This is a genomic window from Vibrio sp. 10N.261.46.A3 (genome assembly GCF_041472995.1).
Taxonomy (GTDB): domain Bacteria; phylum Pseudomonadota; class Gammaproteobacteria; order Enterobacterales; family Vibrionaceae; genus Vibrio; species Vibrio coralliirubri.
This window is the reverse complement of sequence record NZ_JBFRRH010000006.1, coordinates 1-115343: the sequence shown is the minus strand read 5'-3', so window position 1 is coordinate 115343 and position 115343 is coordinate 1. Positions and strand designations below refer to the sequence as shown.

Below are 115343 nucleotides of genomic sequence, written 5' to 3'. Positions count from 1 at the left end.
TACACGCCAGCATAGCTACTGCCGCTTCTGGCACCATTGGCATGTATAAACAAACCACATCACCTTTGCGTACGCCTTGCTCTTTTAGAGCATTTGAAAACAGGCACACTTCTTTGTGTAGTTCATTAAAAGTTAGAGTTTTGTCATCAGCCGGGTCATCGCCTTCCCAGATTATAGCGACTTCATCACCGCGCTCAGCAAGGTGGCGGTCGATACAGTTAGCCGAAACGTTAAGCGTGCCATCTTCAAACCAGCGAATATCAATGTGGCCAGGGTCGAAAGAGGTGTTTTTTACTTGTGTGAAAGGTTTGATCCAATCAACGATTTTTCCGTGTTCACCCCAAAAACCTTCAGGGTCAGAAACAGATTGCTGGTACATGGCTAGGTAAGTGTCATTATCCGCGTGTGTGGTTGATTTAATATTTTCTTTTACCGGATAAACGTGGGCTTCACTCATTGCATCTCTCCTTGTGCCTACATTCCTAATGAACTGGCAACTTCCTTTGTGTTCAGTTTCTAGGTCTATTACAGAACCGTCTTTGTGTTATCACTCTCGGCTAGGACGGCGATTTCCACAATTAGACTTTAGGATGAGACGCTGCTTTTCACTTACAAAATAGCGAGTTAAGTTCATTTTTGAGATGTTGCTCTCTATGTAAAGCGCCAGTGGTTGAATTAAGAATAAGAAGAGTTGAAACGGGGCAGGTCACCATGTTTCAGGCGTACAAAGATCAGCGCAGCGGAGATAGCGTCTTGTAATGCATCATGTTTATTGACCGGGATGGGTAAATCGAGCTGGCGACAGATGGCGTCCATACTGAGATCAAAATAGGCATTGGGCAGCTGTCTTTCGAGTTTGTCTTGATAGAGTTGGCTCACTTCGACTAATCGGTTAGGCAGTGGAAATCCAAGCTGTTTTAAACAGGCGCGGTCGAGAATTTTTTTATCATAGCGGATGTGATAGCCGACTAAAGGACGATTTCCAATGAAGTTCAGTAGCTCGATTAAAGCCTGTTTTTCTTCGATGCCGTGTTTTAGATCTTGATGACGAATACGGTGGATTTTTATTGAATTGCAATCAAGCGATTGCGGGGCGCGCAATCGGACTTCAAAAGGTTGGCTGGTAATGATTCGGTTACCGATGATCTTGGTCGCGGCAATAGTGACTAATTCCGCCTGATTGGGGTCTAGGCTGGTGGTTTCACAATCGAGCGATACATATTCATGATCAATAGGCGCAGTAAACAGAGGCTGATAGAGAGAGCCTTTGAGCTTGTGATGCCAGTAATAGCGAACCAACCTATTCATCGTTCAATCGCCTAATCCCGTATCTGATAGTGGTAGCCGAGCCATTGCTTGAATTTCTTCACCACGTGCAGGCTATGACGAAGCAGATCCCTGTCTGCTCGCTCCATCAGTTTGACGTTAATCTTGTTGCTGCTGTGCTGTTGAGAAAGCCTTTGGGCTAAGCGCCACTTGAAGAATTGCTTGAGCGCTTCACTGAGATTATCGGCAGTACTTTGCTCAAGCACTTTCTTGCTGACCAGTTGCTCAATGCGTTCGAAGGTGTTGTTTACGGTGACACCATGCTCAAGACAAAGCGCTCTCACACCATGCACGATAGGGAAAATACCACCTTGTTTGATATCGAGCCCTGACTTGGATTTTTTCACATTACCAAATAGGGTGAGGGGGACTGAGAAGTTCAACGCCGGGCGGCAGAACTCCGTCAGAATCAATTCTTGTCCGAGCATTAAATCACTGAGGTGCTGCTTTACAGGTTTTAATAGCTCTCTATTCCCCGCCACAGCGTCTGCATCTGCCATGATCGCAATATCCATCACGGTGTCTGGCGTGGCTTTTTTTACCCAATGGGTGAGGGTTTGTTTCCACTCTTGTTGTGAATGCACCCATTTTGGATTGTTGACCATCACGTTGCCCGGGCACAGTGGGTAACCCAATTGTTGGAGGGTATGAGTGAGGTCGTTCATGGCGCTTTGGCATTGATGCCACTCCAAACCATCTTGAATTATTAGCGCGTTGTCTTGATCGGTTTTGAGAATTTGTTCCCCACGGCCTTCGGAACCCAATACGATTAGGCAGCAATGATTATGCAGTGCCGGTGGGATCACCAACTCAAAAGCCTTCTCTATGATCTGTTCGTTGACCGCAGAAATCAGCTCCATGATAAAGCGTGTGCGAATCCCATTACTGAGCAAGCTCTCGACCAGTTGACGTTGTTTGTTAGATGCCATTGCCAATTCTTCAACGCTGGTGGCGCGCGCAATACGCAAAGTAAGAACGTGGGAATGTGTGGAGAATGCACTGAGGATCTGTGTCATATCCACCATGCCAACCGCATTTTTACCATCACAAACCATCAACCTTTTTACTCGATTTCTGGTCATGGTAATCATGGCGTTAAATAAGAAATCGCCTTGGTTCACGTGCATCACCGGAAACGTTGCGATCTCACCGACAGGGGCATCCAGTGGGAAATTATCGAGCATCACAGCATGCAATAAATTGGTTCGAGTGACGATTCCATACGGCAAGAAATATGATGATTCAAAAGCTTTTGGATCATCATGTTCCAAATGAACTAGGGCCGAATCTAACCCTTGTTCTTTAAGGGTTTGAGTGACTTGGTTGATCGGTTGGTTTGGTTCAAGTATCAGTGGTGGGTGATAGATAGAGTCATCCACTTTGGTCAATATAAACTCGGCAAGATTCTGTTGCTGCTGGGCGGCTTCTATCAAAGCTTTTCGTGTTGATAGGTTGCTATCAAAGTAGGCCGCGAATTGGCCATTGGCGTGGTAAAGCTCAAGAAAAATATCGGTGGGCAGCAGATAACTTAATGTATCTTCGAGTGCGATATATTGGTGTTTGGTGTGAGGTTCAAACTGGCTTCGAACATCAAAAATATCGTCATTGGCATAGTGTGCGTAAATCTCACCATCACTGCTCGCGCGCTCTTCAACAGCCCCTTTGATCAAAATGTGCAGGTGTCGGCTCGGCCTTTGAGCTTCCAGTATCACTTCTTGGGATCGGTAATACACCACGTCTAATGAAGAGCGCAGCTTCAACTGTTCGGCGTCGGACAGGCTATCGAAGGGTGGGTGCTGCATATTAAATTTGTCAGGCATAAGCATCACAAGAAGAAATGGGAGTCTTTAATCAGTCTGACAAAATACCAGCGAAGCTCCAGACGACTTTAGTCTAAATGCGAGTATGGGTATTAATGAGCGTGAAATCTCTTATTGAAATGCGATATTCAGACCCATTGAATATGGGAATACTATCCCAGTAATAATTCCCTTTTTCATCGTATGCGAGATAGGCATAATTGGTGCTGCCTTTTTCCGCACACTTTATAGGTCATTTATGTTTAGCCCTTCACCCTATGGCTGGATCTCTCAGTATTTTCTTGGTTTCTTTTTTGCGTATGGCGTGTATTTGCCATTTTGGGCGTTGTGGTTTGAAGACCAAGGCGTGTCTGCTGGTGATATTGGCGTATTGATTGGTATCGGTTTTGCGACTCGTTGTGTGGCTAACCTAGTGATTACGCCGCGTATCCATAAAGTGGAACACTTGATGCCAGCGCTACGCTGTTTGAGTTTCGCTGCGCTGCTGTTTGTCGGTTTCCACTTCTTCACCGGTGGCAGCTTTATACTGATGTTGTTGGCAACGGTACTGTTTAACCTCTGTTGTGGGCCGATCATTCCTCTTTCTGATGCGATGGCTAACCATTACAGTCGTTTGAAAATGCTCGACTACGGCCGAACTCGCCTTTGGGGTTCAATTGCCTTTATCGCAGGTTCAACGGTTGTTGGCTATTTGGTGGCACAATTTGGCACCGACATGATTTTGTATACTGCACTTGCGGGCGTGTTGTTGTCATTGATTCTGGCGATGAGAAATCCTAACGTGATGCCAGTAACGCAATCTGAGCAACAAGCGGCGCGACCAAAACTAGGTGAACTGCTGCGTGAGTCGTCAGTGGTAAAATTTTTAGCCTTGATGGCGCTGCTGCAAGGTAGCCATGCGGCTTACTACAGTTTTAGTGCGATTTATTGGAAAGAAGCGGGTCACTCAGAAGCGATCATCGGTTACTTGTGGAGCTTAGGTGTTGTTGCTGAAGTGGCCGTATTTGCTCTGAGTAAGCGATTATTCTCAGGCTGGTCACTGCGTACTTTGTTTGTCGTCGCGGCTATTGGAGTGATGGCGCGTTGGGGTATTACCGCATCAACAACGGCGATTTTCGCACTGGTTATGGTGCAGTTGCTGCACGGTGTGACATTTGCGATGGCACACATCGCCGCGATTCAATACATCCAATCTGAAGAACAAAACAAGATGGTTGCGCTACAAGCCTTGTATAACGCGATTCCATTAGGTGCCTTTATTGCATTAATGACTACCTTAAGTGGTTGGGGTTATGAGCTTTGGGGCGCAAATATCTTCTGGGGTATGGCTGCAATGGGTGCACTTGCTCTGTTCATTAAGTTGGATGAAAGAAGTTCAGTGGTTGAGATTAATCAATCAGATTCGGAACAGTCAGAATCTCACAGCAAATGCTGATAATTAGAGTCTAAAGCACAGAATTTAAGCGATGCGATTGAGTTAATCCCCCATCCTTAGTTAAATGAAACCTCTCCCTTATGGAGAGGTTTTTTTATGGATGAGAAAAGGGTTTTCAATGCAAGGATGGATAGTAATTCCAGTCTCTTTAGCCTACTTGGGCGTGTTATTTCTGATAGCTTGGTATGGAGACAGGCAAGTTCGTTGGCTATCGCGTTGGCGCCCGTGGATCTATAGCCTTTCGATTGCCGTGTATTGTACCTCTTGGACCTTCTATGGAACGGTCGGGCAGGCGAGCAATAACCCTTGGTCCTTTTTACCCATTTACCTCGCCCCGATTCTGGTCTTTACACTAGGCTGGCGGATCTTGGCGCGGCTGATCCTGATTGCAAAGCGGGAGCACATCACCTCCATTGCCGACTTTATCGCGGCTCGTTACGGAAAATCCCAGGGCTTAGCGGTGGCGGTGACCGTTATCGCCGTGGTCGGTATCCTTCCTTATATCGCTCTGCAACTGCGTGGTATCACCATGGGGTTGGATATTGTTGCGCCCAACCTAGCGGCTGACTTCGGCTATCAGGACTATCATGTGTCTTGGTTTGTGGTCGGTGCTTTGGCTATTTTTACCATGTTGTTTGGTACTAGGCACATTGATAACACGGAACATCACCGTGGCATGATGATGGCGGTGGCGTTTGAATCCATCGTTAAGCTCGCGGCATTCTTGATTGTTGGCCTGTTCATCATGTATCTGGCGATGAGCAGCGACAAAATCGACCTGCTTGATGTGGCGGCTTCCACCTACGAATCACCGAATATTCCGACCTTAATTATTCATACCGTTTTGACCATGTTGGCGATTGTCTGTCTGCCACGCCAGTTCCATACCATGGTGGTAGAGAACGAACGTCCTCAAGACCTGCATACCGCTCGCTGGTTGTTTCCGCTTTACCTGATTTTGATGGGACTGTTCGTGCTGCCAATTGCTTGGGCAGGGCAAGGGCTACTTACTGGCATGCCAGCGGATACCTACGTGATCAGCGTGCCAATGGCAGAAGGTGCGAATCACATTGCCTTGCTGGCTTTTCTTGGTGGTACGTCTGCGGCAAGTGGCATGGTGATAGTGTCGACCATCGCCTTGGCGATCATGGTGTCGAACGATTTAGTGATGCCACTGTTGCTGCGCCGTATGCGCCTAACCCAAAGGACCCATCGACATTTTTCTGGCCTGCTATTGGTGATTCGCCGCGGACTAATTTTACTGCTGTTATTGGGTGCTTGGCTGTTTTATCAGGCGCTCGATACCATCCATTCACTGTCAGCGATTGGCTTTCTTTCCTTTGCTGCGATTGCTCAATTCGCTCCCGCACTTATCGGTGGTTTGTACTGGCGCCCGGGTAACCGTAAGGGTGTGTATGTCGGCCTAATGGTTGGCTCGTTGATTTGGCTGATTACCCTAATGAGCCAAACCAGCATGTTGGCGGGCGATAGTGAAAGTAACCTTTTATTGTGGATTATCACGCCACCAGAGTTGCTCAGCAGCTGGGATATCAGCAGCTCAAACTGGGGAATTGTGCTGAGTATTGTGCTCAACACCTTGTGTTATGCCGTGGTTTCGGTGACGACTCGCCCAAGCCTAAGTGAGCGCTTACAATCGGCGGCATTTGTTGGCACGCCACTGCCTGAGAACGAGAATATCAGCCTCTATCAGAATCGCGTGACAGTCGCTGAATTAGAGATGCTGGCGTCGCGTTTTGTAGGCCGTAAGCGTGCCAAAAGTGCCTTACACAGCTACTGGCAACAACACGGTCAGCCGCTGCTTCCTAATCAACAAGCGCCTGCCAGTCTGATTCGACACGCAGAGCGCGTGCTCGCAGGTGTATTTGGTGCTTCGTCTGCTAAGTTAGTACTTACTTCCGCTTTGCAGGGAAGAAACATGCAGCTTGAAGAAGTCGCAACCATCGTGGATGAAGCTTCGGAACTGTACGACTTCAGCCGTGGTTTACTGCAAGGAGCGATTGAACATATTGGCCAAGGCATCGCAGTAATAGATAAACAAATGAGGCTGGTGGCGTGGAATCAACGTTACTTAGAGCTGTTTGAATTTCCTGCGGGTTTGATTCAGGTTGGGCGACCCATTTCCGATGTGATTCGCCATAATGCCGAACAGGGTTTGTGTGGTCCGGGTGACCCAGAAGATCACGTTCGTCGCCGTGTTTATCACCTTGAGCAAGGCACTCGACACACCTCTTCTCGTATTCGTCCTGATGGTCGAGTGATTGAGGTGCAAGGTAACCCAATGCCAAGTGGTGGTTTTGTGATGAGCTTTACCGACATCACGGTATTCCGACAAGCAGAGCAAGCCCTAAAAGATGCCAATGAAAGCTTGGAATCGAGAGTGCATGAGCGAACTCAAGAACTCGAAAAACTGAATCATCGCTTGGTAAAAGCCACGCAGATTTCGGATCAAGAGTCACAATCTAAGAGTCGTTTTCTAGCCGCGGTAAGCCACGATTTGATGCAACCGCTCAATGCCGCACGTCTATTTGCTTCGTCACTGTCTGAGGTAGCAAAAGAGCAAGAGGTGAAGCAACTGTCATCTCACATCGAGAGTGCACTTGGCGCCGCAGAAGATTTGATTGGCGACTTGCTGGATATCTCTCGATTGGAGTCCGGAAAGCTAGAAACCAACATTCACGCGATTGCCGTGCATGAGGTATTAACCAACTTAAATGCGGAATTTAGTGCCTTAGCGAGACAACAGAAAATTGAGTTTAAGATGATCCCATCGTCATTGTTCATTCACTCAGACCCTAAGCTGTTAAGGCGTGTGATTCAGAACTTTTTGACCAATGCGTTCCGCTATAACCCGGAAGGGAAAGTGGTACTGGGTGCGAGAAGAGTGAATGGACAAGTACGAATTGATGTGTGGGATAACGGAACCGGTATCGATGAAGACAAGCAACAAGAGATCTTTGAAGAGTTTACTCGTGGCAGCCAAGTGCGAGCCGATCAAGGATTGGGATTAGGGCTGGCTATCTCGAAAGGTATTGCTCATGTGCTTGGCCATCAAATTTCGATGCGTTCATGGCCGGGGCAAGGTAGTGTCTTTTCCATCACCTTGGCTCGCGCGGAAAAAGTGGCTCCAGTTGTGCAAACTTCGACGCCAATGGCGACCAGCGACATCGAACATCTCAAGATATTGTGTGTCGACAATGAACGAGAAATCTTAGTCGGCATGGAAAATCTGATTGGACGTTGGGGTTGTGAGGTTAAGACGGCGGTTGATCTGGTCGAAAGCTTGCAGTGCCTAGATGAGGGTTGGCTGCCAGATGTCATTTTCTCGGATTACCGTTTGGATAATGGCAGAACGGGTCTCGAAGTATTACAGCAGTGTCGCTTGCGCCTTGGAGATTCTTTTGAAGGTGTCATCATCAGTGCCGATAGAACCGATGACATGTTGGCAGCGATAAAGGCCAACAGCTTTAGCTTTATTGCCAAGCCAGTGAAACCGTTAAAACTCAGAGCGGTATTGAATCGCGTGAGTTAGTTTAATGAACTCTTAGATATTAAAAAGGCCTCAGCTGAGGCCTTTTTCGCTCGGTTATGGATGACCGATTTACTTTAACCCGCAATGCCACCTTGTGTCAGTGTGGTTGGATCAAGCAGTTTACTGAGCTCTTCTCGGCTAAGATCGGTTTCTCTTTCTGCGACATCCAGAATTGGTAAGCCTTCTTTATAGGCTTTCTTGGCAATATCAGCCGCCTTCAAGTAGCCAATCACAGGATTAAGTGCGGTCACTAGGATTGGGTTCTTTGACAAGGCTAAATCGAGGTTATCTTGGCGTACCGTGAAGGTCGCGATGGCTTTGTCCGCTAAAGCGACTGAGCTGTTTGCCAACAACTCAATGCTTTCTAGAACGTTATGAGCAATCACTGGCAGCATCACATTGAGTTGGAAGTTACCTGATTGTCCAGCTACGGTAATGGTGGTGTCGTTGCCAATGACTTGCGCCGCCGCCATAGCTGCAGCTTCTGGAATCACAGGGTTTACCTTGCCAGGCATGATCGATGAGCCTGGCTGTAGAGCCTGTAATTCAATTTCCCCTAAGCCAGCCAACGGCCCAGAGTTCATCCAACGAAGATCGTTTGAGATCTTCATGATCGCAACTGCTGCAGTTTTGAGCTGACCAGAGAGCGCAACGATCGCGTCTTGACTGCTGAGGTTAAAAAAGAAGTTTTCACTGGAGCTGAAACTGATCTTTGTCGATTGAGACAGGTTACTTGCAAATTTATCGGCAAAGCGTGGGTCAGCATTGATCCCTGTTCCAACCGCAGTACCACCTTGTGCTAGAGCCTTGATAGCGGGCAGGGCGTTCTCTATTGCTTGCTTAGCGTGTTCTATCTGGAACTTCCAGCCACCTAGCTCTTGAGCAAAGGTTATTGGCATTGCATCCATTAGGTGAGTACGGCCTGTTTTTACTACTTCAGCAAGCTCTTGCTGTTTAACGGTAAGTGCTTCAGAAAGGTGAGTTAGTGCTGGCAACAACTTGTTTTCTGCCATCAAAGCAACGCTCACTTGAATTGCGGTTGGCACCACATCGTTACTGCTTTGGCCCATGTTGACGTGATCATTGGGGTTCACGTCGCCTTGCAAGCTTCTTGAAGCAAGCGTAGCAATCACTTCATTGGCATTCATGTTGGAACTGGTACCTGAACCGGTTTGGTAAACATCGATCGGGAATTGATCGAGATGTTTGCCCTCAATTATCTCTTGGCTGGCTTCGGCTATCGCGTTGGCAATATCACCTTCTAGTAGACCTAACTGAGCATTGGTATCTGCCGCTGCCTGTTTAATTAACGCCAGTGCTTGAATAAAACTGGTCGGCATCTTGTGCGAGCTAAACGCGAAGTTATCTGCTGCACGCTGAGTTTGTGCTTGGTAAAGCGCATCGGCAGGGACTTTCACTTCGCCCAGGCTGTCTTTTTCAATCCGAAATTGTAGGGTCATGTTCTATCCTTGTTAGCCAAGTGGGGCTTGGACTTGTTGTAGTGTTTGGCTGAGATTCAAAAAACGCGCTTGGCCTTGCGGTTGCTGGCAGTAGTGGCGCTTCAAATAAAATAGTGGTGAGTGAATAGAGTCTAGGCAGATATGACGAAAGGCGAAACTGCGTTCAGGAGACTCAATCGCTTCAATCAAATGAAAGAAAACTTGGCGTAGATACAGCTCGCACAACAAGATGTTTTCTTGAGCGGCATGCTTTTCATAGTAAGCCGAAAGCGTGAGTGCACATTCGATATACTCTCGAATTACAAACGGCTCATGGCCTTGAACTTGTTCTAATGAAGCAAAGCGATCCTGTGCTTTGTAAAACCTCGAATAGAGAACCTGCTGCTCTTTCATCATCATCTGCATCTCTTTATTGGATGTTAATGATAATTATTATCATGTGTGATTTTAAAAACAACCCTTTGTTTCTCTTTTTATAAAGTGAGCAGAAAAAGAAAAAGCCGATACACGAAGTATCGGCTTTCTGGAGTCAGTACCTAATCCCTACAATGTAAGTACTGATTCATTTTTTGCTAAACATCTTTGTTTAGTGGTCGTGCTTAGTGGTCGTGAGCTTCACCTGCACCTTTCGGGTAACGGATGTTCTCAACCATATCTTGTACATCTTGTGGTACTTCAGCAGTTACTTTGTTTACAGCAATCGATACTACGAAGTTTAGACACATACCTAGCGTACCGATGCCTTCTGGGCTGATACCAAACCACCAGTTTTCAGGTGTGCTTGCTGCTGGGTTAATGAACTTGAAGTAGATGATGTAGCTTGCTGTGAAGGCAATACCTGACAACATACCTGCAATTGCGCCTTCCTTGTTCATCTTCTTGTAGAAGATACCTAGGATAATCGCTGGGAAGAAGGATGCTGCAGCTAAGCCGAAGGCAAACGCTACTACCTGTGCTACAAAGCCTGGTGGGTTAATACCCAAGTAACCGGCACCGACAATCGCGACCATGGCTGCCAGACGAGCGGCTAACAGCTCCTGCTTGTCGGTCATGTTTGGTCTGAAGCCTTTCTTCAACAAGTCATGTGAAATCGACGTTGAGATTACCAATAGTAGACCCGCGGCTGTTGATAGTGCGGCTGCTAGGCCACCGGCTGCAAGCAGTGCTACAACCCAGTTTGGTAGTTTCGCTAGCTCTGGAGAAGCCAGTACGATGATGTCACGGTTAATCTTCATCTCGTTGCGCTCATCGCCCGAGTAGAACATTTTGCCATCGCCGTTCTTATCTTCCCAACCTACTAGACCAGTGCTTTCCCAGTTTTTGTACCAGCTTGGTGCGTCTGCTGCTGCGACACCTTGCATGTCTGGGCCGTTGATTGTTTCGATCATGTTTACACGAGCGAATGCTGCAACGCCTGGTGCTGTTGTGTATAGCAATGAGATGAACAGTAGTGCCCAACCCGCTGAGATACGAGCATCACGTACTTTTGGTACCGTGAAGAAACGAATGATTACGTGTGGAAGACCCGCAGTACCGACCATTAGAGCCGCACAGATGAAGAATACATCTACCATGCTCTTGTTACCTTCGGTATAGGCGGTAAATCCGAGCTCTTCGGTCAGTCCATCCAGTTTATCAAGGAGGTAAACATCCGTGCCTGATAGCGTAGAGCCCATACCAACTTGTGGAAGTGGGTTACCTGTCATCATGATTGAGGTAAAGATTGCTGGAACAAGGAAGGCGAAAATGAGGACACAGAATTGAGCTACCTGCGTATAAGTGATGCCTTTCATGCCACCCAGTACTGCGTAGAAGAACACAATACCCATACCAATGATGATGCCTAGGTTAATATCAACTTCTAGGAAACGAGAGAATACAACGCCCACACCACGCATCTGGCCTGCAACGTACGTAAACGATACGAAGATTGCACAGAATACCGCTACCATACGTGCCGTTTTCGAGTAGTAACGCTCACCGATGAAATCAGGAACCGTAAACTGACCGAACTTACGTAGGTAAGGTGCTAAACATAGCGCAAGTAGTACATAACCACCTGTCCAACCCATTAGGTAAACCGCACCGTCATAACCAACGAATGAGATGATACCTGCCATTGAGATGAATGATGCTGCCGACATCCAGTCAGCGGCGGTCGCCATGCCGTTTGCTACTGGGTGTACACCACCGCCAGCAACGTAGAACTCACTAGTAGACCCTGCACGAGCCCAGATTGCGATGCCGATATATACCGCGAAAGTAATACCGACGAGAATAAACGTCCAAGTTTGAATATCCATGTTCTAGCCTCTAGTCTTCCTGTACGTTGTATTTTTTGTCGAGCGCATTCATGCGAACAACGTAAATAAATATCAGCGCCACGAAGGTGTATATCGAACCTTGCTGAGCGAACCAAAATCCTAGCTTGAACCCGCCAAACTGAACGGTATTGAGGGCATCCACAAATAAGATGCCAGCGCCGTAAGACACTGCAAACCAAACCGCGAGCAGTGTTCCCATAATTCCCAAGTTTTCCTTCCAGTAGGCTTGAGCATGTTCCGTAGATTCGAACGCCATTGCCTTCTCCTTTATTCCGTTTTCGTAGAAACCGTTTTGTAAATGGCTGTGTTAACGTAATGTTACGATTTAGAATGTAGCAAGGATAAGTAAAGGGATCTGTGCAACTTTAGTCGGGACACTATTAGCGCTAATTCACTGAAATATGGGCGTTGGAAGGCATAACCATAGAAAAATGTGATGTTACAATGTTGTTAAATTAGCCTAAGGTCTAACAAAAGCGCATGAATTAGTATGCGAGTCATAAAATTTAACAACTAAATGACCGAGAAACGGTATTTAGTCCTGCATATGACACGAAGCGAAACATAAGTTTGTTATAGTATCAGCGGCACTTTTACCGACCGCGCCTTGCTTAACGGCAGAAGATCAACATGCTTAAAGCTCGGGTTTTATTCTTTGGGGGGACGAATTGGACGCAATAACTATTAACCACTTATTTTTAACTGGTGCGGTGCTCATCGCTATCAGTGTGCTTTTTTCGCAAGTGTCCTCTCGCTTGGGCGTTCCTATTCTTTTGATCTTCCTTTTCGTTGGCATGCTAGCCGGTGAAGATGGACCCGGTGGCATTAATTTTGATGATTACTCACTCACTTACTTGGTGAGTAACCTTGCGCTTGCTGTGATCTTGCTTGATGGCGGTATGCGAACCAAGGTCGCGAGTTTTAAGGTCGCTTTTTGGCCGTCTCTCTCGCTCGCTACAATAGGCGTGGCATGTACCGCGACTCTCACTGGTTTAATGGCCGCGTGGCTGTTCGATTTGTCATTGATGCAGGGCATCTTGGTTGGCGCGATTGTGGGCTCGACCGATGCGGCTGCGGTATTTTCTTTGCTGAAAGGGCAGAGCCTCAATGAGCGTGTTGGCTCAACCCTAGAAATTGAATCAGGCACCAACGACCCAATGGCGGTGTTCCTGACGGTGACCTTAATTGCGCTGCTGGGCACGCCTGATGCTGAAATGGGGATGAACTTCCTACTGAAAAGCTTTGCGATGCAGTTTGGTATCGGCACCCTTGTCGGCATTGGCGGTGGTTGGCTTCTATGGAGTCTTATCAATCGAGTGCAACTGGCTGACGGCCTTTACTCTATTTTGGTGCTCAGTGGTGGTGTGGCGCTGTTTGCGTTCTCTAACATGCTTGGCGGCAGCGGTATCTTATCGATCTACCTTGTAGGCCTGTTCATTGGTAACCGCCCGACGCGCTCTCGACACTCTATTCTTAATGTTCTTGATGGCATGACGTGGCTAAGCCAGATCGTGATGTTCTTGGTGTTGGGTTTATTGGTGACGCCATCAACGCTGATGGACATTGCTCTGCCTGCGCTAGCACTGGCCTTCGGTATGATTTTGTTTGCTCGTCCGCTGTCGGTTTGGTTGGGTTTACTGCCGTTCAGAAGCTTTACCACCAAAGAACGCTGGTTTGTTTCTTGGGTAGGTTTGCGTGGTGCAGTACCGATCATTTTAGCGGTATTCCCGATGATGGCTGGCCTGCCTAATGCTCAGCTGTATTTCAATATCGCCTTCTTCGTGGTTATGGTTTCGCTGATTGTTCAAGGTGGTAGCTTAATGAAAGTCGCAAGACTCGCTCAAGTGACTTTACCACCGACGCCAACACCGATTTCTCGTACTGGTATGGAAATTTATCCGACCAGTGAGTGGGAGATGTTTGTTTACAAATTGAAAGACGAGAAGTGGTGTGTCGGCGAGCCGCTGAAGCGTTTATCTATGCCAGAAGGGACGCGCATTACAGCACTGTTTAGACAAGATGCGATGCTCCACCCATCAGGTAGCACTGTGTTGGAGGCGAACGATATCTTATGCGTGCTTGGCCAAGACAAAGATTTGGACAGCTTAAGTTCGTTGTTCAGTGAGGCGCCTCTAGCAGAAGAAGCGGCACGATTCTTTGGTGACTTCTTCTTGGATGTTGAGCTATCAGTTGCGGCAGTGAGTGATTGTTATGGTATTGAACTTGGCTCGGAAGAAGAGCGAGAAATGACGCTAAAACAATTGGTTGCTCAAGAGCTTGGCGCACACTCTGTATTGGGCGATAGCTTTGAGTGGCATGGCATTACTTGGGTAGTTGCAGAGATCGATGATCATAAAGTCGTCAGGTTGGGTTTATGTTTACCTAAGACGACTTTAGAAGAGGATATCAGTGAAGCTTAATTGTGGACTTCTTGTAGCAAGATAACCGCTTGAGTACGATTTTTCACATCCAGTTTACGGAAGATGGCTGTCATATGTGCTTTGATGGTCGCTTCCGAAACATTCAATTCATACGCGATTTGCTTATTAAGCAAGCCGTCAGAAAGCATCCCTAATACCTTGTATTGCTGAGGCGTCAGTGTGGAAATCTTTTCTGCAAGGTCGCTACACGCTGCATTATTAGTGATAAGCCCTTCAGGGAAGAACGGGTCGCCATTCAGCACTTGATTCAGTGCACTTACCAACTCACGCATATCACTCGACTTAGGAATAAAGCCAAAGGCACCGTGGCTCTTCACCTGAGTGACCACGCTAGCATCTTCACTGGCAGAGACCACCACAATCGGTAGATCAGGGTATTCAGCGCGAAGTTGAATTAAGCCTGACATGCCATTGGCACCCGGCATTTTCAGATCGAGCAGTAATAGATCCGGCTCATCTTCTTTCTTTAGCAGAGTCAGTAAGGCATCGAGAGAATCGGCCTCAAGCAGGTTCGCACCACTGATCGCCATATGAACTGACTGAAACAGGGCGTTGCGAAAGAGAGGGTGGTCATCAGCAATGATGATGGTATAGGTCGAGTCCATGACGTTCATACTTTTAACAATTTAGTTAATATTTATTATCATCCTGATTGAGTATGTGGACAATATCTATGCATTAAAAGTCTGAACCATATCGACTTTTATCCCCGGAATAAGAAAGCGTTACTCTGAATAGCAAAAAAGCCGCACTGCCATCTCGTTACAGAGGGGCGGTGCGGCTTTCGATTCGGCTTATATTTTAGTGAATATTGCCGTTATAGCTGGTGGTTTTGCATGTGTTCTAAGAATACATCGGCAGGCATAAAACCGGTTACACGAGCATTTGGAACATGGTTACCCTCGCCATCCCAGAACTCAATCGTCGGCAAGCCAAGTACTTGTAATTGTTTAAGCAGTTCAATGTCTTGAGGCATGTTTCTCGTTACATCTGCTTGTAGCAGTACAAAGTCAGACAGCTTGTTTTCCACATCAGCTTGATGGAAGGTGTACTTCTCGAACTCTTTACACGCTACACACCAATCGGCGTAGAAATCGAGCATCACAGGCTTACCGAGTTTTTTCGCTTCGATTAGCTGGATTTCTAACTCTTCAACCGTGTTGATGCGCGCAAATTGGATGTGCTGTTCTACCGTTACGCTCTTTTCTGCAAACCAGTAATTGAGCGCAGGTTGAGCTGATGCGAACAGGCCAAGCATCGCGATGATACCCACAGCGCTTTGCTTCCAGCCACCAAATGGCAGTGCATTCTTGCTGTGGTAAAGCCAACCAAAGGCGATGAAGCCAAGGCCAGACCAAAGCACGGTTGCCCACAATTCAGGAATGATTCGCTCTAGCAGGAAGATAGGCGCGGCAAGCAAGATAAAGCCGAATACGATCTTCACCTTGTCCATCCAGCTGCCTGCTTTAGGCAATAGCTTATTACCAAACACTGCCACTAAAATCAGCGGAATACCCATACCCATAGCCAACGCGTACAGAGCAATTGCACCGGTAAATAGGTCACCACTCTGAGCCACATACAGCAGCGCACCTGACAGTGGCGCCGTGGTACAAGGTGAACACACCAAGCCAGAGATAGCACCCATCGCGAATACGCCCAAGGTATTGCCACCTTGCTGCTTATTGCTTTGATTGTTGAGCCAAGTTTGAATGCTGCTTGGCAGCTGTAGGTTATAAACGCCAAACATCGACATTGCTAACGCCACGAATAGAACACTCAACGCAATTAATACGTAAGGGTGCTGCATAGCGGCTTGGAACTGCATGCCTGCTGAAGCAACCACTAAACCTAATAAGGTGTAGGTTAACGCCATGCCTTGCACGTAAATAAACGACAGCATTAACGCGCGACCTTGGCTGAGCTTGCCACCACCTAAAACGATACCCGTTAGAATCGGATACATAGGCAGCACACACGGCGTAAAGGCTAAACCAACACCGAGTGCTAAGAATAATAGAGGGGTCCACCAACTGTCACCGAGCTTATCCGCTAAGCCTACTTCTTTTGAAACAGGGGCATTTGGCTGTTGAGTCGTGTTACTTACAACGTCTGCTTTCGGAGATGTTGGTTGCGTAGAAACATCGGTCTCGTTGCTAGCAGAAGATGAAGCCTGTGAGTCACTACCTTGCGAATTAGCAGAACCTGTTGCTGTGAAAGGTTCAATGTCGATGACACGAATCTCTGGTGGGTAGCAGAACCCTGCGTCCGCACAGCCTTGATACTTAACGATCAGCTGTGAGCCATCTTGGTAACTCTGTAGAGGAACTTGCACGAATAAAGGTTGAGTATAAATGCTCACCTCACCGAAGAATTCATCTTGGTGTGGCTTACCATCTTCTAATTCAACATTACCGATAGCGAGATTTTTCCCGGTGAACGAAAGGCTATGTTGATAGAGGTAGTAGCCCTCTTTTACTTGCCAGTCGAGAAGGACTTTGTCGTCTTGCTGGTAGTAATTGAAAGGGAAAGCTTGGTCTACAGGGACAAAACCATTGTTATTGCCTCCGAAGCTTGGCTCGGCGTTGTCGTTTCCAAATAGCGCCCACGCAGGCTGGGTGAATAGGGAAACACAAACAAAAAGTAATGTGGCAAGTCGTCGCATACTATTTAGTCATCAAAATGGAGTTGAAGGTATCTTAACTCAATCAGACCGTAATAGTTTGCTATTAGTTTCATCGGCAAACAAATATCCCCTATGGCGGGATAGCGATTTTATTGGGTAATCGAGAGTGGATCTGCAATTCAACTTGAGTGACTTGCCCTTGTAAAAGAGACATTTAAGCAACACCCAAGCGTGCTTTTACGACTTGTTCGCAAGCATCAATATTCATCGTATCTTTTGGAATAATAAGCACAGTATCATTGCCGCCAACGGTGCCGATAATCTCGGTATGTGGGTCGATATCGACTAATCTTGCGACTAATTGTGCACAACCTGGATGAGTTTTTACGATGACCATCGCTTGGTTATGAGTGATGAATTCGATTTGCGATGAGATGGATGCATCGACACGAACCGGTGCACTTTCAACCGTGATGCAGTAAACCTTTTTACCGCAAGCATTCTGAATTTTGACAACGCCAAGCTGTGACAAAATACGAGATACGGTCGATTGGCTGATACCTGTATAGCCAATATCGACGAGTTTCTCTCGCAGTTGATTTTGGGTCGAGAAGCTTTGTTGTTGTAGTAAGCGTTTGCACGCTGCAGTCAGTGTTTTATCTTCAGCTGAATACAAGCAACCGTGCTCAGTGATTGGGTTCATGAACAACTCCTTAAGGTCAACATGTGGTTATCGCTTGTCCATAGCGCCGAGCGTACTCCCAAAGCCGTAGAGTACGATTGTTAAATAGGGCTTACCGATGAATCCCGAAATAAAGAGGGAAGGTATGCGTGATGTATGATCGTCTATCCATTGAGTCTACCACTAAAGGATAGTTATCTTTTTGAGGGGGATCACCAAATAAAATTCTAGTTAATTGCTTTTATTTTGGAGTTTTATTCTTTTGTTAAATGGATATTTATTCCAAGTTTGGCATAAATATCCATCGGTATTAGGGTGCTTTGGAGACCGTGATAATGGCGCTAAGGGTTAGCGAATTTCACTCATGATCTCGCGAGAGAATACTTTTTCACAGTAGTGACATTTTAGCTGCACGTTTTCCTGTTTTAGCTGCACTTTAAAGCTGCTTTCGACTGGCTCACCGTGTGAAATACAGTTGCTATTCGGGCAAGAGTAGACACTGTTGATTTGGTCTGGCAGCACTAATGTTAGCTTGTTCACCACCTTGTACTCTTCAATCTGATTGACCGTCGCTTGCGGGGCGTACAGAGCCAATTGGTTGGCTTGTTCCTTGGTCAGAAAGATGTTCTCAATCTTGATCAAATCTTTATGGCCAAGCGCTGACGATGGCAGATTTAATCCCATGGTGATGCGCTGCTCGGTCTTGTGCAATTTAAACAACTTGAGGATTTTGATCCCAAGGTGAGCAGGGATGTGGTCAATGACGCTGCCGTTACGAATGGCTTCTACTTGTAGCTGAGTTTGTTTAACCATGACTGTTTCTCCTGCTTATAAAGTGTCGTTTAGAACTAGGGCTAATAGGGCTTCGCGAGCATACACACCGTTTTCAGCTTGCTCGAAGTAGTAAGCGTGTGGTGTTTTATCTACGTCGGTGGTGATTTCATCGACACGTGGTAGTGGGTGAAGCACCTTCATGTTTTGGCGTGCATCTTTCAGGGTATCAGCCGTTAGAATGTAAGCCGATTTCATGTGCGCGTATTCTGACGCATCAAAGCGCTCTTTCTGTACGCGAGTCATGTACAGAACATCCAGTTCAGGCACCACTTCTTCAATGCTGTTGTGGGTGCTGTATTGGATGCCCATCTCTTCCAGCTCTTCACAGATGTAATCCGGCATCGCTAACACTTCTGGCGCGATAAAGAAGAAACGCACGTTGTTGAATTTTGATAGTGCTTGCGTCAATGAGTGCACGGTGCGGCCATATTTTAGGTCGCCAACAAATGCCACATTGAGGTTGTCGAGCGTGCCTTGCGTCTCGTAAATCGAGAACAGATCCAACAAGGTTTGCGTTGGGTGCTGATTGGCACCGTCGCCACCATTTACAATTGGTACACCGTTAGAGAACTCAGAGGCTAAACGTGCTGCGCCTTCTTGTGGGTGACGCATCACAAAGGCGTCAACGTAGGAAGAGATAACCTGCACTGAATCGGCAAGTGTTTCGCCTTTTTTCGCCAGCGATGTGTTACCGCCATTATCAAAACCGATGACCGTGCCTCCTAGGCGTTGAACTGCGGTTTCAAATGAAAGGCGAGTTCGAGTTGAAGGCTCAAAGAAGCAGCTCGCCACCACCTTATTTTTGAGCAGCTCTGGATTTGGCTCTGCTTTGAGTCTTGCGGCAGTATCGACGATAAGCTCCAGTTCATCACGAGAGAGCTCTGGAATGGAGATGATGTGCTTGTTAAATAACGAATGCGCCATAACGGGTCTTCCTTTTTCTATGCATACAGTCAAATTGCGGACAAAAAAAAGCCCCCTAAAAATAGGAGGCTTCGAAACGATCAAAAGAGCAAAATAAAAATGACACCAACGCCACTCTTTGGCGTGTAGTTTGACAATTATGTGCGACAGAATTGCGGTTCATTTTTTGCTCTCTTTAGACAAATTGCGGAGGATTATACTCAGATAAAAAGGCCATGCAATACTTTCTATAAAGTATTCATTTAATGGATTTTTATGCGAAACCACACCCATTTTTAGCTTCCATTTAAGCCTTTGTTGGAACTGAGAATCTCAGGCTTTTTCAGGTAATAATCTTTTCTAGTACGTGAAAAAAAATGCGGGTTTTATCCAAGGTCAAAATCCCAAGAACGCCACCCGCATTTCCCTGTTATTGCACTTAGCTTGTCAATTTATTGCGAACAAGTGCGTGCTTAACTTTTTAATTTATTAGCTGCCTAGTGTCGCAACCATTACTGCTTTGATGGTGTGCATGCGGTTTTCTGCTTCATCGAACACGATTGAGTATTCAGACTCGACCACTTCATCCGTTACTTCTACGCCATCTTTAAGCTGCGGATATTCAGCAGCAAGTTGTTTGCCGACTGTTGTATCTTCGCCGTGGAAAGCCGGTAGGCAGTGCATGAATTTCACATGTGGGTTGCCTGTTGCTTTGATCATTTCCATGTTCACTTGGTAAGGCATCATTAGGTTGATACGCTCAGCCCACGCTTCTTTTGCTTCGCCCATCGATACCCAAACGTCGGTGTATAGGAAGTCACAACCTTGCACGCCTTCTTGAACATCTTCTGTTAGCGTGATTTTGCCGCCAGTGTGTTCTGCGATTTCACGACATTGAGCCAGTAGCTCTTCTTGTGGCCAGAATTGTTTTGGAGCAACAAGGCGAATGTCCATACCCATTTTCGCAGCGCCAACCATTAGAGAGTTACCCATGTTGTTGCGAGCATCACCTAGGTAAGCAAAGCTGATTTCATGCAGTTGTTTACCACGGCCGTATTCCGTCATGGTTAGGAAGTCAGCTAGGATTTGTGTTGGGTGGAATTCGTCAGTCAGACCATTCCATACTGGAACTCCAGCGTAAGCGCCGAGCTCTTCAACGATTTCTTGACCGAAGCCGCGGTATTCAATGCCATCGTACATACGGCCTAGAACGCGAGCGGTATCTTTCATTGATTCTTTGTGGCCAATTTGAGAGCCAGATGGGCCTAAGTAAGATACTCGAGCGCCTTGGTCGAATGCGGCAACTTCAAATGCGCAGCGAGTACGAGTTGAGGTTTTCTCAAAGATAAGCGCAATGTTTTTGCCAGTCAGTGTTGGCTGTTCGTAACCGTTGTACTTCGCTTTTTTTAGCTCCATAGAAAGATCTAACAAGTGTTGAATTTCGCGTGGAGTGAAATCTAGTAGTTTTAGGAAGTTACGATTGCGTAGGTTAAAAGCCATGATGTATTCCTTCTTAGATTTAGGCGCTTTCTTGTTACAGGGAAAGAAAATTCAAGAAAGCGCGATTCAATTTTTGTGTATTAATTTCAGTTCAAACGGTGATTCAGTTTTCTCGCAAGGTTTGAAAAGCTCGCGAGTAGATTAATCTTTGGTGATGTTGGTGCCCGCCAAGCCTTGCAGGATTTGCAAACCATCTTCGAGTGCGCCAATACCGACGACCTTGCCGCCTTGCTGAATGAATTCGCACGATGCTTCAATTTTTGGCCCCATTGAGCCTGCATCAAATTCGAATTGCGCCAGTTCACTTGGTGTGGTGCTGCGCAGTGCGTGTTGAGTCGGTTTGCCCCAATCAAGATAAACAGCGTCCGCGTCGGTCAAGATAAGCAGTGCATCCGCATCCAGTTGTTTCGCCAAGAAAGCCGCTGACATGTCTTTGTCGATAACCGCTTCAACACCGACTAATTTGCCGTTCTCTTTTTTCACTGGGATGCCGCCGCCGCCAGTACAAATTACGAGGTGGCCTGCATCGATAAGTTGGGTGATCGCTTCGTGCTCAACAATGCCAGTAGGGCGTGGGCTTGGCACAACGCGACGGAAGTGTTGGCCGTCTGGTTTGACGATCCAGTGGAATTTCTCCGCCAACTCACGCGCTTCTGCTTCTTCGTAGATCGGGCCAATCGGCTTGGTTGGATCTGCGAATGCAGGATCGTTTGGATCAACAGTCATTTGCGTCAACATGCACGAGATGTTGCGGTTTGGTAGATAGTTCTTGAACTCTTGCATCAGCATGTAGCCGATCATGCCTTGAGTCTCACTGCCCAATACATCTAGCGGATATGGATTTACTTTTTTGTATTCCAAACCTTGCAGCGCCAGTAGACCAACTTGTGGGCCATTACCGTGTACTAGAACCACGTTGTACACTTTCGCGATTTCAGAGATGGTTTTAACCGCTGTTTCAATATTACGGCGTTGAACATCGGCTTCTAACGGCTCACCGCGACGAAGTAGGGCGTTACCGCCGAGTGCAACAACAACAGTTTGCTTAGTCATAATTGTGTTCTCTCATTTTGGCCAAGCTGAGATTGTTTAAGATCATTCAACTTGGCCGTTTCGTCTTAGTGATTAGATACCATCACGCTCAATTGGGCAGCTCATGCAGCGTGCGCCACCGCGACCGCGGCCAAGTTCATCTCCAGGGATAGGAAGAACTGTGATGCCTGCTTTGTCGTATTTTTCATTGGTGTAGGTGTTGCCTTCGTAGCCAATCACGACGCCAGGTTTAACCGTTAGAACATTGTTTGCATCGTTCCACTGCTCACGCTCTGCATGGAAGTTGTCACCACCGGTCGTGATTAGGTTTAGCTTGTCTACGCCAAGTGCTTTTTCGATAGCCGTTACGAAGTAGCCTTCTTCTTTCACTTTCACTGCGCCAGACTCATCGCCAGTTAGGTTCCAGCACTGCACGTCTTTACTCACCACTTCAGGGTATACAGAGAATGTATCTTCGTTCATGTGCGTCATCACGGTGTCTAAGTGCATGCAAGAGCGGTGTTTCGGTAGTTGCATTGCGATAACTTGTTTCGCTTGACCGTGTTTGAATAGGCTAGACGCTAAGTGCTCAACACCTTGTGCTGTTGTACGCTCAGACATACCGATAAGAACCGTGCCACGACCGATTACAAGAACGTCACCGCCTTCAATCGTTGAGTTGTCGTAGCTGATGTTTTCTTCATCGCCGAAGTATTTAATGAAGTCTTGGCCTGCGAATGTTGGGTGCCAGCGGTAAATAGCGCGAACGTGGTTGGTTTCACGTTGACGAGCTGGTTTCGCCATCGGGTTGATGGATACGCCACCGTATACCCAGCAAGATGTGTCACGAGTAAATAGGTGGTTTGGTAGCGGTTCGATAATGAAGTCGGTTGGTGCGTGCATGCCTTGCATCATTGAAGATGATTTCATTGGCATCTCAGCGTAAGACAGACCACCCGTTAGGATTTTCGCTAGCTCTAGGTTTGGTAAGTCGCCCAAGTAGCAGCGCACGTCGTTAGCAAACGTTTTGCCTAAGCGGTAATCAGAAACTTGATGGTTCAAAAGCCAATCTTTCGCTTCTGGCACTGCTAGCGTGTCTGCTAGTAGGTCAGTAAGAAGAAGAACTTCAACACCTTGATCACGTAGCGTTTGAGTAAATGCGTCATGCTCTTTACCTGCACGCTCAACAGCCAGTACGTCATCAAATAGTAAATCGTGACAGTTAGAGGGTGTTAGGTGAGTCAGTGCGCGTCTTGGACGGTGAACTAGAACGCGGCGTAATTGACCTATTTCAGAACCTACATAGAACTTACTCATGATCGTCTCTCTCTTATATATTTGAATTACTTTTATCGCTAAGAGTAATTATTTATTTTCAGTTGAGAAGAATGAATTATTTATTCATATCTCTTGTCTGGAATTAATATTACGCCTGCTAGTCAGGTATTCTTAGAGATCTATCACAAATCGTTTTTTATCCCGTAGCCCTTTAAAATTAAGGGTTTTAACAAACTTTATGCACTTTCAGTCATGACTAATACATTCTAAATAGTTAGCGGTTAGGGAACTTTATGCACGCTTTTTTGACGAAACTTACTAGAATCTAATTTGCGAGGGATTATATGCAGAATAGTTTTATTGATAAAAGTGTACTTAGCTTGGAAGTATGCAGTGTTTTTATTTAGATATTTAATTTTGGATGTGGAATTAATTATTTATTAACAAAGTAAATGCGAATAAAGCTGTTGCGATCACATTTTAAAACCGGCTGTTTAAGTGTGTTTTTTGATAAAAAAGGGCATTAACCCTCGTCTATTTATTAGGCCATAAATTACTTTAAATATAATTAACGCTAATAAGTGACTAACTATTTGTTTAAACATCATGGTTGAAAATAGAGTGTTATTTCATCAAGAAAATTAGATGTTTAAAAGTAGGATTGATTCTTCTATTGCGAGTGCTTTGAGTTTGGCTACGAACAGAAGAACCTTGAATATGACGTGTATGGCTTTGAGGAGGTGTTTCAGTAGCAGAGGGTTACATTGAGAGGGAGCAATAAAAAAGCCGCTGTGAGAAGCGGCTTTGAATGAGATAGGTGTGAAGTGCTGTTAGTTAGATAAGCGCACCAATACTCAGCACAACGATGCAGAACACCATCAAGATACCGATTAATGGCATTACCCATTTAACCCAGCGTACATAAGGGACGCGAGCAATCGCCAAGCCACCCATCACCACCGCAGAGGTCGGTGTGATTAGGTTCACCAAGCCAGATGCTGATTGGTACGCAGTGATAACCAGGTCACGACCTACACCGGCAAAGTCAGCCAATGGTGCCATGATTGGCATAGTCAGTACCGCTAAGCCAGAGGTCGATGGCACTAAGAACGACAGTAGAATCTCTAAGAAGAACATCACGTTAATGAAGATAACTGAAGAAAGCCCCGTTACCATTTGTTCTGCAGAGAACAGAATGGTATCGGTGATCATACCGCGGTCCATCACCACCACGATACCACGTGCAATACCTATGATAAGCGCAACGCCAAGTAGGTCGCGGGCACCATCAATGAAGCTGGTGGTAAACTCTTCTTCGCTCATGCGAGCCACAATACCAACGATGATGGTTGCTGCTAGGAACATCGCTGAGATTTCAGCCATCCACCATCCAGCAACGGATACACCGTAAATCATTACAGCGAACGAGCCACCAAAAATGGTCAGAATCAGTTTGCGAGTCGCGGTGAATTCAAGTTTTTCGCCGCCCGCATTACCTAAGAAGTGCGCTTTGTTCTCTTCGTATTTGTCGTAGACAATTGATGTTTTTGGATCGGCTTGAACCATTCTTGCGTAACGCATCACGTAGGCAACACAAATACCCCAACCAATAATCAACATCGCAATGCGCAACACGATACCGTCTGTAAATGGAATACCAGAGGCGTTGGCAGCGATCACGGTTGCGAATGGGTTAATCGTTGAACCCAGCACCCCAATACCTGCACCAAGCAGTACGGTCGCAGCGGCAACAAGAGGGTCAAAGCGAGCTGCCATCATTACTGGCACTAGCAATGTATAGAAGGGCAGTGATTCTTCGGCCATGCCGTAGACGGTACCACCTGCGGCAAACAGCGCCATCAGTATTGGTATCATCAACTCTTCTCGCCCTTCTAAGCGGGCGGTGACGCGCTCGATACCGGCATCAATGGCACCCGTTTTGGTTACTAGCCCTAAGAAGCCACCAATGATTAAGATGAACAGCGAAACGTCGATAGCCGCCGCTTCATAGCTATTGTGGTCATAGAAGCCGTCAATAGGCGCGAGCAGTACATCAATCACGCCTTGAGGGTTACCTTCTACCGCTTGATAGGTTCCGGTTACGGGTACTTCTCGGCCTAGCTCTTCATTCATTGCACGGTCGTATTGGCCTGCTGGAACAATCCAGGTAAGCAGTGCGACGAACGCAATCAGAATAAATAGAATGGTGTAGGCAGAAGGGAATTTAAAGTTGGCAAAGAAGCCGCCCTTTTTTTTCTCGCTTGGTATCGTTTGAGTTGTCATGGCTATCTCCTTACATCATCTTAAATAGAAGTGATGTGAATTAGCGACTAATGATTTATAGATTGTAAATACACGGACACTTATAAAGCACTCAACGATATAAAGTTGCTGACTTTAAATTAAGGTTGTTTTTATATTTACTAATCCAAATGAAGTTAGATTTAATTTAGCTGCGGTTATTTTATTCCTTACTCCGGTATTTAAGTTTGGTGCTGTTCACAAAAATAATGGCTAATGAAAGGGCTAAAAAATGGCAGGAAATCGTCAAGGTTTTTTGGTTAGTTAGCTTGGATTAATATTCGTTGTGGATTAACTGGAAGTGGAAGGAGATTGATCTGGTAGGTGTTGTTTATGATTAGGCAGAATAATCTTGGAATTTTATTCAAACTTTATTTTTAGGCGGTTTTTAAAGTTTATAATGGTTATTTGATGCGTATCAAATAACACATTGAGCAGAAAACAAAAAAGGAAGCCGAAGCTTCCTTTTAAATGTTCAATCACCAGCGAATGTTAGATAAACAGACCGCCGAATGCGAAGCCTAGTGCTACCGCAGTACTGATTGTTACCACACCTGGAATGAAGAATGGGTGGTTGAATACGTAGTTACCGATACGCGTTGAGCCTGTGTCGTCCATCTCAACCGCTGCTAGTAGCGTAGGGTAAGTTGGAAGTACGAACAGCGCACTTACCGCAGCAAAAGAAGCAACGGCTGTTAGTGGTGCTACGCCAATCGCTAGTGCTGCAGGCATCAGTGCAACTGTTGTTGCGCCTTGAGAGTAAAGCAGCATAGAAGCGAAGAACAGAACAAGAGCCAGCATCCATGGGTAGTCAGCCAGTAGAGCGCCTGCTACGTCTTTGATTTCAGCAACGTGTGCGTTTACAAACGTTGAACCTAACCAAGCCACACCAAGTACACATACACATGCCGTCATACCAGAACGGAACGTTGGTGCTGAAGAAATCTTCGCTGCATCAATCTTAGTGAACATCACGATAGCCGCTGCTGCTGCCAGCATTACAGACATGATCGCTTCGTTACGACCTAGCGCCGGGTTTTCAATTAGGCCAACAGAGCTAGAGATAGCCGCTGCGTAACAAACCACGAAACCAATTGCAGCTAGGAAGATGTACGTTGCTTTCTTCGCTGTAGGTAGAATTTCGCGTTTCTCTTCTGTTGCTAGCTTGATTAGACCTTTCTCTAGACGTTCTTGATAAACAGGATCGTCTTTCAATTCGCTACCCATGTAGTTAGCAACAACCGCACCAACCATACAAGCGATGAAGGTTGTTGGGATACAAACCATCAGTAGCGTTAGATAATCAACACCGAACGGTGCCAGCATTGCCGCGAAAGCCACAACCGCTGCCGAGATTGGCGAAGCCGTGATAGCGATTTGAGAAGCGACAACTGCGATAGACAGTGGACGAGAAGGACGTACGCCTTGGCCTTTCGCTACTTCTGCAATAACAGGCAGTGTAGAGAATGCTGTGTGACCAGTACCTGCCATTAGTGTCATTACAAAGGTCACAATTGGCGCATAAAAGGTGATGCGTTCAGGGTGCTTACGCAAAAAGTTTTCTGCAATTTGCACCAACCAGTCCATACCGCCAGCAACCTGCATTGCAGCAATTGCGGTGATTACCGACATGATGATCAAGATTACATCGATCGGGATAAAAGATTGGCTTGTTGGAACACCAAGAATAAGTGAAAGGGCAATAACACCAGCACCACCGGCAAAACCGATGCCGATACCGCCAATTCTGGCCCCCAAAAAGATAAAGAGCAGGACGACAAATAGTTCTACTGCAATCATAAGTAACACCTCATTTAGATTTTATTATGTGAACATTCGCCGCTGGAATGTTCACATAATAGTTCTATGGTTTAGATTCAATTTGGCAAAAGCGCAACCAATGGAAATCCACAAAATAATCATGGTTAACCGTATTGGAGCCTAAAAAAGGGCTCCGTTTGGAGCCCTTTCTCGCTAACTTTATTCGTAGCGCTTCGCTTTATACTGAGGATGCATCAAATTTTCAACAGAGAAAATGTCATCAAGTTCTTCTTCGGTTAATAAACCGCGCTCTAGAACCACATCACGCACGCTCTTACCTGTCTCAGCACAGATCTTACCAACAATGTCACCCTCGTGGTGGCCAATGTATGGGTTTAGGTAAGTAACGATACCGATAGAGTTAAATACGTGAGATTCACACACTTCTTTGTTTACAGTAATGCCGTCTACACACTTGTCGCGTAGGTTCACACAAGCGTTTGTTAGGATGTCTAGAGACTCAAACATGCTTTGTGCAATAACGGGTTCCATTACGTTCAGTTGCAGTTGACCACCTTCTGCAGCGAAAGAAACCGTGTTGTCGTTACCTAGAACTTTAAAGCAAACTTGGTTTACTACTTCTGGCACAACTGGGTTTACTTTAGCAGGCATGATTGAAGAACCGGCTTGTAGTTCAGGTAGGTTTAGCTCGTTCAGACCAGTACGTGGGCCAGAAGAAAGCAGACGCAAATCGTTACAAATTTTAGACAGTTTCACAGCTAGACGCTTAAGTGCGCCGTGCGTCATTACGTATGCGCCACAGTCAGATGTTGCTTCGATTAAATCTTCAGCCGCTACACACTCTAGGCCTGTTACTTCTGCTAGGTGTTTCACTGCTAGGCCTTGGTAACCCGGTGCTGCGTTCAGACCTGTACCGATAGCCGTTGCGCCTAGGTTTACTTCAAGCAGTAGTTTTGAAGTGTATTCTAGGTTTTTGATTTCTTCATTGATGGTTACAGCCCAAGCGTGGAACTCTTGGCCAACCGTCATTGGAACTGCGTCTTGAAGCTGAGTACGACCCATCTTCAAAATCGTGTTGAATTCTTGGCTCTTAAGCTCGAATGCACCTTTTAGGTATTCGATCGCATCAATCAGTTTACGAACGCTGTTGTAAACAGAGATACGGAAGCCAGTTGGGTAAGCACAGTTTGTAGATTGGCTGCGGTTTACATGGTCGTTCGGGTTGATGAACTCGTATTGGCCTTTTTCTTTGCCCATAAGTTCAAGAGCCACGTTCGCAACAACTTCGTTTGCGTTCATGTTTACAGAAGTACCAGCACCACCTTGGAAAACGTCCGATGGGAACTGATCCATGCACTTACCCGTGTCTAGAATTAGGTCACAAGCTTGGATGATGTATTTAGCCACTTCGCTTGGAATTACACCTAACTCTTTGTTTGCTAAAGCCGCTGCTTTCTTAGTCATCACCATGCCGCGAACGAATTCAGGTACATCTGAGATCGTTACATTTGAGATGTTGAAGTTTTCAACTGCGCGTAGAGTGTGGATGCCGTAGTAAGCATCAGCCGGAACATGACGTTGACCTAATAGATCTTCTTCGAGACGAGTAGCTTGAGGAGCTTCAACTTGAGCTTCTGATTGAGTAGCCATAACAGGATCCTTAGAGAATTATTCTGATTATATAGTTAGTTATTAGCCTATTCTGTGTGCAAATACTCCGTTCGCTAGAATATTGGGCTGATAAATCCGTCCTGACTTATGTGGCACATGATACTGTACTTAGCGCATAAAAATATTAAGTGGATCACCTTTTTCGGTTTTGTTTCGTCAATATTTTGCAAAGTTATTCTTGGTCAATAAACACGCTTATTTACAGGATAAATTTGAGATTGTTAGGGCTTTCAGCGTAAACTGCAAGTAACAAAGGAGGGCGTGTGTTTCCTATCTTATTATTACTATTTATCTTCGTACCCATCATTGAGATTGGGCTATTTATTCAAGTTGGTGGCTTCTTAGGATTGTGGCCAACTATTGCGTTGGTTTTGATCACTGCATTTGTGGGTGCATCGCTGGTTCGTAGCCAAGGCATTCAGACACTTATGTCTGTGCAAGGTCGTTTGCAACAAGGCGAAATGCCAGCACAACAGATTCTTGAAGGCGTGATGCTTGCAGTTGCCGGTGTATTGCTGCTGACTCCGGGTTTTATGACGGACGCACTCGGTATGTTGGTATTATTGCCAGCACCAAGAGCGATGATTGCCAAGAAAATGATGGAAAAAATGGTGGTGACCAACATGTCTGGTGGTTTCCATGCCGGTGGACAAGCTGGTTTTGGCCAGAGCCCATTTGGACAAGACCCATTCAATCGCGATCCATCTGACCAATCAAAAGACGGCAACACCTTTGAAGGTGAGTTTGAGAAGAAAGACGACGACAACGATCGTAACCGCTTAAACTAATCCGTTGTTTCTATTCTTTGTTTTTCTCTCTTCTTTATATAGAGGGAAAACAGAAAAGGCTCTTACCTTTATCCTTCGCAAGAAAGTGATAATGGTAAGAGCCTTTTTTATTGTCTGTCGCTAGCTGTTACTTACTGTTTACTATCGATAACAGATAAAAGATAAGCTTGGTGCTCGGTTATACCGCGCCTTCAAAACCCATTTGTCGCCATGCTTCAAAAGCAATGATTGCCACTGCGTTAGACAGGTTCAGGCTGCGCGCGTCTGGCATCATTGGAATACGAATGCGTTGCTCCATTGGCATGCTCTCGATGAACTCAGCAGGCAGGCCGCGAGTTTCTGGGCCAAACATCAGCACATCACCTTGTTGGAATTTTGCATCCACGTGGTGACCTGTCGTTTTAGTGGTGCAAGCAAAGATGCGGAAATCACCCTCACGTTCATTCTCTAGATACTCAAGGAAAGCTTCTAGGTTCTTGTGACGCTTAACTCGCGCAAGGTCGTGGTAATCCAAGCCAGCACGACGAACCTTCTTCTCTTCAAAATCAAAGCCAAGCGGTTCGATAAGATGCAGGTTTGCGCCGCAGTTAGCACATAGGCGGATGATGTTACCCGTATTGGGTGCAATTTCTGGTTCGTATAGAGCGATATCAAACATGTTGGTTCACAAGAATAATCAAAGATAGCCCGAGTATACGGTGGCAAGCTGAGTGAGTACAGTTCGCCACCGTCACCATTCGCTTAAGCTTGGTTCGCTAGTGCTTGCGCGTAGTTTTCAGATACGGCATTCCAATTCACCACGTTCCACCATGCATTGATGTAATCTGGACGACGGTTCTGGTAGCTGATGTAGTAGGCGTGTTCCCAAACATCGAGCGCAAGAATCGGTTCGCCATCACTGGCTACGGTATCCATCCACGGATTATCTTGGTTCGAGGTTGAGATGATCTTCAGTTGTCCTTGCTCTACCACTAGCCAAGCAAAGCCAGAGCCAAAGGTATTGATCGCCGCTTGAGCGAACTGATCTTGGAATGTCTCGAAATCACCGAAGGTACTCTTGATAGCCTCACCAAGCTCGCCCGTAGGTTCACCACCGCCGTCTTGCGACATGCAGTTCCAATACAAGATGTGATTGTAGTAGCCGCCGCCATTGTTACGCACGGCCGGGCTGTGCTGAGAGATGTTGGCGAAGATCTCGGTCAGAGATTGCTGTTCTAGCTCGCTGCCAGAAACCGCCGCAACAAACTTATCGTAGTAGGTTCTATGGTGCTTGCTGTAGTGCACTTCCATCGTCTTAGCGTCAATGTAAGGCTCTAGGGCATCGTAAGCGTAGGGTAAAGCAGGGAAAGTGTGCGACATGGTAAATCCTCCTTAATTAGAGGATTTACCATAATGATAATAATAATCATTATCAACTACGATCTTTGTGGGGGTATTACACCGGTAAGATAGGCAGGGTGATTTCGAGTTGTAATCCACCGAGCTGGCTGCGGGTCGCCGTGATGGTTCCGCTGTGTTGGCGAATCGCACTTTCAGTAATGGTTAATCCAAGACCTGTGCCGCCGGTATTACGATCACGGGCAGTGGAAACGCGATAGAAAGGTCTGAAGATAGAATCTAACTCATCATCAGGTACACCATCACCATTATCATTGACGCAAATTGTTAGCTGATCTTGAACCACATGGAATTGCACATCCACTTGGTCTTTACCGTAGTAGATGGCATTGCGTGTAATGTTGTCTAACGCACTCATCAGCAGTTTAGGGTTGCCCGAAATAGAGCGTTCTGGGATCTCCGAAAACGTCAGTTGTTTGCCCATCTGTTCGGCTTCAAACTCTGCGTCCTTTAAGATCTCTTCCCATAGGCTCGAGATAGGCTGAACCTCACGAGTAATATGGCTGTCGACCTGCATACGAGATAGCGTCAGCAGCTCACTAATCATCTGTTCCAAACGCTGTGCTTCGGTATCAATGCGTTCTAACTCTTGGCTCTCACCTTGTTTACGAATCGCCAGTGCATTGGCCATGCGAAGGCGTGTCAGTGGGGAGCGGAGCTCGTGTGAAATATCAGATAGCAGGCGTTGTTGCCCCGAAATCATCTGGTTCACGGCTTCGACCATCTGGTTAAAGCTTTCACCGGCTTGTCTGAACTCTGAAGTACCTTTTTCGAGTGTTGGATCGACCTCGAATTGGCCTTTCGCCACGCGTTGTGCCGCGCGTTCTAGCCTGCGTGCGGGTTGACTCAGTGCCCAAGCTAGCCAAAGCAATAGTGGGGTACTCGCCAGCATAACCGCCAGCAGTAGCTGCAGAGGTCTATCAAACAGGCGTAACAAGAATGGCGGTGGTTGAGTCCACTTTATTCCGGCGTACATCAACAACTCTTCACCCGCGAGTTTGATCGGTACTGGACCTGCGACCATGTAGTGTCCGTACAGTTTTTGTTTCGGCACTTCAGGGTTATCTATCGAGGTAACAAAGTTGCGAATCGCTTTAAGTTTGTAGTCTGAATGCCTTTTTGAGGTAAGGACTGCGCCCTCAAGGTCGGTCAGATAGATGCGAGCGCGAGAATCCTTGCGGCTGCGTGGAGCCTCAAGTTGGAAGACAATTTTGCCCAGATTTGGTTCTTTGGCGTAGCGTTTCTCTGTGATTTTAGCGATACGCTCGAGTTTATCGAGGTGATCTGCGGGCACATCTCGCGCGACTCGAGGGTCTAAATGGGGAAGTGACAGCACCGACAAAAGCACCAGTAACATGGTGAACCAAAAGATAGCAAAGATACGTCCATATAAGCTGGTGATTTTAGGTATACGCATTAATCTTCCTCTACCAATAAGTAGCCACGGCCTCGTAAAGTTTTGATGCGTGATTTACCGTCAGTGCGCTCAGGAATCTTCTTACGTAGATTAGAGATGTGCATGTCTATCGCGCGGTCAAACGCTGCGAGCCTTTTACCTAACACATCTAGGCTCAATGCTTCTTTGGTGATCACTTGCCCTGGGTTTTGGATAAGGTGACTCAGTAATGCGAACTCGGTTGTGGTGAGGTCGATGAGCTCACCATTGCAGTAGGCTTCTTGTTTGCCCGGGAAGACTTCGATGTCTTGATATTGAACTCTATCACTGGCCGCTTTAGGCGCGGTGGCGGTTTGAGTTCGACGCAAGATAGCTCGAATACGCGCTAACAATTCTCGGTCACTGAAAGGTTTAGGCAGGTAATCGTCTGCGCCAAGCTCAAGACCAATCACACGGTCGATCTCTTCGCCTTTTGCGGTCAGCATCAGCACGGGTGTTTCCCAATTTTCTCTCAGTTTCTTTAGTGTTTCCATGCCATTAAGACGCGGCATCATCACATCCAAAAGAATCAGGTCAATCTCATCATTGATAGCTTCAAGTCCTGCATAGCCATCATTGGCTTCGGAAACAGTGAAGCCCTCAAAGCTCAGAATGTCTTTGAGTAAGCTGGTTAACTCGGTGTCGTCATCAATAAGAAGAATGTTCGCCATTGGGAAGCCTTAATCGGTTATCTACTATTTACAGGTTAATAATACTGCTAATTATTCGTCAACTTTCACTCTTTACGATTCTTTACGCTTTCTAAACGTCACTTTACGAGGGAAAGACTAATCTATATTCAAGCGCTGAGAAACAGACGCAACACATGACTTATTATACCGAATTGAGGCAACAATTATGAAAATGACTAAGAAACTTGTACTAGCAGCTGCGGCACTTCCACTAATGTTAGGCACAGCAAGCGCGTTCGCATATGGCGGCGGCGATAAAGGCGACCATAAAGGCATGCACGGCAAATGTGGCGGCTTCGATAAGAAAGTGATGCGTCAACTAGACCTGACTGATGCACAAAAAACAGAATTGAAAGAGATGCGCGAAGCGAATCGTGCAGAGATGAAAGAAAAACACGCTGGCAATAAAGCCGATAAAATGGCGAAAATGAAGGCGCACCAAGAGAAAGTTCAAGCACTGGTGCTGGCTGACAACTTCGATGAAGCAGCAGCAAACGACCTAGCAAGCCAAATGGTTGAGAAGCAAACTGAGCGTCGCGTAGCAATGCTTAAGAAGCAACACGAAATGATGAGCGTACTAACGGCTGAGCAAAAGACTCAACTGAAAGAAATCCAACAAGAGCGCATGACTAAGTGTGCTGACAAAATGGAAAAGCGCATGAACAAAGACAAGTAATTCATTGCTTGAGAAATCAGCGTTGAATGAAAGTGTTTAGAAAGAAGCGGCCGAGTGCCGCTTTTTTTGATCCTTAAAAATGAATGTTTTACATCATGGCTGTCATATTCAATTGGTGGTTTGCAGGTTATACTTTGTGCTATCAGTCACTTTATAGCCAAGTTATGAAACAAGAATACGCACGTTTAGTTACGCTCGCCGCTTGGGCAGCCACCACCATCGCCACTATTTTATTGATAGTGAAAGTCGCAGCTTGGTGGGTGACAGGTTCCGTGAGTCTGTTGGCTTCCGTCGTGGATTCAATGCTGGATATCGCGGCCTCTGTCGTTAATCTTATCGTGGTTCGTTACTCTCTGCAGCCTGCCGACAAAGAGCACACCTTTGGTCATGGTAAGGCTGAATCTCTAGCTGCATTAGCGCAGGCAATGTTTATTTCAGGCTCTGCATGTTTCCTTATTCTCAATGGTATTGAACGCTTCTTCCGACCTCATGAACTGAACTCTCCAGAAATTGGTATCTACGTCAGCCTGTTCGCGATAGTGATGACGTTTGGTCTGGTTCGTTTCCAAAAACATGTGGTCAACAAAACGGGCAGCCAAGCAATTGCAGCCGATTCATTGCACTATCAATCAGACCTTTATATGAACGCTGCGATCATGCTGGCACTGGCATTGAGCTGGTTTGGGATTGGTCAGGCGGACTCAGTATTCGCGGTCGGTATCGGTATCTACATTCTGTACAGCGCTTATCAAATGGCGATGGAAGCGGTTCAGTCTCTGCTTGATCATAAGCTGCCAGATGATGAGCTAAAACAGATTAAAGAGACATCATTGAGCGTGGAAGGCGTGTTGGGTGTGCATCAATTACGAACGCGTCGCTCGGGGCCAATACGCTTCATCCAACTGCATCTAGAATTGGAAGATAATATCCCACTTATTGAAGCGCATCGCATTTCTGACGAAGTAGAGGCTAAGCTTATCTCCGCGTTCCCTGATGCTGATGTATTAATTCACCAAGACCCGTATTCGGTCGTATTTGGACCAGAGAAGCAGCAGAAATTCCACTCGTGGTAATGCGTGCTAAAAATTAGCTGGCAAATGGTAAGTGGGTGGCTTTTGAACTAAAGTGAGTAAAAATTACTAACTCTTTCGTGATTCAAAAAACACCTTAGTAACAATTAATGTTGATTCTGATGTGAATCAACAAAGTTACTGAGTAAAACTGTAATACTCTTACAGAAGTAGAAATGTTACATAAATTTACGCGATTTAAGTGCTATTCCCTTTGAGGAAATGTAACATAAAGCACAAATACAGATTTAAAATCTTGTTGATATACAATCAGCAAGTACAAGAATTGAATAATAGATTCCCAAAAATCGAGGGTGAGCATGATTAAGAAGATCGGTGTTTTGACCAGTGGTGGTGACGCTCCAGGTATGAACGCAGCAGTTCGCGGCGTTGTTCGTACTGCGTTATCAGTTGGCATTGAAGTTTACGGCATTTACGACGGCTACCAAGGCCTTGTTGAAGACCGTATCGAAAAGCTTGACCGTTCAAGCGTATCTGACGTGATCAACCGTGGTGGTACTTTCTTAGGTTCTGCACGTTTCCCTGAGTTCAAAGACGTTGCTGTTCGTGAGAAAGGCATTGAGAACCTTAAGAAGCACGGCATCGAAGCACTTGTTGTTATCGGTGGTGACGGTTCTTACATGGGTGCTAAAAAACTGACTGAAATGGGTTACCCATGTATCGGTCTTCCAGGCACAATCGATAACGATATCGCGGGTACTGACTACACAATCGGTTACCTAACAGCGCTTAACACTGTTATTGATTCAATTGACCGTCTACGTGACACGTCTTCTTCTCACCAACGTATTTCTATTGTTGAAATCATGGGCCGTCACTGTGGTGACCTTACGCTTATGTCAGCAATCGCGGGTGGTTGTGAGTACATCATTACTCCAGAGACTGGCCTAGATAAAGAACAGCTTATCAGCAACATCCAAGATGGTATTGCGAAAGGTAAGAAGCACGCAATCATCGCTCTAACTGAGCTAATGATGGATGCTAACGAACTGGCTAAAGAGATCGAATCTTCAACTGGTCGTGAAACTCGTGCAACGGTTCTTGGTCACATCCAACGTGGTGGTCGTCCTACTGCATTTGACCGTGTACTTGCTTCTCGCATGGGTAACTACGCTGTTCACCTTCTTCAAGAAGGTCACGGTGGTCGTTGTGTTGGTATCGAGAAAGAAGAACTTGTTCACCACGACATCATCGACTGTATCGAGAACATGCAGAACCCAGACCGTTCTGAGCTGTTCCGCGTTGCAGAAGAGTTGTTCTAATCCACGCTTAGCGTTCGCTTAAAGAATTTAAAAACCGCTGATTGTTCAGCGGTTTTTTTTTGCCTGACGTTCTTTTGATTCATTGCAAAATCCCCTCCTAGCCTCCCCTTATGTCAGTTTTCCAGATCCCTTTATCTTTCTTTGGAAAGGGGAGGAACCGTTCCGTAGTTGTTAGAACATATACCGACTACAACAAATTTTAGCGATTAACGTAAGCTTTCCTATTAGCGATTTATTGAACATTTTATGGTTTCAGTAAGCCTAGGAATCTAAGTGAACAAAGAAAGTTCTCCCCCTTTACCTTAGATCGGCAGGGGAATCGAAAATGTTGAAATAAGGGGGAGTTAGAGGGGGATGTGTACACAGAAGTTTATTTGGGGATTGAATTCATGATTTTCACCAAAACTTCCTCAAGGTTCTGATTAACTTCATTATTGGTAAAGCGAAGCACCTTGATTCCAAGTTTGTTTAAGTCTTGTGTACGCTGATGATCGTAAGCCTGTGCTTGTTCTGAAAAGTGGCTATTACCATCTATTTCAATGGCCAGTTTTAGTTCACAGCAGAAGAAATCCACGACGTACTTTCCGATGCTATGTTGTCTGCGAAACTTAATACCAATCTGCTTTTTCCGTATATAAAACCATAGCTTGCGTTCTGGTTGAGGCATGTTGTTTCGGAGCTGTTTTCGAAATGTGTTTAGATGAGCTTGTTTATAAATTTTCATAACGCAGTCCAATAAACCGGAATGTTATTGTTACAAAGAGCTCAGTACAAAAAAGAGGTTAAGGGTGGTGATTTTCGAGCGAGATCAAAAAAGGCCAACCTAAGTTGACCTTTCATCTAATCTAAACGGTGAGGTTTAAATTAAGCTTTTGCTTCAGCTGCTGCTTTAGCGATAGCTGCGAAGCTTTTCGCGTCTAGAGCTGCGCCGCCAACTAGAGCACCGTCGATGTCTGGTTGTGCGAAGTAAGCTGCTGCGTTTTCTGGCTTAACAGAACCGCCGTATTGGATAACAACTTTCTTAGCAACTTCTTCAGATTTCTCTGCGATGTGTGCACGGATTTGAGCGTGGATGCGTTGTGCATCTTCAGCTGTAGCTGCTTTACCAGTACCGATAGCCCAGATTGGTTCGTAAGCGATGATAGCGCCTTCAAGAGCTTCAACACCTTGAGTGTTAATAACAGCGTCAAGTTGACGAGCACATACTGCAACAGTTTCGCCTGCTTCGTTTTGTGCTTCAGATTCACCGATACAAAGAACTGGAGTTAGGCCGTTCTCTTTTAGGAATGCGAATTTCTTAGCTACGAACTCATCTGATTCGTTGTGGTATTCACGACGCTCAGAGTGACCGATGATGATATGAGATGCGCCGAACTCTTTAAGCATTGCTGGAGACATGTCGCCAGTGAATGCACCGCTGTTGTTTAGGTCAGAGTTTTGAGCACCTAGGATGATCGCGCTGCCAGCTTCAGTAAGCGTACGCTCAGCAAGATCAACGAAAAGTGCTGGTGGAGCAACTGCTACGTCTACGCCTGTTACGCCTTCAAGTTCAGCGTTAAGACCGTTTAGTAGATCAACAACCATTTCTTTGCTGCCGTTTAGTTTCCAGTTACCCATAACTACAGGATGACGCATAGGAATATCTCCAAAGTATTTAAATAAATCGAATGTAAAAAAGTAAACTTTATTACGAAATAATATAACAGATTAATATCAACAGATCATGACTGTGGTCATGACTTTCTTGGATCTTACTCAATGGTCAGAGTAGATTTTGAGCATATATCAGTGATCCGGCAGACAGAATAATAGCTAACTTCTCGGATTTTTCATCGTTAGTTGTTATTAAGGGACAAACGATTGCGTTAACAACAGGAAGTAACAATGCCGAATCTAGTTCTAGAGTACTCCAATTCAGTGGATGAGCGAGTAAATATCCAAGGCTTACTGGAAGATCTCCACCAAGTCGCTCTCACGTGTGGCTTGTTTGATGTGCCGTCAGTGAAGTCTCGTTCATTGCGTTGCCATAATTGGTTGGTCGGTGATGAGGAAGATAGTGTAGACTTTATTCATATCAGCTTTGAGTTACTTTCGGGACGAACGGAAGAGCAAAAGCGAGAATTGTCACGATCGTTAATGCAGGTCCTGCAAGAACAAGCGAGTCATGTAAGAAGCTTAACGGTGAATATTCGTGATATGGATAAAAGTTGCTTTCAAAAAGTAATAAACTAACCATTGCTGCTGACTTTTAGCGGCGTATAAATTTGAGTATTTAAGATGTCGATGAAAGAATTACTGCTCTCTTTCAAGGGGAGAATTGGTCGTAAGACTTACTGGATTTGGAATATTTTCTACTACATAGCGATTACCGGTTTTGCTTCTGGTATCTCTGTGTTGTTCCCTGCTTACTCTTATATCCTGCTACCAATCTTCCTATTGATGCTTGTGATCCCAGATCTTGCGGTAACCGCTAAGCGCTGGCACGACCGCAATAAGTCTAATTACTGGCTACTATTGAATGTGCCATTAGTATTGGGGCGTTTAGCTTCGCCAATGGCTGCAACGACGACAGAGCCGGTATCGCCAATTCATATGGCGGCAACCGTCGCGGCATTAGTGTGTGGTTTGTGGATTCTGATTGAGTGTGGCTTGTTGAAAGGCACAGAAGGCCGTAATGACTACGGCGAAGACCCATGTAAATATTGAACCGCGAATCAATAGAAGGGAGCATTACGCTCCCTTTTTTCTTTTTAATGCTTTGCTAATTTCAGTACATTTTAGGTTCGGTATTTGGCTTAAAAGGCACGACATTTTCAGGCAGAGATTCTTCAAAGCCGCAGCGCCCTTCGAGTGCATCTTGGAACTTACAGACCTGACAGCGCAGCTCTTGCATGAGTACGACATTGGCGTGGTGTGGGTTTTTACAACGGCTAACCACTAAGTCGATGTGACTTTGTTGTGCGCGAAGTCGGTCTTGCATTACTTCTGAAGCCGAACAGATCATCTGTTCGCACATCTCGTGTTTGAATTGATTGAATGCTTTCGGATCGCTTTTCGCGAGTTGGACAAGTTCATCAAAGGGTGGCAGTTTTTGAGAGGGTTGTGGATGCGCCATCATTCCTTCCTTAGCATTAAGCGTGTTTTATATGCTCTAAGCTTAAGAAAGAAATCTGTACAAATTTTAATCTATTTGTATTTTCTCAATATTGAGACGGCATTAATCGCTTACCGTTAAAATCAAAGTGCGGGTGTTAAGGTGTAAGTACAGCGTCGTTCGCCAGCAATGATGTGTTCTGTACGGCTCACATGGCACTCATCTTTTAGTAACTCAGTAAACACATTGAGCTCAGATTGGCACAGGCTAGGGCAGCGAGTTGCAGCCTTACAGATAGGGCAGTGGTTCTCAATCAAGATGTAGTGATCATCATGCTCTTGAAGCTCAGCCATGTAGCCTTCGTCTTCACGAAGCTGGGTAAGTTTTTTAAGCTTGCTGATGAGTGAATTACAGTCAGACAATGCAGCTTGATACTGCTTGAGTGTGTGTTGTTCACGCTCGGCAGCAACCTTAGCCAGCCCCTCTTTACCAAATAGATTCTCCACAGCATCAATCACTTGAATCGTGAGTTCACCATGTCGGTCTGAAAATTGGCTGTGGCCTTGTTGAGTCAGGGACCAGTGGCGAGTCGGGCGACCCACTTTCACTTTCACGTCATGAAACGCAAGAATACCGTCATCTTCCAGGCTTTGCAGATGTTGCCTTGCACCCATTGTCGTCATGCCAAATTCTTCTGACAGTTGTTTCGCGGTTACCGCGCCTTGACGCTTAATGGTCTGTAAGATTTTGTCGCTTGTTTTCATACTATCCCTACCTCATGAACCTTACTATTATGAGGCAAGGTGTTTATAAAGCAAACCATTTACTATATTGATAGTAATTTACTCTTCAGATAGCGTTTTACTCTATTGGCTGCCATGGTGAGATTCTGGTACGGCAATAAAACAAAAGGCTGATACTTGGTATCAGCCTTCGAATATTCTGTTTCACCGAGTTTTGGCTTACAGGATATGACCTACTACTTCTGGATCTTTACGCTCTAGGTAGTGGATAGATTTGATGCGGCGAATCGTACGGCAACGGCCACGGATAAGCAGAGTTTCTGTGGTTGCGATATTGCCTTGACGAGAAATGCCTTCTAGCAAGTCACCCTTAGTGATGCCTGTTGCTGAGAATACAACGTTATCGCTGCGAGCCATGTCTTCCATCTTCAACACGATACCCGCCGTTACGCCCATTTCTGCGCAGCGCTCAAGTTCAAGTTCACCGTGCTTGCGGTTTTCTGCTGTGTCGCCTTTAACTTCATGGCGAGGTAGAAGACGACCGTGCATGTCGCCGTCGAGTGCGCGAATTACCGCAGCCGAAACCACACCTTCAGGTGCGCCGCCGATACAGTACATGACGTCTACTTCGCTGTCTGGCATACAGGTTAAGATAGAAGCCGCAACATCACCGTCTGGCACAGCAAATACACGAACGCCCATTGCTTGCATATCGGCGATGATTTGATCATGACGAGGCTTAGCAAGTGTGGTTACGACTAGAGTATCAAGTGTTTTACCTAGTGCTTTAGCGATGTTTTCTAGGTTTTCTGTTAGTGGCAGTTCTAGGTCAATCACGCCTTTAGCGCCAGGGCCAACAACCAACTTTTCCATGTACATATCAGGCGCTTTAAGGAAGCTGCCTTTTTCGCCTGCAGCCAATACAGCCAATGCATTTGATTGGCCCATTGCTGTCATGCGTGTCCCTTCAATTGGGTCAACTGCGATGTCGACAGCGTCGCCGCCCACACCTACGTTTTCGCCGATGTACAGCATAGGTGCATCATCGATTTCACCTTCGCCGATAACAATCTCACCGCTAATTTCGGTTTTGTTTAATAGGCTACGCATTACTTCTACAGCAGCGCCATCTGCAGCGTTTTTATCGCCACGGCCAAGCCACTTGTAACCAGCTAGTGCTGCACCTTCTGTGACACGAGAGAATGACATTGCTAAATCGCGTTTCATGCGGACTCCAAAATTTTCAAAGGGGGAATAGAAATTTCGCGGCGAATTTTACCATATCCAAAAGGAAACGTTTGCCTTTTTGTTTTTTGGAGATTGCTCTCGATCAATTCGCAGTGGAAAACAGTTATTATTCATCAAAATAATCGGTTTGCCGTTGTGGCGGTAATCGTTCACGTCAATATTCGGTAAAAAGCGCTGTTTTTTTCATCGAATGGCGCAAAATATCGAATATATTGAGTGTTTATCCTTGCTCTGCTGAGTAGAATGGGGAAATAAGTGGAGTGAACCTTCACCATCAAACGGATAACTTAAAGGTAGGCCAGAATGTCTTTTGAAGTACTAGAGCAGCTAGAAGCAAAAATTCAAACAGCAGTAGATACAATTGCACTTCTTCAAATGGAAGTGGAAGAGCTTAAAGAAGAGAAACAAGCACTAGCAACAGAAGCTGGTGAGCTTAAAGCAAGCCGTCACGAGCTAGAGCAAAAAACTCAGCAAATGCAGGAAGAGCATTCAGCATGGCAAGATCGCATCCGTAACCTTCTTGGTAAAATGGATGAAGTAGAGTAATCGACTCTTCAGATTTAAAAAAACGCCCGCTACTCAGTAGCGGGCGTTTTTGTTTGTGTTCTTATGCTTCGTGTTCTTATGATTTGAAGCTGAGTGAGAGTTACTCGACCTCTTCTTCCTCGACATCCAAATCAAGTTCTACATCTAGAGGTTCGGCAGAAAGAATGATGCCGGTGTTGTCTGCGTAGAGGTAATCTTCTGGTAAGAAGGTCACGCTGCCAAAGTTCACAGGAACGTCTAACTCACCGACACCTTCTTGGCTCGCACCAACAGGAATAGAAGCCAAGGCTTGGATGCCTAGGTTCATATCTTCAAGCTCATCGACTTCACGAACGCAGCCGTAAACCACAATTCCTTCCCACTCATTGTCTTCGGCAAGTAGGGCAATCTCAGCATCGATCAGCGCTTTACGTAGTGAGCCGCCACCATCGATTAACAACACACGCCCCAGACCGTCTTGCTCTAGTACAGAGCGAATCAAAGCGTTGTCTTCAAAACACTTTAATGTCGTGATCTGTCCTGCGAAGGATGCACGTCCACCGAAGTTGCTGAACATTGGCTCCACGACATCAACTTGATCCAAATATATGTCGCACAGTGCTGAAGTGTTGTATTCCATTAGTATACCTTTTGAACAATGAGCTTACTTTGAGTATATCGGCGCTTGATCCCTTTGCAATGATTAGTCTCATTTAACTCAATAGAGTTTGAGCTACGACAACCCCTGCAAACAATAGGTTAGTGACCAGTGAGCATTTCACAATCACCGGCATCATTGGTGCGATTTGCGCTGGCTTTTCGGTTTCCCAAACAGCTTTGCCATGCTTGTAAACAATAATAATGCTCAGCAAAAACGGCAGGCTGATCCAGACAGGCTTTTCTTGAATAAGCAGGTAGATAGCGAAAGACGCAAGGGCGAGACCAAGCAGAGCAAAATGATAATGCTTGGCTTTGCGCTGTCCTAGGCGAACCGCCATGGTGCGCTTACCACATTCGCTGTCGTTTTCGATATCACGCATGTTGTTGATATTGAGTACCGCAACCGCCATCAAGCCACAGCCCAATGCCGGAAGGAATAGGCTTGGTTCAACGTGACCAGTGTGTAAGAAGTAAGTCCCTGAAACACCTAACAAACCAAAGAAGATAAACACCGACAAGTCGCCAAGGCCGATATAACCATAAGGTTTATTACCGACGGTATAAGCGATGGCTGCAACAATGGCTAATACGCCTAACGCAATGAAAGATAAGATACTTTCAATCGAGGTTAAGGCATGAAAAATAAGAATCAGTCCAGCGACCATGGTAAACACGATGTTGAGGATGATCGCTTGCTTCATGGTTTTCGCCGTCACCGCACCAGATTGCATGGCACGTGTTGGCCCCAGACGATTTTCGTTGTCTGTGCCTTTTACGGCGTCGCCATAGTCATTGGCTAGGTTCGATAAAATCTGTAATAGGGTGGCGGTTAAAAATGCCAGTAGGGCTATCGATAAAGAAAACTGACCACCGGCGAACGCTAAACTACTTCCTGTAAGAATAGAGACAAGTGCGAGAGGCAGAGTTTTTGGTCGTGCGGCATCAAGCCAGATCAGTAGAGATTGTTTCATCGTAGGTCTAATTCTTTGTAAGTCTTCGTTTCATACTGTGATTTGAGTATACGCCCATTTTTCGGGTAATAAAAAGCCCACTCGAAAGTGGGCCTTGAATTCGCTTATTAGCTGCTATTTCTTTGAGATAGAGCAATAAGTTGGAGTTTCGTGTGCTACAGGATGAAGCGGCTTAGGTCTTCGTCTTCAACGAATTCGCCAAGTTTCGATGTTACGTAAGCTTCATCAATCACTAGCTTGCTGCCTGCTTTGTCTGTTGCTTCGAATGATATCTCATCCATTAGACGCTCCATCACTGTGTGTAGACGACGCGCACCGATGTTCTCAGTGGTTTCGTTTACGCGCCATGCTGCGTCCGCAATCTGGTTGATGCCATCTTCAGTGAACTCAATGCTGACATCTTCTGTTTTCATTAGGGCAATGTATTGCTCTGTTAGCGATGCTTTTGGTTCAGTCAGGATGCGTTTGAAGTCATGTGCTGAAAGCGCTTCAAGTTCTACGCGGATTGGTAGACGACCTTGTAGCTCAGGGATCAGGTCAGATGGCTTAGCCACTTGGAATGCGCCTGATGTGATAAACAAGATGTGGTCAGTTTTAACCATGCCGTGCTTGGTTGATACTGTGCTGCCTTCGATAAGAGGCAGTAGGTCACGCTGAACACCTTCGCGAGATACGTCTGGGCCTGAGCTGTCGCCACGCTTACAGATTTTGTCGATCTCATCGATGAATACGATGCCGTTGTTTTCAGCGTTGAAGATCGCGTTCTCTTTTAGCTCTTCTTGGTTCACAAGCTTTGAAGCTTCTTCTTCCGTCAGTGCTTTGAATGCGTCTTTGATTTTCATCTTACGCTTTTTCTTGGTGTCGCCAGCTAGGTTTTGGAACATGCCTTGCAGCTGGTTTGTCATCTCTTCCATACCTGGAGGTGACATGATTTCAACGCCCATTTGCGGCGCGGCTACATCAACTTCGATCTCTTTGTCGTCTAGCTTACCTTCACGCAGTTTCTTGCGGAAAATCTGACGAGTGTTTGAAGATGTGGTGTCTTCAGTTGATTGCTCGTTCTGACCCCAAGCATCACGTGCTGGTGGTAGAAGGGCATCAAGAATGCGTTCTTCAGCTTGTTCTTCAGCGCGGTACTGTACTTTTTCCATCGCTTGTTGGTGTGTCATCTTGATTGCAACGTCCGTTAGATCACGGATGATGGTCTCAACTTCTTTACCAACGTAGCCAACTTCGGTGAACTTAGTCGCTTCTACCTTAATGAAAGGCGCGTTTGCTAGTTTCGCTAGACGGCGAGCAATCTCAGTTTTACCGACACCCGTTGGGCCAATCATTAGGATGTTCTTTGGCGATACTTCAACACGCAGGCTTTCTTCAAGCTGCATACGACGCCAGCGGTTACGCAGAGCGATAGCCACTGAACGCTTAGCGTTGTCTTGGCCGATAATGTGGCGATTGAGTTCGTGAACAATTTCGCGAGGAGTCATCTCAGACATGGTTTTTCCTTAATTCTTTAATCACTGTTGAATACAACGTTATTGATGGAAGCGGTCGTTACTCTGGCTTTGGCAGCTCAACGGTGCTTTCTAGTTCTTCAATAGTGTGGTGATGGTTGGTGAATACACAGATATCGCCCGCAATGTTCAGCGACTTCTCTGCGATTTCACGCGCATCTAAATCAGTATTTTCTAATAGTGCTGTAGCTGCTGCTTGAGCGAAGTTACCGCCCGAGCCGATCGCAATCAGGTCGTTCTCTGGTTGAACTACGTCACCGTTACCTGTGATGATCAGTGAAGCGGTCTCATCCGCTACTGCTAACAGTGCTTCTAACTTACGTAGAGCACGGTCGCTACGCCAATCCTTCGCTAGCTCAACGGCAGCTTTGGTCAGGTGGCCTTGGTGCATTTGCAGCTTGCTTTCAAATTTTTCGAATAGCGTGAAAGCATCAGCAGTACCGCCAGCAAAACCTGCCAGTACTTTGTTGTTGTATAGGCGACGTACTTTACGGGCATTGCCCTTCATTACAGTATTGCCTAGAGATACTTGTCCATCACCCGCGATGACGACTTTATTATTACGACGTACAGATACAATGGTAGTCACGAGTAGGGCCTCTTAATATTTCTTATCTTTGGGTATAAAAAGTATATGAGGATGGTGCTCGGATAATTCAAGGAAGGGTGAGTGATGTCGTGCAAACTTATCGGCGGAAGTTGTAAGGAAATTTGGTTAAAGGGGAGGGGGATAAAAGAAAACCTCCACAATGGGAGGCTTTCGGTGTTTGATTTTCGGTTTTTATTAAGACAAAGACTGCCGCTGAATCTAAAACTACTCGGTGTCTTTCCAAATAGCACAAGGTTCAATTTTCGCTCGTTGCAGCTTATGGCGATCGCGTTCTGCGTCACGCTTTAACTTGTATGGTCCTAGAACCACACGGTACCAGCTACTACCATCTTTCTTGCGGATCTCACTCGAGATACCTTGGAAGGCAATATCCAACTTACGTGCTTCTGCCTGCGAGGAGGTTTTGTAAGCGCCACACTGCATGATGTAAGGGATCTTAGAGATCTGTTGCTCTTTGGCTTTTACTTCAATCTCGCGGCTTGGCAGCGTTTCAACGTAGTCCCACTTCTCTTCAGGAGGCGGCGGAATCACTTTCGCTGGTTTTGGCTTAGGTTTTGGTTTGGTTGCCACAGGCGTTGGTGCTGGCGGCTCAGGATCATTACTCAATAGGTAAAGTCCGTAACCAAAACCACCGGCAAGGAGGATCGCCAAAAGACCACTGCGCCAAGGTTTACGGCGAGGGGCTTGTTTTTTGGTTGGTTTTTTCGTGCCACGACCACGCTTTACATAATCTCTATTAGCCACAAGACAATTCAATAGTTGCTGATTCTGCCCTCATGGTAATCCAGATTGCGCGAGGATAATAGTGCAGAAATGGAAGCGGCACATCAAAATGTGCCGCAGATTTGTAAGGGTATTTCTGAGGGTTACATTCGAGGTGGCGCTGTACTGCCTCGAACTACCAATTTAGCTTCAAGCAGGCGCGACCCTGCTTGCACATCGTTGCCCTTCAATAGATCAAGCATCATCAACATCGCTTGGCGTCCAATCTCATAACGAGGCTGAGAAATGGTGGTTAGCGGTGGATCGCAGTATTGAGCGAATTGGATGTCATCGAAGCCGACAATCGATAGGTCTTGAGGAACGCGCAAGCCCAGCTTCTTCGCTTCTTGAATCGCGCCAATCGCCATCGCATCGTTGTGACAGAAAATAGCGGTTGGCTGTTCAGGCAGAGCCAGTAATTGACGAACCGCTTGAGCGCCCGCTTCAAAGGTGAAGTCACCAACCGTGCTGTAGGCTGGATTCATAGAGACTCCGGCACGACGCAGCGCTTGTTGGTAGCCTTGTTGGCGGAACTTACACAGTGTTGCCGATACTGGGCCTGAGATTTGAGCAATACGTTTATGACCTAACTGAGCTAGGTAGTTAACCGCTTCAAAGGCAGAGGTCAGGTTATCGATGTGTACCGTAGGCAGTTCAAGTTCAGGGGCAAACTCACACGCCATCACCATCGGCGGTAAATTCTTTTGTTCAGGTTTGCTGACATCAAACGGATGGTCCGTGCCCAGTAGCAACATGCCGTCAGCTTGTTTGGTGAACACTAAGTTAACAAATGAAGACTCGCGCTTCTTTTGCTGGCCGCTATCACCCAGTAGAACAAGGTAATCATTTTCTACTGCGGCATCTTCGATACCACGAATGATCTCGGCGAAATAAGGGTCACAGATATCAGGAACAATAGTGATGATGGTTTTTGATTCGTTGCGACGTAAGTTTCTAGCTAATGTATTGGGTGAGTATCCAGCTTCAAGTACTGCTGTTTCCACTCGTTTGCGAGTTGAAACTGAGACTTTCTCAGGGTTCATCAATGCACGTGATACCGTGGCTGTTGAGACGCCTGCTAGCTGGGCAACATCCTTCATTGTCGCCATAAATTAAACCCTCTTTTAAGTTCCTTTGTCGCCTAAGCATCTAAGGCGTGAATAATAAATGTAATCGAATAGATATTATGAAAGTGTTGCTAACACTTTTTTTATTGCAATATTTTATTCGTTTAATCCGTGTAAAGTTACGGCTAGATTAACAAAAATCACATGACTAGTGTGAAGTTGCTCACGAGAAATATGAAATATTTGTGAACAAACTTATCATTAGTTTTAACCCAAGTGGGTTTAGCTCAAATCTTGCGGTTCAATATCGAGTGACCAGCGAACTTTTTTCGCAGCAGGTAACATATTGATGGCCGGCTTGGCACTCATTAATAGCTTCTGCATTAACGAGCGCGTCTGAGTTTGTAAGATTAACTGCCAGCGCGATTTGCCCGCTCGTTTTGCTAACGGAGCCGGGGTTGGCCCTAACACCATGCAATATTGGTCAAACAGTGGATGTGATTCCAATGTGTGACGAACCTGACGCAAGAACTCTTCCACCAAGCGAGTGTCATTGGCTTCTGCTCTAAACAGCGTCATAAAGGTATAGGGCGGTAACATTGCCTGCTTACGCTCTGCCAGTGCCGTCTGAGCAAAGTGGTTATAGTCTTTGTGCAGCAAGGCTTGCAGTAACCCATGTTCTGGATGGTGAGTCTGTAAGATCACCTCACCGGGCTTGCTTGCTCGTCCTGCGCGCCCCGCTACTTGGATGAATAGCTGGGCAAGACGTTCAGACGCTCGGAAGTCACTGCTATATAAAGAGCCATCCACATCCAATAACGCCACAAGTGTCACATCAGGGAAATGGTGACCCTTAGCGAGCATCTGCGTGCCGATAAGAATTTGGAATTCACCCTTACGAATCGACTCGAGTGCGCTTTCTAAGCTGCCTTTACGGCGGGTGCTGTCACGGTCAATACGAATGGTTTTGTATTCCGGGAATAGTTGGCCAAGCTGAGCTTCTAACTGCTCGGTACCGACACCCACTGTCACTAAGTTTGCAGACCCACAACCTTGGCAATTGTGCACGATATGCTGCTGAGAACCGCAGTGGTGGCAGCGCATCTCATTACTGTATTGGTGATAAGTATAATAAGCATCACAACGTTTACACTCGGCAGTCCAACCACAATCGTGACACATCAATGCGGGAGAAAACCCTCGGCGATTGAGGAACAGCATTACTTGGTTGCCTGCTTTGAGGTGTCTTTGCATCTCTGCAATTAACGACGCAGACAAACCACTTTCTAGATATTCACCTTTAACATCCAAGACCTTATTGGTGGTCGGCAGTGCGACACCCGCACGTGAAGTGAGGGTGAGATAACTGTATTTGCCGATCTGAGCGTTGTGCAGTGTTTCAAAGGCTGGAGTCGCCGAGCCTAAAACTACCGGGATCTGCGCTTTATGAGCACGCATGATCGCCACATCACGAGCGTGGTAGCGCAGGCTATCTTGTTGCTTATAAGAGGCATCGTGCTCTTCATCGACAATGATAATGCCTAGGTCAGCAAACGGCGTGAACAGGGCTGAACGGGTACCAATCACGATGCCCGCTATCTTATCGCGCGCCGATAACCAAGCATTCAGTCGCTCAGAATCGTTTAAACCTGAGTGGATAACCTCAACAGGCACATTAAAGCGTCGCTTAAAGCGGTTAATCGTTTGAGGGGTGAGGCCAATCTCGGGCACAAGCACTAACGCTTGTTTACCTTGGTCGAGAATCGGCTTAATCATATTCAGGTAAACCTCGGTCTTACCTGAGCCAGTGACCCCCTCTAACAGGAAACAACCAAAGTCGGTTTGGCTATTTACGGTCGCAATCGCGATGGCTTGTTCGGCATTGAGCTTAGGTTTGTCTTGGTCGTTCTCAAGTTCAACCGGCCACGGTTGGCGTTTCGGCTTTTTCTCTACCGATTCAATCCAGCCTTTCTCTTCAAGCGTCTTGAGTACGGCACTGCCTACCTCTTCATCAATGAACTCTTGATGAGGAACCGGGCCGTGCTCAAGCATGTGCATCACTTTTGCTTGCTTGACCGCGCGACCAAAACCTTGCATCAGTTGGTCTTTGCCTGATGGTGTTAACTGCCACTCAACCAGCGTCGCGAAGTCGGCGGCTTTGCCTTTTCTTAGGGCGCTCGGAAGGGCGTTAGCAAAGGTTTCACCAAGCGGGTACTGATAAAACTGACTGCACCACATTAACAGTGAATAGACAGATTCCGGCCAAACAGGTTGATTGTCTAACAAGGCTTTAATCGGTTTGAGCTTGTCTAGCTCGAATTCAGATTCGTTAACCAGAGCCGTGACAATACCGGTTAAGGTTTGTCGTCCAAAAGGCACAGAGACTCGTCCACCAATAATCGGAAATAGGTGGCTTGGAATCTTGTAATCGAACTGCTTGTCGAGTGGAACAGGCAGTGCCACGCGGGCAATCATTGGACGCATAAAGGGACGGCTTTATCTGAGTTGACGAGAGCGAACAGTCTAAAGGATAAGGCGGTTAAATTCGAGAAGCAGTTTGGATGAAGGCGGCGAGTTAGCGTATACCGACAACGACAGCCCGAAATCTCAGGCCGATAAAGGAAATAAAGAGAGAATTGGTGAAAAATGTATCAAATCGGTTGATCCTGCCTTATAGATTCATTACTATACTGCGCCTTAAAGGTATGGCTTCATCACTCTTTTGTGTCGATGCGGTGTCTTTATTTCTTTTTTTAAACTACGTGTGGTGTGCGGCTTAGAATCGTATAGCGACACGGCCTACTTGAGGTTATCCCATGAAAGCTGGAATCCACCCAGAATACAAAGCAGTTACTGCAACTTGTTCTTGCGGCAACACATTTGAGTTCAACTCAACGCTAGCAAAAGAATCAATCCACCTAGACGTATGTGACAAATGTCACCCGTTCTACACTGGTAAGCAACGTATCGTAGATACTGGCGGCCGTGTTGATCGCTTCAACAAGCGTTTCGGTGCTCTTTCTAGCAAGAAGTAATTCTCGCTATTTAGACATGAAAAAGGACACTTCGGTGTCCTTTTTTGTTGCCTGCAATTTGAGAAAGCACTGACTTTCATTCAAGCTTCAATCCCGCCTAACGATAAGTTGCCTACCTTTCTATTGCAGGGCAATTCCTTGCGTATCTCTCTGCACCAAAATTCAGCTCGAAAGTTCAACAAGCGATAGTAATTTCAACTGCTCACTGGTCTTATTAGTAGTGAAATCTCGTTTTTTAATGAGACAGAGGCTCCAACCACCTAGGAACTTTGAAGTACATCCATTAACATGAACAAGATCCCCCAAATAATAATACCCTAGGAACCTACACCTATGTCTGAAGACAGCAGCCAAGCTCAATCCTCTCAAGAATTATCACCTCAAGAACAATTCCGTCAGCAAGCTCTTGATTACCATGAGTTCCCAATTCCAGGCAAAATTGCCGTAGAACTGACGAAGCCTGCAAACTCTGCAGAAGACCTAGCACTTGCATACAGCCCAGGCGTGGCTGAGCCTGTTCGCGAGATCGCACAGAACGTTGATAACGTTTATAAGTACACAGGTAAAGGCAACATGGTTGCAGTTATCTCTAACGGTACAGCGATTCTTGGCCTAGGTAACCTTGGCCCTATTGCTTCTAAACCTGTTATGGAAGGTAAAGCGCTACTGTTTAAGCGTTTTGCTGGTTTAGATTCTATCGATATTGAAGTAAAACACCGCACAATCGATGAGTTCGTTGATACGGTTGCGAATATCGCAGATACATTCGGCGGTATTAACCTGGAAGACATCAAAGCACCAGACTGTTTTGAGATTGAACGTCGCCTGATTGAACGTTGTGATGTGCCGGTATTCCACGATGACCAACACGGTACAGCGATTGTAACGGCAGCGGGTATGCTGAACGCGATCGAGCTTCAAGGTAAGAAACTTGAAGAGTGTAAGATCGTTTGTTTAGGTGCTGGCGCAGCAGCGGTTGCTTGTATGGAACTGCTGATTAAGTGTGGCGCTCAGCGTGAAAAAATCTACATGCTTGACCGTAAAGGTGTGATCCACACTCGTCGTGATGACCTAAACGAATACAAAGAGCTGTTCGCAAATAACACGGATAAGCGCACGCTTGAAGATGTTATCGAAGGCGCTGACCTGTTCTTGGGTGTATCGGGTCCTAACCTACTGCCTGCTGAAGCACTAACGCTGATGGCTGATAAGCCTGTTGTGTTTGCATGTTCAAACCCAGATCCAGAGATCAAGCCTGAGCTTGCACATGAAGTTCGTTCTGACCTAATCATGGGTACTGGCCGCAGTGATTACCCTAACCAAGTAAACAATGTACTTTGTTTCCCATTCATTTTCCGTGGTGCACTAGACGTGCGTGCGAGCGAAATCAATGATGAAATGAAGCTAGCAGCGGTTAAAGCGATTCGTGAACTGGCGAAAGAAGAAGTTCCAGCTGAAGTACTAGCAGCTGCGGGCGAGACTGCACTGGAGTTCGGTAAGGGTTACATCATTCCTAAGCCAATGGACCCACGTCTACTTCCTCGCGTAGCACGAGCAGTTGCGGAAGCGGCTGTTGAATCTGGCGTAGCTCGTATCGAGATGCCTGCTAACTATATGGCTTAATAGCTGTTGCTCTATTGAGCGAAAAAGAATAATAAAAAACCGACTCATAGGAGTCGGTTTTTTTATGTCTATCATTTACAGCGCAGTCATAAAAACGCAATGCGTGATGTGATAAATAGGGTCAGCTATAGCGAATCAATAATGAAGGCAGTGACTGAATTGTTTTTATTCTTCGTCAAACGCTTCGAACTCGATACCCATTTCTGTCATCAGTTTTTTCACTTCAGCAGGGATATCGTCAGGACGATCTTTACGAAGGTCTTCATCCGTTGGTAGTGGTTGGCCTGTGTACGCATGTAGAAAGGCTTCGCACAGTAGCTCACTGTTTGTTGCATGGCGTAGGTTATTAATCTGGCGGCGAGTACGCTCGTCAGTAAGAACCTTTAACACTTTTAGAGGGATAGAAACTGTAATTTTCTTTACTTGTTCGCTTTTCTTTCCATGCTCAGCATATGGGCTTATGTATTCACCATTCCAGTCGGCCATTGCGTACCTTCATCACTTTAGTTGTTAGAATAAATTAATAGTGGTGATTTTAGCGGGATTTACTGCCATAAGCAAAGACATATAGACGTCTGGAAGTGTTGACGTCTCACGTTTATGAAAGTAAAGTGAATAACATATATCTAACACAGCCGCAAAATGCCGACAAGCAGCTGTGATTCTCAGACGCAAAACTTGTAAGGAAGCACCTATGAGCAGCCGGAAGCCAGCAACAATCGCAGTACGTACTGGTATCGAGTCAGACACGCAACACCATGCCGTTGTCCCACCCATTTATCTTTCGACTAACTATGGGTTTCCCGCTTTTGGTGAAGTGCCAAAGTACGATTACACCCGTTCTGGTAACCCAAACCGCGGTTTATTAGAGACGGCACTGTTTGAGCTTGAATCAGGCAAAGGCGCGGTTGTGACTAACTGCGGTACTTCGGCGATTAACTTATGGGTTTCGGCTTTCTTAGGCGGCGATGATCTTATTATTGCACCGCACGACTGCTACGGCGGTACGTACCGTCTGTTTAACACTCGCTCGCTAAAAGGTGACTTCAAAGTTCTGTTCGTTGATCAATCGGATCAAGCCGCGCTGGATGCGGCGATCGCGCTTAAGCCAAAGTTGATCTTAATCGAAACCCCATCGAATCCACTGGTTCGTGTGGTTGATATTGCAGAAACTTGCCGTAAAGCGAAAGAGGTTGGTGCTCTGGTTGCTGTCGACAACACGTTTTTGACACCTGTGTTCCAAAAGCCTTTAGAGCTGGGTGCTGATTTTGTTATCCACTCTACAACCAAGTACATCAACGGACACTCAGATGTGATTGGTGGTGTTGTGGTCACTAAGACAGAAGAGCATGCTGAAGAGCTCGCGTGGTGGGGCAACTGTATTGGTGCGACCGGCACACCATTTGATAGCTACATGACTTTACGTGGTATTCGTACGCTAGGTGCGCGTATGCGAGTTCACGAAGAAAGCTCGCGTGAGATTCTGGCGTCTCTACAGCAACAAGATCTTGTCGGCACTATTTACCACCCAAGCCTTCCTGAACATCCGGGTCATGATATCGCGAAGAAACAGCAATCGGGCTTTGGCTCAATGCTCAGCTTCGAGTTTGCGGGCTCATTCGAGGCACTTAAATACTTTGTTGATAAGTTAGAGCTGTTTTCTTTGGCAGAATCATTGGGCGGTGTTGAAAGCCTGATTTGTCACCCTGCGTCGATGACTCACCGTGCGATGGGTGAAGAAGCATTAGCAGAAGCGGGTGTTTCTCAGCAACTACTGCGTCTGTCTGTTGGCCTTGAAGATGCAGAAGACCTAATCGATGACCTCAAGCAAGCGTTTGAAAAGACACAGCGCTTTATCGCTGAAGGGGAGGGTTAATAATGGCAACCTTTCGCCAGCTACATAAATTTGGTGGCAGCAGTTTAGCGAATCCTGAATGTTACCAACGCGTGGTCAACATTCTTAGAGAATACTCATCAGCATCTGATTTGGTGGTGGTATCGGCAGCAGGCAAAACAACCAACCGTTTAATTGAATTTGTTGAAGCGCTCGACAAAGATGGTCGTATTGCCCATGAATGCCTACAAGCACTTCGTCAGTTCCAACTCGATCTGATTGAAGCACTGCTTGAGGGTGAATCAGCCGCACAACTTACTGCAACCATTCAACAAGAATTTACCGTTTTGGGTGAGCTAACGGCTCCCTTGAGCGAAGCACAAAAAGCAAAAGTGCTTGGACACGGTGAGGTTTGGTCTTCACGTCTACTCGCGGCTTTGTTGTGCCAACATGATTTACAAGCCGTTGCTCAAGATGCGCGTGCTTTTTTACGTGCAGAAGTGGGCGCTCAGCCTGAAGTCGACCGCGCACGTTCTTACCCTCTGATTAAAGAAGCTCTGGCGCAGCATGCACATTGCCGCGTGGTGATTACGGGCTTTATGGCTCAGAACTGCGAGGGTGAAACCGTACTGCTTGGTCGCAACGGTTCGGATTACTCAGCGACCGTGATTGGTGCTTTGGCTGAAGTTGAACGCGTGACGATTTGGAGTGATGTGGCGGGCGTTTACAGCGCTGACCCTCGTCTGGTTTCAGATGCGTGTCTATTGCCTCTACTTCGCCTTGATGAAGCCAGTGAATTGGCTCGTCTTGCCGCTCCAGTGCTTCACAGCCGAACGCTACAGCCTGTGGCTCAAAGTGCTATGGATCTCAGCTTACGCTGCAGCTATCAGCCGGAGGCGGGCTCTACACAGATCGAGCGTGTACTGGCATCGGGTCGTGGTGCAAAAATCATTACCTCTTTGGATGAAGTGCTTATCGTGCAACTGACCTTTGGTCACGGCCATGATTTCGACCGTCTAGAGAGTGAAGTGCTTGAAGGGCTTAAGCGTGCTCAACTTGAGCCGCTTGCTTATGAGCTTGAACCGGATCAACACTGTTTGCGTCTTGCCTACACAGAAGAGATCGCTGGTGGTGCATTAGAATATCTCCAAGACCATGCGATTGAAGCTGAGATTAAGCTAAAAGAAGGTTTCTCTCTGATTGCTGCAGTGGGTGCGGGTGTGACTAAGAACCCGAACCATTGCTACGGTTTCTACCAGCAGCTTAAGAGCTCTCCGGTTGAGTTCATCTCAGAAGCGAACTCAGGCTTAAGCTTGGTGGCTGTGATTCGTAAGAGTGAAACATCAAGTCTAGTGAAAGGCATTCATTCTCAACTGTTCCAAGCGCAGAAGCGTGTTGCGATTGCCTTGTGTGGTAAGGGCAATATTGGTTCAAGCTGGTTAAGCCTGTTTGCTGAGCAAAAAGCGGAACTTGAAAAGCGCCGTGGAATGAACTTTGAATTGGTTGCCGTGGTTGATAGCCAAACCTATTGGTTCGACGATCAAGGCATTGATGCGACTTCGGTAGGTAAGCGCTTTGACGACGAAGCGATTGCTAACAATGGTAACGACTGGTTAGAGCGTTTGGGCTCTATTCAAGGTTATGACGAAGCAGTGGTTCTGGATGTGACTGCGAGCCCAGTGCTTGCAGCAAAGTATCTGCAAATCGCACAACAAGGTATTCACCTAATCTCGGCGAACAAGGTGGCAGGTTCTGCATCGAGCGAGTATTACCATCAAGTACAAGATGCTTTCGCTAAGATCAGCCGTCATTGGTTGTACAACGCGACAGTGGGTGCTGGATTGCCGATTAACCACACGGTACGTGACCTACGTGAAAGTGGCGATGACATCATTGCGTTGTCTGGCATTTTCTCGGGCACGTTGTCTTGGTTGTTCCAACAGTTTGATGGCACCGTGCCGTTCAGCGAGTTGGTTGACTTAGCATGGCAACAAGGCCTTACGGAACCTGACCCTCGTGCTGACCTAGATGGCTCAGACGTGATGCGTAAGCTGGTGATTCTGGCGCGTGAATCTGGTTTGGATATCGAACCTGAAAACGTAAAAGTGGAATCGCTCGTACCTGCAGAGCTGCAAGATCTATCTGTGGATGACTTCTTCGACAAAGCTTCTGTTCTAAGCGAAGAGTTGGCTGAGCGTTTAGAGAAAGCGCACTCTCAACAGAAAGTTCTGCGTTACGTAGCGCGTTTGGAGAAGAACGGTAAGGCAACCGTAGGCGTTGAAGCACTGTCTAAAGAACATGCTCTGGCGAACTTGTTGCCTTGCGACAACATCTTTGCGATTGAGAGCAAATGGTACAAAGATAATCCATTGGTTATCCGTGGCCCAGGTGCAGGACGTGAAGTCACAGCGGGTGCAATTCAATCTGACCTAAACAGAATGTCTAGCCTGTTCTGATACTCAGATCGGTTGGTTTAGTGTCTAAATGGCATACTATTCACTAAGATAAATAAGGCTGAAAGCACGATGTGTTTTTCAGCCTTTTTTCTACATTATTTCTGCTTTGCGACCCATCTAACGACTTGAGTTTTACTCACGATCTACTTGAGAAAAATTCATAATGGATCTGTTGACATTAAATCGTATTCAATACATTCTACAGACATATAGACGTCTAAACGTCGTTTAAGGATTTGAGTTTTTAGTGGTTGCTTTTGCCACAGGGAGAGTAAGATGGGATACACACACGCTAGTCATATCGACGCTTTAAATCAGAATATCGCTGAGCTTTCTGACAACATCAATGTGTCATTTGAGTTTTTTCCACCGAGCAGTGAGAAGATGGAAGAGACCCTGTGGAACTCTGTTCACCGTCTTAAAACACTTCAACCAAAATTTGTATCGGTAACTTACGGTGCAAACTCGGGCGAACGTGACCGTACCCACTCAATCATTAAAGAAATTAAAAACCAAACTGGCCTAGTGGCTGCACCGCACTTAACGTGTATTGATGCGAGTCGCGAAGAGCTGATTCAAATTGCCGACGATTACTGGGCAAATGGTATCGAGAGTATTGTTGCGCTGCGTGGTGACATTCCAGCAGGCGGCGGCGCGCCAGAGATGTACGCATCTGATTTGGTTGAGCTACTTAAATCTCGCCACGATTTTGATATCTCAGTAGCGGCATTCCCTGAGGTTCACCCTGAAGCAAAAAGCGCTCAATCTGACCTTATTAACCTAAAGCGTAAAGTGGATGCGGGTGCTAACCGTGCAATCACTCAGTTCTTCTTTGATGTAGAAAGCTACCTACGTTTCCGTGACCGTTGTGTTGCGGCTGGTGTGGATGTTGAGATTGTACCGGGCATCTTACCGGTTTCTAACTTCAAGCAAGCGTCTCGCTTTGCAGCGATGAACAACGTAAAAGTACCTGGCTGGATGGCGAAGCAGTTCGAAGGCTTGGATGATGATCCAACCACTCGTCAGTTAGTAGGTGCTAGCCAAGCGATTGATATGGTTCGTACGCTGAGCCGTGAAGGTGTGAAAGATTTCCACTTCTACACGCTAAATCGTGCAGAAATGACTTACGCACTTTGCCATACGCTAGGTGTTCGTCCACAAGTCGCTGCGCTTTAAGCAAAGTCTAAGAAGTAAAGCCTAAGCACTTGTAAAAAGCCTCTGGCAGTAACATTTCAAATCCTATAGATACAAAAAAGGCTTGGACTCATAGAGTTCAAGCCTTTTGCTTTTCTAGCTTCTAGCTTCTAGCTTCTAGCTTCTAGCTTAACTTAAGCTAGAGCGCCAAGTTCAAGCAGTACTTCTTCAGCCCATACAATCCATGCTTCACGGATAAGTAGGTTACGACGAAGTGTTAGACGCTCAAGGCGTGCTTGCTTGTCTAGTGTTGATGGCGTTGCGTAGTAAGCCGCTTCGATTTCACGGTAGTGAGAAACCAGTTTGCGAGACTCTTCTACTAGCTCAGCAAGTTGTACACGGTAAGCGTCAGAAGGTTGTACAGCACAAGCCATTAGCTTAGCTGAGAACTCGTCACGAACGGTTGGGTGTGCAGTTGGTTGTTCAAACCATTCACCTAGCGCGCCACGGCCAGCATCAGTGATAGAGTAAACTTTACGATCAGGTTTGCCTTCTTGAGGCTCAAGCACGCAAGTTACCTGGTCGTTCTGAGCCATTTTATTTAGCTCGCGGTAAACTTGTTGATGGCTAGCTTTCCAGAAGTAACCAATGCTTGCGGAGAATTCTTTTGTGATATCGTAACCAGTAGCATCGCGTGTACTTAAAACGGTTAGAATTACGTGTGGTAATGACATGTCTGAAATCCAAATGGTAAACAGTAAACAAATACTTAAACAACAAGTGTGCTTCTAATGGCACGTTATATTGGTTATGTCTAAGTAGCACCAACTCATCGGTTGGTTATATCACCTTACAAAGCCGTTTATCACCTAGGTTGACCAGTTTATTGGTCAAATTGCTGCAGGTTATTTTTCTGGAGTGTTTCCGCAGCGGAGCAGTAGTATATCTAAATAATAAGCATAAAGTAGAATACATGGATAAAATAACCCAAAAAACTGACAAAATACTCACTAGTGGTTATTTTGCAAAATAAAAAGGTCGCACGTGGCGACCTTTTGTTCTTTTTATGGTAGGAATCACTAATTAACCTGTGTTTCGCATACCTGCTGCAATGCCTGCAATCGTCACCATTAGCGCTTCTTCGAGCTCTGCTGGTGGTGTTTCACACTTACGAGTACGGTAAAGCAGTTCTGCTTGAAGCATGTTTAGTGGCTCAACGTAGATGTTACGTAGGCGAATCGACTCAAGCCCCCAAGGGTCGCTCTGCATCAAGTTCTCGTTATTTTCTACATTCAGTACCGCTTTGATGTCTTTTTGTAGCTGTTCACGCAGTAACTCACCCAGAGGTAATAGCTCTTCGTCAACAAGACGTTGATCGTAGTACTTCGCAATTTCCATGTTGCACTTCGAGTACACCATTTCCAACATACCCAGACGAGTTGAGAAGAATGGCCATTCACGACACATCTCTTCAAGTAGCGCTTGATGGCCTTGGTCAACTGAGTATTGAATCGCTTCACCAGCACCTAACCATGCAGGAAGTACCAAACGGTTTTGGCTCCAAGAGAAGATCCATGGAATTGCACGTAGGCTTTCTACGCCGCCATTCGGGTTACGTTTCGCAGGGCGAGAACCAAGAGGCAGTTTACCTAGCTCCAGTTCAGGCGTCGCTTGACGGAAGTAAGGTACAAATTTCTCTTCGCCACGAACCACGTTACGGTAAGCCTCACAAGAGACTTGAGATAGCACTTCCATTAGGTCGCGCCACTCTTGTTTAGGCTCAGGTGGCGGTAGAAGGTTCGCTTCTAGAATCGCACTTGCGTATAGGTTGAAGCTGTTTACCGCTACATCTGGCAAGCCAAGCTTAAAGCGGATCATTTCACCTTGCTCAGTTACACGTAAGCCGCCTTTCAAGCTCTTAGGTGGCTGAGAAAGAAGAGCAGCGTGCGCCGGAGCACCACCACGACCAACAGTACCGCCACGACCGTGGAATAGAGTCAGTTCAATGCCTTCTTCGTCGCAAACCTTAACCAGCTTGTCCATCGCATCGTACTGAGCCCAACCTGCAGACATAACGCCGGCATCTTTTGCTGAGTCAGAGTATCCGATCATTACCATTTGGTGGTTCTGGATAAAGCCACGGTACAAGTCGATGCTCATTAGCTGTTTCATTACCGCTTCTGAGTTGTTCAAGTCGTCTAGCGTTTCGAACAGTGGGCATACGTCCATGCGGTACGGGCAACCACACTCTTGCAGCAGCAAGTGAACAGCCAGTACATCCGATGCAGTGCGAGCCATAGAAATCACGTAAGCACCGAAGGCTTCACGAGGTTGAGCAGCAATGACCTTACAGGTGTCCAAAACCTCTTTAACCTGTTCAGATGGCTCCCAATCACGAGGAAGTAGTGGGCGTTTTGAGCTTAATTCATTGGTTAAGAAAGCAATCTTGTCTTGCTCGCTCCACTGGTCGTAGTCGCCAATGCCTAGGTAGCGAGTCAGTTCAGACAGCACATCTGAATGACGTGTACTTTCTTGACGAACATCGAGACGCACTAGGTGTACACCGAATGCTTTTAGGCGGCGCAAGGTATCAAGTAGAGAACCGTCTGCGATTACGCCCATGCCACATTCGTGCAGCGATTGGTAACACGCGTAAAGCGGTGTCCAAAGTTGGTCGATGTTCTGTAGTGTTTCTTTCTTCGGTACTTCAGCATCATGCAGTTTTGCATCAAGCACTTCTAACGTGTTGTTCAGCAGAGTACGTAGGCTCTTTAGGATTGCACGGTAAGCTTCATGCTCATCACCCGCTAGTTCACGAACGGCATCATTACACTTAGTCATCGACAGTTCGGTAATCAGCTCGTTTACGTCACCTAGGTAAAGGTCAGCGGCTTTCCAGCGAGATAGGCGCAGCACTTCTTTGGTGATGGTGTGCGTTACGAATGGGTTACCATCGCGGTCGCCGCCCATCCAAGATGAGAAGTGTACCGGGCGCGCATCAATTGGCAGGCCTTCACCAAGGTAGCCTTTTAGTCGACCGTCCATTTCACGTAGGAAATCTGGTACAGCTTCCCACAGTGAGTTTTCAACAACCGCAAAGCCCCATTTTGCTTCATCAAGTGGCGTAGGGCGTTGCTGACGAATCACATCTGAGTGCCAACCTTGAGCGATAAGTTGCTCTAGGCGACGTTCTGTTTTGACACGTTCTTTGTGTGATAGGTCGCTTAATTCTAATTTAGACAGACACTCGTTGATCTTAACTAGCTTGTTGATCATGGTGCGACGAGTGATTTCTGTTGGGTGTGCAGTCAGAACGAGTTCAATGTTCAGGTCGCGAACGGCTTGAGCCGCATCTAGCTTGCTGATGTCATTCTGGTTTAATTTGGAAAATAGAGATTGCAGCACGTCTGGTTCGCAAACATGCTCCTCACAGTGGCGAGATATTGTGTGGTACTGCTCTGCCATGTTGGTGAGGTTGAGAAATTGGTTAAATGCACGAGCAACAGGAGTGAGTTGTTCGTTCGGCAGGTTTTTGATTTCTTCAACTAGGCTGTCACGGTCAGCTTTGTTGCCTGCGCGGGCGGATTTGGAAAGTTTACGGATAGTCTCCACTTTCTCTAAGATAACGTCACCATGTGCATCTTGGATTGTGTTACCTAGCAAGCGTCCCAGCATGCTTACGTTACTCTTGAGAGCGGCGTATTTCTCGTTCATTGTCATCCTGCCTCGTAAAAAAATTACATCCATTGTTCCTTGTTAAGTACACAATCTAGCGAAAAGTGCTGTATCTAGTCAAATAAAGCATTCTAAGTTTGCAATTATTAGTTTTCGAAATGCGGGAGAAGTAAATTTTCCAATAGTTCGGAATTAAAGTGAAATTTAATTACAAGATCAGGCTGTGTCAGGGATGGCAGAATAAAAGCCACCTTTTCGGGTGGCTTTTATACGAAAATATTGGAAGAAAAGTAATAACTAGAAACAATATTTACGGATCGATTTACTCAGAACATCAATCGTTGGATCGATAAAATCGAAGCTTAGGAACTCATCTGGTTGGTGCGCTTGGTCGATTGAGCCCGGACCCAGAACTAAGGTTGGGCAAAGTTCTTGAAGGAAAGGAGCCTCAGTACAGTAGTTCACGGTTTGTGATTCAATCTCACAAACGGATTCCATGCCACCGATAAATGGATGGTCGTGTTGGCACTCGTAACCTGGGATAGGTTCATGCAGAGGTGTAATCTCAATTCTGCCCGGCCATTTTGCTTCCACTTCCTTAAGTGCGCTGCGCAGCATGTTATCCAAGCCATCTAGGCTGATACCTGGTAAAGGACGCACATCATAGTGCAGCTCACAACAACCACAGATACGGTTGGCACTGTCGCCACCGTGAATATGGCCAAGGTTTAGCGTTGGGCTTGGAATTGCGAAACCCGGGTGGTGATATTCTTTGACTAGCTTGTCACGCAGCTGCATTAAAGCGAACAACACTTCATGCATGATCTCGATGGCGTTGACACCTAATGCAGGATCAGAAGAGTGACCTGATTTACCCGTTACTCGCACTGCATTGGCAACATGGCCTTTATGACCACGAATCGGCACTAGGCTCGTTGGCTCACCAATGATGCAGTAATCCGGTTTAAACGGTGCATTTTCAGTGAAATGACGCGCACCTAACATGGTGGTCTCTTCGTCACAGGTTGCCAATACATATAGCGGCTTGGTCTGTTTGCTCCAATCCATCTTCTTTGCCGCTTCATAAACGAAAGCGAAAAAGCCTTTCATATCGGCCGTGCCTAACCCATAGAAGCGATTGTTGTGCTCTGTTAGTGCGTGAGGGTCGAAGTTCCAACGTCCTTCATCGAATGGCACTGTGTCGCTGTGTCCTGCGAGTAGCAAGCCACCTTCGCCCGATCCCATCTTAGCGACCATATTATGCTTGCCGGGCTCGACTTCCACGACTTCAACGCTAAAGCCTACGTCTTTAAACCATTGAGCCATTTTTTCGATCACTTTCTCGTTGCCATGATCCCAGCTTGGATCGGTCGAGCTAATAGAGTCTGTGGAAATTAGGCCTTTGTAGACCTCAAGAAAACTCGGTAATTGCATAATAACTTCACTTCTACTATTGACAGGAAAACCATAAGTCGGTAAAACACATATTAAATCATATTTAATGCATAAGAAATCAAATAAAGCTAAAAATTAAGTATGAATAGTCAAATTTGAAATGTAACTTACCTCAGAAATGGATGTGTTGAGATGTTGAAAACCACGATCATTGGCGCAAGCGGCTACACAGGAGCAGAACTGGCTCTAATGATAAACAGACACCCTGAGCTCACGCTATCAGGTTTATATGTCTCAGCCAATAGTGTAGACGCAGGTAAACCTATTGCGGCACTGCACGGTAAGTTAGCTGGCTTGATTGATATGCCAGTACAACCTTTAACAAATCCGGAAGAAGTAGCTAAACAGTCTGATGTGATTTTTTTAGCAACGGCACACGAGGTTAGTCACGACCTAGCGCCAATTTTTCTAGAGAACGATTGCCAAGTCTTCGACCTATCGGGTGCATTCAGAGTTAAAGGCGAAAACTTCTATCAAGAGTTTTACGGTTTTGAACATCAACACGAACAATGGCTAGACAAAGCGGCTTATGGTTTGGCTGAGTGGAACGAACAAGAAATTAAAGAAGCACAGCTTGTCGCTGTCGCGGGTTGTTACCCAACGGCATCACAACTGGCGATTAAGCCTTTGGTTGAAGGCAAGTTACTGGATGAAAACCAATGGCCAGTGATTAACGCAACTAGTGGTGTGACTGGTGCAGGCCGCAAGGCGACGATGGTTAACAGCTTCTGCGAAGTAAGCCTGCAAGCTTATGGTGTATTCAATCACCGTCATCAACCTGAAATGGCCGCACATTTAGGATGTGATGTAATTTTCACTCCGCACCTCGGCAACTTTAAGCGCGGTATTTTAGCGACCATCACCATGAAATTGGCTGAAGGCGTGACAGAACAGCAGATACAAGACGCCTTCGAGCAAGCTTACCAAGGTCAACCTGCGGTGAGATTACTCGAAGAGACATTGCCAAGAATTCAAGATGTAGAACAGACGCCTTTCTGCGACTTAGGTTGGAAGGTTCAAGGTCAGCACATCATCGTTGTTTCAGCGATTGATAACTTATTAAAGGGTGCATCTAGCCAAGCGATGCAGTGTTTAAATTTACGTTATGGTTTTGCGCCATTAACTGCGTTAGTGTAAGGGAATCTAGATATGAGCCTTAATAATCAACCATTAATCATAAAGTTAGGTGGCGCTGCGCTATCTTGTGGTGAAACACTTAGCAAGTTATTTGGTGCTATCTCTGCTTACCAACAACAGGCACAACGACCAATCGTGATTGTTCACGGTGGCGGTTACCTTGTTGATGATTTGATGAATAAGTTGAACCTCGAAACCGTTAAGAAACAAGGGCTACGTGTTACTCCTTATGACCAGATCCCTGTGATCGCTGGTGCCCTAGCGGGCACGGCCAATAAACTACTTCAAGGTCAGGCAATTAAAGACGGAATCAATGCCGTTGGTTTGAGCCTTGCTGACGGTGGTTTATGCAAAGTAAGCGAACTGAACCCAGAACTGGGCGCGGTAGGAAAAGCGGAGCCGGGCGACTCAACCGTTCTGCAAGCGATTCTCAATGCGGGCGCACTGCCAATCATTAGCTCAATTGGTCTGACTGAGCAAGGTCAACTGATGAACGTCAATGCCGACCAAGCTGCGGTTGCCGTTGCGGGCGCACTTGATGCTGAACTGGTACTGCTTTCTGATGTAAGTGGTGTGTTGGATGGCAAAGGCCACCTCATTCCAAGCCTTAACCAACAACAAGCCGATGACCTTATTGCCGGCAAAGTGATTACCGACGGCATGATCGTTAAGGTTCAAGCTGCACTAGAAGCAGCTAACGACCTTGGACGACCAATCGAAGTTGCCACTTGGCGATACCCAGAAAAGCTAACACAACTGTTTTCAGGTAAAAGCATAGGAACACAGTTTTTACCTCAGTAGGTCTCACAACGAGTCACTACTTAAAGAATTTAGACAAATTAAATAAACATATAATTATGAAGTCATTTCCAACGCTGACCGCCATGTGCAGTATGGAAACTAGGAGAAAGAAAATGAGCAAAGTTAACGTAAAGAAAGTTGTAGTAGCCTACTCTGGCGGTCTAGACACATCAGTAATCATCCCATGGTTGAAAGAGAACTATGACTGTGAAGTGGTTGCGTTTGTTGCGGATGTTGGTCAAGGCGACGAAGAGTTGATTGGTATCGAAGAGAAAGCAAAAGCTTCTGGTGCATCTGAGTGTTACATCGCAGACCTTAAAGAAGAGATGGTTGCTGATTACATCTACCCAACGCTAAAAACGGGCGCTTACTATGAAGGTAAATACCTACTAGGTACTTCAATGGCGCGTCCAATCATTGCGAAAGCACAAGTTGAAGTCGCACGTAAAGTAGGTGCAGACGCACTGTGTCACGGCTGTACAGGTAAAGGTAACGACCAAGTTCGTTTTGAAGGCGCATTTGCTGCACTAGCACCAGACCTACACGTAATTGCACCATGGCGTGAATGGGATCTAGTGAGTCGTGAAGAGTGTCTAGATTACCTAGCAGAGCGTAACATCCCTTGTACGGCTTCTCTTACTAAGATTTACTCGCGTGATGCAAACGCATGGCACATCTCAACAGAAGGCGGCGTTCTTGAAAACACATGGAATGCACCTAACGAAGATTGCTGGGCTTGGACTGTAGACCCTGAGCAAGCGCCAAACGAATCTGAAACAGTGACACTTAAAGTTGAAAAAGGCGAAGTGGTTGCGGTTGATGGCGAAACAATGACGCCATACAACGCACTGGTTTACCTAAACGAGAAGGGTGCTAAGCACGGTGTTGGTCGTATCGATATCGTAGAAAACCGTCTTGTTGGCATGAAGTCTCGTGGTTGTTACGAAACTCCGGGTGGCACAATCATGATGGAAGCACTGCGTGCAGTAGAGCAACTGGTTCTTGATAAAGCGGCATTCGAATTCCGTGAAGAGCTAGGTGTTAAGGCTTCTCACCTTGTATACGATGGTCGTTGGTTCACTCCACTATGTAAGTCAATCCTTGCTGCGACAGAAGAGCTAGCACAAGACGTGAATGGTGAAGTGGTTATCAAGCTTTACAAAGGCCATGCAACGGTGACTCAGAAGCGTTCTGACAACAGCCTGTACTCAGAAGAGTTTGCAACCTTTGGTGAAGATGAAGTTTACGACCAAAGCCACGCTGAAGGCTTCATTCGTCTTTACTCGCTATCAAGCCGTATCCGTGCTTTGAATAGCCAAAAGTAATCCTAACAATGAGTTAGCGAGCTAGCCTTTAGCGAAAGGTTGAAGGCCAGTAAACAGACATTATTATGCAAAGCCCATTCACTATTGATTAGTGAGTGGGCTTTTTACTTTCTATTTGCCTAATAAATCAGCTTCGGTTTTTACTATCGGATGGCATATAATTCGCGCTCCACGCTAAAAATAATCAATGGATTGAACTGTTGGTGAATAAATATGTGAAAATAATGAATTAATACTTTATTTTCATTTTGAATTGCCGTAAGTTTAAACCATCAGAAAAATACTGAATCTTAATCAGAATTATCATTTGCAAAAACAGTGAGCACTGTGCAATTAGGAGATACACAATGGCATTATGGGGCGGTAGATTTACCCAAGCAGCAGACACCCGGTTCAAAGATTTTAACGATTCTCTTCGTTTTGATTACCGATTGGCTGAGCAAGACATTGTGGGCTCAATTGCCTGGTCTAAAGCTCTACTGTCGGTCAACGTATTAACAGAAGAAGAGCAACAGAAGCTTGAGTTAGCACTGAATGAGCTAAAACTTGAGGTGATGGAAGATCCTGAACAGATTCTACGTTCTGATGCAGAAGATATTCACAGCTGGGTTGAGCAGCAACTTATCGGCAAAGTCGGTGACTTGGGCAAAAAACTTCACACTGGCCGTTCTCGTAACGACCAAGTGGCGACCGACCTGAAACTATGGTGTCGTCAGCAAGGTAACCAACTGCTACTGGCACTGGATCGCCTACAAAGCCAAATGGTGAACGTTGCTTCTCAGCATCAAGAAACCGTGCTGCCTGGCTACACTCACTTACAACGTGCTCAGCCGGTAACTTTTGCTCACTGGTGCTTGGCTTACGTTGAAATGCTTGAGCGTGACTATTCACGTTTGAATGATGCGATTAAGCGTCTAGATACATGTCCGCTGGGTTCTGGTGCCCTTGCAGGAACAGCTTACCCGATGGACCGTGAAGAGTTAGCTCACAACTTAGGTTTCCGTCGTGCAACGCGCAACTCTCTAGATTCAGTCTCTGACCGTGACCATGTGATGGAGCTAATGTCGATTGCTTCTATCTCTATGCTTCACCTTTCGCGTCTTGCAGAAGATATGATTTTCTACAACTCAGGTGAATCAAACTTCATCGAGTTAGCGGATACCGTGACGTCAGGTTCATCTCTGATGCCACAAAAGAAAAACCCAGATGCTCTAGAGCTTATCCGTGGCAAAACTGGCCGTGTATACGGTTCATTAGCGGCAATGATGATGACAGTAAAAGCTCTGCCTTTGGCGTACAACAAAGACATGCAAGAAGATAAAGAAGGTCTATTCGACGCTTTAGATACTTGGAATGATTGTATGGAAATGGCAGCACTCTGTTTTGACGGCATTAAAGTGAACGGCGAACGTACACTTGAAGCAGCGAAACAAGGCTACGCGAACTCAACAGAGCTGGCTGATTACCTAGTAGCGAAAGGCATTCCTTTCCGTGAAGCTCACCATATTGTTGGTGTGACGGTAGTGGCAGCGATTGCTAAAGGCTGCGCATTAGAAGAATTAACCATCGCAGAGATGAAAGAGTTCTCTGAGGTGATTGAAGAGGATGTGTATGACATCCTGACCATTGAATCGTGTCTTGAAAAACGTAGCGCGCTAGGCGGTGTATCTCCACAGCAAGTGGCTTACGCGGTTGACCAAGCTGAGAAACGTTTATCACAGCGTGACACTTCCATCGTCAAGGTTCGTCCTGCTCGTCTGACCGATATTGAAGCGTTGGAAGGAATGGTCGCTTACTGGGCGAACATGGGTGAAAACCTACCTCGTTCTCGTAATGAACTGGTGCGTGATATTGGCTCGTTTGCGGTCGCAGAGCATCATGGTGAGGTGACAGGTTGTGCATCGCTTTATGTGTATGATTCTGGCTTAGCGGAGATTCGCTCGCTCGGTGTTGAGGCTGGCTGGCAAGGTCAAGGTCAAGGTACTGCAATTGTGCAGCACTTGGTTGAGAAAGCGCGACAAATGGCCATTAAGAAGGTGTTTGTGCTGACTCGTACTCCAGAGTTCTTCATGAAGCATGATTTCTTACCAACATCGAAATCTCTGCTGCCTGAGAAGGTACTGAAAGATTGTGACCAGTGTCCTCGTCAACATGCATGTGATGAAGTGGCGTTGGAAGTGAACTTGGTAGAGCAGATTATTGCTAAGGTTAATGTTGCATAAGGCATTGATTTTATAGTCCCTAAAAAAAAGATCAAAAATATGATCTTTTTTGGGAACAAACTAAGAAAAGCCCGGTCTATTAAAGTACCACTGCTTTTTCTTAGAATTTTCTAAGAAAGCCCTAGAATCGATTGGTTCTGGGGCTTTTTTCTATCTGCTGTTTGGGAAGTGATGACGACTTGCTAAGGCGAGTTATTTAATTGGACATCTAGCCTGTATCGCTTATCTAGCCTTTATCACTTATCTAGCAACGTCTCTCTGTTAACGCTTTTTGTTCCTTAAAGGCAGCACGACAAACTTCATTATCCAATGCAACGATAGCAAGCCACTGAATGCGAAAGCGGCCATCATCAACGCGATGGCATTGATGGTTTTTGGGGCTTCTCTGAAAAACAGCCACCATACTCCCCAACTCAAAATCGACAATACCATCAGCTGATTCATGCAACGCTGGCAGCGACCGAGTTTGTTACGGATTTTTTCACTTTTATTGCAATGAATGCATGTCATCTTGGGTTTGATTCGCGTTATGCTTGTTGCCCTGATAATAACACGTCACAAGATATTGGATCACGGTGACACAGAGAGAGAAAGTCGATGATTGAGCGCCAAGAAACCAAACAACGCATGAGCCGTATTGTGAAACACAACGGCACTATCTACCTATGTGGCCAAGTGTGTGCTGATGCAACCAAAGACATCACTGAGCAAACACAAACGATGCTAGATAAAGTGGAAGCCCTACTTGAGCAAGCAGGAAGCGACAAAGAGCACATGCTGTCAGCAACGATTTACTTGAAAGACATGAAAGACTTCCAAGAAATGAACGCAGTTTGGGATGCATGGGTACCAGAAGGCCACGCTCCAGCTCGCGCATGTGTGACTGGCGACATGGCTCGCGAAGCGCTACTTGTTGAGATATCTGTGATTGCTGCTGAGAAGTAATCGCTAAGTCTTTAGCGACCGGTAATTGGTTCAAGAGATTCCAGATACCTCGTCCCTCAGTTCTGGAATGACGAGTTAAAGCTTGGTTTAGTTGATGCGTTGTTCTTATTGGGCTTCGGTTTTGCTCTGTATTCAAAGTAGCGTCATTCCCCAAAGAGACGAAGGAGCGTAATCCGGAATATCTGTTTGTGTGGTAAGAGATTCCAGATACCTCGTCCCTCGGTTCTGGAATGACGAGTTAAAGCTTGGATTAGTTTATGCGTTGTTCTTATTGGGCTTGGAATTTGCTCAGTATTAAAAGCAGCGTCATTCCCGATAGCGACGAAGGAGGCGTAGTCGGGAACCTGTTATTTGCTCGTTGCCAAAAACAAAAAGGAAAGCCAATGGCTTTCCTTTTTAGTATCTAGCGTTTGCTTACTGCCTAACAATATTCTGATATTAGCAACCTGGGCCACAATCCAGACAATGTTTCACCATCTCTGGACCTAGGTGCAGTTTCGCGTTCAGGTCACGTAGCGCTGTTCGCACACCTTCTTCGATTACTGGGTGGTAGAACGGCATGTCTAGCATTTCAGAAACCGTCATCTTGTTCTGATGTGCCCATGCTAATAAGTGAGCCAAGTGTTCTGCGTTTGGTCCCATCATTTCAGCACCAAGGAAGCGGCCTGTACCTTGCTCGCCGTAAACGTGCAGAATACCTTTGTTGCGCAGCATCACTCGAGAACGGCCTTGGTTTTCAAAAGACACTTCACCCGTTGCGAAACAGCCACATGTGCCTAAGCGGGTGGTGATCTCTTTGTAGGTTTCACCAACCATCGCGATTTGCGGGTCAGAGAATACTGCCGAGATTTTAGAGCGGCGTAAGCCTGCACGAATCTCTGGGAAGCGACCTGCATTGTCACCCGCAATACGAGCTTGGTCTGCTGCTTCATGCAGTAGAGGCAGTTGGTTACTCGCATCACCAGCGATAAATACTGATGGTAGCGATGTTTGTAGCGTGTAGTGGTCTGCGATTGGCACACCACGTTCATCAAGTTCTAGAGAGGTATTCTCTAAGCCAAGCTTGTCAGTGTTAGGGCGACGACCTGTTGCTGCCAGTACGTATTCAACGATGTTAGTTTCTAGCTCACCTTGTTTATTGATGAACTGGATTTCGACGCGAGCCTCACCCGATTCAGTGGTAATGCGCTTCATGCTTTCGATTTTCACGTCGGCATCTAGATAGAATTCTTCATTGAAGGCTTTATCTGCGTAAGCCATGATCTCAGGGTCGGTTACTGGGCCCACTTGACCACCCAAGCCGAACAGTTTGGTTTTCACACCTAAGCGGTGCAGTGACTGACCAAGCTCAAGTCCAATAACGCCAGGGCCAAATACTGCAACCGATTCTGGTAAATCATCCCAGCTGAACACGTCATCGTTAATGATCAGACGATCACCAAGCTCATTCCAAACGGCAGGGTATGCAGGGCGCGAACCGGTCGCGATAACAATACGCTTAGCTGTCACAACCGTGTGGTCATCAATTTGTAGAGTGTTGTCGTCTAAGAATTTTGCGTAGCCAGAGATCTTGTCTTGCTCTGGGATTTCATCCACACCTTCTAAAACAAAACCAACAAAACGGTCACGTTCAAACTTCACTCGGTCCATCACTTCACGGCCGTTAATCACGATATCACCTTGTGGGTGAACGCCAAAAGCCGGAGCTTTCTCGATTTGGTGTACGCTTTCCGCAGCTGCAATAAGCAGTTTAGATGGCATACAACCAACACGAGCACAGGTTGTACCGTAAGGGCCGCCTTCAATCATCACGACACTGTCAGTGTGTGCTTTTGCAGCGCGGTAAGAACCTAAACCTGCCGTACCGCCCCCGATAACTGCTACATCTACATTGACTTGTTTCATAATAATTTTCTCGCAATGGCTAAATTTGGTTTGAACGAACCCCTCCAACTCTGATGATTTTTTGAGAGTCAGGATAGCGGGTCAGTTTTGTGATTCTGTTTTATTAGGTTTAGCTTGTGACTCTGCTTTATTGCTAACTATAGGTTAGTAAAAGACAGGCGAGTCACCAGCTATATTCTTTTTTCCAAAACTCAGATAAGAGCATTTGGAATGGCTAACCCACAAGAGGGTGGGTTAGCGGATACTTCTGAGCCTATATCGGCGATGAAGCGATTAGCCTAGGAAAGTTTCTAGTTCTTCGCTACCACCGATGTGTTTGCCACCGATGAATACTTGAGGAACGGTAGTGCGACCAGAGATTGCACGTAGGCTTACTGTTGTTGCATCTTTACCTAGAACCACTTCTTCGTAGTTCAGACCTTTGTCGATTAGGTTCTGTTTTGCTTTCATACAGAAAGGACAGCCTGGCTTAGTGAATACTGTGATTGACTCTTGCTCTTTGTGCTCAGGAGCAAGGTAGTTAAGCATAGTATCAGCATCAGAAACCTTGAACGGGTCGCCTGGTACGTCTTCTTCGATGAACATTTTTTCTACCACGCCGTTTTTAACCAGCATGCTGTAGCGCCATGAACGTTTGCCGAAGCCGATGTCGTTTTTCTCAACTAGCATGCCCATGCCGTCTGTGAAATCACCGTTACCATCTGGGATGAATGTGATGTTTTCTGCTTCTTGGTCTGCTTTCCAAGCATTCATTACGAATGTGTCGTTTACTGAAACACACAGAATGTCATCAACACCGTTTTCTTTGAATACAGAGTGCAGCTCGTTGTAACGAGGTAGGTGGCTTGACGAGCATGTTGGCGTAAACGCACCTGGTAGGCTGAATACGATAACTGTCTTGTCTTTGAATAGCTCTTCAGTCGTTACATTAACCCATGCATCACCTTGGCGAGTTGGGAATGTTACTTGAGGGATTGATTGACCTTCTTTAGATGCAAACATATTGATTTCCTTAAATAGTATTTTTAATTTTGTTCTATCAGAGCTTAACGTTTTTCTTCGCTCTGTTTCGTTTCGTTGAGCCCATTATTAGATAAATCCTTTGATAGCTCTAATCGTTTGATGTTATGGTTTTGATAGGTAAATTCTATCAAGAGCATTTTTCTTTTAAATGTTTTTATTAGAACCCTTGTTCTTATTAAAACCTGAGGTAAGAGACTGATCATGAACATTCGTGACTTTGAATACTTGGTGGCGCTCGCAGAGCATAAACACTTCCGAAAAGCGGCAGAAGCGTGCTTTGTCAGTCAGCCGACACTAAGCGGTCAAATACGCAAACTCGAAGATGAAATTGGACTTCAGTTAACCGAGCGTAGTCCAAGGAAGGTAATATTTACAGAATCAGGGTTACAACTTGTTGAACAAGCCAAGCGTATTCTCAATGAAGTGAAAACTTTTAAAGATATGGCGAGTGGGCACGGTGAAGCGATGACGGGGCCAATGCACATTGGTTTTATTCCAACCGTGGGTCCTTACATCTTGCCTAAGATTGTTCCTCATCTTAAAGAGAGCTTCCCAGATCTTGAGCTTTATCTGCATGAAGCTCAGACTCATCAATTAGTGAGCCAACTTGAAGATGGCAAGCTGGATTGCTTGGTACTGGCTGCGGTTGATGAAACGGCGGTGTTTAAAGAGATTGATGTGTATGACGAGCCGTTAAGTGTTGCTGTTCCATGTGACCACGAGTGGGCTCAGCAAGACACTGTCGATATGCTGCAGCTCAATGGACAAACTGTACTGGCGCTAGGTGACGGTCACTGTTTAAGAGACCAAGCCTTGGGTTTCTGTTTTGCTGCGGGTGCGAAAGATGATGAGCGCTTTAAGGCAACCAGCTTAGAAACGCTGCGTAACATGGTCGCGGCGGGGGCGGGTATTACCTTGCTACCTCAGCTATCGGTGCCAAAGGAAAAGCAGAAAGATGGTGTGTGTTACGTACCTGCGGTGAATCCAACACCTTCACGTAGAATTGTCGTGGCTTACCGTCCGGGCTCTCCATTGAAGGGACGTTTCGAGCAACTGGCTGAGACGATTCGAACTCAACTGGAGAAGACGGCTTAGCGCTTGAGTTTAGAGCCTAGTCTGGTCAGATATAGATATAAAAAAAGGGTTGATATGAATGCATATCAACCCTTTTTATTGGTTCATGTAACTAGGTTCAACAAACCCTAGTTAGAACAGCTCTTCTACTGCTTCACCTGATGAGGTTGAGTAGATGTCATCATTGAAACGTTCAGTGATGTATTCGGTTGGCTCTGTGCCTTTCTCGAAGTACTCGAACATTGATGAGCTATCGAACTTGTTGGTCAGTAAGCCAGTTTCACGGTCGATACGAACACGGACGATGTTCTCTGGAATCTCTTTACGCTCAGCAGGAACGCCCGCTAACGCCGTACCCATGAAATCAACCCATGCCGGTTCTGCTGTTTTCGCGCCAGCTTCTGCACCCGTAATTTGGTTCTTACCAAGATTTGAGTTCGCTTTGGTTCTGCCTAGGTTGCGGTTGTGGTTATCAAAACCAACCCATACCGTTGCAACCATGCCAGGGCCGTAACCGCTGTACCAAGTATCTTTCGAATCGTTGGTGGTACCCGTTTTTCCGCCAATGTCACGACGCTTCAACGGCTGTGCACGCCAACCTGTACCGTTCCACCCCGTACCTGCGCTCCAATCACCGCCACCCCAGATGTTGCTGTACATCATTTCACGAACAAGGAATGCGTTCTGTTCAGAGATAACTTGAGGTGCGTATTGTACTTTGGCATCCACATCTTGCTCTGCAAACTCATCCGCCATTGGGTCTGTGGTCACTTGCTGTTGGCAATCGTCTTTACAAACCACTTTCGGTGTCGCTTCAAATTCAGTCTCACCAAATGGTGTCTCAATGCGGCTGATGTAGAAAGGTTCAACGTAGTAGCCGCCATTAGCGAATACTGAGTAACCTTGTGCTACCTTCATTGGCGTTAAGCTACCCGCACCCAGAGCAATAGTTTCAGAGCGCGGAACTTCGTCAATATCAAAACCAAATCGAGTTAGGTAGTTACGAGTATCATCTAGGCCTACTTCGCGCAGTACACGTACCGCCATTACGTTTTTAGACTGAGCTAAGCCAATACGTAAACGAGTTGGGCCCACGTAAGTCGGTGGCGAGTTCTTTGGTCGCCATGCGGTACCTTGGCTCTTATCCCATTGGTTAATCGGTGCATCGTTGATCAGTGAGGCTAGCGTTAAGCCTTTCTCAATCGCCGCTGAGTAGATAAATGGTTTGATACCAGAACCCACTTGACGAATAGATTGCGTTGCACGGTTGAACTTGTTGTGTACAAAGTTAAAGCCACCGACCATCGACAATACCGCGCCGTTGTTCGGGTTCATTGCAACAAATGCAGTGTTCGCATTCGGTACTTGGCTTAGTCGCCATACAATCGGTGTTTCTGATTCTGCCGTCGCTGACTCTTCTGTCGGCTCTTCAGAGACTTCATCACCGGTAACGGCTTCATGGCGAACCCAGATTTGCTCACCAACAGCCAGAATCTCTTTCGCTTGAGAAGGCGCTGGTCCTTGGCGGTTATCCGTTAGAAATTTACGCGCCCAGTTCATGCCTTGCCATTCGATAGTGCCTTCACCTTGGTTCTTAACCCAAATTTGCGCACTTTTCGAATCAACCGCGGTAACAACAGCAGGGACTAAGTCACCGTAGGTTGGTTGAGACTTTAGGTGTTTAACGATTTGTTCTTGATCCCACGCTGATTGCGCAGTCTGCCACAATACTTTTTCAGCACCACGGTAGCCGTGACGCTCATCGTAGCCAAGTAGGTTCTTAATCGCGGCTTGGTTCGCTGCTTTTTGCAGTTTCGAATTAACGGTCGTGTAGACCTTCATGCCTGATGTATAAGCTTCTTCACCGTAGCGTTCCACCATCCAAGCACGTGCAACTTCAGCAACATAGGGTGCGCTTAGTTCGATCTCTGCACCGTGGTATTTCGAGATAATTTCTTCGCTACGAGCGTCATCGAACTCTGCTTGAGTGATGTATTTCTCGTCTAACATACGACGCAATACAACGTTACGACGGTTAGTCGCGCGCTCAACAGAGTAAATAGGGTTCATTGTCGAAGGTGCTTTTGGCATACCCGCAAGCGTCGCAATTTCACTTAGCGTTAGATCAGGAAGATCCTTACCGAAGTAAACACGTGCTGCGGCGCCAAAACCATACGAACGGTGACCAAGGAAGATCTTGTTGACGTAAAGCTCCATGATCTCTTCTTTACTAAGAAGTTGTTCAATGTGGATCGCAATAAAGATCTCTTTGATTTTACGCATGATCTTTTTCTCATTAGATAAGAAGAAGTTACGCGCAAGCTGCTGAGTAATGGTACTCGCACCTTGTTTGGCTGAACCCGACATGGCAACCACGAGTGCTGCACGTGTGATACCGATTGGGTCAATACCTGGGTGTTCATAGAAACGGCTATCTTCGGTGGCAATCAGAGCCTCAACTAAGTGGCGAGGAATCTCGTCATAAGTGACTGGATTACGACGCTTTTCACCAAATTGAGAGATCAGCTTACCGTCTTGACTGAAGACTTGCATCGGCGTTTGGAGTTCTACGTCGCGCAAAGTGGCAACATCAGGCAACTCTGGTTTTACGTAATAATAAAACCCGAAAATTGTACTGACTCCAAGAATCATGCAAATCAATGTAAATATGAATAATCGCTTTATGAACTTCACCGGATAATCCCTGATTAGTTAAGGCTGATAAGCAGCAAACCCTTGTACTCTAGGCTAAAAACTTAGCTTTCGTTTATTAACGCTTATTTAACTAATAATCACAACCCCTAGATAATCAACGAAATGCTTGGCACTTCAGGAGCTAGGTCACATGGGTTCATCATTAATTACAGGTATAGATATAAATCATCACAGCATCAAAGCCGTGGTACTAAAACCCGTGGGGGAGTTGTATGCCCTAGTGGGATACAAAGAGCTGCCGATTTCGGACGACATTTTTACAGCTAACCATACTTTGGAGTATCAGAAAACTGTTAAGAAACTTAAAGAACTTAGGAAAGGACTGCCTTTTGGCTGTCGCAACGTCGCCATTTCGGTACCTGATAACACAGTGATCAGCAAAGTACTGCAAATAGAGAGTGAGTTAGAAGACAGAGAAAAAGAGTTTTCTATCTATCAAACCTTCGCCCATCAGTCTCCCTTTCCTATCGAGGAGCTGAGTTTAGATTTTGTAAAGCTGGAAGACAAACGATTTGGTAAAGGTTCGACAAGCAGTTATCAGGTATACGCTACTCGTAAGGAAGTGGTGGATAGCCGAGCGGATGCATTAACTAAAGCTGGCTTTAAACCTGTGGTGGTGGATACACAGGCGCATGGATTGCTGAATATCTGGCAATTGGCCTCGCGTCTGTATCCTGATAAGAAAAACTGGTTGCTGGTGGATGTTGGAATCGACCAAACCTCGCTAGGGGTTATCCCGCAGAATTCGGCGCCTTTCTATAAAGACATCGCCTTTGGCACTCAAGATCTTCGCAGCTCAGATGACCCGAATGATATCGAGAGCGTGTTCGGTACTATGGAAGATACACATCAATTCATCGTTAACCTGATTGAGAAGCTCAAGCGTCAATTGCAGCTTTATTCATCGGGAAATGCGCAGCAGCCTATCTCTGGGATCTGGCTGATGGGCGAGGGCGCCAGCATTCCGATGGTAACCGAAGAGCTAGAACGTCATTTTCAGCTGAGCTGTGAGTCATTGAATCCTTTGTCTCTGTTTGAGAATAAGGTCGCCAAGAGACGCCGACTGCCGATGGACTGGCAACACTTTGGTATCGCGGCAGGTATGGCGATGAGTGGGCTCAAGTGGCAGGGAGAGAAGCATGTTGCATCAAATTAACCTGCTGCCGTGGCGTGATGAGATTCGAGCTCAGCACAAGAAGCGTTTTATCCATCTGGTCATTCTTGGCGTCATCATTGCGCTTATAGGGCAATGGGTGGTTGGTCACTATTTTCACGACCAACAAGCCAAGCAGCAAGCTCGCCTCAATTACCTCAATCAGTACATTGCTGAGCTCGACCGACAAATTCAATCGTTAAAAGTCGCAGAGCAAGAACACAAAGCCATTCTGACTCGACTTGATGTAGTGGAGTCGCTGCAGCTTGGCCGCAATAAGACCACCGACTTTATGAACTTGATGCCGGAGCTGATTCCAGAGGGTGTGTATGTCGACAAAATAAAGATGAATGGTCAGGAGATTGAAATGTCGGGCATCAGCGACAGTACTGCTCGTCTCGCTACCATGTTGGACAATCTAGAGCGTTCTGATTCCCTGAAAGGGGTCGAGATGCACTCTATCGTTCATAATCGCAAGCGCTTCAATAAAGAGTTTCAGACCTTCAAGGTTTCTTTTGTGTTCAGCCCTGTGTCTTTAGAAAACACAACCGCGAGCAGAAAAGAGAAGGGGGTGCATCATGGCTAACCTTCAAAATCGGATTAGTTGGCAAAACAGGATGAGCTTGCAAGATCTCGATGTTGATGAGATCACCGAATGGCCATTGTTGCCTCAGCTTCTCGTGATTTTGGTGTTGATAGTGTTAATCCAAGGTGTTGGCACTTGGCTGTATGTGCTGCCGCTCGACGAGGAGCTGAAACAGATGAAGCAACAGGAGCAGACCTTAAAAACGACCTTGAGAATAAAGGCCAACAAGGTTGCAGCCTTGCCTAAGTTGCAGAGCCAGTTGGATGAGTTAACCAGCCGTTACGATTACTTGTTAGAGCAGCTACCTGTTCAAAAGGAGTTGGCGAGCATGCTGGCCTCAGTGAATGAGCTCGGCTTGGATAACTCGCTGACCTTCACACGAATTGATTGGGGGCAAAAGCAGAACAAGGAGTTCCTCTATCGACTGCCTCTTAATATTGAGCTGACAGGTGACTATCATGAGATTGGTGACTTCTCTGCTGCCATTGCCAAGCTGCCGCGTATTATCAGCTTTGATGATGTGAATTGGCAGCGAGTCAGCCAAGAAAGCAGCACGCTGCACTTTAGGGTTCGAGCTTATACCTACCAGTTTAAATCGGAGGTCAATGATGAAACCCAATAGCGCGTTTTACTCAATCGCATTAATGCTTGCGTTGTCAGGCTGCAAGGCTAATCAAGACTCACTGCAAGACTTTGTCGCGCAGGTTGAAGCCAAGGCGAGAAAAGACGTCGAGCAACTTGTCCCAGCAACTGAATTCACGGCGGCGACTTATCAGCGCCGATCTTTGCGTCCTCCCTTTGAACTGCCTAAAGAAGCCATTGTGCAAAACCAGCCCTTGGTTAAGAAAGACTGCTGGCAACCCAGCGCCCGTTCTCGTAATGGCAAGTTAGAGAAGTACCCGCTGAGTAAGCTTCGTTTAAGAGGCGTAATGGGCAGTGGCTCAAGCGTGTTTGGCTTAGTGCAAACACCCAAAGGCAACGTGGTAAACGTCAAGAAAGGCCAGTTTATCGGCTTAAACAATGGCCGAATTACCAAGGTGACGAGCCAATACGTTCAGATTAATGAAACTCTTCCAGATGGCTTAGGTTGTTGGCATAAGCGCAACGTTAGGCTGGCTCTGAAGTAAACCAATGTCACATGATGTGGATATGAGATGTAAATATGATTAAAGGAATAAGTGGATTAGTGAGCAAGGCTCTACAAGGTTTTGCTGTGTCTGTGATGTTGGTTGTTAGCGTGCTCAGTCATGCCGAGAGCTTACCGAACAAATTAGAGAATATTGATTTTAGGGTGAACAAAGATAAAGACGCCGTCATCATCATTGAGCTGGCGACCAGCACCGCTGTGGTGGATGTTCAACGTGCTCAAGAAGGATTAAGTATCGAGTTAATCAACACTCAGGTTGATGATGACAAGCTCTACCTATTGGATGTGAAAGACTTCGCTACCTTGGTTGAAGGCATTGAAGTCTATAAAGAGACACCAAGTACTCGGCTTCTAGCGACGATTAGCAATGACTATCAGTATGAATACAACCTAAAGGGGCGCTTTATTGAGGTGGTGATCAGCAAGCCGGTTATCGATGAGGCGACCAAAGAAAAAAGCGTTCTAGAGAAAGAGGGCAAGCTGATATCGATTAACTTCCAGGATATCCCAGTACGAAATGTTCTGCAGTTGATTGCCGACTACAACGACTTCAATCTCGTGGTGTCTGATTCGGTAGCCGGAAACCTGACGTTACGCTTAGATGGCGTACCTTGGCAGCAAGTTCTCGACATTATCTTGCAAGTTAAAGGCTTGGATAAGCGTGTTGATGGCAATGTTATCTTGGTCGCGCCGAAAGCGGAGCTTGATCTTAGAGAGCAACAAGCGTTAGAAAAATCTCGCTTAGAAGAGGAGTTAGGGGAGCTTAAATCGGAAATCATCAAGATTAATTTTGCAAAAGCCACCGATATTGCTGACATGATTGGCGGTGAAGGTGCGGTCAGCATGTTGTCCGATCGTGGTTCAATTACCATTGATGAGCGCACCAACTCACTGCTCATTCGTGAATTGGAAGAAAACATTGCAGTGATCAGAGGCATTATTGAATCGTTAGATATTCCCGTGAAGCAAGTACAGATAGAGGCACGTATTGTCACGGTTACTGAGGGTAATCTTGATGAGCTTGGCGTGCGCTGGGGCGTTTCATCAACCAACGGAAGCTTCACCGTTGGTGGTTCAATCGAAGGCAACCACCCATCAGCGATTACGCCGTATGACGACGATAGCGGCAGCAGCGTGATTGATGACTATCTCAACGTTAATTTAGGGGCAACATCGCCGAACGCCTCGAGTATTGCGTTTCAGGTGGCCAAACTGGGCTCAGATACCTTACTCGATCTTGAACTGTCGGCACTGCAACAAGAGTCAAAAGCTGAAATCATTTCCAGCCCACGCTTAATCACCACCAATAAAAAGCCCGCTTATATTGAGCAAGGTACTGAAATTCCTTACCTGGAGTCATCTTCAAGTGGCGCTACGTCGGTCGCATTTAAGAAAGCGGTATTGAGTCTTAAGGTGACACCGCAGATCACACCCGACAATCGTTTGGTATTGGATTTGAGCGTGACTCAAGATAGGCCAGGGCAAGTGGTAAAAACCGGAACCGGTGAAGCGGTCGCAATTGACACGCAAAGAATAGGAACGCAAGTACTTGTTAATAATGGTGAAACTGTCGTGCTTGGCGGGATATTTCAGCACAGCGTGAGCAGTACAGTGGATAAAGTTCCTCTGTTGGGAGACCTGCCAGTTTTGGGCGCATTGTTCCGTCGCAGCTATGAAAATGTGGGTAAAAGTGAACTACTTATTTTTGTCACACCCAAAGTTGTGATTCAGTAATGAACAATTAGATTAAAAATAAAGTTGCATTAGTGGCACCTAACCTTGATAATTTCGGGTCTTATCACGAATTATCTGTGAGGAATCGGTGCCACGGGCCTTTTAATTTCAGTACTTGTACTGACCTACCTTGTGGCGATGTCATTGAATTAACGTTGTAAATTACTGCTAAAAACATGGCTGAGAAACGCAATATTTTTCTTGTTGGCCCAATGGGCGCCGGCAAAAGTACAATTGGTAGACACCTAGCTTCCCAACTTCATATGGAGTTTCTAGACTCTGACACTGTGATCGAAGAGCGCACTGGCGCAGACATCGCATGGGTTTTTGATGTTGAGGGCGAAGAAGGTTTCCGTAAGCGCGAAGAATCTGTAATCAATGATCTGACAGAAGAACAAGGTATTGTTCTTGCGACAGGTGGTGGTTCAGTGTTGAGCAAAGAAAACCGTAACCGTCTATCTGCACGAGGCATTGTTGTATACCTAGAGACAACAATTGAAAAGCAACTTGCTCGCACTAACCGCGACAAGAAACGCCCTCTACTTCAAACAGACAACCCGCGTGATGTGCTAGAAGATCTAGCTGTATCTCGCAACGCACTATACGAAGAAGTGGCGGACTACACAGTTCGTACTGACGACCAAAGTGCAAAAGTGGTAGCCAACCAGATCGTAAAAATGCTAGAAGAACGTTAAGTTCATTTTTTCGGAGAGCAAACCCATGGAACGGATTACGGTCAATCTAGCTGAGCGTAGCTACCCTATCTCTATTGGCGCCGGGTTATTTGAAGACCCGGCGTACCTTTCTTTTTTATCAGGTAAGCAGAAAGTTGTTGTTATCAGTAATGTGACAGTAGCGCCTCTTTATGCTGATAAAATTTTATCGCTATTGGATCAAGTCGGCTGTCAGACATCTCTTCTCGAGCTGCCAGACGGTGAACAGTACAAAACCCTTGAAACGTTCAATTCAGTGATGAGCTACATGCTTGAAGGAAATTACAGCCGCGATGTGGTGGTGATTGCTTTAGGCGGTGGTGTAATCGGTGACTTGGTCGGTTTTGCTGCCTCTTGTTACCAGCGCGGTATTGATTTCATTCAAATCCCGACGACCCTTCTTTCTCAAGTGGACTCTTCTGTTGGTGGTAAAACCGCAGTAAACCATCCTCTTGGTAAGAATATGATCGGCGCTTTTTACCAACCGAAATCTGTGATCATCGATACCAACTGTTTATCAACGCTTCCAGAGCGTGAGTTTGCAGCGGGCATTGCTGAGGTGATCAAATACGGCATCATTTACGATGAAGCCTTCTTTGATTGGTTGGATCAGAATCTAGAGAAACTTTATCAACTTGATGAAGAAGCACTGATTACCGCGATTGCTCGTTGTTGTGCAATTAAGGCTGAAGTGGTGGCTCTAGATGAAAAAGAGTCAGGAATCAGAGCGTTATTGAACCTAGGTCATACATTTGGTCATGCGATTGAAGCAGAACTAGGCTATGGTAATTGGCTACATGGTGAAGCTGTGTCGTCAGGCACTGTAATGGCAGCTAAAACAGCTCAATTACAGGGACTGATCTCTCAGCAGCAACTTGAGCGAATTATTTCTATACTCAAGAATGCGAAACTACCAATTCATACGCCAGAAAGCATGTCTTTTGAAGACTTTATGAAGCACATGATGCGCGATAAAAAAGTGCTGTCTGGTCAGTTGCGTTTGGTATTACCAACAAGTATTGGTACTGCTGAAGTGGTTGCTGATGTGCCTCAAGACATCATTAAACAAGCGATCGATTTCTGCCGTACTCTTTAAATTTGGTTGTGAGGTTGCCTAGCTAAACTCTAGGCAACTGAAGCGTTTTACTGATCGATCTTATCAGTAGGGATCCCCAATGAGTTTGGCTCATGAATTAAGAGTATTAGAGTTAGAATCTCAAGTTGAGCTGCTAGAGCGCTTACAGCTTTTGACTAACTTTGGTTCAAACCTTGTGACGGTGGCTGGCAAAACTGGCTCTGGCCGATCTTGGTTGGCTCAGCGTTATCTTGAAGCATGGTCGACAGAAAAAAATCAGTGTTTACTGCTTTGTCACCCAAGCCAAGACGATCAACAACGTCGCGCGCTTATTCTTAGCCAAATTGTTTCTGATCCCCTGTTTAATCAACATGATTCTTTATCAGATAGCCTAACAAGGTTACTGGATGGAGAGCCGTGTAATGTGGTTATCGTCGTTGATGATGCCCAACGACTTTCTGAGCTATTGGTATCCGAATTATGGATGTTGGTACTGGAAGCTCAATCAAACCCTCAATGGACGATCAATATCGTTCTCTTCTCGGAACCTGGCCACTTAGATACGTTATTAACGCGTTTGAGTTACGGTCAACAACACAAGCCTATCGATCTTGAGATCGATGACCTTTCGCAACCAGAAGCTGAACATTTCTTTGAATCACTGGTGATTCGATATGTTGATGATGAGTCTGAAACTCGCGTGCGACGTGCGTTTAATAAAGCGCAACCTCTGCCCGGTGAGTTAATGGCTTTAGGAGAATTGAAAGTGGAAAAAAGGATTATTATTCGCTCAATTATTGGCTCACCCATCAATATCGCGATTGTGGTGGCCTTGCTGTTGATTTTAATTGGTGGTGGCTATTGGTGGATGTTCAGTCAACCAACCCCTGACGATAAAGCGCAATCTCTTATCGCTCCGATTGAACAGACAGCTATCCCAACTTTTGAAGTGGAAAGTGGTACCGAGCAAGTAGGAATCGACGATTCTGAAGCCGAAGCTGACATGAGTTACCAGGGTGCTGATGACGACAGCTCTTCTTTGCCACCGGTTGTGGTTGAAGAGACAGCCAGTGTTGGTGAGGCAACACAAGATCAGCAGCGTGTCGTAATCACCTCTGATGTGGTTGATGCCTTGCTTGATGATAAACCTGAAAGTGCCGATACCAGTGCGATTGATGCTGCTGTTGAAGAAAACACAGGTGCCGCGGTGAGTTCGCAGTCAGATGCAGACAAAGTGGAGTCACAACCTTCAGGCGATGAAGCAGCAGACCTAACCCAGTCCACGCCACCGACTAAGAAAATCACATTCTCATTTTCTCGCGAAGAGTTACAAGCTATCTCGCCGCGAGCTTATACCTTGCAGTTGAGTGCGATGACCTCATTGGAAGACGTACAATCTTTCATTGAAGAGTATGACCTTGAGAACAAGGTTCGTATTTACCCAACACTTCGCAACGACACCAAGTGGTTTATTATCACTTATCAAGATTACCCAACGATTCAAGTGGCGAGAGACGCGGTAAGTGCGTTATCAAAACCACTTCAACAGTTGGAACCTTGGGCAAAATCGATGAATCAAGTACATCGAGAGATAGAACGTGCGAAATAACCCTGAGCTTAGCCTCAAAATATGTTACATTCCGCAGCCTTATTTTTGAGTTGATAGATAGAGCAGTAAATGAAAAAGCAGCGTGCCTTTCTAAAATGGGCTGGTGGTAAATATGGCCTAGTTGAAGACATCCAACGTCACCTGCCACCTGCTCGTAAATTGGTAGAACCGTTTGTCGGTGCCGGCTCAGTATTTCTGAATACTGACTTTGAACAATACCTGCTTGCAGATATCAATCCCGATCTTATCAACCTGTACAACCTACTTAAAACCGATCCTGAAACTTATATCACGGAAGCGAAGCGCTGGTTCTGTCCTGAGAACAACCGCAAAGAAGCCTTCTTAGATATTCGCGCTGAGTTCAATGGTACAGATAACGTCATGTATCGTTCGTTGGCTTTCTTGTATATGAACCGATTTGGCTTCAATGGCCTATGTCGTTACAACAAGAAGGGCGGTTTTAACGTTCCATTTGGTTCTTATAAAAAACCTTACTTCCCAGAAGCTGAGCTGGAGTTTTTTGCCGAGAAAGCGAAAAAGGCCACCTTCGTCTGTGAGGGATACCATGAAACCTTTAGCCGCGCGCGCAAAGGCTGTGTGGTTTACTGCGATCCTCCATACGCACCATTGTCGAACACGGCTAACTTTACCTCTTACGCAGGTAATGGCTTTAGCTTAGATGACCAAGCTGCACTGGCGGATGTTGCTGAAAAAGCAGCGATGGAACGCGGTATTCCTGTTTTGATTTCAAACCACGATACGACATTAACTCGTCGCTTATATCATGGTGCGGAGTTGAACGTGGTTAAGGTGAAACGTACCATCAGCCGCAATGGCGCTGGCCGTAATAAAGTTGATGAGCTATTGGCGCTTTTCCATAAAGAGAAAAACCAGCAGCACGCATCAGCGGAACAGTAATGGTCAGAATATCCGCCAAACTCATTAAATTGAGTGACCAACGGATACTTTCTTAAACTAATCTTTCGAACTGCTAGGATCTGCTTAGGCGCTTAGGTAGAATTGCACACCAAATAGTCTTGGGATTGAGTCTTGTATTTGTGTATGAGATGTCACCAAGGCGGTGATATTCGCAATTTACTCACTCTTAAGAGGTTTGGTATGAAAGATTTTCTAATCGCTCCATCGATTTTGTCTGCAGATTTTGCTCGTCTTGGTGAAGACGTAGAAAAAGTACTCGCAGCCGGTGCCGACGTTGTGCACTTCGATGTGATGGACAACCACTACGTACCTAACCTGACTTTTGGCGCGCCTATTTGTAAAGCGCTGCGCGACTACGGTATTACGGCTCCTATCGATGTTCACCTTATGGTTAAGCCAGTAGACAGCATCGTGCCTGAGTTTGCTAAAGCCGGCGCATCAATGATTACCTTCCACGTTGAAGCATCAGAGCACATCGATCGCACTCTACAGCTAATCAAAGAGCACGGCTGTAAAGCGGGTGTGGTTCTTAACCCTGCAACGCCGCTTTCTTGCCTAGATTACATCCTAGACAAAGTAGACATGATTCTACTGATGTCTGTGAACCCAGGGTTCGGCGGTCAATCTTTCATTCCTCACACGCTAGATAAACTGCGTGCTGTTCGCAAGCTGATTGATGAGTCAGGCCGTGACATTCGCCTTGAGATTGATGGCGGCGTGAAGGTGGATAACATCCGTGAAATCGCAGAAGCGGGCGCAGATATGTTCGTTGCGGGTTCAGCTATCTTCAATCAACCAGATTACAAAGAAGTGATTGATGAGATGCGTGCAGAGCTTGCAAAAGTAAACGCATAATCGTAAAACTACAGATAGATTGAATATTAAGGGGCTAATTTGCCCCTTTTTTACGTCTTATAGCTCAACTCATAAGACGAACATAATAAATAGGAAAGTAAGATGTCATTAAGCTCAATAAAACTGATCGCCTTTGATTTGGATGGAACCTTGTTAGACAGCGTGCCTGATTTGGCCGTTGCTGCTGACCAAGCTTGTCAGGAGTTAGGCTTCCCTTCAGTGAGCGAAGAACAAGTTCGCGACTACGTAGGTAATGGTGCTGATGTTCTTATCGGACGTTCACTCAGCCGTAACCTGACGGTTGACCCAAGCCTAGAGCCAGAGCTACTAAAAAAAGCGCGCATCCTGTTTGATGATTTCTATGAGCAGGGCGGTCACAAGCTGAGTCACCTTTACCCATCGGTTAAAGAGACGTTGGCTGAGCTGGATAAAGCTGGCTTCACTATGGCGCTGGTCACCAACAAGCCTTCAAAGTTTGTACCAGACGTTCTGGCGCAACACGGTATCGATAAGTACTTTGTTGATGTGTTGGGTGGCGACTCTTTCCCAGAGAAAAAACCGAACCCAGTCGCGCTGAACTGGTTGCTAGAAAAGCACAATGTTAAAGCGGAAGAGATGCTGATGGTTGGCGATTCAAGCAACGATATTAAAGCGGCTAAGAATGCAGGCTGTCACTCGTTTGGCCTGACTTACGGTTATAACCACGGCGAGCCGATTTCAGCATCAAACCCTGACTATGTCGCGGATAACGTCGCGCAATTACTAGATGTCGTTCTAGTTTCAGCATAAAGCGGACAAAAGTTAGCTAACCTACTAGCAAAATACTTATCAATGAGTACACTGGATGAGCCGTACAGAAGAGCTGTGCGGCTTTTCTATATTTAAGTTAAGAAGCTAAGCGATCAATAAACTTAGCGAATAAGCAAAGGAATTAAAACCATGAGCAAGCCCATCGTATTGAGTGGTGTTCAACCATCTGGTGAACTAAGTATCGGTAACTACTTGGGTGCTCTACGTCAATGGCAACAGATGCAAGATGATTACGATTGCCAATACTGTGTTGTAGACCTTCACGCAATTACGGTTCGCCAAGACCCGAAAGCACTGCATGAAGCGACTCTAGACGCACTAGCAATCTGTCTTGCTGTCGGTGTTGATCCAAAGAAGAGCACGCTATTTGTTCAGTCACACGTACCAGAGCATGCTCAACTTGGTTGGCTTCTTAACTGTTACACGCAAATGGGTGAACTGAGCCGTATGACTCAGTTTAAAGATAAGTCTGCACGTCACTCAAACGACGTAAACGTAGGCCTATACGACTACCCAGTGTTGATGGCTGCAGACATCCTGCTTTACGGTGCTCACCAAGTGCCTGTAGGTAGCGACCAGAAACAACACCTAGAGCTAGCGCGTGATATCGCAACTCGCTTCAACAACATCTACGGTCCTGAAACGCCAATCTTCCAAGTACCAGAACCTTACATTCCAACAGTGAATGCACGTGTAATGAGCCTGCAAGACGCGACGAAGAAGATGTCTAAGTCGGACGACAACCGTAAGAACGTGATTACTCTGTTAGAAGAGCCTAAGTCGATCATCAAGAAGATCAACAAAGCGCAAACCGATGCAGAAACACCACCACGCATTGCTCACGATTGGGAAAGCAAAGCGGGCATCTCTAACCTAATGGGTCTGTACTCTGCAGCGACGGGTAAAACGTTCGAAGAGATCGAAGCGCAGTACCAAGGCGTTGAAATGTACGGTCCGTTTAAGAAAGATGTAGGCGCAGCATTGGTTGAGATGCTTGAGCCGATTCAAGCTGAATACCACCGTATCCGTGCTGACCGTGCTTACATGGACGCAGTAATGAAATCCGGTGCTGAAAAAGCCTCTGAGCGTGCTGCAGTGACACTGAAAAAAGCATACGAAGCAGTAGGTTTTGTTACTCGCCCATAGGGTGAACTAACATAACTCGCTTGAGAATTTGAGCCCAAAGTAGCTGCTGTTTACTTTGGGCTTTTTCATGCCCATTCCATTTGCCTTCCCCACAAACCCTTTGTTTGAATTGATAATTTACGCAGTATTTAGCTAGCACACCCGTAGCATTAATGCTGTGCAGATGATCTTATTTGACACCCTCAAGCTTTATAAAATCAAACTCGTTTCTATATATGTTGGAAATATATAACGTGCCAAACAATTGATGATTCCAAAGTGATAAGTTCCTCATTTTCTTGCCAACTGACTTATTCCTTTCATAAATAAACCTGATAGTTACCACAAAATACATGACTGCCCATAGATGGCAGTGACTATAACTCGATGAACTCAGGTGAAACGGATGGCTCTTTTACACAAACCTTCATTGCTAGCAGTGGCAATTGGTAGCTTGTTAACTACAAGCGCACACGCTGATTTGTTTATTTCACAATATGTGGAAGGCGGCAGCTATAACAAAGCGGTTGAGATTGCCAATAGTGGCGATAGCAGCATTAGTTTAGATGGTTACTCATTGGCGAAATCTGCCAATGGCAACGGATCATGGGGTGCCACTTTACCTTTAGATGGCCACGTTTTAGCACCCGGTGAAGTACTCGTGGTCGCACATTCTAGTGCGAGTGATGAGATTAAAGCTCAAGCTGACATTATTAATGCCTCTATCGCCAATCATAACGGTGACGACCCGCTGGCTATCTTGAATTCAGATGGGTCGGTACATGATGTTGTTGGTTTGATGGGCGATGTGGACTGGGGCAAAGATGTTACTTTGGTTCGTGCGACACAAACATCTTCTGCGACGTTTGATGCTTCACAATGGGTATCGCTACCAAAAGACAGTATTGAAGGCCTAGGTTCACTAGACAGTGTTGAACTGCCAGAAGCGTTCACTTGTACACAAGATGGCTCTGACCCAGTATTCACCACCATTCAAGAAATCCAAGGTGAAGGCGCAACATCACCGTTCATTGATGGCTATCCGTACATCACCGACGATGAATACTTCGTCAAAGGTGTGGTAAGTGCGGTGACAACAGGCCTAACCAAAGGCTTCTACCTGCAAGCACTTGAGGATGATTTCAACTCAAGCACTTCTGAGGGTCTATTTATTCATACCAACCAGTCGAGCTCAGAGCTAGTAGCCGGTGATGTAGTGTGTGTGAAAGGCAAGGTTCAAGAATACTACAGCCACACTCAGCTGAAAGTTGAAAACAACCAATGGCTCAAGCAGGGCGAGCAGCAAGCACCTGAAGCGACGGCGATAGAAGCGCTAGACAGTGATGAGAACTTCGCTGCAACGCTTGAACGCTACGAAGGCATGTTGGTGAAAACAACCGAAGCACTAGACATGCGTGTGACACGTACTTTTGGTTATGACTACGCAGGTCGTCGTAACAACATGGTACTGGCGCATGAGCGTATTAACATGCAGCCGAACCAGCTTTTCACCGCGGGATCTGACGAAGCGAAGCAGCAAACGGAAGACAACGCCGACCGCCGTCTTTTCGTTGAAACCGATCAAAAAGCGGCTGATGGACAAGTCCCTTTTTATCCAGATTTTGGCCGCACTGATATCGACCAAGACGGTTCAACAGAAGATTACATCCGCATTGATGACACCATTGTTGGCCTAGAAGGCGTGTTGACCTACAGCTACGGTGAGTATCGTTTAATTACGACCAACCAGATTTCTGCTGAAAACTTCGTTCGTAACGATCCGCGTACCGACAAACCAGACATGGATGAAGGCGATCTACGTATCGCGACCTTCAACGTATTGAACTACTTTAATTCCCCATTTGGTGGCGACGCGAATCAGCACGGTAACAACCGTGGCGCGAACACCATCACTGAGTTTGAGATGCAGCAAGAGAAGATTGTGAACGCGATTCTTCGCTTAGATGCAGACATCATTGGTTTGATGGAAATTGAGAACAACGGCTTTGGTGAAGGCTCGGCAATTCAACAGCTTGTGAATCAACTGAATGACCGTATTGAACATAAGAAAGACCGTTATACCTTTGTGGCTGTCGACTCGAACGAAGATGGCGTAACCGACGAGATGGACTCGATTGGTACTGACGTTATTACAACGGGTGTTATCTACCGTAAGAAGGTGGTTAAGCTTAAAGACAGCCGTGTTATCGCGATGCCAAGCCAACAAGCACCAGAGGTGTTAGACGATTCGGGCAAGGTGATTGAAGACGGTAAGAACTACCAACGTGATTCATTGGCGCCAACCTTTAAGGTTAAAGGCACCAAAGAGAAACTCACCGTAGCGATCAACCACTTTAAATCGAAAGGTTCAAAGTGCTGGGAAGATGCGGCACCGGTTGAGCAGGGCGGCCAAGGTGGCGTTGATGCCGATAAGCAAGGTTCATGTGAGAACTTCCGTGTTGCTGCGGCAGTTGCATTAGGTGAAGCGCTAGACGGCATCAAAGGCCATAAAGTGATTCTGGGTGACATGAACTCGTACGGAATGGAAGATCCAATGCTGGTGCTAACGGATTACTCGGAAGAGAAATACGGTAAGCAAATCAAAGCAGCTCGTGATACCTTCATTGATGGTGTTGAGCAGTTTGGTGATAGTGGTGCGGTGATTACGAAGAATTACGGTTACATTAATGCTGTGGCTCAAAAGCACCCAGACAGCTGGAGCTACTCATACAACGACGAAGTGGGCGCTTTGGACCACTTGTTGATCAGTGACAGCCTGAAAGATAGGGTTGTCGATGCTACCGATTGGCACATTAACGGTGGCGAATCGACGTTATTTGACTACAACGAAGAGTACAAAGGCGATCTACCTAAATACCAAGATCACTTCCGTTCATCGGATCATGATCCTGCAGTTCTTGAGCTAAGAGTGGGCGGTTCATTTGGCTTCGGTGCTCTGATGTCACTATTTGGCTTAGCAATGTGGCGCCGTCGCAAATAGCTCAATCACAAATAGATTGGCTTGCCATACAAGTAAGCCAATTCAGATAACTTAACGCTATCTGTAAACAATTAAGGTCAACTTAGGTTGGCCTTAATTATTGACTAAATGCAGTTTCCACTTGCCTTTCGCCATGGGTATTGCACAATACCGCCCCTATATCCCCCAATCCTTTAGTATTTAGCAAACGATTTCGACCCATGTTACTTATCATCGATAACTACGACTCTTTTACCTATAACTTGTATCAGTATTTCTGTGAGTTAGGGGTAACTGTAAAAGTTGTTCGCAACGATGAGATTGATATAGCGGGCATCGAAGCGCTAAATCCTAGCCATCTTGTTATCTCGCCGGGTCCATGTACGCCCGATGATGCGGGAATTTCGCTACAGGTGATTGAACACTTCGTTGGTAAGCTGCCGATCTTAGGTGTGTGTCTTGGTCATCAAGCCATTGCTCAAGTCTTTGGTGGTGAAGTGGTGAGAGCCAGACAAGTGATGCATGGTAAAACCTCACCGATCCGTCATAACGGTAAGAGCGTTTTTCAAGGTCTCAATAACCCTCTGACTGTGACACGTTACCATTCCCTAGTGGTGAAAAACGGCACATTACCAGACTGTTTTGAGCTGACGTCTTGGACAGAATTTGAAGATGGCAGAATGGATGAGATCATGGGTTATCAACATAAAACCTTGCCGATTGATGCCGTCCAATTTCACCCTGAATCGATTAAAACAGAGCAAGGACACCAGCTTCTCGCTAACTTCCTAGCACGCTGAGTGTTTAAATTTGCCCCTTTCTCCGTCTAAATAAGCCAGTTTAACGTATTCCATTACCCGTTAAGCGTTTAAATTCGGGCGCTACGCGTCTTCATCCCTCTGACGCCGATCACTTTTTGTAACATTTCTCCCTCGTCAGGCTAAGTTTTTAGCCTATGCAAAATTATTCGCGTTATTTCGTCTCGAACCCAATATACCGCAATGCCAGTAAGGCTTTGCTGTTTCTGGTTATACGTTTAGGTAAAAAAAGCTTCATAAAACAGATTAATTGATGCATAAATAGTCATAGGTAGTGACGTTTAGCTGGTTGTAAGGGATGGCTAAAGAATAATCTACTATTGAAAAGGTTAATTAAATGTAAATATAATGCTGCAGCGGGATTATGGCGAGACAAAATATCTTTGTCTCACTTATGAACCATTACGCTTATTTGCGAAGCTTGCGGTATCGAGAAGGAATGTACGATGACAGTGGAAAATAAAGTAGAACGTAGTCTGTTTAATGAGGTGATGGTGCCTTGTTATAACCCAATGGAAATGATCCCAGTAAAAGGGGAAGGCGCACGCGTTTGGGACCAACAAGGCCGAGAGTATATCGACTTTGCTGGTGGTATCGCCGTGAGCTGTTTGGGTCACTGTCACCCAGCAATGGTTAATGCTGTTACCGAGCAAGCAAACAAGATTTGGCATCTAAGTAACGTGATGACCAACGAACCTGCACTGCGTCTAGCGAAGAAGCTAACCGACGTATGTTTTGCAGAAAAAGTATTCTTTGCCAACTCTGGCGCAGAAGCGAATGAAGCAGCATTGAAGCTAGCTCGTCGTTGGGCGGCGGACGTTCACGGTCCTGAGAAATCTGAAATCATTGCATTCAAACAAGGTTTCCACGGTCGTACTTTCTTTACCGTAACTGTAGGTGGTCAAGAAGCTTACTCTGATGGTTTCGGTCCTAAACCGGGCGACGTTACTCACCTGCCTTACAACGATATTGCAGCACTAGAAGCGCACATCTCTGATCGCACTTGTGCAATCATGATGGAACCTCTGCAAGGCGAGGGCGGTATCATCTCGCCAACCTCTGAATTCGTGAACACAGTTCGTGAACTGTGTGATAAACACAATGCGCTGCTTATCTTTGATGAAGTGCAAACGGGCAATGGTCGAACTGGTAACTTTTACGCTTACCAAGGTCTAGGTGTAACACCAGATATTTTGAGCACGGCGAAATCACTGGGTGGTGGTTTCCCTATCGGTGCAATGCTGACGACTTCTGAACTGGCGACACATCTAAAAGTTGGTACTCACGGCTCTACTTACGGTGGTAACCCACTGGCGTGTGCTGTTGCAGAAGCGGTTGTTGATGTGGTTAGCCAACCTGAAACATTAGCTGGCGTGAAAGAGCGTGAAGCATTGTTCCGTGATGGTCTTACTAAGATTAACGATAAGTACCAAATCTTCAGTGAAGTTCGTGGTAAAGGCCTACTACTCGGTGCTGCGCTTAACGAAGAGTGGCAAGGCCGTGCACGTGACGTATTAGTAGCAGCAGGCGAACAAGGCTTGATGGTACTGGTTGCGGGTGCAAACGTGGTTCGTTTCACGCCATCACTGGTTATTACTACACAAGAAATTGAAGAAGGCTTATCGAAACTAGACAAAGCAATCGCTACGCTAGTTTAGCCTGAGCGGCGTCATAGGAATGATCGCCAATAGAGCGATCCCATGACGTTCTGCTAAAGGCCCAAGCTTCTGGTTTTGGGCCTATTTTGCATCTGGAGGGAATATTGATGCTAGTTGTTCGCCCAATAAAATTATCTGATTACGATGCGCTGCATACCTGCGCGGTTGAATCTGGTCACGGATTCACATCTCTTCCGGTTAACGAAGAACTGTTAACTAACCGTATTACTCACTCTGAATACAGCTTTGCCAAACAAGACGTGACTGAACCCGGTGATGAAGGCTACCTAATGGTTGGCTTTGATACCGAAACTGGTGAGGTTGCAGGTACGACAGGTATCGAAGCTTCAATCGGCTGGGATGTCCCGTTCTACTCTTACCACATCAGCAAGGTGGTTCACTCATCGCAGAAGCTTGGCGTAAATAACGTCGTGAAGCTGCTGACTTTCGGTAATAACTACACCGGATGCAGTGAGATCTGCACACTGTTCTTGCGCCCGGCTTTCCGTGGTGGATTGAATGGTCGTCTGATGTCTAAGTGTCGCTTCTTGATTATGTCTGAGCACCCAGAGCGTTTCTCGAAAACGATTTTTGCTGAGATGCGTGGTGTATCAGATGCAGAAGGTAACTCTCCTTTCTGGCAATGGCTGCAAGAGCACTTCTTCTCGATTGATTTCACGCTTGCCGATTACCTAACCGGTATTGGTAAAAAAGGCTTCATTGCAGACCTAATGCCTAAGCTACCTATCTACGTCAACCTACTGAGCAAAGAAGCTCAAGCGGTGATCGGAGAGGTACATGACAATACGCGCCCTGCACTTAAGTTGCTGGAACGTGAAGGCTTCACCAACCGTGGTTATGTCGACATCTTTGATGCAGGCCCAACGGTTGAGTGTGACCTAAGAAACATCGAATCTGTGCGTTACTCAATTCGAGCGCAGGTTCAAATTGCAGAGCACTCTAGCTCTAAAGACTTCCTAATTGGTAATACCTCGTTTGAGAACTTCCGCGCAGTAGCCGCGAAAGGTGCGTATGACCAAGCAAGCGACACAGTGATTTTATCATCTGAAGTAGCAAGCGCTCTTGAAGTAAAAGAAGGCGAATTCGTTCGCATGTTGGCTCAGTAAGAGCGGCGATTATCTGTCGAAGATTTTAAGGATAGAAGTATGACTCAGTGGATAGCAGGACAGTGGGTGGCAGGTCAAGGTGACGCCATGACATCAGTAAGCCCATACAACAATGAAGTAGTGTGGCAGGGTGATAGCGCAACACCAGCACAGGTTGAATCTGCAGTAGCAGCAGCTCGTGAAGCCTTCTTGGTTTGGAAAAAACTGAGCTTTGCAGAGCGTGAAGCGATCGTGTTGAACTTTGCTGAGAAAGTTAAAGAGAACAGCGAAGAAATTGCGCAAATCATCGCTAAAGAGACGGGCAAACCGATTTGGGAAACTCGCACTGAAGCGGGCGCAATGGCGGGCAAGATTGCTATCTCAATCCGTGCTTACCATGAGCGTACTGGTGAAGCTTCACGTGAAGCGGCAGGCAACCAGATTGTACTGCGTCATCGTCCATTGGGCGTGATGGCGGTATTTGGTCCTTATAACTTCCCGGGTCACCTACCAAACGGTCATATTGTTCCTGCGCTGCTATCGGGTAATACCGTGGTATTTAAGCCTTCAGAGCAGACACCTTGGACGGGTGAGTTTGCGATGAAACTATGGCAAGAAGCGGGTCTTCCTGTTGGCGTAATCAACCTAGTACAAGGTGCTAAAGAGACAGGTATCGCACTGGCCGATGCTAAAGGTCTTGATGGCGTGCTGTTCACAGGTAGTGCTAATACCGGTCATATCCTTCACCGTCAATTCGCGGGCCAACCGGGCAAGATGCTGGCGCTAGAGATGGGTGGTAATAACCCTATGGTGATCAGTGACCAATTTGGTGATGCTGACGCGACGGTTTATACCATTATCCAATCTGCTTTCATCAGTGCGGGCCAACGTTGTACATGTGCACGTCGCTTGTATGTTCCCGTTGGAGAGAAGGGCGATCAACTGCTGGATAAGCTCGTTGCTGCTACCTTGAAGATTCGTGTTGATCAGCCATTCGCTGAGCCAGCACCCTTCATGGGCCCACAAATCTCTGAAGCTGCGGCTAAGTTCATTCTGGACGCGCAAGCGAATCTGCAATCGCTAGGTGGTGTCAGCCTAGTCGAAGCAAAAGCGGGTGAAGCGGCGTTTGTTTCTCCGGGTATTATCGATGCAACCAACATTGCTGAATTGCCAGATGAAGAGTACTTCGGTCCATTACTGCAAGTGGTTCGTTACCAGTCACTAGAGCAAGCGGTTGAACTGGCTAATGATACACGTTTTGGTTTGTCTGCGGGTCTTGTATCAACAGATGATTCTGAATGGGAATACTTCGTTGACCATATCCGTGCGGGTATTGTTAACCGTAACCGTCAGCTAACAGGCGCAAGTGGTGATGCACCATTTGGTGGTCCGGGTGCTTCAGGCAACCTACGCCCAAGTGCTTATTATGCGGCGGACTACTGTGCTTACCCTATGGCCTCAATGGAAGGTGGCGAAACTCAACTTCCAGCAACGTTTAGCCCGGGTATTGAGCTTTAATTTAGGCTAATGAGTCTTAGACTCATACGTTAAGCTTGAAATAGGGAGGTGGTGTTATCGCTTCCCTTTTCCACCACGTCCGACACCTAGATTGGGCGGTAGATAATAATAGAAAAAGTATGTCACAGGCTGATGGCTGCTGACTCTGTGTCTCAGCCTCTCCCTTTCTAATCCAAATTACTAGCTTGCTAGAACCTCTGACAAGGAGTCACCATGACGCCCGATCTACTCTTTAAATCACTTTGGGACGATTACATTCACAGGCTTTGTCCATCGGCTGAGAAAGTGCATCACTTGCTGAAAGAAGACGAAGCGCTGATTAATGATCACATTGCACTGCGAACTTTCAATGTTGCTCCTTTGGGTATTGAAACACTAGCGAAGCCTTTCCTTGAATTAGGCTACAAGGCGTGTGGCGACTACTTGTTTGAGAGCAAGAAGTTAGTGGCTAAACATTACGAGCACCCAGACCCAAAACAACCAAAAGTGTTCATTAGTGAGTTGAAGGTAGAAGAGTGTTCAAGTGACTTGCAACAGATCGTTGCTAAGTTGGTTGAGCAAGTGGACGCAAGCAAGCTTCAAGGCCATGAGTTCTTATTTGGCGGTCGTCTTTGGGATTTGAGCTTCGCTGATTTCCAAGTACTAGCGAAAGAGAGCGAATACGCGTCTTGGCTCGCGGCTCATGGATATGGTGCTAACCACTTTACGGTGAGTGTGAATCAGCTAAATAACTTCGATGAAGTGCAGGCCGTGAATGACTACTTGAGCGAGTCGGGCTTCACGATCAATGCATCTGGCGGTCAGGTTAAAGGCTCTCCAGAGGTCTTATTAGAGCAATCATCAACAATGGCAGACAAAGTCCCAGTTTCATTTGTTGAAGGCAATGAGATGATTCCTGGCGGCTTCTATGAGTTCGCTAAGCGTTATGCGATGGCCAACGGTGAGCTTTACACTGGTTTTGTTGCAGCATCGGCTGACAAAATCTTTGAGAGCACCAACGGTTAAAGAAAGATACCAGAACGGATTTTGTCCTAGAGATGGGAGTACGCTTCGCTTCGAGACAGTTTGTCCTTGGAAGCTGTAGGTGTTCTATTCGCATCTCGCATCTCGCATCTCGCATCTGCTCTCTGGGTCTTCAGAAAACAAAAAAGCCACCAAATTCGCATTTGGTGGCTTTCAAATTTTTGGCTCAGTTAATCGAGATTAACGAGTGCCGTATACCACGATAGTTTTACCGTGTGCAGAAATTAGGTTCTGCTCTTCTAGCATCTTCAAGATACGACCAACGGTCTCACGAGAACAACCAACGATCTGGCCAATCTCTTGACGAGTGATCTTGATTTGCATGCCGTCAGGGTGAGTCATTGCATCTGGCTGTTTCGCTAGGTTTAGTAGCGTTTGAGCGATACGACCTGTTACGTCAAGGAACGCTAAGTCACCAACCTTTTGGCTAGTTACTTGTAGACGGTTTGCCATTTGCGCTGAAAGGCGCATTAGGATATCTGGGTTCACTTGGATAAGTTGACGGAATTTCTTGAAAGAAATTTCAGCTACTTCACAAGGAGATTTAGCACGAACCCAAGCTGTACGCTCTTGGTCTTCTTCGAACAAGCCAAGCTCACCGATGAAGTCGCCTTGGTTTAGGTAAGAAAGAATCATTTCCTTACCTTCTTCGTCTTTGATAAGAACTGCCACAGAACCTTTAACGATGTAGTACAAGGTTTCTGCCTTTTCACCAGCATGAATCAAAGTACTTTTTGAAGGGTACTTATGAATATGACAGTGTGAAAGGAACCACTCTAATGTTGGATCGGTTTGAGGTTTACCTAGAACCATAATATCTCACTTCCTCTGCAGGGTATGCTTGCCGCTTTCCGTATTTTAGCTAAGCCTGGATTGACTTGTAGGATAAGAGCACTCGTTGAGTGCTGCAAGCTATCTTGTGTTTCGTTTAAGAATAGTATCCTTTTTCAGGTACTATTTCTTGATTTTAATCGTGACCAAGCTACGATTTTTTACGCAAAATTGTGCACATGATCACGGTATGAAAAGTAATCAACCAGAATGTCGTTTTGTTAACCTATTTTTCCGGTTTCGATGAGTTGTTGTAGGATTGGCCTCACAATGAGCTCCATAGCAAAACTCATCTTGCCGCCTGGCACCACTAGCGTGTTATGACGAGACATAAACGAGCCATCAATCATAGCCAGAAGGTAGGGGAAATCGACGTTTTTGATGCCACGCAAACGTATAACTACGAAGCTTTCGTCTAAACTTGGAATCCCTTTGGCGTTGAGTGGGTTCGATGTATCTACGGTTGGAACACGCTGAAAGTTGATGTGAGTACGCGAAAATTGCGGGGTAATATAGTTAAGGTAATCATCCATTGAACGAACAATGGAGTCCATTACTGCTTCGCGTGAGTGGCCACGATCGCGGGTGTCACGAACGAACTTTTGGATCCATTCTAGGTTTACGATAGGTACCATGCCGATCAGCAAATCGACGTGTTGAGAAACGTTAATGTCGCCATCAACCACACCGCCGTGCAGGCCTTCGTAAAACATCACATCGGAATTTTCAGGGATCTCTTGCCATGGCGTGAAGGTGCCCGGCATTTGATTGTAAGGCACGGCTTCATCGAAGGTGTGCAGGTAGCTACGTACTTTACCTGTACCTTCGTTACCGTATTTACGGAAGAACTCTTCTAGCGCACCAAAGTCGTTGGCTTGAGGACCAAAGTAGCTGATGTGCTTACCTTGCTCGCGCGCTTTACGGATCTCGACATCCATCTCTGGGCGAGTGAAGCGATGGAAACTATCCCCTTCAACCCAAGCTGCCTTCACGTCCATCATATTGAACATTTTACGGAAGGCTTCTGAGGTGGTGGTGGTGCCGGCTCCAGATGAACCCGTCACCGCAATAATTGGATGTTTAGCGGACATGACAACCCTTGTCTTTTGAGTAACTTACTTGTTAGCAATCGTTTACCACTATAACACGGCTCCTTTATGAGCGCAGCTTAGAAGCGTTTTGTGACTTGAATATCAACGGTTTCATGGAGCTCAGAAAACACGATGCTGACTTCTCCTGAAGCTAATTGATGTTTCACTTGGTCAATCTTGTTTTGCAGTGAAACCTCTACGTCGCCGTAGTCTGTGCCTTCACGCAGCACGAACTCTTTGATGAGGTTTTCCAGTGTCTCTGGCGCAATGTCTTGCCATGGGATGATCATAAATACTTCTCTCTTTTATGTTCATAGATATGTTTATTGATGTAGAAATACGTGTGCTTAGTAATGTTTTGCTTCTATTTACTAAGGCTCGGTCATTATGCCGAATCTTGGATACTTTCATAGTAGGCAGGCAAGGCTTCTTCTAACCAAAACCTTGGCTTGAGTGTGCTACCAGTAATAAACCCCACATGGCCGCCTTTTTGAAACAGTCGATAGTCGATGTTATCGGGCAGAACGAACTTTGGGATCACATCATCGGTCATGAAAGGGTCGTCTTTGGCATGAATGATCTGAGTCGGTAGTTTGATCTTATTGAGCTTAGGCAGCGCAGAACATTGCGCATAATAATCTTGGGCATTTTTGAAGCCGTGCAGAGGCGCAGTGATTCGTTCATCAAACTCATACAGTTTGGTGATGTTCTTGATGGCTTCAGCGGTGATGCCAAGTTTTTCCTGTAGCAGGTTAACCTTTTTTAGCGCATTCGATTTTAGAGAGTTGAGCAGGTACTTCTTATAGAGCTTGGAGAAACCGCGCTCAATGCGACTAGAGCAACATGCTAAGTCAAAAGGAGCAGATACGATTGTCGCCGCCGACAGCAATGGGTCGTCTGCGTACTCAGCCAAATAGTTCGCCAGCATGTTTCCACCTAAAGATATGCCAACCGCAACCTTAGGGTTATTCGGAAACTGGGCGTGCAGGTGTCTTAGGAAAAAACGCGCATCTTCGACTTCACCTGAATGGTAAGCGCGAGCCAGGCGATTGGGTTTTCCGCTGCAGCCTCTGAAGTGCATCATCACTGATAGCCAACCATCTTTAGCAAACGCATTCATTAGTCCGTTGGCGTAAGGGCTCTCAAAGCTACCTTCTAAACCGTGGAATAGAACGAATATCGGCTTGCTACTGCGATCATTATTATTTGAGGTGTCACCGTCTGGTGATTCGCTCCAAGCAAGATCAAGAAAGTCACCATCGGGTGTTTCTAAGGTTTGCCAGTGAGGATGAAACAGCGCCTGCTTTCTAATAAACCGTGGCACTAAGGTTTGTAAGTGCGGATTAGAGAGACCAGCGGCTGCGGTAAATATTGTCATAAAACAGTCCATGCTTATTTATGGGCTTTAGTAAATGCCGAACTTGTAACGGGACGCCCACGTTTTTATTTGAGCTTGGTTGATTCTCGGCATAAGCGCAAGGCTTTCACTTATACGAGATACAAAAACAGGCTATGGGTAACCGGTTGAATAATATCAAAGTTAAGCTTGGATCTTGATGGAATAAAAAGGAAAGAGAACGAGCTAGGGCTGAGGTGCTGGTTCAGAAAAAGCGTCGTAGAGGTTTTCTGCCCCTAATAAACGACAGTACTGAAACGCGAGCGGTGATTGTTGATTAGCGTACAGTTGTAGTGAGTTAATACAGTCGACCAGATCGGACTGTTGTTGCTTTTCAAGCTGTAACTCAAACTGCAAGGCTTCACGGTATAGCGAGTCGACAACGTGTGCTTTGAGGTGTTTACGTAGCTCTCGATAGCTATGAAGCAAGGTTTCAGAGCGGCTCAAGCACTGTTGAACCTTGTGCCACTCTTCTTCAGCGAAAGACAATTGCTGCTCATCAAGCCATTTGAGAAGCAGCAGTAGATTGACGTTGCCGTGGAACTGGTTTTGCAAAGCTAGGCACGCATCCTTTACACCGCGCACACTGTAATACTGAAGGCTAAATTGCCATAGTCGTTCCAGTGTTAGTGATATTGGGGCGTGCTCTGGGCTCATAAGCTATCCATATCCTGATCCATCTGCTCAAGCTCTTCTTGAGTGGACATCCAATCCATTTCAACTTCTTCTAGCTGTGACTTACTGCTCGCTTGGAGAGCGAGTACTTTATTCAGTTTAGCCTTATTTTCAGCTTCATACAGTGAAGTGTCGGATAATTCTTGCTCAGCTTCTTCAAGAGCCTGCGTTAATTTATCCATCTGCTTTTCAAATTGAGTGAGCTTTTTACGAAGTGGTGCCGTCAGTTTACGGAACTCGGCTTCTTTGCGTTTCTGCTCTTTTTTTGCTGCTGCACTGTTGGCGCCGTCTTTTGCTGGTGCCAATGCTTGTGCTTCTTTGCGCTCAACTTTCTGCTGTTCGGTTAGCCACTTGTAGTAATCGCTTAAGTCACCATCAAACGGTGCTACTTGGCGGTCGTGTACAAGGTATAAATCATCGGTAGTCGCACGCAGTAGGTAACGGTCGTGCGATACGATAACCATTGCGCCTTCAAACGTCTGCAGGGCAAAAGTCAGCGCCTGACGCATGTCGAGATCCAAGTGGTTGGTTGGTTCATCGAGTAGCAACAGGTTTGGTTTTTGCCATACCAGTAGTGCTAATACTAAACGCGCTTTTTCACCACCAGAGAAGGGTGCCACTTTATCGAGCGCTTTTTCACCTTGGAAACCGAAGCTACCTAGGTAATCACGCAGTTGTTGCTCGGTGTGCTTAGGGGCGATCTGCATCATATGTTGCAGCGGTGTTTCTTCTGGGTGCAGAGTCTCTAATTGGTGCTGTGCAAAGTAACCAATCTTAACGCCTTGCGAATAACTCAGTTCACCGCCTTGCTGTTTCAGTTCGCCAGAAAGCAGTTTAATCAGTGTTGATTTACCAGCACCATTTCGACCTAGTAGACCAATACGGCTACCCGGTACTAGGTTCAAGCGAATCTTCTCTAGAATCAGATTGTCATCGTAACCGGCAGAGACCTCGTCCATCATCATGATTGGGTTTGGTAGTGCGTCTGGTTCTCTAAATTCAAAGCTGAATGGGTTATCAAACTGAGCAGGCAGCACTTGCTCCATTTTCTCTAACGCTTTAATACGGCTTTGCGCTTGGCGAGCTTTTGACGCTTTGTAACGGAAACGATCAATGTAGCTCTGCATGTGAGACATCTGTTTCTGCTGCTTTTGGTACATCGCTTGTTGCAGAATCAGTTTTTGTGCTCGTTGGGTTTCGAACGATGAGTAGTTACCCGTGTACTCATTGAGCTGTTGATTTTCAACGTGCACGATGCGGTTGACGATAGGGTCCAAGAAGTCTCTATCGTGCGAGATAAGTACTAGTGTGCCAGGGTAGCTTTGCAACCAACGCTCTAGCCACATTACTGCGTCTAAATCCAAGTGGTTGGTCGGTTCATCGAGTAGCAGTAGGTCACTGCGACACAGTAGGGCTTGCGCTAGGTTCAAACGCATACGCCAACCACCTGAGAACTGAGTCAGGTTCCATGTCATTTGTTCTTGGCTAAAGCCTAGGCCGTCCAGTAACTCGGCAGCACGTGCCTTGATGCTGTAACCACCAATGGTTTCAATCTTGCCGTGGATCTCTGCTACCAATGTGCCGTTGTCGGCTTGTTCAGCTTTCTCTAGTTGATCTTCAAGGCCGCGGTATTCACGGTCGCCATCAATCACGTATTCAATTGCTGTTCTTTCTAATGCAGGTGTTTCTTGAGCAACCCAAGCCATTTCCCAATGAGCTGGTTTGCTGAATGAGCCTGCATCAATAGACAGTTCGTCCTTAATTAAGGCGAACAGCGTAGATTTACCACAGCCGTTTTTACCAACCAAACCGATCTTGTCGCCAGGGTGAAAAGTCGCAGATGCTTGGTCGAGGAGTGGCTTACCGCCGCGTAGCAATTGAATATCAGAGAAAGTAATCATAATTGAAATAGCATAGAAATTAGAGGTGAACAGACGCCTGCATAGTAGGCTGAAACCAGATAAAAGTCGATCACAATGCAATTTGCGTTATGATGCCAATAACATATTAATAACTTTTGCTTAAATTCTTGTGGCCTTGCCACCGTTTAGCCCTCAAAGGAATGTTTCAAAGGAATGAGTAATACTCCCTCGACAGACAAAGTCGTGCCAAAGGTGTTGATCATCTACGCGCACCCAGAGCCGCAAACCTCTATTGCTAATCAGATGATGGTTAAGAAGGTAGAGTCGCTCGGTCATGTCAAAGTTCATGATCTCTACGCCATCTACCCTGACTTCTTTATCGATGTGCCTTATGAGCATGAATTGCTTCTTCAGTATGATGTGATCGTGTTTCAACATCCTCTGTTTATGTATTCCTGCCCTTCATTGTTAAAAGAGTGGTTTGATCGCGTGTTAGGCAAGGGTTTTGCGTTTGGTGAGCAAAGCGCGCTTAAAGGCAAACACTGGCGCAGTGTGATTACTACCGGCGGTAAAGAAGAGGCGTTTGGTGCCGCAGGCTATAATAAATATCCATTACAAGAGATCTTGCAACCATTCGAGCTTACCGCTGCTTTGTGTCAGATGAATTGGATATCCCCTTTGGTTTTACACTGGGCACGAAATGTTACCGATATGACGCGTTACCAACACGCCGAAGCGTATCGAAACTGGTTGCGAGACCCGCTACAAGATATAGGAGCAGATGATGGCTCTGACTAATGATTTTCTACAAAGTAGCGTTATATTTTTAGCGGCTGCTGTGGTTGCGGTTCCTATCGCACAGCGCGCCGGTTTGGGTTCAGTACTCGGTTACTTATTAGCGGGTGTGGCAATTGGCCCATGGGGGCTGGGCTTAATCAGTGATGTAGAGGCGATTCTACACTTCTCCGAATTCGGGGTGGTACTACTGCTCTTCCTGATTGGTCTCGAACTTAACCCGAAAAAATTGTGGCAGATGCGAGCCCCCATTCTCGGATTGGGCGGCGCGCAAGTGCTGATCACCACTCTAATTATTACCGCCATCGCCTGTCTATTTGGATTAACCTGGCAAACCAGTCTCGTGATAGGTATGGGTTTGGCGCTGTCTTCGACTGCGATTGCCTTGCGTGTTATTGAAGAGCGAGAGCTCGGCGGCAAAGAAGCAGGGCAGTCGGGCTTTGCAGTACTGCTTTTCCAAGATATCGCTGTTATTCCAATGCTAGCAATGTTGCCTCTACTTGCGGGTAATACTGGCGGTAGCTGGGCTGACATGCTGTGGATGCTGGGTGGCGTGATTGGCCTGCTGGTCGGTGGTCACTTCTTGTTGAGACCACTGTTCCGATACGTAGTGATGAGTGGTGTGCGTGAGTTATTCACCGTCGCGGCGCTGTTACTTGTGATTGGTATTGCTGTGATCATGCAACAGATTGGCTTATCGATGGCATTAGGTACCTTCCTTGCGGGCGTACTTCTGGCTGAAAGTGAATATCGACACGAGCTTGAAATTGCGATTGACCCATTCAAAGGGTTATTGCTTGGTCTGTTCTTTATCTCGGTTGGTATGGCGGTAAACCTAGGTTTATTGGCAGAAAGCCCATTCGCGATACTGATTGCTGTATTGGCTCTTGTGGTGTTGAAAGGCTTAGTGCTGTACGCGCTGGCTCGTATTTTTGGCACTCAGGCAAAAGCACGTAGCCGTATGGCGATGATTCTCAGCCAAGGTGGTGAGTTCGCTTTCGTTATTTTTACTGCGGCGAGTGCTCAAGGCATCTTAAGTGGCGAACAAGTATCGTTCTTACTGGTAGTAGTGAGCCTGTCTATGGTGACCACTCCATTGATGCTTAAGCTGCAAGACCGATTCTTTGCTCGTCAACTGAACCAAATCAGCGAAAGTGCGATGTCTTCGGATGTGGTCGATCGCAGCCCTCGAGTGATCATTGCTGGCTTTGGTCGCTTCGGTCAGATCATTGGCCGCTTGATGTACGCGAATAAGATTCGTATCACCGTTCTGGAGAGTGATGCCAGCCAAATCCATATCCTTAGAAAATTTGGCTACAAGGTATTTTACGGAGACTCGACTCACCTCGAGCTGTTACGCGCAGCCGGTGCTGATAAAGCAGAAGCGATTGTGCTGTGTACTGACTCTCCCGATGAAATCATGAAAACTGTCGATTTATGTAAGCAGCACTTCCCACGCTTAAAGATCTTAGCGCGTGCTCGAAGCCGTGTTGAAGCGTATCAATTACTTAACCACGGTGTGAGTAACTACTCTCGTGAAACCTTCCTTGGGGCACTGGATTTAGGTCGTCAAACATTGACTGAACTTGGCATGCATCCATATAAAGCGAAGCGAGCAGAAGCACACTTTAGAAAGTTGGATAATGGTATGCTGAAAGAGTTGCTTCCTCAGCATAACGAAGATGCCGAGTTAGCCCAAAGAGCGAAAGAGGCTCGTAAAGAGCTTGAAGAGATCTTTGGACACGAGATGGAAAACGATCACCAATCTCGGAACTATTGGCAGTAGCTTGAAGTGATAACTCATGCTTGAGCTTAGAAATGAAGCTTGGGCATAGAAATAACAGACTAAAGAACCAATCTAATAATAAACGCGGTCTCTGCTTAACTTCTCAATAAAGTGGGTGGGAAGAACTGCGAATCCAGAGTAGTAAAGGATATGAACGTGAAACAGAAAAAACGCTTTATCGCAGGGGCAAGCTGCCCAAGTTGCAACACTCAAGACACACTCCGTTGGTGGATTGAAAACAATATCGAGCTGGTGGAATGTGTCGATTGTGACTTCACAGAACAGCGTAAACCGAAAACTGTAGAGAAATCTGAACACGCGAATCAAGAAATGATCGGTATTTTTAAGCCAGAATGATTGAGTTTCGTTAATTGATCCCCATAATATCCCGGTACAGAATTTTTCCTAAGCTCAACTGTTCGAGCTTAGTCCAAACCTCCTTGGAGCTCTCATGAAAATTGAAAAGAACGTAGTAGTTAGTGTTGCATATCAAGTGAAACTTGAAGATGGCGTAGTAGTTGACCAATCAACTGCAGAAGCTCCACTAGATTACCTTCACGGTCACAACAACCTAATTACAGGTCTTGAAAAAGAGCTTGAAGGCAAAGTAGCTGGCGACAAGTTCTCTGCAACTGTTACTCCAGAAGACGCATACGGCGAACACAACGACGCACTAGTTCAACGTGTTCCTGCTGACGTATTCCAAGGTGTTGAGCAAATCGAAGTTGGCATGCGTTTCCTAGCGGATACTGACCAAGGTCCAATCCCAGTTGAAGTGACTGAAGTAGATGGCGACGAAGTTGTTGTTGATGGTAACCACATGCTAGCTGGCCAAACTCTAACGTTTGACGTTGAAGTTGTAGCGGTTCGTGAAGCGACTGAAGAAGAAGTTCAACACGGTCACGTACACCAAGAAGGCGGCTGTGGCGGTCACGACCACGATCATGACCACGAAGGCGGTTGCTGTGGTGGCGAAGGCCATGACCACGGTGAAGAGAAAAAAGACGGCTGCTGCGGCGGCGGTAGCTGTGGTTCTCACTAATACCGAATTAACGGTTTAGTTTAAGAATCTTGAAAGCCTCCCTTGTGGAGGCTTTTTGCGTTTAGGAGTCTCGCTTTTATCTACTAAACTAAGTGTCCGCAAATCTAAGCATTCGCAAAAAGTTTGGTTTTCGCTATCAGACATAGAACGATGGATGTGGTATTGATAGCACAACATTATAAGACGACGTCAGTGGAGAGTTTGTATGTCACAGCCTTTTTCAATTGCCATTCATGGTGGTGCAGGAACCATCTTGCGCGAGCAAATGAGCGATGAATTAAAAGCGGGTATTACCGAGGCTTTGGAAAAATCGGTTTTGGCTGGTTATCAAATATTGCAATCGGGTGGTGATGCTCTGGATGCGGTAGTGGCATCGGTTAAGGTGATGGAAGACAGCCCGCACTTTAATGCAGGTAAGGGCTCTGTTTTAACGCATGATGAATTTGTTGAGATGGATGCTTCTGTGATGCACGGCCGCGAAATGGATGCGGGTGCTATTGCAGGCGTTCGTCATATCAAAAACCCAATTGAGCTTGCGCGTGATGTGATGCTGAAAAGCGACCATGTGTTGTTGATTGGTGAAGGTGCCGAGAAGTTTGCGTTTGAGCATGAGTACACCTTTACCGAGCAAGATTACTTCTTTACTGAGCGTCGCTATGACCAACTTCAGTCGATGAAAGAGAAAGGCATCTTTGCTCTGTCTGAAGCGAAATATGATGAACAGCAAGCTGAGAAATACCCTGACGACAAAAAGTACGGCACGGTCGGCGCAGTCGCATTAGACCAAGCGGGTAACTTAGCAGCAGCAACCAGTACCGGTGGCGTGACCAATAAGAAATACGGTCGCGTGGGTGATTCTCCGATTATAGGGGCGGGAACCATCGCTGAAAATGGCAACGTTGCCGTCTCAACAACCGGGATGGGTGAGTTCTTCCTACGTAAAATGGTCGCCAGTGATGTCGCAGCACGAATGCGTTATCTTAAAGAAGATGTGCACACCGCTTGTGAAACGATCATTCAAGGTGAATTGAAAACCATGGGTGGAGAAGGTGGCTTGATCGCTATCGATGGCCAAGGCGATATTCATTTTGGTATGAACAGCTCAGGAATGTATCGTGCAAGTGTTGATACTCAAGGTCGTGTTGAAGTGAAGATTTATGCCGATGACTAAGTTGGTATCGGCTTAACTGGCTTTAGCTTATTCGGTCAGATGAAATAAATAAAAGGGCGACAGATAAGTATCTGTCGCCCTTTTAGTTTTCTATGTCCCGTCCTGAAATGTGTGTACACATTGAGGACGAGAAACTAACGATATGCGTCGCTAGATTTAATTGGTTATTTTGAACCGCACTTAATAGTGTGGAGGTGGCGTCTCTTCTGATGCGTCAGCTAGATTAGAGCCATCCATATTTTTCACTTTGCCAACCACGAACTTCATCTGGTCTTGCATTCTCGTGATCAACATTTGTTGTTGGCTAAGCGCTTCATTGAGTTCTTCAATGGTCTGTTCTTGGAAAGCTAGCTGACACTCTAGGTCATTTACGCGGCTTTCTAGTTGTTCAACTCGCTTTTCTGTCATCGTTCTTAATCCACATTCCAAGCTTGGGCAATGCCCGCAGAGGTGCCCGATATCACACGGTTCTTATCATCAAAGGCTGCATCATACACTACCGCACGAGGAGGGCGAGCATCTTTTAGTGGCTCAGCATCGTGGCGAGAAATTCGTTTGCCATCCTGAGTATTCCACACACTCACTTGGCTGGATGGCGTGCCCGTCACCAACATGCTGCCGTCATCAGAAAAACGCGCACTTGAGAAAATCAACTGTCGAGACCAGCTTTGCAATTGCGCTTGAGGTTCGCCCGTTTCAAGATCCCAAATCATCGCTTGATTGCCGCCGTCAGAAGTAAAAGCCAGCTCGCCATCGCGTTGTAGCGCGACTCGTACTACTCTTTGTTCATGCTCAAAGGTGCGCAATACCAAGCCCGACTCGGTATCCCAAAGGTAGGCTTTGTAGTCGTTACCACCGGATAAGGCGTAGCGGCCATTGGATGAAAGGGACACGGAATTCACTTTTTCTCGGTGAGCGAGGAACTCCAGACGGCGTCCGGTGACTAAGTCCACATAGATGGCTTTGCCATTAGAAAGGCCAAGTAAGACTTTTTCACCATTGCTAGAGATATCGACATCGCGAATCAAGCCGTCGGAGATAGACCATAGCCCTTGTGCTTGAGTCCAAGATAGGTCCCAAACGGCGAAGTTCATCTGGCTTGCGGTGATGGCAAAACGGCCATTGTCCGAGATACGGATACGCGATACTTGGTTTTCTAACTGGTCTTGTGGGCCAAGCTGAGCCAACTCTTGGTCTTCGGCGAGATCCCAAAGGAGCAGCTGCTTTTGCTGAGAGTAGAGCAGGGCGAAGCGTCCATCTCTGCTGAGTGCAAAGCTGGTGGCACCATTGGGCTCAATTTCCCAACGTTGCTCATCATCTTGGAAGAAAAAGCAACCATTTAACAAGGTGATGACAATTGTACATAGCAATGAGTGGAAAAATATTCGCATCACATCTAATAATCCGGTTTGTGTCGAAAGACATATGACTAGTATATTGTTATAACTAACGTATTCACACCAATCTAATCATTAGATTTGTGCACAATAACCAATGGCTTGGCCATTAATTGGAGAATTCAATGAAATCAGTTTTAAAAGTATCACTGCTTGCCGCAACGGTTATGCTAGCAGTTGGTTGTCAGAAAGAAGAACCAAAGGCAGAAGCTCCACAGGTAGAAGAAGTTAAAGTTGAAGCAGTAAACTTTAAAACAGAAGATGACAAAGCGGCTTACGCAATCGGTGTATCTTTCGCTAACTACCTAAGCACAAGCATTGATAAGCCAAGCGAGCTAGGTATCAACCTAGACAAAGATATGGTTCTTCAAGGTATCGAAGACGTATTCGCAGAGAAAACAGCACTTAACGAAGAAGAAACTCGCGCAGCTCTTGAAGCTCTAGACAAGCGTGTTGCTGAAACGATGCAAGCACAAGCGGCAGAAAAATCTGCAGAAGTGAAGAAAGCCGGTGATGACTTCCGTGCTGAGTTCGCTAAAACTGAAGGCGTTAAGCAGACTGAATCTGGTCTACTTTACCAAGTAATGACTGCTGGTGAAGGTGCTTCTCCAAAAGACACTGATACCGTTCAAGTACACTACAAAGGTACGCTAACAGACGGTACTCAGTTCGACAGCTCTTACGATCGTGGCGAACCAGCAACATTCCCACTAAACCGCGTAATCCCAGGCTGGACTGAAGGCGTACAACTAATGCAAGTTGGTTCTAAGTACAAGTTCGTTATCCCGCCAGAGCTAGCATACGGTGAGCAAGACACACCGACTATCCCTGCTAACTCAACGCTAGTATTCGAAGTTGAACTACTTAAAATTGATAACGCTGAAGCGGCTCCTGCTCAGTAATATCAGCTAAAAGTTTTATTCTAAAATACGTTGATTGAATAAAAAGCCTAACTTTGAGTTAGGCTTTTTTTATGATTTGAAGGTGAGTATTTGATTTTTAAACTTGTTCTAAATCACTAGTTGCAATGTTAGCTAGGTGTGCAATTAAAATTTTCTGATAAACTTACATAAATTTGTTGATTTTTCACACGAAGGTAAGGAATAAGTGACTACTACAGAAACAGTCAATGCAGATGTGTTACTTGAAATGGAATCAGTCCACGTTATGCCATTCAGTGAACACGATAAAATCATTCTAAGATCTTATGAGGCCGTTGTTGACGGTATTGCGAGCCTTATTGGTCCGTTTTGTGAAATCGTTTTGCACTCTTTAGAAGACCTCAATACTTCTGCGATTAAAATTGCCAACGGCGAAAATACAGGTCGTCAGGTTGGCTCGCCGATCACTGATCTTGCATTGAAGATGCTAAAAGATATTGAAGGTTCTAAGCGTAACTTCTCACGTTCATACTTCACTCGCGCTAAAGGCGGAGTGTTGATGAAGTCGATCACGGTTGCTATACGCAACGGTGAAGACCGAGTGATTGGCCTACTGTGTATTAACGTCAACCTAGACGCGCCATTCTCACAAGTACTGCAATCGTTCATGCCTACGCAAGACGCAGACGAAGCTGCATCATCGGTTAACTTCGCTAGTGACGTTGAAGAACTTGTCGACCAAACGGTTGAACGCACCATTGAAGAAATTAACGCTGACAAATCGGTATCGAACAATACTAAGAACCGTCAGATCGTGATGGAGCTGTACGACAAAGGTATTTTCGATATTAAAGACGCGATTAACCGCGTTGCTGAGCGACTGAACATCTCTAAGCACACCGTGTACCTATACATCCGCCAACGTAAAACAGAGGATGAAGAGGGTTGCTAAGCTATACACTCCTAGTGAATGGGCCAGTCTATGGCTCACAGTCAGCAAGAAGTGCCTACCAGTTTGCCGTGGCTCTGATTAAACAGGGCCACAAACTTCACAGTGTGTTCTTCTATCAAGATGGCGTCAGTAACGGCTCAGACCTTACCGTACCGGCTAACGATGAATTTGATTTAGCTTCAGCTTGGCAAAAGCTGGCTGATGAACATGATGTTAGCCTTGAAACCTGTGTGGCAGCTGCGCTAAGACGCGGAGTGATTAGCTCTGAAGAAGCAGAGCAACATCAACTAAGTGCCTCTAACCTAGCCACGGGATTTACTCAGGCCGGATTAGGGAGCTTATCGGAAGCGCTACTAACGCAAGATAGGGTTGTGCAGTTTTGAGAAAGTTAGCTTTTATATTTAACAGTTTCCCTCATACGACCGCTGCGGGTAGAGAAGGATTAGACGCCCTGCTTGCTGCGTCCGCATACAGTGAAGACATCGCCGTGTTCTTTGTTGGCGATGGCGTGACACAGCTTCTCAAAGCGCAGCAGCCCGACGAAACACTATCGCGTGACTACATCTCCGCATTCAAACTTATGGACTTGTACGACATCGAACAGGTGTATGTGTGTCAGCGTAGTCTGAGTCAGTTTGGTCTTTCAGCAGACAACCTGCTGATCGATGTGACCACCGTTGAAGCCGACGAGTTAACGCAGAAGTTAGCTCAGTGCCAACAGATACTGACTTTCTAGGGGACGCTATGCTTCATATCGTAAAATCAGTCGACAAACTGAAACTCGCATTGACCTATTCTCAGCCACAAGATCAGTATCTTTTGGTGGAAGATGCGGTGTATGTTTGCCTTTCAAATCATGAGTTATTCACTCAAATCTGCGCAGTAGAGCAGGTGTCGGTGTTAAAACCAGATCTCGATAGCCGAGGTTTACAACTACTTGTCTCAAGTACCATTGATCAAGTTGACTTCGATGGCTTCGTTAAACTGACGGTTTTGAACGACAAATCAGTGACTTGGTAAGCGTGTTCTATCAGTTTGGTTAAAATTAGACCATCCTGAGCTCTAGACGGCTAAAAAAGATCTGTATATTTCTTGACACACCTCCCACTGCTGAATAGAATTTTGCGTCCCTAATTACGACTTGTGATTAGGGATAGATTTTTCACAAAGCTTACTTTCAAGTAAATTTCAGGAGCTAGTTAATGGCAACTATTAACCAGTTGGTTCGCAAGCCTCGTGTAAAGCAAGTTGTTAAAAGCAACGTGCCTGCACTAGAAGCGTGCCCACAAAAACGTGGTGTATGTACTCGTGTTTACACTACTACACCTAAAAAACCTAACTCGGCACTACGTAAAGTATGTCGTGTACGTCTAACCAACGGTTTCGAAGTAACTTCGTACATCGGTGGTGAAGGTCACAACCTTCAAGAGCACAGTGTTGTACTAATCCGTGGCGGTCGTGTAAAAGACCTTCCGGGTGTTCGTTACCACACTGTTCGCGGCGCGCTAGACTGTGCTGGCGTTAACGACCGTAAACAAGGTCGTTCTAAGTACGGTGTGAAACGTCCTAAGTCTTAATGCATTTTCTTTGTTAAAAGAAAGCGTTAAGTAAGGCCAAACACTATTTTATTTATTATTCTGAAAAGTTTTGGAAAAAACCTGAAGAAGACAACGGAGAATATCCATGCCACGTCGTCGCGTAATAGGTCAGCGTAAGATCCTTCCAGATCCTAAGTTCAAATCTGAATTGCTGGCAAAATTCGTTAACATCCTTATGGTTGACGGAAAGAAATCTACTGCAGAAAAAATCGTTTACACTGCACTAGATTCAATGGCTGAGAAGTCTGGTAAAGACCACTTAGCTGTATTTGAAGAAGCTCTTGAAAATGTTCGCCCAGCGGTAGAAGTTAAATCTCGCCGTGTAGGTGGTTCAACTTACCAAGTACCTGTAGAAGTTCGTCCGGTTCGCCGTAACGCTCTTGCTATGCGTTGGGTAGTTGAAGCTGCGCGTAAGCGTGGTGAAAAATCTATGGCTCAACGCCTAGCTGCTGAAATGCTAGACGCGTCTGAGAACAAAGGTACTGCGGTTAAGAAACGTGAAGACGTTCACCGCATGGCTGACGCAAACAAAGCGTTCGCACATTACCGTTGGTAATACCTTTTTAGTGCTGCAAGATTCCTTGCAGCACTTCTTTAGTTCCTATGCTTATGCTAGGAACTATTGCTATTTCTAGGGCAAGCAATTTTTAGCGAAGCATCGCTTTTAACGCCTAATCTAGACATAGCAATAGTCCCTAAGTCTCTAATAAGAGGATTCAACCGTGGCTCGTAAAACTCCTATAGAGCAATACCGTAATATCGGTATCGTTGCTCACGTAGATGCAGGTAAAACAACCACAAGTGAACGTATTCTGTTCTATACCGGTCTTTCTCACAAAATCGGCGAAGTTCACGATGGTGCAGCAACCATGGACTGGATGGAGCAAGAGCAAGAGCGCGGTATTACGATCACTTCAGCAGCAACCACTACGTTTTGGCGTGGTATGGAAGCTCAGTTCTCGGACCACCGTATCAACATCATCGACACTCCTGGACACGTTGACTTCACTATCGAAGTAGAACGTTCTCTGCGTGTACTTGATGGTGCAGTTGTTGTGTTCTGTGGCTCATCTGGTGTTGAACCTCAGTCAGAGACAGTATGGCGTCAAGCTGATAAGTACCAAGTTCCACGTATGGTTTTCGTTAATAAAATGGACCGTACCGGCGCAGACTTCTTGCGCGTAGTTGAACAGATCAAGGACCGCTTAGGCGCAACTCCTGTTCCAATTCAACTGAACATTGGTGCTGAAGAAAACTTCCAAGGCGTTGTCGATCTTATCAAGATGAAGGCAATTAACTGGAACGAAGCTGACCAAGGCATGACTTTCACGTACGAAGATATTCCTGCAGACATGCAAGAAATGGCTGAAGAATATCGTACAGAACTTGTTGAAGCTGCTGCAGAAGCAAATGAAGAGCTGATGGATAAGTACCTTGAAGAAGGTGAGCTAACAGAAGCTGAAATCAAACAAGGTCTTCGTACTCGTACCCTTAACAATGAAATCGTACTAGCAACTTGTGGTAGTGCATTCAAAAACAAAGGCGTACAAGCTGTTCTAGATGCAGTAGTTGATTTCCTTCCTTCTCCAGTCGATGTTCCTGCAATTAAAGGTATCGATGACGACGAGAATGAAGCAGAGCGTCACGCGGACGACAAAGAACCGTTCTCAGCGCTAGCATTTAAGATCGCAACAGACCCATTTGTTGGTACTCTAACCTTCATCCGTGTTTACTCTGGTGTTGTTGAAAGCGGTAAAACAGCTTACAACTCTGTGAAGAAACAACGTGAACGCTTAGGTCGCATTGTTCAAATGCACTCAAACAAGCGTGAAGAAGTAAAAGAAGTACGAGCAGGTGACATCGCAGCCATCATTGGCCTGAAAGATGTGACTACTGGTGAAACCCTTTGTGACCAGAACCATAAGATTGTTCTTGAGCGCATGGAGTTCCCAGACCCAGTTATTCAGATCGTTGTAGAGCCAAGCTCTCAAGCTGATCAAGATAAAATGACTATCGCTCTAGGTAAACTAGCAGCGGAAGACCCATCGTTCCGCGTAGATATGGATGCGGAAACTGGCCAGACTCTGATTTCTGGTATGGGTGAACTACACTTAGATATCATCGTTGACCGTATGAAGCGTGAATTTAGCGTGAACTGCAACGTTGGTAACCCGCAAGTGGCTTACCGTGAGACTATTCGCGGTACAGCGAAAGCGGAAGGTAAATTTATCCGTGAACATGGTGGTAAAGGTCAGTACGGTCACGTATGGCTGAAACTGGAACCATCAGAAGCTGGCGAAGGCTTTGTCTTTGTGGATGAAATTGCCAATGGTATCGTACCTAAAGAGTTTATCGCTTCAGTGGCTAAAGGCGTTGAAGAGCAGATGAACAATGGTGTGCTTGCTGGCTATCCAGTTTTGGATATCAAAGCTACACTATATGATGGTTCTTACCATGAAACAGATTCAAGTGAGATGGCGTTTACAATCGCTGCCTCTATGGCTTTCAGAACGGGTGCACTTGAAGCGCAACCGGTTCTGCTTGAGCCTATGATGAAAGTTGAAGTAACTACTCCAGAAGACTGGATGGGTGACGTTGTTGGCGATATTAACCGTCGTCGCGGCATCATCGAAGGTATGGACGAGGGGACAGCTGGCCTGAAGATAATTCGTGCACAAGTTCCGTTGTCTGTCATGTTCGGTTACGCAACTGATTTACGTTCTGCGACACAAGGTCGTGCTTCTTACTCTATGGAGTTTAGTGAGTACGCTGAAGTGCCTAACAATGTTGCAAAAGCAATCATTGCAGAGCGTGGTTAAACAAAAGGAAGGCATTTTTTTTCATTTTTTGAAAGAACAATGCGTCCAAATATTGCGCTAACGAGAGTTGGCGCATAAAATAGCAATTTCTGGCGCGTCTCGCTCAATAATGAACGTGGCGAATCATAACTAGGAAGGAACACGATTGTGTCTAAAGAAAAATTTGAACGTACGAAACCGCACGTAAACGTTGGTACTATCGGCCACGTTGACCACGGTAAAACAACTCTAACTGCTGCTATCTGTACTACTCTTGCAAAAGTATACGGCGGTGTTGCTAAAGATTTCGCATCTATCGATAACGCTCCAGAAGAGCGTGAGCGCGGTATCACAATCGC

At 46.1% G+C, this 115343-nt stretch carries 104 protein-coding genes (1 of these 104 running past the window's edge); 53 read left to right on the top strand and 51 right to left on the bottom strand.

The features are described 5' to 3' along the window. The 3 genes from acs to AB4484_RS02325 form a co-directional block, all read right to left on the bottom strand. Positions 1-457: the beginning of an acetate--CoA ligase gene (acs, locus tag AB4484_RS02335; RefSeq protein WP_009844693.1), read on the bottom strand. The gene continues 1493 nt to the left of window position 1, outside the view; the window shows 457 of its 1950 coding nt (coding positions 1-457); the start codon lies at positions 455-457; its stop codon lies off the left edge, out of view. A gap of 218 nt (positions 458-675) precedes the next feature. Then, positions 676-1308 carry a 3'-5' exonuclease gene (locus AB4484_RS02330; RefSeq protein ID WP_017062708.1) on the bottom strand — a complete coding sequence of 211 codons (633 nt, stop codon included), beginning with the start codon at positions 1306-1308 and terminating at the stop codon, positions 676-678. 11 nt (positions 1309-1319) lie between these two features. Further along, the gene (locus tag AB4484_RS02325) at positions 1320-3152 is read right to left on the bottom strand and encodes a DUF294 nucleotidyltransferase-like domain-containing protein (RefSeq protein ID WP_372076256.1); all 1833 of its coding nucleotides are present in this window, start codon (positions 3150-3152) and stop codon (positions 1320-1322) included. A gap of 232 nt (positions 3153-3384) precedes the next feature. Between AB4484_RS02325 and AB4484_RS02320 the strand changes: the two genes are divergently transcribed. Together AB4484_RS02320 and AB4484_RS02315 are read left to right on the top strand one after the other, a co-directional pair. Further along, positions 3385-4581 (top strand): 3-phenylpropionate MFS transporter, encoded by a 1197-nt coding sequence (locus tag AB4484_RS02320; protein ID WP_017062710.1) that lies wholly within the window; start codon positions 3385-3387, stop codon positions 4579-4581. Between the two features lie 118 nt (positions 4582-4699). Next, a complete protein-coding gene (locus AB4484_RS02315) occupies positions 4700-8131 on the top strand; it encodes a PAS-domain containing protein (RefSeq protein ID WP_372076241.1) in 3432 nt (1143 codons plus the stop codon). 74 nt (positions 8132-8205) lie between these two features. Here the strand turns inward: AB4484_RS02315 and AB4484_RS02310 are convergent, their stop codons facing one another. The 4 genes from AB4484_RS02310 to AB4484_RS02295 form a co-directional block, all read right to left on the bottom strand. Beyond that, a complete protein-coding gene (locus AB4484_RS02310) occupies positions 8206-9591 on the bottom strand; it encodes a class II fumarate hydratase (RefSeq protein ID WP_372076239.1) in 1386 nt (461 codons plus the stop codon). A gap of 12 nt (positions 9592-9603) precedes the next feature. After that, the gene (locus tag AB4484_RS02305; protein WP_081090254.1) at positions 9604-9990 is read right to left on the bottom strand and encodes a hypothetical protein; all 387 of its coding nucleotides are present in this window, start codon (positions 9988-9990) and stop codon (positions 9604-9606) included. Between the two features lie 200 nt (positions 9991-10190). After that, complete coding sequence (locus tag AB4484_RS02300) at positions 10191-11894, bottom strand: sodium:solute symporter family protein (protein ID WP_017062715.1); 1704 nt, start codon at positions 11892-11894, stop codon at positions 10191-10193. A gap of 10 nt (positions 11895-11904) precedes the next feature. Then, a complete protein-coding gene (locus tag AB4484_RS02295) occupies positions 11905-12171 on the bottom strand; it encodes a DUF4212 domain-containing protein (RefSeq protein WP_010435433.1) in 267 nt (88 codons plus the stop codon). 412 nt (positions 12172-12583) lie between these two features. Between AB4484_RS02295 and AB4484_RS02290 the strand changes: the two genes are divergently transcribed. Further along, positions 12584-14335 (top strand): potassium/proton antiporter, encoded by a 1752-nt coding sequence (locus AB4484_RS02290; protein ID WP_050642908.1) that lies wholly within the window; start codon positions 12584-12586, stop codon positions 14333-14335. Here the strand turns inward: AB4484_RS02290 and AB4484_RS02285 are convergent. The 11 genes from AB4484_RS02285 to aspA form a co-directional block, all read right to left on the bottom strand. Further along, positions 14332-14961 carry a response regulator transcription factor gene (locus tag AB4484_RS02285; protein ID WP_048605445.1) on the bottom strand — a complete coding sequence of 210 codons (630 nt, stop codon included), beginning with the start codon at positions 14959-14961 and terminating at the stop codon, positions 14332-14334. The genes AB4484_RS02290 and AB4484_RS02285 overlap by 4 nt on opposite strands. Before the next feature lie 212 nt (positions 14962-15173). Further along, complete coding sequence (locus AB4484_RS02280) at positions 15174-17021, bottom strand: protein-disulfide reductase DsbD (RefSeq protein ID WP_372076237.1); 1848 nt, start codon at positions 17019-17021, stop codon at positions 15174-15176. A gap of 175 nt (positions 17022-17196) precedes the next feature. Then, positions 17197-17685, bottom strand: coding sequence for an arginine repressor (locus AB4484_RS02275; protein ID WP_017063664.1), 489 nt, complete (start codon positions 17683-17685; stop codon positions 17197-17199). Between the two features lie 327 nt (positions 17686-18012). Further along, positions 18013-18477 carry an aspartate carbamoyltransferase regulatory subunit gene (gene pyrI, locus AB4484_RS02270; protein WP_048605441.1) on the bottom strand — a complete coding sequence of 155 codons (465 nt, stop codon included), beginning with the start codon at positions 18475-18477 and terminating at the stop codon, positions 18013-18015. A gap of 15 nt (positions 18478-18492) precedes the next feature. Next, positions 18493-19422, bottom strand: a complete 930-nt coding sequence (gene pyrB / locus AB4484_RS02265) for an aspartate carbamoyltransferase (RefSeq protein ID WP_372076235.1) — start codon at positions 19420-19422, stop codon at positions 18493-18495. 468 nt (positions 19423-19890) lie between these two features. After that, complete coding sequence (locus AB4484_RS02260; RefSeq protein WP_017063666.1) at positions 19891-20901, bottom strand: ornithine carbamoyltransferase; 1011 nt, start codon at positions 20899-20901, stop codon at positions 19891-19893. 141 nt (positions 20902-21042) lie between these two features. Beyond that, positions 21043-21954, bottom strand: a complete 912-nt coding sequence (gene arcC, locus AB4484_RS02255; RefSeq protein WP_019821541.1) for a carbamate kinase — start codon at positions 21952-21954, stop codon at positions 21043-21045. Between the two features lie 72 nt (positions 21955-22026). Then, on the bottom strand, positions 22027-23250 hold the full coding sequence (gene arcA / locus AB4484_RS02250) for an arginine deiminase (RefSeq protein WP_017062724.1): 1224 nt from the start codon (positions 23248-23250) through the stop codon (positions 22027-22029). Between the two features lie 795 nt (positions 23251-24045). Beyond that, on the bottom strand, positions 24046-25494 hold the full coding sequence (locus AB4484_RS02245) for a YfcC family protein (RefSeq protein WP_372076233.1): 1449 nt from the start codon (positions 25492-25494) through the stop codon (positions 24046-24048). 510 nt (positions 25495-26004) lie between these two features. Continuing rightward, entirely contained in the window at positions 26005-27312 is a 1308-nt protein-coding gene (locus AB4484_RS02240) for an anaerobic C4-dicarboxylate transporter (RefSeq protein WP_017061168.1), read from the bottom strand. Between the two features lie 180 nt (positions 27313-27492). Beyond that, a complete protein-coding gene (gene aspA / locus AB4484_RS02235) occupies positions 27493-28944 on the bottom strand; it encodes an aspartate ammonia-lyase (RefSeq protein ID WP_019821539.1) in 1452 nt (483 codons plus the stop codon). Positions 28945-29228: 284 nt separating this feature from the next. On the opposite strand from aspA, the gene AB4484_RS02230 reads away from it, so the two are divergent. Then, positions 29229-29753: an FxsA family protein gene (locus tag AB4484_RS02230; RefSeq protein WP_012604974.1), complete on the top strand. Its 525-nt coding sequence runs from the start codon at positions 29229-29231 to the stop codon at positions 29751-29753. 178 nt (positions 29754-29931) lie between these two features. On the opposite strand, the gene trmL is transcribed toward AB4484_RS02230, so the two are convergent. The 4 genes from trmL to AB4484_RS02210 all read right to left on the bottom strand — a co-directional run bounded on the left by trmL (position 29932) and on the right by AB4484_RS02210 (position 33257). Next, positions 29932-30411 (bottom strand): tRNA (uridine(34)/cytosine(34)/5-carboxymethylaminomethyluridine(34)-2'-O)-methyltransferase TrmL, encoded by a 480-nt coding sequence (gene trmL / locus AB4484_RS02225; RefSeq protein ID WP_009844716.1) that lies wholly within the window; start codon positions 30409-30411, stop codon positions 29932-29934. Positions 30412-30494: 83 nt separating this feature from the next. Beyond that, entirely contained in the window at positions 30495-31112 is a 618-nt protein-coding gene (locus AB4484_RS02220) for a superoxide dismutase (protein WP_017061165.1), read from the bottom strand. 76 nt (positions 31113-31188) lie between these two features. Then, on the bottom strand, positions 31189-32568 hold the full coding sequence (cpxA, locus tag AB4484_RS02215; protein WP_050619837.1) for an envelope stress sensor histidine kinase CpxA: 1380 nt from the start codon (positions 32566-32568) through the stop codon (positions 31189-31191). Next, positions 32568-33257, bottom strand: coding sequence for a response regulator (locus tag AB4484_RS02210; RefSeq protein WP_017063670.1), 690 nt, complete (start codon positions 33255-33257; stop codon positions 32568-32570). Before AB4484_RS02210 ends, cpxA begins: the two co-directional genes overlap by 1 nt. Positions 33258-33444: 187 nt before the next feature. Here AB4484_RS02210 and AB4484_RS02205 point away from each other — a divergent pair, with 187 nt between their 5' ends. The 3 genes from AB4484_RS02205 (at position 33445) to pfkA (ending at position 36307) form a co-directional block, all read left to right on the top strand. Beyond that, positions 33445-33954, top strand: coding sequence for a CpxP family protein (locus AB4484_RS02205; RefSeq protein ID WP_017061162.1), 510 nt, complete (start codon positions 33445-33447; stop codon positions 33952-33954). 164 nt (positions 33955-34118) lie between these two features. After that, positions 34119-35027, top strand: coding sequence for a CDF family cation-efflux transporter FieF (fieF, locus tag AB4484_RS02200; protein ID WP_050632420.1), 909 nt, complete (start codon positions 34119-34121; stop codon positions 35025-35027). A 317-nt stretch (positions 35028-35344) separates the two neighbouring features. Next, positions 35345-36307 carry a 6-phosphofructokinase gene (gene pfkA / locus AB4484_RS02195; protein ID WP_017061160.1) on the top strand — a complete coding sequence of 321 codons (963 nt, stop codon included), beginning with the start codon at positions 35345-35347 and terminating at the stop codon, positions 36305-36307. Positions 36308-36677: 370 nt separating this feature from the next. Here the strand turns inward: pfkA and AB4484_RS02190 are convergent, their stop codons facing one another. Together AB4484_RS02190 and tpiA are read right to left on the bottom strand one after the other, a co-directional pair. Further along, a complete protein-coding gene (locus tag AB4484_RS02190; RefSeq protein WP_333010190.1) occupies positions 36678-37031 on the bottom strand; it encodes an endonuclease domain-containing protein in 354 nt (117 codons plus the stop codon). Positions 37032-37171: 140 nt separating this feature from the next. Further along, positions 37172-37942, bottom strand: a complete 771-nt coding sequence (gene tpiA, locus AB4484_RS02185; protein WP_017061158.1) for a triose-phosphate isomerase — start codon at positions 37940-37942, stop codon at positions 37172-37174. 249 nt (positions 37943-38191) lie between these two features. Here tpiA and AB4484_RS02180 point away from each other — a divergent pair, with 249 nt between their 5' ends. Together AB4484_RS02180 and AB4484_RS02175 are read left to right on the top strand one after the other, a co-directional pair. Then, the gene (locus tag AB4484_RS02180; RefSeq protein ID WP_050632402.1) at positions 38192-38539 is read left to right on the top strand and encodes a 5-carboxymethyl-2-hydroxymuconate Delta-isomerase; all 348 of its coding nucleotides are present in this window, start codon (positions 38192-38194) and stop codon (positions 38537-38539) included. 45 nt (positions 38540-38584) lie between these two features. Next, positions 38585-39013, top strand: coding sequence for a DUF805 domain-containing protein (locus AB4484_RS02175; protein ID WP_048605424.1), 429 nt, complete (start codon positions 38585-38587; stop codon positions 39011-39013). 61 nt (positions 39014-39074) lie between these two features. Here AB4484_RS02175 and AB4484_RS02170 read toward each other — a convergent pair whose 3' ends face one another. The 3 genes from AB4484_RS02170 to glpX form a co-directional block, all read right to left on the bottom strand. Continuing rightward, entirely contained in the window at positions 39075-39422 is a 348-nt protein-coding gene (locus AB4484_RS02170; RefSeq protein WP_050619836.1) for a DUF3135 domain-containing protein, read from the bottom strand. Between the two features lie 122 nt (positions 39423-39544). Continuing rightward, the gene (locus AB4484_RS02165; RefSeq protein ID WP_372076229.1) at positions 39545-40165 is read right to left on the bottom strand and encodes a helix-turn-helix transcriptional regulator; all 621 of its coding nucleotides are present in this window, start codon (positions 40163-40165) and stop codon (positions 39545-39547) included. Positions 40166-40363: 198 nt separating this feature from the next. Continuing rightward, complete coding sequence (glpX, locus tag AB4484_RS02160; protein ID WP_372076227.1) at positions 40364-41371, bottom strand: class II fructose-bisphosphatase; 1008 nt, start codon at positions 41369-41371, stop codon at positions 40364-40366. Positions 41372-41695: 324 nt separating this feature from the next. On the opposite strand from glpX, the gene zapB reads away from it, so the two are divergent. Then, positions 41696-41938 carry a cell division protein ZapB gene (gene zapB / locus AB4484_RS02155; protein ID WP_008219652.1) on the top strand — a complete coding sequence of 81 codons (243 nt, stop codon included), beginning with the start codon at positions 41696-41698 and terminating at the stop codon, positions 41936-41938. A gap of 100 nt (positions 41939-42038) precedes the next feature. Here the strand turns inward: zapB and rraA are convergent, their stop codons facing one another. The 7 genes from rraA to priA form a co-directional block, all read right to left on the bottom strand. Beyond that, positions 42039-42557: a ribonuclease E activity regulator RraA gene (gene rraA / locus AB4484_RS02150; RefSeq protein WP_017071322.1), complete on the bottom strand. Its 519-nt coding sequence runs from the start codon at positions 42555-42557 to the stop codon at positions 42039-42041. A 73-nt stretch (positions 42558-42630) separates the two neighbouring features. Next, positions 42631-43548: a 1,4-dihydroxy-2-naphthoate polyprenyltransferase gene (locus tag AB4484_RS02145; RefSeq protein WP_050632401.1), complete on the bottom strand. Its 918-nt coding sequence runs from the start codon at positions 43546-43548 to the stop codon at positions 42631-42633. Between the two features lie 155 nt (positions 43549-43703). After that, positions 43704-45044, bottom strand: coding sequence for an HslU--HslV peptidase ATPase subunit (hslU, locus tag AB4484_RS02140; RefSeq protein ID WP_048605412.1), 1341 nt, complete (start codon positions 45042-45044; stop codon positions 43704-43706). Between the two features lie 58 nt (positions 45045-45102). Continuing rightward, complete coding sequence (gene hslV, locus AB4484_RS02135) at positions 45103-45651, bottom strand: ATP-dependent protease subunit HslV (protein ID WP_004729692.1); 549 nt, start codon at positions 45649-45651, stop codon at positions 45103-45105. A 225-nt stretch (positions 45652-45876) separates the two neighbouring features. Continuing rightward, positions 45877-46416 carry an SPOR domain-containing protein gene (locus tag AB4484_RS02130; protein ID WP_050619833.1) on the bottom strand — a complete coding sequence of 180 codons (540 nt, stop codon included), beginning with the start codon at positions 46414-46416 and terminating at the stop codon, positions 45877-45879. A gap of 122 nt (positions 46417-46538) precedes the next feature. Beyond that, positions 46539-47543, bottom strand: coding sequence for a DNA-binding transcriptional regulator CytR (gene cytR / locus AB4484_RS02125; protein WP_017103629.1), 1005 nt, complete (start codon positions 47541-47543; stop codon positions 46539-46541). A 240-nt stretch (positions 47544-47783) separates the two neighbouring features. Beyond that, complete coding sequence (gene priA / locus AB4484_RS02120; RefSeq protein WP_268672629.1) at positions 47784-49985, bottom strand: primosomal protein N'; 2202 nt, start codon at positions 49983-49985, stop codon at positions 47784-47786. Between the two features lie 332 nt (positions 49986-50317). Here priA and rpmE point away from each other — a divergent pair, with 332 nt between their 5' ends. Further along, the gene (gene rpmE, locus AB4484_RS02115; protein ID WP_004737142.1) at positions 50318-50536 is read left to right on the top strand and encodes a 50S ribosomal protein L31; all 219 of its coding nucleotides are present in this window, start codon (positions 50318-50320) and stop codon (positions 50534-50536) included. A 333-nt stretch (positions 50537-50869) separates the two neighbouring features. Then, positions 50870-52159 carry a malic enzyme-like NAD(P)-binding protein gene (locus AB4484_RS02110; protein WP_017061144.1) on the top strand — a complete coding sequence of 430 codons (1290 nt, stop codon included), beginning with the start codon at positions 50870-50872 and terminating at the stop codon, positions 52157-52159. Between the two features lie 165 nt (positions 52160-52324). Here AB4484_RS02110 and metJ read toward each other — a convergent pair whose 3' ends face one another. Beyond that, positions 52325-52645: a met regulon transcriptional regulator MetJ gene (gene metJ / locus AB4484_RS02105; protein ID WP_004415993.1), complete on the bottom strand. Its 321-nt coding sequence runs from the start codon at positions 52643-52645 to the stop codon at positions 52325-52327. A gap of 208 nt (positions 52646-52853) precedes the next feature. Between metJ and AB4484_RS02100 the strand changes: the two genes are divergently transcribed. The 3 genes from AB4484_RS02100 (at position 52854) to metF (ending at position 57625) form a co-directional block, all read left to right on the top strand. Next, on the top strand, positions 52854-54035 hold the full coding sequence (locus AB4484_RS02100) for an O-succinylhomoserine (thiol)-lyase (RefSeq protein ID WP_372076223.1): 1182 nt from the start codon (positions 52854-52856) through the stop codon (positions 54033-54035). Between the two features lie 2 nt (positions 54036-54037). Next, on the top strand, positions 54038-56449 hold the full coding sequence (locus AB4484_RS02095; protein ID WP_372076221.1) for a bifunctional aspartate kinase/homoserine dehydrogenase II: 2412 nt from the start codon (positions 54038-54040) through the stop codon (positions 56447-56449). Between the two features lie 276 nt (positions 56450-56725). Beyond that, on the top strand, positions 56726-57625 hold the full coding sequence (metF, locus tag AB4484_RS02090; protein ID WP_004729683.1) for a methylenetetrahydrofolate reductase: 900 nt from the start codon (positions 56726-56728) through the stop codon (positions 57623-57625). Positions 57626-57777: 152 nt separating this feature from the next. On the opposite strand, the gene AB4484_RS02085 is transcribed toward metF, so the two are convergent. The 3 genes from AB4484_RS02085 to argE all read right to left on the bottom strand — a co-directional run bounded on the left by AB4484_RS02085 (position 57778) and on the right by argE (position 62692). Continuing rightward, positions 57778-58317, bottom strand: a complete 540-nt coding sequence (locus AB4484_RS02085; protein WP_017061141.1) for a PadR family transcriptional regulator — start codon at positions 58315-58317, stop codon at positions 57778-57780. A gap of 349 nt (positions 58318-58666) precedes the next feature. Then, complete coding sequence (ppc, locus tag AB4484_RS02080) at positions 58667-61303, bottom strand: phosphoenolpyruvate carboxylase (RefSeq protein WP_017063683.1); 2637 nt, start codon at positions 61301-61303, stop codon at positions 58667-58669. A gap of 252 nt (positions 61304-61555) precedes the next feature. Then, the gene (gene argE, locus AB4484_RS02075) at positions 61556-62692 is read right to left on the bottom strand and encodes an acetylornithine deacetylase (protein ID WP_004729680.1); all 1137 of its coding nucleotides are present in this window, start codon (positions 62690-62692) and stop codon (positions 61556-61558) included. 153 nt (positions 62693-62845) lie between these two features. Between argE and argC the strand changes: the two genes are divergently transcribed. The 4 genes from argC (at position 62846) to argH (ending at position 68198) form a co-directional block, all read left to right on the top strand. Next, entirely contained in the window at positions 62846-63850 is a 1005-nt protein-coding gene (gene argC / locus AB4484_RS02070; protein ID WP_372076219.1) for an N-acetyl-gamma-glutamyl-phosphate reductase, read from the top strand. A 12-nt stretch (positions 63851-63862) separates the two neighbouring features. Further along, positions 63863-64651, top strand: a complete 789-nt coding sequence (gene argB / locus AB4484_RS02065; RefSeq protein ID WP_372076218.1) for an acetylglutamate kinase — start codon at positions 63863-63865, stop codon at positions 64649-64651. 113 nt (positions 64652-64764) lie between these two features. Then, complete coding sequence (locus tag AB4484_RS02060; RefSeq protein WP_017061137.1) at positions 64765-65976, top strand: argininosuccinate synthase; 1212 nt, start codon at positions 64765-64767, stop codon at positions 65974-65976. A gap of 347 nt (positions 65977-66323) precedes the next feature. After that, the gene (gene argH, locus AB4484_RS02055; protein ID WP_017061136.1) at positions 66324-68198 is read left to right on the top strand and encodes an argininosuccinate lyase; all 1875 of its coding nucleotides are present in this window, start codon (positions 66324-66326) and stop codon (positions 68196-68198) included. Between the two features lie 261 nt (positions 68199-68459). On the opposite strand, the gene AB4484_RS02050 is transcribed toward argH, so the two are convergent. Beyond that, positions 68460-68708: a DUF3624 domain-containing protein gene (locus tag AB4484_RS02050; protein ID WP_082242308.1), complete on the bottom strand. Its 249-nt coding sequence runs from the start codon at positions 68706-68708 to the stop codon at positions 68460-68462. Positions 68709-68795: 87 nt separating this feature from the next. On the opposite strand from AB4484_RS02050, the gene AB4484_RS02045 reads away from it, so the two are divergent. After that, positions 68796-69143, top strand: a complete 348-nt coding sequence (locus AB4484_RS02045) for a RidA family protein (RefSeq protein WP_004729674.1) — start codon at positions 68796-68798, stop codon at positions 69141-69143. A gap of 438 nt (positions 69144-69581) precedes the next feature. Here the strand turns inward: AB4484_RS02045 and AB4484_RS02040 are convergent, their stop codons facing one another. The 3 genes from AB4484_RS02040 to AB4484_RS02030 form a co-directional block, all read right to left on the bottom strand. Then, complete coding sequence (locus AB4484_RS02040) at positions 69582-71048, bottom strand: dihydrolipoyl dehydrogenase (protein WP_048612368.1); 1467 nt, start codon at positions 71046-71048, stop codon at positions 69582-69584. A 273-nt stretch (positions 71049-71321) separates the two neighbouring features. Continuing rightward, positions 71322-72050 carry a glutathione peroxidase gene (locus AB4484_RS02035; RefSeq protein ID WP_017061133.1) on the bottom strand — a complete coding sequence of 243 codons (729 nt, stop codon included), beginning with the start codon at positions 72048-72050 and terminating at the stop codon, positions 71322-71324. Between the two features lie 44 nt (positions 72051-72094). Next, complete coding sequence (locus AB4484_RS02030; RefSeq protein ID WP_372076216.1) at positions 72095-72274, bottom strand: hypothetical protein; 180 nt, start codon at positions 72272-72274, stop codon at positions 72095-72097. On the opposite strand from AB4484_RS02030, the gene oxyR reads away from it, so the two are divergent. Then, positions 72273-73166 (top strand): DNA-binding transcriptional regulator OxyR, encoded by an 894-nt coding sequence (gene oxyR / locus AB4484_RS02025; RefSeq protein WP_017061132.1) that lies wholly within the window; start codon positions 72273-72275, stop codon positions 73164-73166. The two genes, AB4484_RS02030 and oxyR, sit on opposite strands and share 2 nt — an antisense overlap. A 111-nt stretch (positions 73167-73277) precedes the next feature. Here oxyR and AB4484_RS02020 read toward each other — a convergent pair whose 3' ends face one another. After that, complete coding sequence (locus tag AB4484_RS02020) at positions 73278-75839, bottom strand: penicillin-binding protein 1A (protein WP_372076214.1); 2562 nt, start codon at positions 75837-75839, stop codon at positions 73278-73280. A 151-nt stretch (positions 75840-75990) separates the two neighbouring features. On the opposite strand from AB4484_RS02020, the gene pilM reads away from it, so the two are divergent. The 18 genes from pilM (at position 75991) to AB4484_RS01930 (ending at position 96691) form a co-directional block, all read left to right on the top strand. Then, positions 75991-77016 carry a type IV pilus assembly protein PilM gene (gene pilM, locus AB4484_RS02015; RefSeq protein ID WP_372076212.1) on the top strand — a complete coding sequence of 342 codons (1026 nt, stop codon included), beginning with the start codon at positions 75991-75993 and terminating at the stop codon, positions 77014-77016. Beyond that, positions 77000-77599, top strand: coding sequence for a PilN domain-containing protein (locus tag AB4484_RS02010; RefSeq protein WP_372076210.1), 600 nt, complete (start codon positions 77000-77002; stop codon positions 77597-77599). Before pilM ends, AB4484_RS02010 begins: the two co-directional genes overlap by 17 nt. Further along, complete coding sequence (locus tag AB4484_RS02005) at positions 77592-78221, top strand: type 4a pilus biogenesis protein PilO (protein WP_372076208.1); 630 nt, start codon at positions 77592-77594, stop codon at positions 78219-78221. The genes AB4484_RS02010 and AB4484_RS02005 overlap by 8 nt, the downstream gene beginning before the upstream one ends. After that, the gene (locus AB4484_RS02000; protein ID WP_372076254.1) at positions 78208-78726 is read left to right on the top strand and encodes a pilus assembly protein PilP; all 519 of its coding nucleotides are present in this window, start codon (positions 78208-78210) and stop codon (positions 78724-78726) included. Before AB4484_RS02005 ends, AB4484_RS02000 begins: the two co-directional genes overlap by 14 nt. 35 nt (positions 78727-78761) lie before the next feature. Continuing rightward, positions 78762-80480 (top strand): type IV pilus secretin PilQ, encoded by a 1719-nt coding sequence (locus AB4484_RS01995; RefSeq protein WP_086774522.1) that lies wholly within the window; start codon positions 78762-78764, stop codon positions 80478-80480. A gap of 176 nt (positions 80481-80656) precedes the next feature. Beyond that, complete coding sequence (gene aroK / locus AB4484_RS01990) at positions 80657-81175, top strand: shikimate kinase AroK (RefSeq protein WP_017061125.1); 519 nt, start codon at positions 80657-80659, stop codon at positions 81173-81175. A gap of 25 nt (positions 81176-81200) precedes the next feature. Further along, a complete protein-coding gene (aroB, locus tag AB4484_RS01985; protein WP_372076206.1) occupies positions 81201-82289 on the top strand; it encodes a 3-dehydroquinate synthase in 1089 nt (362 codons plus the stop codon). A gap of 79 nt (positions 82290-82368) precedes the next feature. Then, positions 82369-83877: an AAA family ATPase gene (locus AB4484_RS01980; RefSeq protein WP_372076204.1), complete on the top strand. Its 1509-nt coding sequence runs from the start codon at positions 82369-82371 to the stop codon at positions 83875-83877. Positions 83878-83946: 69 nt separating this feature from the next. After that, positions 83947-84795, top strand: a complete 849-nt coding sequence (locus tag AB4484_RS01975) for a Dam family site-specific DNA-(adenine-N6)-methyltransferase (protein WP_048605377.1) — start codon at positions 83947-83949, stop codon at positions 84793-84795. Between the two features lie 201 nt (positions 84796-84996). Next, complete coding sequence (gene rpe, locus AB4484_RS01970) at positions 84997-85671, top strand: ribulose-phosphate 3-epimerase (RefSeq protein WP_010435263.1); 675 nt, start codon at positions 84997-84999, stop codon at positions 85669-85671. A gap of 102 nt (positions 85672-85773) precedes the next feature. Further along, on the top strand, positions 85774-86460 hold the full coding sequence (locus AB4484_RS01965) for a phosphoglycolate phosphatase (RefSeq protein ID WP_017061120.1): 687 nt from the start codon (positions 85774-85776) through the stop codon (positions 86458-86460). Between the two features lie 150 nt (positions 86461-86610). Further along, entirely contained in the window at positions 86611-87627 is a 1017-nt protein-coding gene (gene trpS, locus AB4484_RS01960) for a tryptophan--tRNA ligase (RefSeq protein WP_248402430.1), read from the top strand. Positions 87628-88012: 385 nt separating this feature from the next. Further along, positions 88013-90607 carry an ExeM/NucH family extracellular endonuclease gene (locus AB4484_RS01955; RefSeq protein ID WP_372076202.1) on the top strand — a complete coding sequence of 865 codons (2595 nt, stop codon included), beginning with the start codon at positions 88013-88015 and terminating at the stop codon, positions 90605-90607. 200 nt (positions 90608-90807) lie between these two features. After that, positions 90808-91386, top strand: coding sequence for an aminodeoxychorismate/anthranilate synthase component II (locus AB4484_RS01950; protein WP_372076200.1), 579 nt, complete (start codon positions 90808-90810; stop codon positions 91384-91386). A gap of 464 nt (positions 91387-91850) precedes the next feature. After that, positions 91851-93062 (top strand): aspartate aminotransferase family protein, encoded by a 1212-nt coding sequence (locus AB4484_RS01945; RefSeq protein WP_048612356.1) that lies wholly within the window; start codon positions 91851-91853, stop codon positions 93060-93062. Positions 93063-93169: 107 nt separating this feature from the next. After that, positions 93170-94189, top strand: coding sequence for an arginine N-succinyltransferase (gene astA / locus AB4484_RS01940; RefSeq protein WP_048612355.1), 1020 nt, complete (start codon positions 93170-93172; stop codon positions 94187-94189). Between the two features lie 39 nt (positions 94190-94228). After that, complete coding sequence (gene astD, locus AB4484_RS01935) at positions 94229-95686, top strand: succinylglutamate-semialdehyde dehydrogenase (protein ID WP_372076197.1); 1458 nt, start codon at positions 94229-94231, stop codon at positions 95684-95686. 213 nt (positions 95687-95899) lie between these two features. Then, entirely contained in the window at positions 95900-96691 is a 792-nt protein-coding gene (locus AB4484_RS01930; protein ID WP_050619815.1) for a DUF1338 domain-containing protein, read from the top strand. 198 nt (positions 96692-96889) lie between these two features. Here AB4484_RS01930 and crp read toward each other — a convergent pair whose 3' ends face one another. From crp to AB4484_RS01900, 6 genes are all read right to left on the bottom strand, one after another. After that, positions 96890-97522, bottom strand: coding sequence for a cAMP-activated global transcriptional regulator CRP (gene crp / locus AB4484_RS01925; protein ID WP_004729651.1), 633 nt, complete (start codon positions 97520-97522; stop codon positions 96890-96892). 239 nt (positions 97523-97761) lie between these two features. Beyond that, a complete protein-coding gene (locus AB4484_RS01920; protein ID WP_010435210.1) occupies positions 97762-98631 on the bottom strand; it encodes a phosphoribulokinase in 870 nt (289 codons plus the stop codon). A gap of 77 nt (positions 98632-98708) precedes the next feature. Next, positions 98709-98921 carry a YheU family protein gene (locus tag AB4484_RS01915; RefSeq protein ID WP_010435208.1) on the bottom strand — a complete coding sequence of 71 codons (213 nt, stop codon included), beginning with the start codon at positions 98919-98921 and terminating at the stop codon, positions 98709-98711. A 95-nt stretch (positions 98922-99016) separates the two neighbouring features. After that, complete coding sequence (locus AB4484_RS01910; protein WP_048605370.1) at positions 99017-100009, bottom strand: hydrolase; 993 nt, start codon at positions 100007-100009, stop codon at positions 99017-99019. Positions 100010-100213: 204 nt separating this feature from the next. Further along, positions 100214-100684: a TIGR02444 family protein gene (locus AB4484_RS01905; protein WP_048605369.1), complete on the bottom strand. Its 471-nt coding sequence runs from the start codon at positions 100682-100684 to the stop codon at positions 100214-100216. Then, on the bottom strand, positions 100681-102603 hold the full coding sequence (locus tag AB4484_RS01900) for an ABC transporter ATP-binding protein (RefSeq protein ID WP_372076195.1): 1923 nt from the start codon (positions 102601-102603) through the stop codon (positions 100681-100683). The genes AB4484_RS01905 and AB4484_RS01900 overlap by 4 nt, the downstream gene beginning before the upstream one ends. A 174-nt stretch (positions 102604-102777) precedes the next feature. Between AB4484_RS01900 and kefG the strand changes: the two genes are divergently transcribed. The 5 genes from kefG to AB4484_RS01875 all read left to right on the top strand — a co-directional run bounded on the left by kefG (position 102778) and on the right by AB4484_RS01875 (position 107358). Further along, on the top strand, positions 102778-103362 hold the full coding sequence (kefG, locus tag AB4484_RS01895) for a glutathione-regulated potassium-efflux system ancillary protein KefG (protein ID WP_017061111.1): 585 nt from the start codon (positions 102778-102780) through the stop codon (positions 103360-103362). Further along, entirely contained in the window at positions 103349-105145 is a 1797-nt protein-coding gene (gene kefB, locus AB4484_RS01890) for a glutathione-regulated potassium-efflux system protein KefB (RefSeq protein WP_048605367.1), read from the top strand. The genes kefG and kefB overlap by 14 nt, the downstream gene beginning before the upstream one ends. A 156-nt stretch (positions 105146-105301) precedes the next feature. After that, entirely contained in the window at positions 105302-105502 is a 201-nt protein-coding gene (locus AB4484_RS01885; protein WP_029235422.1) for a YheV family putative zinc ribbon protein, read from the top strand. Positions 105503-105596: 94 nt separating this feature from the next. Next, a complete protein-coding gene (slyD, locus tag AB4484_RS01880; protein WP_017061108.1) occupies positions 105597-106187 on the top strand; it encodes a peptidylprolyl isomerase in 591 nt (196 codons plus the stop codon). Positions 106188-106392: 205 nt separating this feature from the next. Then, positions 106393-107358, top strand: coding sequence for an isoaspartyl peptidase/L-asparaginase family protein (locus AB4484_RS01875; RefSeq protein ID WP_050052680.1), 966 nt, complete (start codon positions 106393-106395; stop codon positions 107356-107358). A 180-nt stretch (positions 107359-107538) separates the two neighbouring features. On the opposite strand, the gene AB4484_RS01870 is transcribed toward AB4484_RS01875, so the two are convergent. Continuing rightward, positions 107539-107766, bottom strand: coding sequence for a SlyX family protein (locus AB4484_RS01870; protein WP_009848930.1), 228 nt, complete (start codon positions 107764-107766; stop codon positions 107539-107541). Between the two features lie 5 nt (positions 107767-107771). Beyond that, positions 107772-108749, bottom strand: coding sequence for a WD40 repeat domain-containing protein (locus tag AB4484_RS01865; RefSeq protein WP_017063707.1), 978 nt, complete (start codon positions 108747-108749; stop codon positions 107772-107774). A 131-nt stretch (positions 108750-108880) separates the two neighbouring features. Here AB4484_RS01865 and fkpA point away from each other — a divergent pair, with 131 nt between their 5' ends. From fkpA to AB4484_RS01820, 9 genes are all read left to right on the top strand, one after another. Beyond that, positions 108881-109657, top strand: coding sequence for an FKBP-type peptidyl-prolyl cis-trans isomerase (gene fkpA / locus AB4484_RS01860; protein WP_081229705.1), 777 nt, complete (start codon positions 108881-108883; stop codon positions 109655-109657). Positions 109658-109862: 205 nt separating this feature from the next. Then, the gene (locus tag AB4484_RS01855; RefSeq protein ID WP_004729851.1) at positions 109863-110588 is read left to right on the top strand and encodes a transcriptional regulator; all 726 of its coding nucleotides are present in this window, start codon (positions 109863-109865) and stop codon (positions 110586-110588) included. Further along, positions 110582-110971, top strand: coding sequence for a sulfurtransferase complex subunit TusD (tusD, locus tag AB4484_RS01850; RefSeq protein WP_017063709.1), 390 nt, complete (start codon positions 110582-110584; stop codon positions 110969-110971). The genes AB4484_RS01855 and tusD overlap by 7 nt, the downstream gene beginning before the upstream one ends. Next, positions 110968-111324, top strand: coding sequence for a sulfurtransferase complex subunit TusC (gene tusC / locus AB4484_RS01845; protein ID WP_017063710.1), 357 nt, complete (start codon positions 110968-110970; stop codon positions 111322-111324). Before tusD ends, tusC begins: the two co-directional genes overlap by 4 nt. An 8-nt stretch (positions 111325-111332) precedes the next feature. Next, positions 111333-111608, top strand: a complete 276-nt coding sequence (gene tusB / locus AB4484_RS01840) for a sulfurtransferase complex subunit TusB (protein ID WP_372076192.1) — start codon at positions 111333-111335, stop codon at positions 111606-111608. 182 nt (positions 111609-111790) lie between these two features. Beyond that, positions 111791-112165: a 30S ribosomal protein S12 gene (gene rpsL / locus AB4484_RS01835; RefSeq protein WP_004737194.1), complete on the top strand. Its 375-nt coding sequence runs from the start codon at positions 111791-111793 to the stop codon at positions 112163-112165. A 106-nt stretch (positions 112166-112271) separates the two neighbouring features. Then, positions 112272-112742, top strand: coding sequence for a 30S ribosomal protein S7 (gene rpsG, locus AB4484_RS01830; RefSeq protein ID WP_010435163.1), 471 nt, complete (start codon positions 112272-112274; stop codon positions 112740-112742). A 166-nt stretch (positions 112743-112908) separates the two neighbouring features. Continuing rightward, positions 112909-115005, top strand: a complete 2097-nt coding sequence (gene fusA / locus AB4484_RS01825) for an elongation factor G (RefSeq protein ID WP_372076190.1) — start codon at positions 112909-112911, stop codon at positions 115003-115005. Between the two features lie 147 nt (positions 115006-115152). Then, on the top strand, positions 115153-115343 hold a 191-nt coding region (locus AB4484_RS01820), incomplete at its 3' end, for a GTP-binding protein (RefSeq protein WP_241905392.1).

Coding starts and splice junctions, on each gene's coding strand:
- pyrI (WP_048605441.1), bottom strand. CDS start 18,477: ATGGTTAAACAAACTCAGCTACAAGTAGAAGCCATTCGTAACGGCAGC.
- cytR (WP_017103629.1), bottom strand. CDS start 47,543: ATGGCGACAATGAAGGATGTTGCCCAGCTAGCAGGCGTCTCAACAGCC.
- arcA (WP_017062724.1), bottom strand. CDS start 23,250: ATGAGTAAGTTCTATGTAGGTTCTGAAATAGGTCAATTACGCCGCGTT.
- trmL (WP_009844716.1), bottom strand. CDS start 30,411: ATGTTTGATATCGCTCTATACGAACCAGAAATTGCACCCAATACGGGT.
- AB4484_RS01865 (WP_017063707.1), bottom strand. CDS start 108,749: ATGCGAATATTTTTCCACTCATTGCTATGTACAATTGTCATCACCTTG.
- tpiA (WP_017061158.1), bottom strand. CDS start 37,942: ATGCGTCATCCTGTAGTTATGGGTAACTGGAAACTAAACGGCAGCAAA.
- AB4484_RS01965 (WP_017061120.1), top strand. CDS start 85,774: ATGTCATTAAGCTCAATAAAACTGATCGCCTTTGATTTGGATGGAACC.
- kefB (WP_048605367.1), top strand. CDS start 103,349: ATGGCTCTGACTAATGATTTTCTACAAAGTAGCGTTATATTTTTAGCG.
- AB4484_RS01995 (WP_086774522.1), top strand. CDS start 78,762: ATGATTAAAGGAATAAGTGGATTAGTGAGCAAGGCTCTACAAGGTTTT.
- rpe (WP_010435263.1), top strand. CDS start 84,997: ATGAAAGATTTTCTAATCGCTCCATCGATTTTGTCTGCAGATTTTGCT.
- AB4484_RS01950 (WP_372076200.1), top strand. CDS start 90,808: ATGTTACTTATCATCGATAACTACGACTCTTTTACCTATAACTTGTAT.
- AB4484_RS02100 (WP_372076223.1), top strand. CDS start 52,854: ATGAGCAGCCGGAAGCCAGCAACAATCGCAGTACGTACTGGTATCGAG.
- AB4484_RS02050 (WP_082242308.1), bottom strand. CDS start 68,708: ATGACATGCATTCATTGCAATAAAAGTGAAAAAATCCGTAACAAACTC.
- AB4484_RS02205 (WP_017061162.1), top strand. CDS start 33,445: ATGAAAATGACTAAGAAACTTGTACTAGCAGCTGCGGCACTTCCACTA.
- pyrB (WP_372076235.1), bottom strand. CDS start 19,422: ATGGCGCATTCGTTATTTAACAAGCACATCATCTCCATTCCAGAGCTC.
- aspA (WP_019821539.1), bottom strand. CDS start 28,944: ATGGCTACTCAATCAGAAGCTCAAGTTGAAGCTCCTCAAGCTACTCGT.
- AB4484_RS02325 (WP_372076256.1), bottom strand. CDS start 3,152: ATGCTTATGCCTGACAAATTTAATATGCAGCACCCACCCTTCGATAGC.
- metF (WP_004729683.1), top strand. CDS start 56,726: ATGGGATACACACACGCTAGTCATATCGACGCTTTAAATCAGAATATC.
- AB4484_RS02285 (WP_048605445.1), bottom strand. CDS start 14,961: ATGGACTCGACCTATACCATCATCATTGCTGATGACCACCCTCTCTTT.
- AB4484_RS02310 (WP_372076239.1), bottom strand. CDS start 9,591: ATGACCCTACAATTTCGGATTGAAAAAGACAGCCTGGGCGAAGTGAAA.
- AB4484_RS01975 (WP_048605377.1), top strand. CDS start 83,947: ATGAAAAAGCAGCGTGCCTTTCTAAAATGGGCTGGTGGTAAATATGGC.
- AB4484_RS02330 (WP_017062708.1), bottom strand. CDS start 1,308: ATGAATAGGTTGGTTCGCTATTACTGGCATCACAAGCTCAAAGGCTCT.
- AB4484_RS02300 (WP_017062715.1), bottom strand. CDS start 11,894: ATGGATATTCAAACTTGGACGTTTATTCTCGTCGGTATTACTTTCGCG.
- crp (WP_004729651.1), bottom strand. CDS start 97,522: ATGGTTCTAGGTAAACCTCAAACCGATCCAACATTAGAGTGGTTCCTT.
- AB4484_RS02040 (WP_048612368.1), bottom strand. CDS start 71,048: ATGAAACAAGTCAATGTAGATGTAGCAGTTATCGGGGGCGGTACGGCA.
- kefG (WP_017061111.1), top strand. CDS start 102,778: ATGAGTAATACTCCCTCGACAGACAAAGTCGTGCCAAAGGTGTTGATC.
- AB4484_RS02245 (WP_372076233.1), bottom strand. CDS start 25,494: ATGACAACTCAAACGATACCAAGCGAGAAAAAAAAGGGCGGCTTCTTT.
- AB4484_RS01955 (WP_372076202.1), top strand. CDS start 88,013: ATGGCTCTTTTACACAAACCTTCATTGCTAGCAGTGGCAATTGGTAGC.
- AB4484_RS02045 (WP_004729674.1), top strand. CDS start 68,796: ATGATTGAGCGCCAAGAAACCAAACAACGCATGAGCCGTATTGTGAAA.
- AB4484_RS02145 (WP_050632401.1), bottom strand. CDS start 43,548: ATGAAACAATCTCTACTGATCTGGCTTGATGCCGCACGACCAAAAACT.
- trpS (WP_248402430.1), top strand. CDS start 86,611: ATGAGCAAGCCCATCGTATTGAGTGGTGTTCAACCATCTGGTGAACTA.
- AB4484_RS02275 (WP_017063664.1), bottom strand. CDS start 17,685: ATGAACCCAATCACTGAGCACGGTTGCTTGTATTCAGCTGAAGATAAA.
- AB4484_RS02095 (WP_372076221.1), top strand. CDS start 54,038: ATGGCAACCTTTCGCCAGCTACATAAATTTGGTGGCAGCAGTTTAGCG.
- priA (WP_268672629.1), bottom strand. CDS start 49,985: ATGCGTCCAATGATTGCCCGCGTGGCACTGCCTGTTCCACTCGACAAG.
- AB4484_RS01980 (WP_372076204.1), top strand. CDS start 82,369: ATGAGTTTGGCTCATGAATTAAGAGTATTAGAGTTAGAATCTCAAGTT.
- metJ (WP_004415993.1), bottom strand. CDS start 52,645: ATGGCCGACTGGAATGGTGAATACATAAGCCCATATGCTGAGCATGGA.
- rraA (WP_017071322.1), bottom strand. CDS start 42,557: ATGGAATACAACACTTCAGCACTGTGCGACATATATTTGGATCAAGTT.
- AB4484_RS02005 (WP_372076208.1), top strand. CDS start 77,592: ATGGCTAACCTTCAAAATCGGATTAGTTGGCAAAACAGGATGAGCTTG.
- AB4484_RS02030 (WP_372076216.1), bottom strand. CDS start 72,274: ATGATCAGTCTCTTACCTCAGGTTTTAATAAGAACAAGGGTTCTAATA.
- AB4484_RS02035 (WP_017061133.1), bottom strand. CDS start 72,050: ATGTTTGCATCTAAAGAAGGTCAATCAATCCCTCAAGTAACATTCCCA.
- AB4484_RS02085 (WP_017061141.1), bottom strand. CDS start 58,317: ATGTCATTACCACACGTAATTCTAACCGTTTTAAGTACACGCGATGCT.
- argC (WP_372076219.1), top strand. CDS start 62,846: ATGTTGAAAACCACGATCATTGGCGCAAGCGGCTACACAGGAGCAGAA.
- aroB (WP_372076206.1), top strand. CDS start 81,201: ATGGAACGGATTACGGTCAATCTAGCTGAGCGTAGCTACCCTATCTCT.
- AB4484_RS02210 (WP_017063670.1), bottom strand. CDS start 33,257: ATGGCGAACATTCTTCTTATTGATGACGACACCGAGTTAACCAGCTTA.
- AB4484_RS02060 (WP_017061137.1), top strand. CDS start 64,765: ATGAGCAAAGTTAACGTAAAGAAAGTTGTAGTAGCCTACTCTGGCGGT.
- AB4484_RS02295 (WP_010435433.1), bottom strand. CDS start 12,171: ATGGCGTTCGAATCTACGGAACATGCTCAAGCCTACTGGAAGGAAAAC.
- rpsL (WP_004737194.1), top strand. CDS start 111,791: ATGGCAACTATTAACCAGTTGGTTCGCAAGCCTCGTGTAAAGCAAGTT.
- aroK (WP_017061125.1), top strand. CDS start 80,657: ATGGCTGAGAAACGCAATATTTTTCTTGTTGGCCCAATGGGCGCCGGC.
- arcC (WP_019821541.1), bottom strand. CDS start 21,954: ATGACTAAGCAAACTGTTGTTGTTGCACTCGGCGGTAACGCCCTACTT.
- AB4484_RS02240 (WP_017061168.1), bottom strand. CDS start 27,312: ATGATTGCAGTAGAACTATTTGTCGTCCTGCTCTTTATCTTTTTGGGG.
- AB4484_RS02220 (WP_017061165.1), bottom strand. CDS start 31,112: ATGTCGCACACTTTCCCTGCTTTACCCTACGCTTACGATGCCCTAGAG.
- argE (WP_004729680.1), bottom strand. CDS start 62,692: ATGCAATTACCGAGTTTTCTTGAGGTCTACAAAGGCCTAATTTCCACA.
- AB4484_RS02280 (WP_372076237.1), bottom strand. CDS start 17,021: ATGCGACGACTTGCCACATTACTTTTTGTTTGTGTTTCCCTATTCACC.
- oxyR (WP_017061132.1), top strand. CDS start 72,273: ATGAACATTCGTGACTTTGAATACTTGGTGGCGCTCGCAGAGCATAAA.
- AB4484_RS01905 (WP_048605369.1), bottom strand. CDS start 100,684: ATGAGCCCAGAGCACGCCCCAATATCACTAACACTGGAACGACTATGG.
- AB4484_RS02315 (WP_372076241.1), top strand. CDS start 4,700: ATGCAAGGATGGATAGTAATTCCAGTCTCTTTAGCCTACTTGGGCGTG.
- AB4484_RS01900 (WP_372076195.1), bottom strand. CDS start 102,603: ATGATTACTTTCTCTGATATTCAATTGCTACGCGGCGGTAAGCCACTC.
- argB (WP_372076218.1), top strand. CDS start 63,863: ATGAGCCTTAATAATCAACCATTAATCATAAAGTTAGGTGGCGCTGCG.
- AB4484_RS02260 (WP_017063666.1), bottom strand. CDS start 20,901: ATGGCTTTTAACCTACGCAATCGTAACTTCCTAAAACTACTAGATTTC.
- hslU (WP_048605412.1), bottom strand. CDS start 45,044: ATGTCTGAGATGACTCCTCGCGAAATTGTTCACGAACTCAATCGCCAC.
- AB4484_RS02180 (WP_050632402.1), top strand. CDS start 38,192: ATGCCGAATCTAGTTCTAGAGTACTCCAATTCAGTGGATGAGCGAGTA.
- AB4484_RS01945 (WP_048612356.1), top strand. CDS start 91,851: ATGACAGTGGAAAATAAAGTAGAACGTAGTCTGTTTAATGAGGTGATG.
- pfkA (WP_017061160.1), top strand. CDS start 35,345: ATGATTAAGAAGATCGGTGTTTTGACCAGTGGTGGTGACGCTCCAGGT.
- rpmE (WP_004737142.1), top strand. CDS start 50,318: ATGAAAGCTGGAATCCACCCAGAATACAAAGCAGTTACTGCAACTTGT.
- argH (WP_017061136.1), top strand. CDS start 66,324: ATGGCATTATGGGGCGGTAGATTTACCCAAGCAGCAGACACCCGGTTC.
- AB4484_RS01915 (WP_010435208.1), bottom strand. CDS start 98,921: ATGATCATCCCATGGCAAGACATTGCGCCAGAGACACTGGAAAACCTC.
- ppc (WP_017063683.1), bottom strand. CDS start 61,303: ATGACAATGAACGAGAAATACGCCGCTCTCAAGAGTAACGTAAGCATG.
- fieF (WP_050632420.1), top strand. CDS start 34,119: ATGAAACAAGAATACGCACGTTTAGTTACGCTCGCCGCTTGGGCAGCC.
- AB4484_RS02000 (WP_372076254.1), top strand. CDS start 78,208: ATGAAACCCAATAGCGCGTTTTACTCAATCGCATTAATGCTTGCGTTG.
- AB4484_RS01875 (WP_050052680.1), top strand. CDS start 106,393: ATGTCACAGCCTTTTTCAATTGCCATTCATGGTGGTGCAGGAACCATC.
- AB4484_RS02110 (WP_017061144.1), top strand. CDS start 50,870: ATGTCTGAAGACAGCAGCCAAGCTCAATCCTCTCAAGAATTATCACCT.
- tusB (WP_372076192.1), top strand. CDS start 111,333: ATGCTTCATATCGTAAAATCAGTCGACAAACTGAAACTCGCATTGACC.
- pilM (WP_372076212.1), top strand. CDS start 75,991: ATGGGTTCATCATTAATTACAGGTATAGATATAAATCATCACAGCATC.
- zapB (WP_008219652.1), top strand. CDS start 41,696: ATGTCTTTTGAAGTACTAGAGCAGCTAGAAGCAAAAATTCAAACAGCA.
- slyD (WP_017061108.1), top strand. CDS start 105,597: ATGAAAATTGAAAAGAACGTAGTAGTTAGTGTTGCATATCAAGTGAAA.
- astD (WP_372076197.1), top strand. CDS start 94,229: ATGACTCAGTGGATAGCAGGACAGTGGGTGGCAGGTCAAGGTGACGCC.
- AB4484_RS02320 (WP_017062710.1), top strand. CDS start 3,385: ATGTTTAGCCCTTCACCCTATGGCTGGATCTCTCAGTATTTTCTTGGT.
- fkpA (WP_081229705.1), top strand. CDS start 108,881: ATGAAATCAGTTTTAAAAGTATCACTGCTTGCCGCAACGGTTATGCTA.
- AB4484_RS02165 (WP_372076229.1), bottom strand. CDS start 40,165: ATGAAAACAAGCGACAAAATCTTACAGACCATTAAGCGTCAAGGCGCG.
- rpsG (WP_010435163.1), top strand. CDS start 112,272: ATGCCACGTCGTCGCGTAATAGGTCAGCGTAAGATCCTTCCAGATCCT.
- AB4484_RS02175 (WP_048605424.1), top strand. CDS start 38,585: ATGTCGATGAAAGAATTACTGCTCTCTTTCAAGGGGAGAATTGGTCGT.
- astA (WP_048612355.1), top strand. CDS start 93,170: ATGCTAGTTGTTCGCCCAATAAAATTATCTGATTACGATGCGCTGCAT.
- AB4484_RS02190 (WP_333010190.1), bottom strand. CDS start 37,031: ATGAAAATTTATAAACAAGCTCATCTAAACACATTTCGAAAACAGCTC.
- glpX (WP_372076227.1), bottom strand. CDS start 41,371: ATGAAACGCGATTTAGCAATGTCATTCTCTCGTGTCACAGAAGGTGCA.
- AB4484_RS01870 (WP_009848930.1), bottom strand. CDS start 107,766: ATGACAGAAAAGCGAGTTGAACAACTAGAAAGCCGCGTAAATGACCTA.
- AB4484_RS02305 (WP_081090254.1), bottom strand. CDS start 9,990: ATGATGATGAAAGAGCAGCAGGTTCTCTATTCGAGGTTTTACAAAGCA.
- cpxA (WP_050619837.1), bottom strand. CDS start 32,568: ATGCGTATACCTAAAATCACCAGCTTATATGGACGTATCTTTGCTATC.
- AB4484_RS01920 (WP_010435210.1), bottom strand. CDS start 98,631: ATGTCCGCTAAACATCCAATTATTGCGGTGACGGGTTCATCTGGAGCC.
- AB4484_RS02170 (WP_050619836.1), bottom strand. CDS start 39,422: ATGGCGCATCCACAACCCTCTCAAAAACTGCCACCCTTTGATGAACTT.
- AB4484_RS02010 (WP_372076210.1), top strand. CDS start 77,000: ATGTTGCATCAAATTAACCTGCTGCCGTGGCGTGATGAGATTCGAGCT.
- AB4484_RS01910 (WP_048605370.1), bottom strand. CDS start 100,009: ATGACAATATTTACCGCAGCCGCTGGTCTCTCTAATCCGCACTTACAA.
- AB4484_RS01930 (WP_050619815.1), top strand. CDS start 95,900: ATGACGCCCGATCTACTCTTTAAATCACTTTGGGACGATTACATTCAC.